Raw genomic sequence first — 115,343 nt, 5'->3', positions numbered from 1 at the left:
CGAAAGGGAATACAAAAACGTATTGCTGGTCGAACAGCCGAATACCGATTTCGCGTATTCCATCGGAAGGCAATTTTTATATGACGCCTTCCATCTTTTGCTTTTGGAGGAATTGCAGCACAGTAAAGACGAAACACTCGCGGCAATTGCCAACAAAAGCATCAAGGAAGTCAGTTACCACTACCGTTTTTCATCGGATTGGGTGAAGAGGCTGGGCGATGGTACGGAAGAAAGCCACCAACGCATGCAAACCGCGATCAACGATTTGTGGACATTCACCGACGAGTTGTTCCACCAGACCGATGCCGACAAAACCATGGTTGCTGAAGGAATCGGCGTCGACGTAACAGCCTTAAAGGAAGAATTTTTTACTAAAATAAAGCAAATCCTGGAAGAAGCGACATTGCAGGTTCCGGACATGAAATATTTCCAAAAAGGAGGCAAACACGGCATCCACAGCGAGCATATGGGTTACCTGCTCGCCGATTTGCAGTACATGCAGCGTACTTATCCAGATATGAACTGGTAGTTTTTTCAGGAGCCGGGAACCTGCTGTCCGCTGTATCTTTTCCCTGCTGGCCGCAGCAGGAAAAAGGATGCCGCTTCCATCAGGGCTAGGGTTCCGAACCAAAATGAAATGACAGACACACAACAACATATCGACCCCAAACTCGCCCAGATACTCGAATCGGTTTCCGATCCCGAGATTCCGGTTTTGTCGATTATGGAAATGGGTGTCGTACGCTCCGCAGAAATGAAGGATGGTGTCGCTGAAATAAAGGTTACGCCAACCTACAGCGGTTGCCCCGCCATGGATGTCATCGGTGACGACATTAAAAAAGCACTGAAAGCGGCCGGCCTCGAAAGTAAAGTCAGCCTCGTATTGTCCCCGGCCTGGAGCACCGACTGGATTACGACCAAAGGGCGAAAAGCATTGGAGGATTACGGCATTGCCGCTCCACTTGAGCCCGAAGCCGATATCGAAGCGCTGCTCGGAAACAAAAAAATAGTGAAATGCCCGCAATGCGGCTCACTTAATACGAAAATGATCAGCCAGTTCGGCTCCACGGCATGCAAGGCGTTTTTCCAATGCCAGGATTGCCAGGAACCGTTTGATTATTTTAAATGCCTGAAATAACTGACAACTGATAATTACAAATTAATAATGAGCAGCATCATCTTAAATATAGAAAACAACATCGGTTTCATCACACTAAACCGCCCTGAGGTGTTCAACAGTTTCAACCGCGAAATGGCTTTGGAGATGCAGTCTGCCCTGGACAAATGCCAATCGGATGACACCGTCCGCGCGATCGTAATTACCGGTTCGGGAAAAGCGTTTTGTGCCGGACAGGACTTAAAAGAAGTCACCACGCCGGAATTGATGCCGGGTTTCCGTAAAATACTGGAAGAGCATTACAATCCCATTATAGAAAGAATACGAACTATTGAAAAACCTGTTATAGGTGCCGTAAACGGCGTTGCTGCGGGAGCCGGCGCTAACATTGCATTGGCGTGTGATATCGTCGTCGCTTCAGAAAACGCAGCATTCATCCAGGCATTCAGTAAAATCGGACTCGTACCGGACAGCGCAGGAACGTTCTTTTTGCCAAGATTGGTCGGTTTCCAGAAAGCGATGGCACTGATGATGCTGGGCGACAAAGTAACGTCTGCCGAAGCGTTGCAAATGGGCATGATTTACAAAACATTTCCATTGGAATCATTCGAAGCCGAAGTCTCAAAACTTGCAGTAACGTTGGCCAATATGCCTACAAAAGCATTAGGTTTGACAAAGAGACTGCTTAACGAATCCATGACGAATAATTTGCAGCAGCAACTCGCGCTCGAATCCGAATTGCAGATTGAATCGGCTGAGTCATACGATTATAATGAAGGTGTAACGGCATTTGTCGAGAAGAGGCAACCGGTATTCAGAGGGAATTAATAACCATTCGATAAATTTTATCGCAGCGTCTTTATAGCCGCAGGCGTTTTTAAAAATCTAAAATGAAAGTAGCAGTTATAGGCTCCGGAACCATGGGAAGCGGCATCGCACAAGTAGCGGCTACCGCCGGCTGTGTCGTAAAGATTTACGATACCAATCTCGAAGCCATTGCCAAAAGCAAATCGGCTTTGGAGAAAACCATGGCGACGCTTTTGGAGAAAGGCAAAATCAACGCCGAAGAAAAAGCCATGATTTTTGGAAACATTGCGTACGCCCATTCCATTGAGGATTTATCAGACTCCGATCTGGTGATCGAAGCCATTATTGAAAACCTTGACATCAAACGCAAATTGTTCAGCGAACTCGAAAGCGTTGTTTCCGGAAATGCGATTTTAGCATCAAATACTTCGTCATTATCCATCGCGTCAATCGCGGCTTCCTGTAAAAAATCTGACCGCGTCATCGGAATCCATTTCTTCAACCCGGCGCCATTGATGCAATTGGTTGAAGTCATACCGGCGGTACAGACAGATTCAAAGGTTTTAGAAAAAACCGTCGAAATCATTTCAGGCTGGAAGAAAGTTGTCGCCGTTGCCAAAGACACGCCCGGATTTATCGTAAACCGCGTCGCACGACCTTTTTACGGTGAAGCATTGCGCATTTACGAAGAAGGAAAAGCAGATTTTGCAACCATCGACTGGGCGATGAAAACCTTCGGGGACTTCCGTATGGGACCTTTTGAATTGATGGATTTCATTGGGCACGATGTGAATTATGTGGTGACGGAAACCGTTTTCACCGCATTTTATTTTGACCCAAGGTACAAGCCGTCATTCACACAAAAACGTTTGACGGAGGCAGGATTCTTAGGCAGGAAAACCGGACGCGGATTTTACAATTACGCTGAAGAATTGCCGAAACCGAACGAAGCCGCGGTTTTAGGAAAGCAGATTTTCGAACGCGTTTTAGTCATGCTGATCAACGATGCAGCTGAAGCCTTATTCCTGAACATCGCTTCCGCGAAAGACATCGACAATGCCATGACTAAAGGCGTGAATTATCCGAAAGGATTACTCGCATGGGCAGACGAAATGGGAATAGACTGGTGCGTAAATGCATTGGACAATCTTTATAACGAATACCACGAAGACCGTTACCGCTGCAGTCCGCTGTTGCGTAAAATGCATAACGAAAACAGAAAGTTTTTTTAAATGGCGCCAAAGGAAATAGTCCATAAAATGTTCGTTAACGATGCCTTCAGCCAATGGCTGGGTATTGTTGTGGAGGATATTTCCGAAGGCAGCTGCACCTTGTCAATGACCATCAAGAAGGAGATGCTGAATGGGTTTGGGATTGCACACGGAGGCATTACGTACTCGATTGCCGACAGTGCATTAGCATTTGCCTCAAATTCACACGGCAGGCCGGCACTAAGCATCGATACCTCAATTAACCACATCGAATCGCTGAAGGAAGGCGATACAATTCAGGCTATAGCCAAAGAAAATGCATTAAAGAATAAATTCGGTTTTTATACCGTCGAGATAAAAAAAGGAGAAACAGTTGTTGCTTTGTTTAAAGGGACGGTGTTTCGGAGTGATAAAGAATGGAAATAAAATGGAAGCATATATTATAGACGGCGTACGCACGCCAATCGGGAATTACCAGGGAACTTTAGCAGCCGTTCGCGCTGACGACCTCGGCGCTTTGGTCATAAAAACTTTGGCTGAAAAACATCCCGAAATTCCGCAAAGCGACTATGATGATGTGATCATCGGCTGTGCCAATCAGGCTGGGGAAGACAACCGAAATGTGGCGCGTATGTCTTTGCTTTTGGCGGGCTTGCCACAGACTGTGCCGGGTGAAACCGTAAACCGTTTGTGCAGCTCGGGCTTGTCAGCAGTGATTCATGCGAACCGGGCAATTAAAGCAGGGGACGGTGATTTATTCATCGCCGGCGGTGTCGAGAATATGACCCGTGGACCACTTGTGGTTTCAAAACCCTCATCGGCTTACGGAACCGATTCGAAAATGTACGACTCGAGCTTCGGCTGGCGTTTCATCAACCCGAAAATGCAGCAAATGTACGGTGTCGATGCCATGGGGGAAACCGCTGAAAACCTCGTGGATCAATACCAGATATCAAGGGAAGACCAGGATAAATTTGCCTTACACAGTCAGCAAAAAGCGGCAAAGGCGCAGCAAAACGGACGTTTGGCAAAGGAAATTACTCCTGTTGAAATTCCGCAAAGAAAAGGAGAACCGATTGTTTTCGACAAAGACGAATTCATCAAACCGAATTCCTCTATGGAAGGATTGTCCAAACTGCGTGGCGCTTTCCGTAAGGCAGGTACCGTCACAGCAGGAAATGCTTCCGGCTTAAACGATGGTGCCGCAGCAGTCTTAGTCGCCTCTGCGGAAGCGGTCAAAAAATACAATTTAAAGCCATTGGCCAGAATTGTAAGCTCAGCAGTGGTGGGTGTGGAACCAAGGATTATGGGGATCGGTCCCGTAGAAGCGACGAAGAAAGCTTTGGCAAAAGCGAACCTGACATTGGATCAAATCGACATTATCGAACTAAACGAAGCATTTGCCGCACAAAGCATCGCCTGCATACGTGCATTGGGATTAGAGGATGATGATCCACGGATTAACCCGAACGGCGGTGCCATTGCGATCGGGCATCCACTGGGTGTAACCGGAGCCAGGATTGCCTATTCAGCTGCACTGGAATTGAGCCTGACAGGCAAAAAATATGCGCTCGTTACGATGTGCATCGGAGTGGGGCAAGGGTATGCAGTGATTATTGAAAAAGCTTAGAAAACTCTGCCGACTTCGCGTAAACCATCGCGGACTTTGCGGCTAAAAAATAAATTATGAGTAAACTACAAAATTACGTAAACGGACATTGGACAGCAGGACACGGCGAAGGCGCGCCTTTGTTCGATTCTGTTACTGGTGAAATTATCACGCATGCTTCCACAGAAGGCTTGAATTTCGAGGAAATCCTGCACTACGGAAGGACAACCGGCGGCGCAAAACTCCGAAAAATGACTTTCCAGGAACGCGGCAACATGCTCAAGAAACTGGCGTTGTACCTTACAAAGAAAAAAGAGCTGTTCTACGAAATCAGTTATCGGACGGGAGCAACACGCGTCGACAGCTGGATTGATATTGAAGGCGGTTTCGGTAATTTATTTGCCAATGCCTCGCTGCGTAAATTGTTCCCGAACCAACCGTATGACGTCGAAGGCGACCCAATCGACCTTTCCCGTGGCGGCCGATTCATGGCACATCATATCCTGGTGCCGAAACCGGGCGTCGCCGTACACATCAATGCATTCAACTTCCCAATCTGGGGCATGCTTGAAAAATGTGCCGTGAACTGGATGGCGGGCATGCCTGCAGTTGTGAAACCGGCAACATCAACGTCGTATCTTACTGAAGCGGTCGTTAAGGAAATCATCACTTCAGGAATTCTGCCTGAAGGCGCATTACAATTGATCTGCGGCAGCGCACACAATATACTCGACTTTGTGGAATCACAGGATGTGGTGACGTTCACAGGCTCTGCAGATACAGGGCGTAAACTGAAAGCAAATCCAAGAATCATCAGCGAAGCCGTTCCGTTTAATATGGAAGCCGATTCCCTGAACTGTTCTGTTTTAGGCGAAGATGCCGTTCCGGGAACGCCTGAATTCGATTTGTTTGTAAATCAGGTACGTTCTGAAATGACGGTAAAATGTGGCCAGAAATGTACCGCCATCCGCCGTATAATCGTTCCGGAAAGCCTTATTGAGGACGTGCAGATTGCGTTAGGGAAGGCCTTGGATAAAGTAACTATCGGTGACCCAAGATTGAAGGAAGTCCGTATGGGATCACTCGTCAGCAATGATCAGGTCAATGAAGTGAAAATGCGTACCAGGGAAATCGCGAAAACAGCTTCGATCGTTTATGGCGATTACGATAAGATTGCCACGGTGGGTGCCGATGCCTCAAAAGGCGCATTCATCAGTCCGATGTTGTTGCGTGAGGACAATCCGTTTAAGAATATAACTGTTCATGAAACGGAAGCTTTCGGTCCGGTAGCGACCTTAATGCCGTACAAAAATATTGAGGAGGCAGTGGAATTGGCAAAACTGGGCAAAGGCTCACTGGTTTCTTCGATCGTGACCAATTCGGATAAAATTGCTAAAGATTATGTCGTGAGCGCCGCATCGCATCACGGAAGGATTTTAGTCCTGAACCGCGAAAATGCGAAACAAAGCACCGGTCATGGTTCGCCATTACCGCAATTGGTGCATGGCGGTCCTGGAAGAGCAGGCGGCGGCGAAGAAATGGGCGGTGTTCGTGGTGTAAAGCATTATATGCAGCGTTGTGCGATACAGGGTTCCCCGACAACCTTGACCGAAATTACGGGAATTTATCAGCCGAATTCCGCCTATAAAGAAGCGCCGGAGCATCCGTTTAAATATTACTGGGATGATATCGAGCCGGGCATGTCGCTGAAAACGCACAAACGCACGGTGACCGATACCGACATCATCAATTTTGCAAACTTAACGTGGGACCATTTTTATGCCCATACCGATATTACTTCGCTGAAAGGAAGTATTTTCGAAAAGCGCACCGCACACGGTTATTTTATTTTAGCCGCTGCCGCAGGTTTGTTTGTCTGGCCGAATAAAGGTCCGGTTGCCGCAAATTACGGATTGGAAGAATGCCGTTTCCTGCGCCCGATTTACCACAATGATACGATGTATGTACGATTGACGTGCAAGCAAAAAGTGGAACGCGACAGCCGCGGCGAGGAATTGCCATCAGGAATCGTGAAATGGTTTGTGGAGGTTTTTGACCAAAATGATGAGCTTACAGCCATTGCCACGATTCTTACCATGGTTCAGAAAAAGTCGCCTTTCACCGAAATCAACCGGAACAATATTAATGAATACCTGACGAAACTTACCGTAAATCACAAAGCCAACTGGGGCACCATGACGCCACAGCATATGGTGGAGCACATGGAACAGCAATACCGTTTTGCCGCAAATCAGAAAGGAGATTTTGAAATCGCCACGCCTGCGGAGCATCTGGATAAATACCGCGAAACCATTTTCAATCACAGGCCGATGCCGCAGGGACATAAACATCCGCTGATGAGAGCAGAATGGAATGAGGATTTAGAGCATGCGGATTTGCCAATGGCTAAAATGAAATTACTCGAAGCCATGGACGCTTACGAACAATATTTCAAGGAAAACCCGGAAGTCCGTACGAAAAATGTGGTATTTGGCATGATGGATAAATTCGAGTGGGATTTACTGGCCAATAAGCATTTTGATCATCATTTTAAGCAGTTTGGGATTTTGGATTAGGAGCCGGGAACCTGCTTTCCATTACAATCTTTTTCTCGTAGCCTCGAAAAAGGATTTTCATTTCAATCAGGGCTAGGGATTTGTACTCAAATTAAAATATAGACAACAATTAAGCAATGTCAACAGAAGCATACGTAACATCAACCATAGAAAACCACATCGCGACAATAGAATTTTTCCATCCGGAGCAGAATTCCCTGCCGGGGAATATTCTCGCGGAATTGGCCGATACGATTACAAAAACCGGAAATGACGACAATGTAAAAGTCATCATCCTCAAAAGCGGCGGGGACCGCACGTTTTGCGCCGGAGCCAGTTTCAAGGAATTGATCAACATCAATGATGCGGCAACAGGGAAAGTATTTTTCTCAGGTTTTGCCAATGTCATCAACGCGATGCGCAAATGCCCGAAATTCATCATCGGAAGAATTCAGGGGAAAACCGTCGGTGGCGGTGTCGGTATTGCGGCATCAACAGATTATTGTTTTGCGACGAAATTCGCGGCGGTAAAATTAAGCGAACTCAATGTCGGTATCGGGCCATTTGTGGTTTCACCGGCCATTGAAAGGAAAATGGGTGTTTCCGCCATGTCACAAATCGCCATCGATGCCAACACTTTTTACGAAGCGGAATGGGCGAGAAGCAAAGGACTGTTTGCCGAGGTTTTCGAATCGATTGAAGACATGGATACCAAAGTAGACGCCTTCGCCAAACATCTGTGTACTTACAATTCCGAAGCCATGACCGAAATGAAAAAAATCTTCTGGAAAGGCACAGACGATTGGGATAATCTATTAGCAGAACGCGCCGCAATAAGTGGACGATTGGTGTTGAGTGATTTTACGAAAGAAACATTGAAGAAATTTAAATAGTTCACAGTTTACGGTTAACAGCTTATCTGTTCCGGAATTGTAAACTGTCAACTGTCAACTAAAATGATATACGAATTCAAAGGCTTTATCCCCGTCATCCACGAAAGCAGCTTCATCCATCCGCAGGCTGCGGTCACCGGCAACGTGATTATCGGTAAGGATGTATATGTCGGGCCTGGTGCGGCAATCCGAGGCGATTGGGGTGGCATTGTCATTGAAGACGGCTGTAATGTGCAGGAAAATTGTACGGTACACATGTTTCCGGGAAAGAGCATTACTTTGAAGAAAGGAGCGCATATCGGGCACGGAGCGATTATCCATGGCGCCAATATCGGCGCGAATTGCCTCGTCGGGATGAATGCGGTAATCATGGATGATGCCGAATTGGGTGATGAGTGTATCGTTGGTGCTTTGACTTTCATCAAGGCCGAAATGAAAATCCCAAACCGTAAAATGGTTGTAGGGAATCCGGCAATGATTGTAAAAGACATCAGCGACGAAATGATTGCCTGGAAAACGAAAGGCACGGAGTTGTATCAAAAGTTGCCAAAAGATTTATACGAAACGCTGAAAGCCGTCGAACCTTTACGGGAAATCCCGAAAGATCGACCCGTTCAGGAAACGAATTACATGACGTTAGAAGAATTTAGGAAAAAATAAAATAGTCGGTACGCATGGTTGCTAAGGCACTCAGGCAATCAGGCACTTAGGAACTAAAATGATAACAGAATTTAAAATGCCCAAAATGGGCGAAAGCATTTCCGAAGCGACCATTATCAACTGGCTGAAAAATGTCGGGGATAGCGTGGATGCAGAAGAAACGATTTTGGAAGTGGCTACGGACAAGGTCGACAGCGATGTGCCGTCACCGGTGTCAGGCGTTATCACTGAGATTCGTTTCGGTAAAGATGAGGTGGTGAAAGTGGGCGAGGTTTTAGCACTAATCGAGGCAGATGGCAGTGTAGCGGGCAAAAAAATAACCATTGGTAAAACCGAGGAAGTAAAACAGGCAGCAAAACCACTGCCGAATGATACCAAAAAGGAGGAAGTGAAATTACAGGCCAGGAGCAATCCCGACGCGTTCCTTTCCCCATTGATCATCAGTATTGCACAGAAGGAAAACCTGTCACTCGAGGAAGTACAGAGCATTCCCGGGTCGGGTGCTGACAGAAGGATTCAGAAAAGTGATGTTTTCAACTATCTGAAAAGCAGGAAATACCCGATCAGGAAGGAAAATGCAAATATGCAAATCCCAAATGCCACCAATACTTATCCAAAACCGGTAATCCAATTCACGGAGGGCAAGGACCGCATCGTCGAAATGGACCGTATGCGTAAGATGATTGCAGATCATATGGTGTATTCGAAACAGACCTCGCCGCATGTGACTTCCTATATTGAAGTGGATGTGACGAATCTGGTCGAATGGCGCAATAAAAACAAAGATATTTTTGCAGAGAGGCACAACCAGAAACTGACATTCACACCCATTTTTGTCGATGCGGTTGCCAAAGCGATTGCAGATTTCCCGATGATCAATGTATCGGTGGATGGCAAGAATATCATTGTTCACAGCGACATCAACATTGGGATGGCGACCGCTTTGCCAAGCGGAAACCTGATTGTCCCGGTAGTAAAAAATGCGAATGAAATGAATCTTGTGCAATTGGCAGCAACTGTAAATCACCTGGCGGACAGTTCACGCAATAATAAATTAAAACCTGATGAGGTTCAGGGAAGTACTTTTACAATCTCCAATGTGGGGACATTCGGAAGCCTGATGGGCACACCGATTATCAACCAACCGGAAGTGGCGATCCTGGCGTTGGGAATCATCAAGAAACGTCCTGAAGTGATGACGACCGAAAAAGGGGATGAGATTGCAATACGCAGCATGATGTACCTGTCACTGTCGTTCGACCACCGCGTCGTGGATGGATTTTTAGGTGGGTCGTTCCTGCGTAAGGTAGGCGATTACCTCGAACAATTTGATCTCAATACGGCAATCTGATTCCCTAAATATAAACACTATGTCTTACACTATCAAAGAAACAAGAGCAACAACTTCAAGGATTAACGAAGTGGATATCAACAATTCCGTGATGGGTCATGCCTTTACGGATCACATGTTCATCTGCGATTATGAAGATGGCCAATGGAAAAATCCGCGTATCGAACCACTGCACGAAATCCCAACGCATCCTGCCGCTATGGCTTTGCATTACGGGCAGGCGATTTTTGAAGGGATGAAAGCGACTTTAGGAAAAGACGGTTCGCCGTTGTTGTTCCGTCCCGATGAAAACGCGAAGCGACTGAATTTCAGTGCGGACCGTATGGGGATGCCTTTGTTTCCTGAAGATTTATTCATGGAAGGATTGAAAAGATTTATGGCGATAGAGCACAACTGGATCCCGACGAGCGAGGGAAGCGCATTGTATTTACGTCCGTTTATGTATGCCGACGAGGCGTTCATAGGCATGCGTGCCGCGACAAAATACAAATTTATCATTTTCGCCTCACCGGCCGGGCCGTTTTTCAGCAAACCGATTAAATTGTGGGCTGAAACCAAATTCATCCGTGCCGCTAACGGTGGAACCGGCGAAGCCAAAGCTGCAGGAAATTACGCCGCGGCGATTCGGCCGACAGAAATCGCCCGGACCAAAGGCTATGATCAGGTATTGTGGCTCGATGCACGCGATTTCGAATATGTGCAGGAAGTCGGGACGATGAATTTCTTTCTTAAGATTGCAGGGAAATGGATTACACCAAATCTCGGTGGTTCGATCCTTGCCGGAATTACGAGGATGAGCGTAATCGATTTACTGCGCGACAAAGGATTTGAAGTGGAAGAAAGACCGATTACGATGCAGGAAATTGTTGGCGCTTTTGAAAACGGAACTTTGGAAGAAGCTTTCGGCGCGGGAACGGCAGTTGGAATCGCGATGGTAGAAGAAATAGGGTATAAGGATATGAAAATCAAATTCCCGGCGGAGAATCCGGTGTCGGAAGACGTGAAGCAGACTTTGGAGAAAATAAAGCACCAGGAAATCGAGGATAAGTTCGGATGGATTGTTCCTGTGGAGCTCGATGCGTCGGTGAACGCGTAAACCGCAGCCCCGATAGGAGTGGAAATCCTTTTTGGATTACCCGTAGCGCAGCGAAGAGAAATCTTCAATGGAGCGCAGCGGAATTGCAAAAAGATTGTAACGGATAGCGGGAAATGCTGCCCAAAAAAATATTAAAATGGAGATTGCAGAAAGCACATTGAATAAAACTGTTTTAGAAAAGGCATTTGCGACGATGGCCACTGCCAAGGCGATGACGGAACTGTATGAGGAGAATTTCAAGACGGTTTCCAAATACGTACATGCGACTTCGCGCGGGCATGAGGCCATACAGATTGCGCTCGCGATGCAGTTGCTGCCGCAGGATTATGCGTTCCCGTATTACCGCGATGATGCGATGATGCTGGGCATTGGCATGCAACCGTATGATTTGATGCTGCAGTTGATGGCGAAGAAAGACGACCCGTTTTCAGGTGGGCGTACGTATTACTGCCACCCAAGTTTACGTGACGCCGATAAGCCAAAAATTCCGCACCAATCTTCGGCGACGGGTATGCAGGCGATTCCTGCTACAGGCGCGGCGATGGGTTTTTGGTATAAGGAAAATATAGGAATCGAAGATAAAAATGAGCAAAAGCCGATTGTAATTTGTTCGCTTGGCGACGCCTCCGTAACGGAAGGTGAGATAGCCGAAGCGTTCCAGATGGCCGCGTTAAAGCAATTGCCGATTTTATATTTAGTTCAGGATAACGGCTGGGACATTTCAGCAAACGCAAACGAAACACGCGCGCAAAATGCGTTCGAGTATGCCAAGGGCTTTCACGGCCTTGAAGCCGTTTCCATCGATGGTGCTGATTTTACCGAAAGTTACCTGACGATGCAGAAAGTATTGAAAACGATGCGTGCTGAGCGCCGTCCGTTTTTGGTGCATGCCAAAGTGCCGTTGTTGAACCACCATACTTCCGGGGTTCGTATGGAATGGTACCGTGATGATTTGGACGAAGCGAAATCGCGCGACCCGTTTCCGGTGTTGAAACAGCAATTGGCCGATGCAGGATTTTCGTCAGAGGAGATTGAAAAGATAAACCGTACAGCCGTTTCAAAAGTACAGGCCGACTACGACAAGGCATTGCAGGCCGAGGATCCGAAGCCGGAAGATCTGTTTACGCATGATTTTGCGCCCACGCCGGTAACCGAGGAAAAAGGCGAACGGAATCCCATCCGTGAAGATAAAGTGGTCATGGTCGACTGCGCGTTGTTCGCCGTGGAAGAGTTGATGAAAAAGCACAAGGAATGCCTGTTATACGGACAGGATGTAGGGGGGAGGCTTGGCGGTGTATTCCGTGAAGCGGCTACACTGGCACAGAAATTCGGCGACGAGCGTGTGTTTAATACACCCATCCAGGAGGCCTTTATTGTTGGCTCTACCGTGGGCATGTCGGCAGTTGGTTTAAAACCGATTGTTGAGGTGCAATTCGCTGACTACATCTGGCCGGGACTGAACCAGTTGTTTACGGAAGTCAGCCGTTCGTCGTACTTAACCAACGGAAAATGGCCGGTTTCAATGATTTTGCGTGTCCCGATTGGCGCGTATGGCAGCGGCGGTCCTTATCATTCGTCTTCGGTAGAGAGTGTGCTGACGAACATCCGTGGGATAAAAATCGCTTATCCGAGCAATGGTGCCGATTTAAAAGGATTGATGAAAGCCGCCTATTATGACCCGAATCCGGTAGTTATTTTAGAACATAAAGGCTTGTATTGGTCAAAAGTAAAAGGTACCGATGAGGCGCGCGTCAACGAGCCGTCAGAGGATTACATCTTACCTTTTGGCAAAGCCAATACTGTACAGGAAATCTGGGGGCAGGACACGGAAGAAACGATCACTGTGATCACTTATGGTATGGGAGTACACTGGGCGTTGAACGCTTCAAAGGATATGAAGGAAAAAGTGGAAATCATTGATTTACGGACGTTATATCCTTTAGACGAGGAAACGATTTTAAAATCGGTTAAGAAAACGAAGAAATGCCTTGTTGTTACCGAAGAGCCTGTAAATAATTCATTTGCGCGAAGTCTGGCAGGGATGATTCAGGAGAGATGCTTCAAATACCTTGATGCGCCGGTGATGGTGATTGGGTCTGAGAACCTGCCCGCAATCCCGCTGAACATGACTTTGGAGCAGACGATGATTCCGTCGATGGAGAAGGTGAAAGTGAAGATGGAGGAGTTGCTTCATTATTAGAAGCTGGTCCGGCTTTTCACTGCAAGTTTTTTCAAATCCGCTCTTTTTTGCAGGTTTTCAAAAGAGCTTCCGTTGGTCGCTTTTTGAAAACCGCAAAATGCGGCGTCTTTTTCAAAAAGCTTTCCGTTTGCAATCCGAGCTATAATCGTGACACGTAACTGTAAAAATTGGCTCAACATCGGAAACTTTACGGTAAGCCAGACTTCGCATACAGCTCGGCCCTCCGCTTCGCAGGCGGGCACCTGATTTCGAAGATTCCGTAAAAATCAAAACTGTTTGAGCGCAGCGAGTTTTTTGATTTTAGGAATTGAGAAATAGCAGGTCGCCGAGAAGAGGTAGGCTTGAATTTTTGCTTCTTTTGTTTCAAGACAAAAGAAGAAGTTCTATATTTTCGTCTTTGGTATAAAGTTCCGAATAATCGTAAAATAAAAAACCCGCCGAATGGTCATCAGCGGGTTTTCATTTTAAGCAAATACTGTCAAACTGCCTTATTTTTTTGCCGGTGGATACTGCCCGAGGATTTTCGTGACAAATTCCTTGATTCGCGCATCCTTGGCGTCTGCATTTTTAGTCAGGTAGCCTGAGCCTTCGCCCTGCCAAACGAGTTCTTTCTTCTTGGCATCGATCAAATCGATAAACAAGGTGCCTTCAGTTTTGGTGGATACATAGGTGTTATTGAAACCCCAGGGATTCCATCCCCATCCCCAGCCATAGCCCCATCCCGAATAGAATTGGTTTACATTCACTTCCTGCCTTGCCTTAGTGAAGATATTGACAACCAAATCAGGATTCTCACTTTTGGTGAGGCCCTTCTTCGTCATTTCATCTTCAATCGCATGCAGGATGCGTTTTTTGTCCAGGTCGGAGATTTCTACTTTGTCAACGCCCTGTTTGTGGAACGCGAAAGTCTTAAATTGGGAATAGTCAACAGTTTTGTCATAATCGCTGGCGACCCGTACCGACGAGCAAGAAACCAGCAGCAGGACAGATAATAATGAAATCATTCTAATCATTTTCATAGCGTCATATTTAAAATTATCGTTTGTCATTTCTTTTGTCAATGAAACTTTTTACCACCGCCACGATGCTGATGATAATCGATGTGCACAGCAGGCTGTACCGTACATAAATATTTTCTGTACGCATGGCGACGGGAATGAGCAATGTCCCGAATAGGAGGAGCCATAAGCTGTTGTACTTTTTCATGGAGTTAGAAATCCAGGATAGCGTCATCAACCTTATTAGGGATGGTGACCTTCAATAAAGGTTGCGTTTCCATCGCCCTTTTTATCGCAAAAGTCGCTTCGTCATTGCGTGCCCAGCTGCGTCTTGAAATGCCGTTATTGACGTCCCAGAACAACATGGATTCCAAGCGTCGGGCTGCGTCTTTCGAACCGTCAAGAACCATGCCAAATCCACCGTTGATTACCTCGCCCCAGCCTACGCCACCGCCGTTATGGATCGACACCCAGGTCGCGCCGCGGAAACTGTCCCCAATCACATTTTGTATCGCCATATCGGCAGTGAAACGAGAACCATCGTAAATATTCGAGGTTTCACGGTAAGGGGAATCCGTCCCCGACACGTCGTGATGGTCCCGGCCTAAAACCACGTAGCCGATTTCGCCTTTTTTTATCGCCTCATTGAAAGCCTGTGCGATTTTTATTCGGCCTTCAGCATCAGCATATAAAATACGTGCCTGCGAGCCTACAACGAGTTTATTCTGTTGTGCGCCTTTAATCCACTGAATGTTGTCCTGCATCTGCTGCTGGATTTCGGCGGGCGCATCCTTGGCCATGTCTTCCAACACTTTACAGGCGATATCATCTGTTTTCTGCAAATCTTCGGGTTTTCCTGAAGCACAGACCCAACGGAACGGCCCGAATCCGTAATCGAAACACATCGGTCCCAAAATATCCTGTACGTAACTCGGATATTTGAAATCAATCCCGTTCGCAGCAAACACATCGGCACCGGCACGCGAACTTTCGAGCAGGAATGCATTGCCATAATCGAAGAAGTAAGTGCCCTTGGCGGTATGTCTGTTCACCGCCGCGGCGTGCCTCCTCAGAGATTGCTGCACCTTTTCCTTAAAGAGTTCCGGATTTTCAGACATCATGGTTTGCGCCGTTTCAAAATCCAGCTCGACAGGATAGTAGCCACCGGCCCACGGGTTGTGGAGTGATGTCTGGTCGCTCCCCAGATCAATATAAAGGTTTTCCGTGTCAAATTTTTCCAATACGTCGACGATATTGCCCAGGTAGGCGACCGACACAATTTCTTTCTGCGCTTTAGCCGAATTGACGCGGGCGACGAGCGCGTCCAGATCAGTGATCACTTCGTCAACCCAGCCTTGTGAATGTCGCGTTTGCACCGCTTTGGGATTCACTTCGGCACACACCGTGATGCAGCCTGCTATATTTCCTGCCTTGGGTTGCGCGCCACTCATCCCGCCCAAACCGGACGTGACAAATAATTTTCCGGCGAGACTTTCCTTATTTTTTGCAATTTTCCTTCCGGCATTTAAGACGGTGATTGTTGTGCCATGAACGATTCCCTGTGGCCCGATATACATATAACTTCCGGCGGTCATCTGCCCGTATTGTGTCACACCAAGCGCATTGAATTTTTCCCAATCATCCGGTTTGGAGTAATTCGGGATCATCATGCCATTGGTCACAACGACTCGCGGCGCATCGCGGTGTGAAGGGAATAATCCCATCGGATGTCCGGAATATATGGTCAGTGTCTGTTCTTCCGTCATTTCCGACAAATACTTCATTGTCAGCAGGTATTGGGCCCAGTTCTGGAACACGGCACCGTTTCCGCCATACGTGATCAGTTCGTGCGGATGTTGCGCCACGGCATAGTCCAGGTTGTTCTGGATCATGAGCATAATGGCTTTTGCCTGTTCACACTTGCCCGGATATTCGTCAATCGGATGGGCATACATCTTATAATCGGGACGCAGCCGGTACATATAAATACGGCCGTAAGTATTGAGTTCGTCCAGAAATTCTTTGGCTAAAATCGCGTGGTCTTTCGGATCAAAATAACGCAGCGCGTTCCGGATGGCAAGTTTTTTTTCATCGGCAGAAAGGATTTCCTTCCTTTTCGGTGCGTGGTTGATGTTGGTTTCGTACGGTTTCGGTTCGGGCAGCACGGTAGGGATTCCCTGCTTTATTTGTTCTTTGAAAGTCATATGCTGATGTAAAGTTTTAAAGTATGAATGCGCTGTTTTAATAATCGGATTTTCTGATTGTGCTTGTTTTTTTGTCAAACCCGTAAGGGCAGTGGCGACATCCGCTTCGACAGCAATAGCCGCGCTTGAGATGGTATTTTTCCGTAAAGCATTTATACCCTTCCGGCGTATAGTAGAAATCCTCGCCTTCGATAGGTTTATTTTCGTTATTTTGCTCGTTCATAAGCTACAAATTTATAAACTTATCATTGATGTTTATTGTTACTTCCCAATATTTAATTCCGAGAGGATATGCGTCTATCGCTATTTTTCCTTTTATCATTATTGGGCGTTCGGGACAAAGGCAGAATAAAGTCCTGATAAACCATGAAAGAATCCACATCAGGCAGCAAATGGAATTACTGGTAGTCGGTTTTTTTATATGGTATGGATTTGAATATCTGATTAGATTGTGTCGCTTTCGCAATCATCAGGAAGCGTACAAAAAAATCAGTTTTGAGGCCGAAGCATACGCGAACGAACACCATCCCGGCTTTCTTCAGCATCGCAATTTTTGGAATTTTATCAAATACCTGTAAGCGATGCAAACCCAAAATCAATTTTTATTTACTGACGCCCAGCGAAATGTAACGGTTTATATCAAACGCGAAGACGCAATCCACCCGATAGTATCCGGAAATAAGTACAGGAAGCTGAAATACAATTTGGTTGAGGCCAGGGCGCAGGGTAACGCGGCATTGCTGACTTTCGGAGGCGCGTTTTCAAATCATATTGCTGCGACGGCCTACGCAGGAAAAGAAGCCGGTTTAAAAACGATTGGCGTGGTTCGCGGCGAAGAACTATCAGAAAAGATCGAACACAACCCCACGCTTACTTTTGCCGTTTCCTGCGGAATGCAACTGCATTTTGTGACAAGAGCACAGTATCGGCAGAAAAATGATGCTGTCTTTTTAGATGGGCTTGCGAAGAAATTCGGGGATTATTACCTGTTGCCTGAGGGCGGGACTAACGCGCTGGCGGTGAAAGGCTGCGAAGAAATTTTAACCGAATCGGATGCCGCTTTCGATTTTATCTGTTGTGCGGTCGGAACCGGCGGAACCCTTTCAGGGATCATCAACAGTGCGCTGCCGCATCAGAAAGTTTTGGGATTTCCGGCGTTAAAAGGGGATTTTTTAAAAGATGAAATTCGTATTTTTGCGCAAAGCATGTCCTGGGAACTGATTCCCGATTACCATTTCGGAGGCTACGGAAAAGTCAGTACGGAACTGATTTCGTTCCTGAATGGTTTTTCCGCCGATTACAGGATCCTGCTTGATCCCGTCTATACGGGAAAGATGGTTTTCGGCGTTATGGATATGATCAGCAAGGGCTATTTTCCAGATTATGCCAAGATATTGCTCATACATACAGGCGGTTTGCAGGGAATTCAGGGAATGAACATCAGGTTAGAAAAAGACAAATTACCAATCATCAATACGCATGTTTAAAAAAACACTTCTTTTACTTATCCTCATCGGTTTTTCAGCCTGCCATACGACCCAGACCGTAGTAAGGACGACCAAAAAAGTGCCGAGTAAAACCACAAGGACGGCCACGCGGATACCCAGGAAACCCACACCCTCAAGGCCTGTTGCCGCGACATCACAACCCAAGGCAGCCAGCAGTTCAGGGCAACAGGGGCAGGAAGTGATCGTGTCTACATCGAAGACTGTAGTATATACAGAAGTGGTTAATGATTACGTAAATCAGTTCAAGGATATCGCAATGGGAAATATGAAATCATACGGCATCCCGGCCAGCATCATACTCGCGCAGGGCATTCTCGAATCCGGCGCCGGAAAAGGCGACCTCGCGGTGAGCGCAAACAACCATTTCGGTATCAAGTGCCACGCGGATTGGACGGGAGAGAGCGTCAGGCACGACGACGACTCTGACCAGGAGTGTTTCAGGAAATACAAAGATCCCGCCGAATCCTATCGTGATCATGCCTTATTCCTCACAACGCGTTCGAGGTATTCCGGGCTTTTCAAGTTACCCAAGGGCGATTATGAAGCGTGGGCACGTGGCTTGCGTGCGGCAGGCTACGCTACTGACCCGAGATATCCTGAAAAACTGATCAGCTATATCGAGCGTTACAACCTTCACCAATACGATTCGCAGGTATTGGGCACTGAGTTTGTGCCCTTTGAAGGGCAGCCCGTGAAGGTTTCAAATGCAGGGACTTCCGCCGCCGTTGCAGGGACGTACGAAGTCCAGAAAGGCGATACACTGTATTCGATATCGAAAAAATTCAGCCTTACGGTCGACCAGTTGAAGCAAAAAAATAACCTAACCGACAACGCGCTGTCCATCGGCCAGCGTTTGGTGGTACAATAGCTAATCCAAAACAAAATGTTATACCAAAGAAGCAGCCGGCTTTTCGCCGAAGCGGAAAAAGTCATTCCAGGTGGCGTAAATTCTCCGGTGCGTGCCTTCCGCGCGGTTGGAGGTACGCCAATATTTGTAAAAAGTGCCAAAGGGGCGTATTTATATGATGAAGACGGCAACCGACTTATCGATTATATTAACTCGTGGGGCCCGATGATTTTAGGCCACGCCTATGATCCGGTGGTAGAAGCCATAACCGAAAAGGCAAAATTGGGGACCTCTTTCGGGATGCCCACCGAGCTCGAGACAGAGATTGCTGCTTTGGCCGTAAGCATGGTGCCGGGTATTGACAAGATCCGCTTCGTAAACTCGGGTACCGAAGCCTGTATGAGCGCTGTGCGCCTGGCGCGCGGTTTCACAAAAAGGGACAAAATCATCAAGTTTGCGGGCTGTTACCACGGCCATTCAGACTCATTCCTGATACAGGCAGGAAGCGGCGCAATCACTTTCGGTACGCCAAACAGTCCGGGTGTCACTGCCGGCACTGCGAAAGACACGCTTTTGGCCACATACAATGACCTTGACAATGTGAGGCGCCTCATTGATGCCAATCCGAAGGAAATAGCCGCCATCATTATAGAGCCGGTGGCAGGCAATATGGGCTGTATCGCGCCCGCGGAAGGCTTTTTGGAAGGGCTTCGCGCGCTGTGCGATGCAGACGGGATCCTGCTGATCTTTGATGAAGTGATGACGGGTTTTCGCCTTGCAAAGGGCGGTGCCCAGGAATTGTTCAGCATCCAGGCGGATATTGTTGCTTTTGGGAAAGTGATTGGGGGCGGGCTACCGGTAGGTGCCTTCGCGGCACGTGCCGAAATCATGAATTATCTTGCGCCTTTAGGCCCGGTGTATCAGGCAGGGACTTTGTCCGGGAATCCGTTGGCGATGGCCGCCGGTCTGGCGATGCTCCGTCAACTCAATGCCGACGGGAACATTTTCAACAGGCTTGAGGAAAAGACCGCGTATCTTGAGAAAGGAATCCGTGAGGTATTGACAGCCCACGCTATTGCGCATACCATAAACCGGGTAGGATCAATGATATCAGTACATTTTGACCACCGCCCGGTAACCGATTTTAAATCAGCCGGAAATGGTGACAATGAACGCTTCAGGAAATTCTTTCACGGACTGGTTGAGGCAGGCGTTTACATTGCGCCATCTGCTTATGAAACCTGGTTCATCAGTGACGCGCTCACGTATGATGACCTTGATTTTACGATTGCGGCGATTGATAAAGTTGCGAAAAGCCTGATATAAAAAAACGTCCCAATCGGGACGTTTTTTTTTATTTAAAAAGCTGGAATTAATTTGTAAGGCTCTTAAATAATGCCTCGTTGCTTTTTACCTTTTCGAAAGTTTCACCATCAAGCGAGGCCTCGAGTTTACGGGCTATGATCTGAGAAACAATCTGCTTTCTGTCAGCCGAGTCACCGGCATCCGCCATCATCTTATATTTTGTAGTAAAAAGTTCAGTGAATACTGCCTGTCTTTCCATCGATAATGGAGTAAAGGCGTTGAGTTCTGCTGTGTTTTTCTTCGCTTTTTCCAAATTGGTCATCGTCGGGGCTGCGGCAACCGTAGCTTTAGAAGGAACCTTTGCAGACGTTAACGGCTTTTTAGCCTGGGCACTCGCGCCAACCGCAAAAAACAGGGATAAAGCTATAATCAGATTTTTCATAGTGTGGTGATTAAAAAATTAAGTATGCCAAATCTAATTATTTTTTAAATACCAATATAATTTATTTTATTCTTAATCACGCCTTTGCTTTTTCCCGCGGTGCTCGCCAACAGCCTTCTTGATATGGCGCTTTTTGCTGTCCGTCATTTTTTCCCATTTTTCCATTTGTTCGTCGGTGAGAATTTTCCTGACCCTTTCTTTCATCGCGATCTGCTCGTCCAACATCTTGCTGCGCATCGCAAAACGCTCATCTGCAGTAGGCCTTTTACCCGAGTCTTTCATCTTTTTAAGCTCCGTTTTCGCGGCTTCTTTTCTCGCTTGTAAATCTGCCACGACTTTTGCCATTTCCTTTTGCTGAGAAGCATTGAGGTCGAGTTTTAAAGTCAGTTCCTTTACACGGAGCTCATTCTGTTGTGCAGGGGTGAACTGTTCCATCTTTTGCCTGTCGTCTTTAAGGGCGTTTGGTTTTTCCTGGGCAAACGATACCATTCCTGATACCAGCATTGCCAATGCAATCATTTTTTTCATTGTTTAAGAATTTAAGTTGGCCCGTAGGACGTCCGGGTTCCCTATTGGTTTAACGGATGAGTCAATTTAAGGTAGATTTAACGAAATCGCGTATGCAACCGGATGTCTTCAAAAACGGGAAATCCGTTCATTGAACGGATTTCTTATTGGGGATAACAATCTTTAACTGACGAGTTCCATTGTTTTGAAGTCGCCTTCGACGGCAACCCGGATCATGCCGTGTTTAGACAGGGCCTTAGTGGCCGCGTCCCATTTCTTTCCGCTGAGTTCGGTTTTAATTTTTAGGCTAGCGAGATCCATTTTGCCCTCGTTCGCCTGCAATAGGGATACTATCAATTTTTCTTCATCGGAAAGCTCGACCTGTATTTGTTTCTTTTCAGGGCGCATCTGCGGGAAGAATAAAACCTCCTGTATCGAGGCGTTATTGGTCAGGAACATGATCAGGCGGTCCATACCGATACCGAGACCTGATGTTGGCGGCATGCCGTACTCCAACGCGCGCAGGAAATCGTAATCGATAAACTGTGTTGCTTCATCATCGCCTTTTTCAGCCAGCTGGAGTTGGTGTTCAAAACGTTCTTTCTGGTCAATAGGGTCATTAAGTTCCGAATAGGCGTTGGCGACTTCCTTGCCGCAGACCATCAGCTCAAAACGCTCTGTTAACTCAGGATTGTCGCGGTGCTGCTTGCAAAGCGGGCTCATCTCTTTTGGATAATCGGTGATAAAAGTAGGCTGGATGAAGTTCCCTTCGCATTTGGCCCCGAAGATTTCATCAATCAGTTTTCCTTTGCCCATCGTCGCATCCACCTCTATGCCCATGCTCCTCGCGGCTTCGAACAATTCCGCTTCACTTTTCCCAGAAATATCGAAACCGGTGTACTGTTTTATCGCATCGGTCATAGTAACGCGCGGGTAGGGCGCCCTGAAGTTCACCTTATGTTCCCCGAAAGTAGCTTCTGTCGTACCGTTAACAGCCATCGCGCAATGTTCAAGCAGTTTTTCGGTAAAGGCCATCATCCAGTTGTAATCCTTATAGGCGACGTAAATTTCCATAGCGGTGAACTCGGGGTTGTGCGTACGGTCCATTCCTTCATTGCGGAAATTTTTTGAAAACTCGTATACGCCTTCAAATCCGCCGACGATAAGTCTTTTCAGGTACAATTCATTGGCAATCCTCATGTACAGCGGCACGTCCAGTGCATTGTGGTGCGTCATGAACGGTCGTGCGGCGGCACCGCCCGGAATCGGTTGGAGGACCGGCGTTTCCACTTCGAGATACCCTTTGGCATTGAAGAACTCACGCATGGCGTTGAACAGTTTTGTTCGCTTGATGAACGTCTCTTTCACATGGTCATTTACGGTGAGGTCCACATAACGCCGGCGGTACCTTTGTTCAGCATCTGCGAAAGCGTCGTGTACCACACCGTCGGCGTCAGTTTTTACCACCGGAAGCGGCTTCAGGGCTTTTGCGAGCACGGTCAGTTTGGTAACATGAACCGAAATTTCGCCTACCTGTGTCCTGAATACCTTTCCTTCAATACCGATGAAGTCGCCGATATCCAGCAAGCGAAGGAACACCGTGGTATACATCGTATTCTCGGCATCCGTGGAAATGTCGTCGCGCGATACATAAAGTTGTATGCGGCCTTCCGAATCCTTTAGCTCTGCAAAGGAAGCCTTACCCATCTTTCGCTTTCCCATCAGCCTTCCGGCCAAAACGACCTCTTTCCCTTCGTAGTGTTCAAAGTTGTTGAGGATTTGCGATGAGTACGCAGTCGTGGTAAATTCATTTGCGGGATAAGGCTCGATGCCCAGGTCGCGCAATTCCTGAAGCGCTTCCCTGCGAAGGACTTCCTGTTCGGATAATGCCATGGTTTTTCATTTTAAGACCGCAAAGATAACTAATAATTGAGATGTTACAAACAGTGGGCGATGGGCGAGGGCTTAGGGCGCGCAGTGTGCCGAATAATAATATTATTGATTATATTTGGCACAGATTAAACCGACATAAACCAAAAACACCTTAAATATGAAAATTACAAGACTGCTAATGGGCTTGCTGGTTGGCTTCGCGCTGACAAGCTGCAATTTCACCGAAGAGATTTACGTAAATAATGACGGCGGGGGCAAGTTCTCGATACAGATGGACGGCTCGCAATTGATGGCGATGGCCGGAAAGGAAATGCAGAATGATCCCCAGGCCGGGAAGGTCATCGACTCCACTTTCAGTTTTAAGGATGTTTTTGCTGCGAAAAAAGACAGCATTGCCAAACTGCCCGTAGCCGAGCAGGAGCGTTTGCGTAAACTGGAAAATTACACCATGGCGATGAAGATGAATGCGGCCGAACAGCAAATGATGTTTACCATAGCGACAGATTTTAAAAGCGTCGCCGCGCTGGAAGACGCCATGTCGGCAATGACGGGGGTAACTTCATTAGGCAAAGGGATGGGAGAAACCAATCCGTTGGCCCAGATGGGTGGTATCGGCAACAACAACTCGACGCTGAAGTATGCTTACGATGGGAAAAAGTTTTCCAGGAAGGCTACCTTGCTGAAGAAAGAGACTACGGAAGTGGCTAATGATTCGCTCAATGAAGCTTTCAGCATGATTTATGAGTCATCTACCTACACGGTAAAGTACCACTTTCCGAAAAAAATAAAAAAAGTCAGCAATTCGGCTGCTTCGATAAGTTCAGACAAGAAGACTGTGACTGTTGAATATCCATTCACGGATTACATGAAGGCTCCGGAAAAGCTTAATTTTGACGTTGAATTTGAATAATGCCACAAAATAAAGCCGTACGTGTCGAAGATCTTGGACTAGTCGATTATAAGGAGGCCTGGGACTATCAGGAACGGCTCTTTGGAGAGATTGTTGATTTAAAAATCAGGAACCGCAGGGAGGATCTCAGCCTTGAAACACCAAATCACTTCTTGTTCGTAGAGCATCCGCATGTGTATACATTAGGAAAAAGCGGCGACCTGGGCAATTTGTTGCTCAACGAGTCACAATTGGAGGCCAAGGGAGCAACTTTTTATCGCATCAACCGTGGCGGTGACATCACTTACCACGGTCCCGGGCAGATTGTGGGCTATCCTATCCTGGACCTGGAAAATTTCTTCATGGACATCCATAAATATTTACGCTTTCTGGAGGAAGCTGTCATACTTACACTCGCTGACTACGGACTTCACTGCAGCAGGAGTGAAGGTGAAACAGGTGTTTGGCTGGGCGTCGGAACACCATTTGCCAGGAAAATATGCGCCATGGGCGTACGGGCGTCCCGCTGGGTGACCATGCACGGATTTGCCCTGAATGTGAACGCCGACCTCGGTTATTTCGACAATATCATACCGTGCGGGATCCGCGGTAAAGCCGTGACCTCACTTCATGTAGAGCTGGGTGTTGACAGTGTGGACGAGCAGGGGGTGAAGGAAAAAATCCTGAGACATTTTGCCGCGCTGTTTGAGGCATCCTATACCCGATAACTTACAATTCAAGATCAAGGTTGAATTCCAATTGTTCTTCGGGCAATAGCCTGAAACTCATCCTGTGGTGCTTTGTCGGCCCAAAAGCAGCAATCGCCTGCCGGTGTTCGGCTGTGGGATAGCCCTTATTTTGTTTCCAATTGTACATGGGAAATTCCTGGTGCAAGGTTTCCATATACTCGTCGCGGTAAGTTTTTGCGAGCACCGATGCCGCTGCGATGCTCAGGTACTTTGAGTCGCCTTTAACAATGCAGCTGTGGGGGATGTTGCTGAGGGGTTTGAACCGATTCCCATCTACTATAATATATAAAGGTAACGGATTGAGTTTTAAAACCGAATCCTGCATGGCCTTAATCGAGGCGTTGAGGATGTTGATTTCGTCAATCGTCAATGGGTCCAGATGGGTCACGGCGAAACTGATCGCATGTTCCTCGATAATCGGCCGAAGATATTGCCGCTGTTTCTCGGTAAGCTGTTTGGAATCATTCAGCAATTCGTGCCTGAAACCTGTTGGCAATAGCACGGCAGCTGCGGTCACAGGGCCCGCAAGGCAGCCACGACCGGCTTCATCGGTCCCTGACTCCAATAAAAACTCTGAAAAATTCCCCAGAAGCATCGTGTTGTTTTTGCGTCAAAAATAATATTTTCTGCGGATACGCGGATGAGCCTTCTGGAACAATTGCCCACTATATGATTTTAACAGAAATTTAATTACTAAAAATCAACGCGTTTTGTCGCTCTTCAAATGGGCGCATTGCATAAAAGTTAAAAAAAATGATTTTTACGCAACCATTTTAAATTAATATCATCTCTGGTTTAAATACGGTAAAATTTCAGTAAAGAATTGGGGAATCCGTAAAAGTTAATTTTGGAATATTAAATGCATTTATTTGTTTAATTAAGAAATTATTAAGAAGTTTGCGGAATAACTAATTCAAATTAAATTTAATTATGAGATCGAAATTCAAATGGATTTTTGCGCTTTTACTGGCACTTTCAGTGCAGGTAACCTTTGCGCAGGAAAAAACTGTGACAGGTACCGTGAAAGATAGCGAAGGATTTCCTTTGCCGGGCGTTACCGTTACCGTAGCTGGAACTAATAAAGGGGCCAACACAGATATTGATGGTAAATACTCCATCACAGCTGCACAAGGTCAGTCGTTAGTGTTTTCATACGTTGGGCTTGCCACGCAGACCCAGCCGGTTGGTGCATCAAGCAACATCGACGTGACACTTAAAGCGGCACAAACTGATCTGGAGGTTGTTACCATTAACACAGGATACAAAACCTTTACGAAAAGGGATAATCCTTCAGCTATCTCCACAATTTCAATTGATGCTATTGAAGAACGGGCCAATGCTTCCGTAATTCAAAACCTTCAAGGACAGGTTTCTGGTCTTAGTGTTTCGACAGGAAGCGGTCAGCCTGGAGCGGATAGTACGATCATCCTTCGTGGTGTCGGATCAATCAATGGTAACATTGAGCCATTGTTTATCGTTGACGGAAGTCCGGTTGACGAAGATGGTTTCAGGAGTATCAACCAGAATGACATTGCTACAATCAGTGTTTTGAAGGATGCTTCGGCGACTTCTATTTACGGAAACAGGGGAGGTAACGGTGTTATCGTTATTACTACAAAAAGAGGTAAACTGAACGAAAAAATGAAGTTCAGGTACTCTTCACAATATGGAATCAACGAGATTCAGGGCTTGAATATCGAGCTGATGAATTCGAGGCAGATGCTTAAACTGGAACAGCAATATGGTGGCGGTTTAGGTGGTGGAAAAACAGATGCTGAAATCGAAGCCCGCGCAAAGCAGGCAAATACAAACTGGGCGGATATTTTCTTCAGGAAAGGCGCTACACAGACTCATGACTTGTCTATCACTTCAGGTTCTGAGAAGACTACAAATTTTACATCTTTGAGTTATTTTGAGCAGGACGGTATCTTTTTGAATACAAACTTCAAAAGGTTCAGTTTAAGGAACAATTTTACCGGTCGTTCAGAGAACAATAAATTTACTTACTCTTTAAATTATTCTGCTAACTTTTCACGTCAGAATGGTATTGACGGTGCGGGAACAAATGCAATTTACTTTGCTCCGTTCTCTGCTGCGCTAAGAGGTCTTCCTTACTTATCTCCGTATGATGCAGATGGATCTATTACAATGGATGGCGGTATTGCTTCCGGCGATGCTTCAGGTATTACTCCGGATAAGATTCCTTATGTGTTGTTGAATTCTGTAAGAATGAATACGGATATTGAGGATGAGTTTAAAATGGTTACTGCATTTAACGCCAATTATAACTTTGCGAAAAATCTGACTGCTGGAATTCAGATGGGTGTTGATTATTCAACTTTCACAACTAAAGAGGTTTTGCATCCAAACAGTATTCTTGGGCCATTTCAGGTAAATCAGGCTGCTGAGTTTGGTGGTATCCAAAGTGAGGGATCTACACGCGATTTCAGGTTCAATACTACTGCGAGTCTGAATTACAATAACACATTCGGAAAGCATAATATCGATGTTACTGCCTACACGGAATACAATAAGGCACATTATGACGGAATCAATTTCCAGGTAAGAGGTCTTGATCCAAGGTTGCTTGGTACTGGTGCGGCATTTGTTGATTTTAATACTCAGGAGCTTGGAGGTGAAATTTATACGCCAACAATCGGATCTTTTAAACTACAGGAAGGTTTGTTTTCTTACTTTGCGAACGCTCAATACGATTACGACAGCAAATATGTATTGTCTGGTACAATCAGGAGGGATGCTTCGTTCCGTTTTATCGATGACAACAAGTGGGGTACTTTTTGGTCTGTTGGAGCGGGCTGGAGTATCGATCAGGAAGCTTTCATGAAAGACAAGACTGCCTTTAACCTGTTGAAGTTAAGAGGTTCTTACGGAACTTCAGGTAACCAACGGATTATCAACGCCCAATATTCAGGCTTGAACCTTACACGTACCTTGTACGGACAGGGTGGAGGTTATGACAGTGGCAACTCTACATTTCTTACCCAGCTGGGGAACTCTTTCCTACAGTGGGAGGAACTTAAACAAGCTAACATCGGTGTTGATTTCGGTGTTTGGAAAAACAAACTTTCGGGTACCGTTGACGTGTACGTGAAAACTACTGAAGAACTGTTCCAGGACCGTCCGGTTTCTCCGGTAAATGGTACAAGCATTATACAAGCCAACATCGGATCTATGGAGAACAGGGGTATTGAGGCTGACTTGAAATATGTTCTTTACGATAAGAGCAACTGGAATATTTCTGTAAATGCGAATGCGTCTTACAACAAGAATAAAATTTTGGAGTTGGCTCCAAGTTTTGAAGGTATTGAATTCAACGGTGGTGCCTCTGCTTTGATTGAGGGAGAACCGGTTGACGTGTTTTACGTTCAAAGATATGTCGGCGTTAACCCTGCAAATGGTAACGCTCTGTTCTTGGATGCTGAAGGAAATTTGACAGAAAATATGCTTGATGCAGACAGGGTTTCTACCGGGAAATCTGTATACCCTGTGTGGCAGGGAGGTTTTGGAACCAATATCGGTTTTAAAGGATTTGAATTTACAACACAATGGAGCTGGATGGCTGACCTTTGGAGGAATAACCTTGACCTTGGAACAGTGGAAGAGACCAACGTTATTGACGATGGTGGTAACCGTGCGACATCAGTGTTGACAGCTTGGCAGAATCCTGGGGATATCACTTCAGTGCCGAGGGTAGGTAATCCATTCAATTCTGTAGATTATATCAATGGTACTGACCGTTATCTTGAGGATGGTTCCTTCTTAAGACTGAGAAACGTTTCGTTAGGATACTCTTTCAACTCGAAGACTTTGGAAAAAACTCCTTTCAGCGGCGTTAAATTCTTTATCCAAGCGGAGAACATCATCACTTTCAGCTCATACAGGGGTTGGGATGCTGAAGCAGGTTTCCGTTCTACCGACAGGGGTAACTACCCTACTCCGAAGATCTATACCTTTGGTGCTACAATTAATTTCTAAAAAAAATGATAATGAAAAAAATATTTAAATTTGGTTTTATTGCTTTATTGTTTAGTGTGGCAGCTTGCAATGACGCAACCGATATAGTTCAGGAATCTGAGCTGGATCCTATATCAGCTTATAAAACCGTTGGGCATTTACAATCAGGATTAAACGGTGTGTATGCTGCTTATGGCCCTGACTTTGGAAGTAACGGTAACGGTGACGCCATCTTCTTTAATGATCTTTTTACGGATAACATGAAGAAAGGGTCTGCGAGTAGCGGACAGGGCTCAAGTGAATACAACTTCGTTTTGCAGCCAAGTAATTCTACACCTGAAAGCATCTGGGCCAACCGTTACGCTACCATCAACCGCGTAAACAGGGTACTCGAGGCTTACAATAGGATTTATGATACTTTTTCTGACAGTGACAAGGCTGATGCTGACGTTATCAAAGGACAGTTATTGGCGATGAGGGCTTTATGTACACTGGATCTTTTCGAGTATTTTACTCCGGATTACACCAATACTGCAGGGCCGTCAGTAATAAAAATGGATTTTGTTCCTGAATTGTTTGTGAATGATACTTTTCCACGCAACACAGTGGGCGAGATTGTTGCATTCATGAAGGATGATATTTCGCAGGCTTACGAACTACTTAATGGTGTGACTGTTCAGGGAAATTCAATGTATTACCTTAACACTAACGTGATTCAGGCTATTGAGGCCAGGCTTTCACTGGACACTGAGGATTACGCTCGTGCTGAAGCGCTGGCAACTGATTTGTTAACTGCGTTCCCGCTGTCTGACGCTGCTACCTATGCTGAAATGTTTGCTGGTGTCGCTGCCCCAACAAGAGGTGAAACTATTTTTGCCCTCAAGCGTACCGCTAATGATAACGGAATTGCAAACAACTGGTATGCAAACACGGTAACAAGAGACGGAAGCCCGATTCTCGAAGCTTCAGAGCAGCTTTTAAATCTTTTTGATGACGGTGACGTTCGTAAGGCAGTGACTTTTGTTCCAGATGATGGCCCTACCGGAAACGGATCTGATTTCGACTACCCAATTAATAACGGTATTATCCTTATTGGTAAATATCCTGGTATTCCTGCTGATGCATTGGTAAATGACGTGAAAATCTTCAGGGCATCTGAAATGCAATTGATTTTGGCTGAAGCGCAGGCAAGACGTGGTGATTTGGCCGCAGCTGCTGCTTCTGTTCAGGCTATCAGGGCTGCAAGGGGTGCTTCTGCCGGTTTGAGTACTTATGGTTCCTTGGGTGTTGCATTGGAAGACATCCTTTTAGAAAGGCGTAAAGAATTCGCTTTCGAAGGACACAGGTATCTTGATCTAAAGCGACTCGGTGGAGAATTGAATATCGGCGTGAGCAGAAGATCTGATGATGCTGCTACTTTCTCTGCGCCGACTGACCTTCCTGCAAATGATTACAGGTTTACACTTCCAATTCCTCAAAGTGAATTGAACGCAAACAACCTGATGGTTCAGAACCCTGGCTATGATGATAATTAATTAAATAAAATTTCTATGAAAACAATTTTTAAATTACTGATTGCTTCTGTTTTCTTTGTTTCTTGCGGAGAAGCCGATACGGCAGTCTATGACGGTACGTCTGATAACCAGACTTTACTTTCCTTCTCAAAAGCGGTATATACATTACCTGTTGTAGTCGACTCTGAAGGAGATTTGGATGTAGTGCTGTATTCCAGTACAAAATCCGATGTCGACCGGGTGTTCAACGTAACGGTTGTGGCTGAGGAAAGCAACGCAGATCCTGCAACTTATACCATTCCTTCGACGGTGACTATCCCTGCAAATACAAATCAGGGTATACTTAAGGTTCATGGTATCGATAATGGTTTAGAGGAAACCACAGTATTGACGGTAACGTTCGCGACCAATGCTGAAAATCAGGTTTTCGATTCTAACAAGGCCATCATCAATGTTACCCAGATTTGTCCGATCATTAGGGACGAGTTCGTTGGTACATATGATGCTATCGAGACGCCTGGCCCGTACAGTTATACTGTTGTCGGTGAGCCTGGTGACCAGCCTAACGAATTGGTTTTAAGGAATATTTGGGATGTAGATCCTAATTCCACGACCTCAATCTTTTTCAACGGAGATGATCCATATGATTCTATCATTACGTATCCTTTCTATCTGGATAATTTCCTTTACGTGAACGGTCAATACGGTAACGCCTATGTAGATGACAGTGATTCCGCTTTGGAAGATAGTACTGTTGATGCCTGTGTCGATGTGATCACACTCAATTTCAGGGTTCGTGTTTCGGCCGGAAGTTTCGGTGCCAGCAAAGTAGTTTTAACAAAACAATAAAAAACAATGAAAAAATCCATTTATATATTTTTCCTGGGCGCTGCTTTTGGCTTAAGTTCGTGTAACGAAAATGACAAAAACGACGGCAGGTTTGACAGTGCAAAGACCTCCAGTGGTTGGGTACAGTTTAGCGACGACTTTTGTGTGGGTGTTGTATATGAAGCGAACTCGCAAATTAATATTCCTGTGGAAATGCATGTTCCTGTGAATAAAGAGGGGACTGAAGTGTATTACAGCATTACCGATACAAACGGAAGCTCAACCGCAATTATTCCGGAACGTACAGGAAGCGTGACCATCACGTCTGATGACCAAATCGGCGGTGGCGCCACGGAGCGTATCATGTTAAAGGACCTTGTTTTGAATCTTACAGATGCAGGTCTTGCACAAACCGCTGAATTCGATGTTACGCTGACGTCAACCAGCAAGCAAGAGGTTACTGTTGGTTTGTCAGATAACACTAAGCCTGTAGTCGTGCACGTCATTGTGCGGGGCTTTGGCGGTGCCTCTTACACTTATGCAGGCAGTGCTGCTGCTTCAATCGGTTTTATGGGACCTGATTTTACACAGGTCTTGACACCTGTTGAAGGTAACCCAAGACAATTTACTACAGCTTCAGCGTGGGGTGTTCAGTTTATCCCGGAGTTAGTAGGTAATCCGGCGGCAATCAGGAATTATCCTGCCATCATTACCATTACTGACCAAAAGAATAGCGAAGGTAAGTATAAGGTTCATGTTGAAGGAATCAATGATCCTGCATCGCCATCAAGATACCCAGGCGGTACAGATTCATTTGACACCTATGACGCTTGCAACGATGTTTTCAGTATCAGATTGAGGCAGGGTGTATTCCCGACCAATCCATTTACTGTTGACGTAACTTACTCACCGGTTCCGGCTGAATAGGTAGATGTCTCAGAATAATTAAGCCCGCTTTTTAAGCGGGCTTTTTTTATGGCTTAACGAACCTGTAACACTATTTTTGTTATTTTTGGAACTCAGCAACGTCATATGAAATACTTGTTTTTGCTTCTTCTCTCATGCCCGGGCTTTTTGTTTTCCCAAACTGATTTTGAGAAGGCTGAAACGCTCTTTCGGCAACAGAAATACGCGCAGTCGCAAGTCCTGTTCGAAAAGGTGTTGAAAGCGTCGCCGGGCCATTTGAAAACTATGGAATATCTCGGGGATATCAATGGGATACAGAAGAACTGGAAGTCAGCCCTTGCGTATTACCGGAAACTCAAACAATTACAGCCTAACACTGCCGATTATGTTTATAAATATGGCGGTGTGCTGGGCATGATAGCCAAAGAATCCAATAAATTTAAAGCTTTGGGCATGATTGGTGAGATTCGAAGCTCTTTTGAGAAAGCGATTAAGCTCGATCCTAAACACATTGACGCGCGGTGGGCGTTAATTGAGCTGTACCTGCAGCTCCCAGGAATCGTCGGCGGCAGTGAAAGGAAAGCCATTGCATATTCTGACCAGCTCATGAAGATTTCCCCCATTGACGGCTATCTGGCTAAAGGGCACATCGACGAATATTTTGAACGCTACACCATCGCCGAACAAGAGTACAGGAAAGCAATCGCACTCGGCAGTTCAAGGGTTTGTTATCAAAAGTTAGCCGACCTTTACAAAAACAAAATGAACCAACCCGAAAAAGCGAGACTTACCTTGGCTGAATACAACGAAAAAAATAAATCCTGATGCGAACACATTTTATTGCCATTGGAGGCAGCGCCATGCACAACCTGGCACTGGCATTACATGACAAAGGTTACGAGATTACCGGAAGTGACGACGCGATCTTCGAACCATCAAAAAGCAGGCTGGCCAAAAAAGGTCTTCTTCCCCAGGAGTTCGGGTGGTTTCCCGACAAGATCACAAATGAAATCGATGCTGTGATATTGGGCATGCATGCCAAGCCGGATAATCCCGAACTGCTGCGCGCACAGGAATTGGGCCTTAAGATTTATTCCTATCCGGAGTTTCTATACGAGCAATCCAAAAATAAGACACGGGTCGTCATCGGCGGATCCCACGGCAAAACCACCATCACCTCCATGATTCTGCATGTCATGCACTACCACAATGTTGCTGTGGATTATATGGTGGGTGCCCAACTTGAAGGCTTCGATAACATGGTTCATCTCACAGAAGACAACGATTTTATCGTGCTCGAAGGCGATGAGTATTTATCTTCACCGATGGACCGCCGTCCGAAGTTCCATTTGTATCAACCCAATATCGCGCTGATCTCAGGGATCGCTTGGGATCACATCAACGTTTTTCCAACCTATGATAATTATGTGGCCCAGTTTGAAACCTTTGTCAGCATGATTACCAATGGAGGAATCCTGGTTTATAATGAAGATGATCCTGAAGTGAAACGCGTTGCGGAGGCTGCCACAAATCCGATCCGGAAATTGCCTTACCGCACGCCCGACTATTTTGTTAAGGATGGAACGACTTACCTTGTAACTGGCGAGGGCAACATGCCGATTTCAGTATTCGGCGGCCACAACCTGAACAATCTGGCCGGCGCGAAGTGGATTTGCCAGAATATGGGTATCGACGAGTCGGATTTTTATGAAGCGATTGCCAGTTTTAAGGGCGCTTCGAAAAGGCTCGAAAAAATTGCAGAAAATAAGCGAAACGTGGCTTACAAGGATTTTGCGCATTCGCCCAGCAAAGTGTCAGCAACCACTAAAGCGGTAAAAGAGCAGTATCCTGAACGCACCTTGATTGCCTGCCTCGAACTGCATACTTACAGCAGCCTGAATCCCGATTTCCTGAAGGAGTATCAAGGCGCACTCGACGCGGCCGATGTCGCGGTGGTATTTTATTCGCCAGATGCCGTCAGGATCAAGCAACTTGACGACATCTCTGCCGAACAGATTGGATCCGCTTTCAAACGAAACGACCTGATTATCTACACCAATCCGGAGGCGTTTAAGGAGTATCTTTTCCATCTGAAGTTCGATACCGAAAGTATCGCATTACTATTGATGAGTTCCGGAAATTATGGAGGGCTTCATTTCGACGAGATCAGACAATTAATGCAATAATGGGATAGGTTATGTTGTTTTTTGATATATTGCGGTAATAAACGCCATGCAACATGTCAGAAAATGCCCCATTCCCCATCCGCAGTTGGTCCGAAGACGACCGTCCCCGTGAGAAGTTAATGCTTAAAGGCAGGAGTTCGCTTAGCGACGCTGAGCTCATAGCCATCCTCATCGGCTCGGGCGGCCGTAATGAGACAGCGGTCGATCTTAGCAAGCGCATCCTGGCGGCTTCCGGAAACAACCTGAATCAGTTATCGAAATTATCGTTGCAGCAATTGATGCAATTTAAAGGAATCGGCGAGGCAAAAGCCGTTTCAATTATTGCGGCGCTAGAATTGGCACGCAGGAAAAAAGCCGCCGAAATCCCCGAAACGCAGAAAGTACTTTCGAGCCGTTCCATTTTTGAATTGATGCAACCTGTTATCGGCGACCTGCCGCACGAGGAGTTTTGGGTTATTTACCTCAATAACTCCAATAAGGTCATCACAAAACTACAGCTCAGTAAAGGTGGGATTACCGGGACTTTGGTCGATGTGAGGCTGGTCTATAAACATGCGTTGGAGTTTGGCGCCACAGCCGTAATCCTCTGCCACAACCATCCATCCGGTACTTTGGTCGCCAGTGATGCCGACAAGACCATTACCCGTAAGCTGGTTTCGGCAGGCGAGAACCTTGACATTAAGGTGCTCGATCATTTGATCGTGACTGAAAGCCATTACCTGAGTTTTGCCGATCAGGGTATTTTATAAAAAGTATTGTGCGATGGAATAACTTTCCGACATTTGCACAGCAACACCCGGTTATGGAAACTAAAATATCCGACATCTTTTTCGACCTCGACCACACGCTATGGGATTTTGAGACAAATTCAGCATTGGCGTTCAGGGAGATTTTCGGTACCAATAATGTTGCTGTGGATCTGGACGAATTCCTTTTGCACTACGTACCCATAAACCTGAAGTATTGGGAGTTGTACCAATACGACAAGATTACACAAAGCGAGTTGCGTTACGGACGGCTCAAAGACGCGTTTGACGCAACCGGATATCAGATTGAGGATGATTTGATTCACGTCCTATCGGCCGAATACATCCGCTGCCTGCCGCAATTCAACCACCTTTTTGAAGGGACAGCCGAAATTCTCGAATATCTCAGTAAAAAGTACCGGCTTCACATCATCACCAACGGATTTCACGACATACAGGGCAGTAAACTCAGGAATTCCAAGATCGACCACTATTTTAACACCATAACCAATTCTGAGACGGCAGGCGTAAAAAAGCCGCATCCGCAGATATTTGAATACGCGCTTAAACAAGCCAACACCCAAAAGGAGCGTTGCCTGATGATAGGCGATAACCTGGAAGCTGACGTGCTCGGCGCCTTAAAATGCGGGTTTGACGCCATTCATTTCACCCCTGGAAAGTCAGGGACAAACCAGGATATTAAATCGATAGCACATTTGCTGCACTTAAAAGAATACCTTTAAACCATGAAAAAACAACTTTGCCTGCTGCTGTTCGTCATTTCTTTTGTGGCTTCTGCCCAGAAAACCCTTAATGACTTTGAGTTTGCCATCGTCCCTGTAAAATTTGACTGGATGTCAAAAGAGAATCAATATCGTGTGAGTACGATTGTAAAGATGAAACTCAACGAACTTGGATTTAAAACATATTACGACACCGAAATCCTGCCTGACGCTGTCGCGGCTAATCGGTGCGACAAGCTTTTCGTGGAGGTGGAGCGCAACAATTCGCTCATGACCACGAAGCTTGCACTCATTTTCAGGGATTGTCAGAATGCGGTGGTTTTCAAGAGCGTTTTCGGATCCAGTAAAAAGAAAGATTTCAATGAAGCGTATGCTGAGGCACTCACGCGTGCATTTGAGTCGGTTGCGGCCCTTAATTATAAGTTTTCGGGGTACAGGCAGGCTAATGATGCGAAAGTGCCTGTAAGCGACCAAATAAAGCCGAAAGAAAATGCCGTCGGGGAAAAACCAGTAGCACTTCAAGCCAAAACTCCGTCAACCGGGGCGGCATTTACTACCGAGAAAACTGCAAACGGCTACCTTATCATCGAGGAAAGCTCTTCGACCGTAAAATTCAGGCTCTCAAAAACCACCGATCCTGGTATTTTTATTGCGGTATCGCAGGGCAGGCAAGGGGTGTTGCTGAAGAAAAACGGTACGTGGTTTTTTGAATGCTACGAGAATGACCAATTGGTCTCAGAACAGACAAACCTCAAACTCTAATATCCGTATTTATTTTTCCAACGGTTCCTCAGGAAATCGCGTGTGGCATTTTCACGCGCATTGTTCCCGGGTTCGTAAAATGCCGTATTGGCAATAGCATCAGGCAGGAATTCCTGTTCGGCGAAATTATTTGCGTAATCATGTGAGTACTTATAATCGTCACCGTACCCTAATTCTTTCATCAGTTTCGTAGGCGCGTTGCGCAAATGCAGGGGTACGGGCAAATCTCCGGTTTGCTTTACCGTTTGCTGTGCTTTGCCTATAGCCATGTAGCTGGCGTTGCTTTTCGGCGACGTGGCCAGATAGACCGCGCACTGGCTCAGGATAATCCGGCTTTCGGGATAACCGATTGTCGTGACGGCCTGAAAAGTGTTGTTGGCCATAATCAACGCGGTGGGGTTTGCGTTACCGATATCCTCACTGGCAAGGATCAGCAGCCTGCGGGCAATAAACTTCACGTCTTCGCCGCCTTCAATCATTCGCGCAAGCCAATACACAGCACCATTGGGGTCGCTGCCGCGTATTGATTTGATAAATGCCGAGATGATGTCGTAATGTTGCTCGCCGGTTTTGTCATAAAGTACGGTGTTCTGCTGCGCCAATCGAAGCACCTCGTTGTTTGTGATGGTGATTTTTCCTTCCGGGGAAGCGTTGACCACGAGTTCAAACACGTTGAGCAATTTGCGTCCGTCGCCTCCGGAGAGCCTCAGCAGGGCTTCGGTTTCTTTCAGGACGATTTTTTTGGTTTTGAGATAAGCGTCCTGCTCCATCGCGCGCCGGAGCAGTTTCTCCAGGTCACTGCGCGAAAAGGCATTAAGGACGTAAACCTGACATCTCGACAGTAACGCGGGGATGACTTCGAAACTCGGATTTTCAGTCGTAGCCCCAATCAGCGTAATCCATCCTTTTTCGACGGCTGCCAGTAACGAGTCCTGCTGCGATTTGCTGAAACGGTGGATCTCATCAATAAAAAGGATTGGGTTTTTTGCGGTGAAAAGCCCTCCACTCTGCTTGGCCTTATCGATTACGTCGCGAATGTCTTTTACGCCCGAGTTGATTGCGCTCAGGATGTAAAACGGACGCCGCGATTCCTCGGCAATGATTTCCGCCAATGTCGTTTTACCCGTGCCCGGCGGCCCCCAGAAAATCAGTGAAGGGATGATGCCTTTTTCAATCTGGAGCGTCAGCGAACCCTTTGGGCCGACAAGGTGTTCCTGACTGATATAATCTTCTAATCGCTTCGGGCGAACGCGTTCGGCTAATGGTGCTTCCATAACTGCAAAATTACGATTTTTAAGGCACCGGAAATTAATTTTTTGGGCGTCCGTTTGTCGTGAAAACTGACAAAATAGCACCGATGCCGCTTTGGGCAAATCTTTGTTACCGCTGGGTCAATCATTTCAATAGACGATGAAAGACAATTACTTCAAATTTTCGCTGTCCGTGATAGCGTTGCCGCTTTTTTCGGTGCTGTTATTGTGGATTGTGTTCTGGGCCAATGCGAAGTTCGGCCTGCACCTTCGGGATTACGGCATTTATCCGCGTACTTTTGAAGGATTGCGCGGCATCCTCTTCAGTCCATTCCTGCATGGTGATATCAGTCATCTTTTCAACAACTCTATCCCATTGTTCATACTGCTCGCGGCTTTGCGCTATTTCTACCGCGAGCTGACTTTCAGGGTCATAGGTTACGGCATCCTCGTTTCAGGGATGCTTACATGGATGATTGCCCGCGATGCATTCCATATCGGCGCCAGTTCCCTGATTTATGTACTGGTGAGTTTCATTTTTTTTAAAGGGATCCGGACGGGATATTATCGGCTGGTTGCCTTATCCATGATGGTGGTGCTGATTTACGGCAGCCTGATCTGGTTTGTATTTCCGGGTGTGGATGAGACGATTTCCTGGGAAGGGCATCTCAGTGGCCTGCTTACGGGCTTTGCGTTCTCGGTAATCTATAAAACACCGGATTATCAAAAGGAAATCCGTTATGAGTGGGAAAAGCCAGAATATGATGCTTCCGCAGATAAATTCATGCAGCGCTTCGATGAAAATGGAAATTTTGTCAATCCGCCACCGCCGGAACCGGAGCCTGAGGTCTTCCCGGGCTACATATTTGTTTATGATTTTATTCCTGAAACCAAAGAAGAAAAGCCGGAGGACAATCAGGCGCGCTGACGCACCGCTTCATAAAGGAATGCGCCACAGGCTACTGAAACATTCAGCGAACCGATGCTGCCTGCCATCGGAAGGCTGGCTTTCTCATCTATAATCTTGAGCACCGATGGATTGATGCCGCGGTCTTCTGAACCCATCACAATCGCAAGTGGTTCATTTAAATTGATGTCGTAAAGGCTGTGTTCTGTTTTTTCGGTGGCTGCGACCGTCTTAATTCCGGATCCCTGCAGATAAAATATGGCATCCTTGATGTGCTCTACCTTGCAGATCGGTACGTTGAAAACGGCGCCTGCAGACGTTTTGACGGTATCTCCGTTGACTGGCGCGGAACCCGCTTTCTGTACGATAATGCCATCCACACCGGTGCATTCTGCAGTACGGATGATGGCACCGAAATTTCGCGCGTCTGAGATTTGATCCAAAATAAGCAATAACGGCATTTTTCCTGTTGCTATGACTTTTTCTGTCAGCGACTCCAGATCATAGAAACTGACAGGGGATATCGAAGCGACGGCACCCTGGTGGTTGTTGTGGGTAAGGCGATTCAGTTTTTCAACAGGGACGTAGGAAAAGTTGACGTTGTTCCTTTTCATGACTTTCATCAGGTCTTTCATCAGTTCGCCTGCAGCATCCTTCTGAATGAATACTTTATCTATTTCTTTTTTAGCTGTAATCGCTTCAATGATGGCCCTGATTCCAAAAATCTGTTGTTCTTTTTCCATGATGCGGCAAAGATATAAATAAAAAAGCCGCCACTTCTGGGTGACGGCTTTATTTACAGAAATTTGGTTTATTCCTTTTCGATCACGAGCTTATATGGACCGTTACCTGAGAAAAGTAAATCAAGCGTCACAGCACCAGTACATGATTTTACATCTCCCGTTCCGCTGACTACGTATGGCGCCGGTGGACCGTAATTGAAGGGTTCGTTTGCAGCTACCGTTACTTCTCCTGTAGCCGGGTCAATAGTTACAAGCATATAACTTGTGTCATAATTGATTAAGTAAGGATTGTTTGTGCTCATGATCCTGAAAGTATATTGGCCGTCCTCTGGATGATATTCTAAAGGAATGACGTCTCCAGCTGCGTAATCCTGCCATGCGTCACTCACTACTTTATAGTTTCCGCTAAAGTTTGATGCGTCATCGATTGGGCAGGAAACATCATAAGTCTGAATTACGGAATAGTAGGCCGAATTGGCAATATTCTGTCCGTAGTTAGCGGTCCCGTCATCGTTGGTCATTTTGATGACTGTCCCGTCTTTCAACGTAATATCGGTAGAAACTAATAATTGGTCCTGAGTCGTGATATCCGCCACCGAATTCACATCCGGAAAGGCCGCGAATATGTCCGCAAGTTTCAGGCTGTAAGTCTTAGGCAGCGATGTGACCCCTGAATCAAGGACAAAGCGGTTCACCGTGCCGTCTCCTTTGAGATAAAAAAGCACTACGTCAAGCGATTGAAACTCTTCTTGTCCAAGCCCAAGTCCTACAGAAAAATTGAGGTTGACATCTCCTCCATCATTTATCCTGATAAAATTTATCGACTGTTCTGAATCGGCCACTTTCTGTATATCAGGGACAGTGCCTTTCTGCGTTTCTATGACTGAGTCCCCTCCGTCATTTTCGCAAGACGGAACCAGCAGGGTTACTGCCAGCAACGTAAGTATTAATTTGATTTTTTTCATAATATTTTTTTATTTAGTTAACATCCCAAAAAATCTTGTACGTACCTGGGTTCTTCTGTGCCGGCGCGTTTTGGTTTGCGTTCAATTCACTTTGTGGCCAGAATAATGAAAATTGGTAATCATTATTCAGTACCGTTTGTGAATCGATGATCGGGAAACCGTCGCCATTGTTCAGTTGATATTCAGGAGACGGGCCGTCTGGATTGGCAAGAACAGGGTAGCCGGTCCTTCTGTAATCATTATACTGGTCAGCCGGATCCCCGAAAGTGGCCACCCATTTCTGCGTCATCACCACTTCTAATTTCTTGGCTGCACTGCCCGCATTAAATTCTGTAATCACGTTTGCAATAAATGAAGTCACTTCCGCAGACCCTGTCAGTACAGGAACATCCTGTGAAGTCAAGTTTCGCGCTACTACCTGATCGACTTTTTCGAAGCTGGCCTCCATAGCCTCCTGGAGCTTGGCTGCAGGATCGCCTGTAATTTTTCCGGCAAGCATCAACTCTGCCTGAATGTACAGGAACTCATCGTAAGTAAGGATCCTGTGCGGAGCGATTCCTGTTGCGGTAGTCCCGCTCTGAACCTGTGCACCTCCATCATCATAACGACCTCCGGCCGGAAATATACCAGGGTATGTATAGGAATTTTCTGCACTGAAATCACGGTTAGGGCCGGTACTTCCAAAACGGATGCTGAAGAATCCTGTCGATGCGTCCCAATAGTCCGCTTTTGGATCTCCTGTTGCAGTATCGCCCTGATCTGGTGGAAACTCTCCGGGAGCCAATTGATTGTAGAAATAGTACGGAATCCTTGGGTCGGGATTTCCATTGTGGATAGTTGGATTCATTCCTTTAAGAATTTCGTAGAACCATGGGCTCATGTACGTAGAAAACTGGGTGCTGTTATACGATTCCAGGAAAAATTTATTTCGCTCGTCGGTTGGGGACAGCTTGTTGGTTTGGTTAAACTGGAAATCGTCATCAATTGAATCGAAGAAATTATTTTCAGTGATTAAGGCGTCAAAACCAGCCTGGTCGAAATCAGGCGTCAACCTGGTTTGGTTATACAGTTTCAATTTGAACGTATTGGCAAATCGGATCCATTTGTCCATATCGCCACCGTAGATCAGGTCATCACTGCCTGGAGTTTGCCCATCCGGGCTTGCCATATTGCCTTTCGCCGTGTCAATCAATGCAAGGATTGCCGCATAAATTTCTTTCTGGTCGTCAAATTTTGGACTCTTGATCCCTGTCGACGCCAATTGCGCGGCCTCTGAATAAGGAATGTCGCCCCACAAGTCGACTGCTGTGGACATAGAATACGCTTTAAGCATCTGTGCGATACCGACGTATTGCATATCACCGGACTCAGTCGCCTGGGCAATCAGCGTTTCGATATTGGTCAGGGTCAGGTAAGTATTATCCCAGTCATTCTTCATGTTGATGTTGTCGACTTTCGTACCATATTGGTCCTGCTCTTCCCTAACGGTCATCTGGTGCGTATACACCTGCAGTATGCTGCCGGTATAATTCAGGAAATTGTTAGTGTTATTGAGGTCGACTTCGATACCACTGAGCAATTGTGTCAGCGGTGCCACCGTCGGGTTGTCAGTATCCGTATCCACATCGAGATATTCACTGCAACTCAGGACCAGCATTGCCGCGGAGGCAATAACCAGTTTCCCTTTGTTTTTATTTATTATATCGAACAGTTTCATATTATTTTTTTTAGAAAGTTAAATTAAGTCTAAATCCATAACGCTTCGCAGTAGGGGCAGCGGTGATTTCCACACCTTGTAACGCCGTTCCTCCAAAACTTGTTGTATCTGGATCGAAATTGGTATATTTTGGTACGTTTGGCGCAAAGTACCATAGGTTGTTTCCGATAACGGAAAAGCTGATACCGCCAAATGGTGTTTTCTCAAGGAATTTCTTTGGCACATCATAAGTAAGGCTCACCTCTCTCAACCTGAAGACCGTACCGTCGTAAATATCGGCTTCGTCCACACTATTGATGGCAAAAGTGTTACCGCCTGCAGGCGAGAAATACAGCTCATTCATATTAATCTGCGTCGTGTTCGGGATTTGATTGCCGGCGCCATCCAGTACCGGGGTTCCATCAGAATTACCATAAAAACCCGGGATGATGAAAGTATGTTCACGATCTTCGGTATCTCTTGTAACACCGCGGCCGAGAAGCGATTCGATAGTCGTTGAACTGATGTCGCCACCTTTACGGTAATCGAATTGTCCGCGAAGTGTAAACCCTTTGTAAGATAAAGTGTTTGTAAAGCTCATTTTGAAATCAGGGTTTGGATCACCGATGATACCCGGAGTAGGATCGGCAATGATACCACCACCATCCTGATCGATCAGGTAATTTCCGTTCGCGTCACGAGCGAATTTTGTACCATAAAATACCCCGAATGGCTCTCCCTTAATGACATAAGAAGGTTCATTAGGATCAAGCGCAAACCTGTCGAGCCCTTCAATCAGCTCAGTAACCTCATTTTTGTTTTTCGTGAACGTGGTGTATAATGTCCATTTGAAGTTTGTGTTCTGGACCGGCACCAGGGTCAATCCAAGTTCGATACCCTTATTGGTCATTTCCCCAAGGTTCGTCCTTAATATTTCATAACCGCTTGAAGTTGGAACCGTTACAGGAGTAAGCAGATCCTTTGTGGTTTTGTTGTACAAGCTCAGGTCAACGATAATCCTCCTTTTGAAGAATTCTAAATCCGTTCCGATTTCAAATTCATCCGTAAATTCAGGAGTGACATTCGGATCTCCGATTTCAGTGTCATTTCTGATGATTGTCGCTCCATTATAAGCCTGCCCCTGTACGAAGCTGCGTTTGATAAATTCGGCATCGGCATCGTTACCCACTTTTGCGTACGCGGCACGCAGTTTTGCAAAACCAAGTACATCACTTTTAATTCCGAGTGCATCGGTCAGGATAATAGAGGCACTTGCGGAAGGGTAGAAGTACGAATTGTTGTCTTTTGGCAGTGAGGAACTGAAATCATTCCTGGCTGTTGCATTAAGGAACAGGTATTCTTTGTAAGAGAATGTGACGTCGGCGAAAATACCCGCATTCCTTTTCCTTGTACTTTCATCGAGCAGGTTCGAAATGTTTTTTACGTTGTGCATGGTGTAAATGTTCGGAAGGTTTAATTCCTTGCCGTAATAAACTATGCGATGTACTGTTTCATCGAATATGTTGTTTCCAAGTATACCTTCGAAATTAAAACTGTCGCTTAACTTATAATTAAAGTTCAGCAACAAAGTGGATTCGATGTTTTGATTGGTGTAATTATCAGTAGTGATGGATCCCAATCCGCCTTCAGCACGCGATCCAAGGTCACGAATTTCCTTACGGGCCAGGTTGTAGCGGTTCACACCGATGCGGTAGCTTGCTGAGATGTGGTCGTTGATGGCATAGTTCAAATTCATACCCGTCACGGTCCTGTAAGTGTCTGTGGAAATCTGATCATGCTCCCAGGACCATAATGGATGGTCAAACTGTCCGGCAACGGGAGTCACGGAGTAGCCTGTAACAGGATCCTTGTATGGTAAGTTGAAGTCCCAGTTCCTTGCCAGGTACAATGTCCTTGCAAACGAAGACGAAGAACCGTCAAATTGGTTTTCACCGAAGAAACCGCCTACCTGAGCAGTTTTAGATAAACTGGCATTTGCCCCTACGGTAAGTTTGTTGGCCAATTTAAAAGTACCTCCAACAGCTATTGACGTCCTGTCATACGTGTTGTAAGGAATATAACCGTCCTGATCGAGATCCGAGATGGTTACATTGAAACTGCCGTCCTGTCCGCTGTAGCTGAAACCGATTGTATTATCGATCACCGTACCGGTCTGGAACAGGTCCTTAACGTTATTCGGATGGGCTACGTAAGGTTGTGTTGGTCCCAATTCAGGAAACGCATCAAGCAGTGGACCCCATGTAGGGATCGTTGTCAGCGATTCGAAACTTGGTCCCCACGAACCATTCGAATTGGAATAATTTCCATTGGCTCCAGCCCCATATTTGTTTTGGTAATCCGGTAAATTGGCAATGGTCTCGAAATAAGTTCCGGTACCCACATTCACGCTCAGTTTGCTGTCTTTCTTGCCACCTGATCCTGATTTTGTAGTGATTACGATAACCCCGTTACGCGCCCTTGAGCCGTAAAGCGCAGAAGCAGCCGCACTCTTCAGTACGTTGAAGGTCGCAATGTCATTCGGGTCAAGACTGGAAAGTCCGTTCTGGTATCCACCACCACCGGTAACTTGGCTTGATGTCGTAATTTCGGTGTTGTCATAGGCCACACCATCCACGATGATCAGAGGTTGTGTGTCGCCGTTAAACGAATTGATACCCCTGATTGTAATCTGGTTTGCCGCACCGGCGACCCCCGTTGAGACGTTCACGTTTACACCCGCAACCTTACCGTTTAACGAACGGATTAGGTCCGGTTCGGAATTTCCCGTAAGATCTTCGGCTTTCACACTGCTTACAGAGTACCCCAGATCTTTCGGGTTTCTCTTGATTCCGAACGCCGTCACGACCACACCTTCGAGCTCCACCGCATCTTCGGCCATTTTTACGTTCAGGTTTGTGGAAGAGGCAGTGACTTCCTGTGTTTTCATTCCGATGAAACTGAACACCAACACGGTTGTAGGTGTTGCCTGGATGGAAAACTTACCATCAAAATCGGTCTGGGTACCGGTTTGCGTCCCCTTGACGACAATGCTTACGCCGGGAAGCGGTAAGCCACTATTGTCAGAAACTGTCCCGCTAACCGTCCTTTCCTGTGCAAATGCGAATTGCACAAACAGCACAAAAAGCACTGCAAAGTAATTTGTTAATCTAGGTTTCATATTTATTAATTTGATTTAGTTATAACCAAATATCTTAAATATTCGTTAACAATCCAAACAAATGTTGAACGAACTCTATGTTTTAACAGGAAAAGCTAAAAATTTGTCTTAAAACTCAGGTGCACTATGGAGTTGGAAAGTTTGATTTCCTGATGGTTAGCGTTTCCGTTGGCATACACCAGGTTGAGCAGCCCGTTTTTCGTTAAAATACCGAAACCCAGTCCGAATCCGAACAAAGTCCCCTCATTTTTCATAGCGCTGTCTTCGAAATACGCATAATCTGTGATGGTATGAACGTATAAATTTGGCGCTATGCGATAACGGTATTCGGTCAGTACCGAAAGCAGCGTATTGCCCTGGAGGCTGTTTTCGTTGAACCCGCGGACTGAGTTGATGCCGCCGAACCGGTATAGCTCATTGATGATGTACATGCCGCTTTTGAGGTAGTAATCCTGTGTCCTGATGTTGAAGATGTTTTTTTCGTCGAGATACACGTTGTGAAAAGCATCGAGGCTCACGAACGCCTGTTGGTCGGAATGCAATTTTGAACGGCGCGAGCCATTTCCGGCTTTCAGGCTCAGCTTCGATTGCTCCGGGAAAAGGAAATCCCCCGACCTGAAATCCCGGTATTCAAAATCGGCCGTTACAAATGAATTTTTGTAATCGCTGAGGCTGGCTGAATTCTGGTTTTGAATGTCGCTCGATTCTGAAGACTGATAGCCCATGTACAGGCGCTTGTTGTAGTCAAAAAGATAGCCAAGGTCGATGGCCGTTCGGGTATTCTGGAACGTGCTGTCCTGCCTGAAAATGTTCAGGTATGTTTTGAGCCCGAGCCGCGACCTGAAGATGTAAGGCAGTTCGAGTCCGAGATTGAAGGTTTTCTGGTCATCGCCGTCGCTCTTCCAGTATATCGAAAGCTCTTCGCCCGAGTTCAGGATATTGACCAGCAAAAGGTCAAGGTAGCCGTTTAGTTTTACATCGCTCTGCTCGTCGTTCGAGAACCCGATGAAGCCCTCAAATTTACTCGGCTTGGCTTTTTCAAGATACACGTACGCTTTGGTGGTGTCTTTCGTAAAAAGGATTTCCGGGTATTTGGTCTGCTTGACAAACCGGAATTTGTCGAATTCGTCGTGAATTTTTTTTAGGTTTTGCTGCGAAAACGTCTTTTTGCCGTATTGTTTTTTAATGCTGGCCAGGTGTCCGGCAGGGAACTTTTCATAACCCTTCACGACAATGTCGTTGAGCTGCCGTTTGATCCCGAAGTCGACAATCAGGTCGGCGTAAAGGCTCCGGCCGGTTTTCCTGAAATGGTCCAGCCTGACTTTTGCCAAAGCGAACCCGCGGTTTTCCAACTGCAGGGAAATGTTTTTGAGATAGGCTTCCGCAGCTGCGATGCTGACCTCCGCTATGCCGGATTTTGAATCGATTGCCATTTTGTCCCGTAATGCGGGTGGAATCCGGATAAAAACCGATTTGGTCTGCTCGCCCAATGAAAATTTGTAATTGAAAACCGAATCATTTTCTTTTTCAGTTTCGTTAAAGGTGTTTTCGAGGTAGCCTTTGTTGGTAAGCGCTTCCGATACTTTGCCAACGGTGGCTTTTATCGATTTAAGGTCAGCGTGTTTTTTTGGATATGAAACCGAGTCGATCGTCCGGTTTTCCAAAGCATTTTCGCCTGAAATTCGCAGCGTCAGTTGTTGCGCACTCCCTTCTGCGGAAGCGAAAAAAACAAAAAGCAGCCAGAGGAAATGTTTCAAGGCGATCTGATTTCGGGTAAAATTAATTCAAATAAACGCTTATTTGCGATAAAAATTACGATGGCGCATCACGCACTTGAAAATTAATGTTTTAAGATTTGTTTGGTTGAAAATAATCACTACATTTGCAACCCCGTAAAAAGCGGGAAATTTATAACGTAATATATTTTTAGTATTAAATTATGCCAACAATTCAACAATTAGTAAGAACTGGAAGAACCCAGATAACTAAGAAGAGTAAATCGGTTGCTTTGGATTCATGCCCTCAAAGAAGGGGAGTATGTACGCGTGTTTACACTACTACACCTAAAAAGCCAAACTCAGCGATGCGTAAAGTAGCGCGTGTACGTTTGACTAACGGTAATGAGGTAAACGCCTACATCCCTGGAGAAGGCCATAACCTGCAAGAGCACTCGATAGTATTAGTTAGGGGTGGAAGGGTAAAGGATTTACCGGGAGTTAGGTATCACATCGTTCGTGGTGCGCTTGATACATCAGGTGTTGCCGGAAGGACGCAAAGGAGATCTAAATACGGTGCTAAACGCCCTAAAGAAGCTAAAAAGTAATTTAACTTTTAAAGTAAAGAAAAGACATGAGAAAAAGACAGGCCAAGAAAAGACCTCTTTTGCCGGATCCAAGGTTTAACGACCAATTGGTAACACGTTTTGTAAATAACTTAATGTGGGACGGTAAGAAATCAACTGCTTTCAAAGTATTCTATGATGCAATCGATATCGTAGAAACCAAGAAACAAGATGCTGAGAAATCAGCCCTTGAAATCTGGAAAGATGCGCTGACCAATGTGATGCCGCACGTAGAAGTACGTTCGCGCCGTGTGGGTGGAGCTACATTCCAGATCCCGATGCAAATCAGACCAGACCGTAAAATCTCTATGGCGATGAAGTGGATGATCCTTTATGCGCGTAGAAGAAATGAGAAATCCATGGCGCAACGTCTGGCTTCTGAAGTTTTAGCTGCCGCTAAGGAAGAAGGTGCCGCCGTTAAGAAACGTATGGATACCCATAAAATGGCTGAAGCAAACAAAGCGTTCTCTCACTTTAGATTTTAATCATAAGAAATGGCAAGAGATTTAAAATACACAAGAAACATTGGGATTGCTGCCCACATCGATGCCGGTAAGACGACAACGACGGAGCGTATCCTTTTTTATACCGGAAAGTCACACAAAATAGGGGAAGTGCACGATGGTGCTGCTACTATGGACTGGATGGCGCAGGAGCAGGAGCGTGGTATCACGATCACTTCGGCTGCTACAACCTGTGAGTGGAATTTCCCTACAATCCAGGGCAAGGTCACTCCGGAAACAAAACCGTATCACTTTAATATTATCGATACCCCTGGGCACGTGGATTTTACCGTCGAGGTAAACCGTTCGCTGCGTGTACTGGATGGACTTGTTTTCCTTTTCTCTGCGGTTGATGGTGTAGAGCCACAATCAGAGACGAACTGGAGGCTTGCTGACCAGTACCGTGTGCCACGTATGGGATTCGTGAACAAAATGGACCGTCAGGGATCAAACTTCCTTGGTGTTTGCCAGCAGGTTCGTGATATGTTGAAATCAAATGCTGTGGCAATCACGTTGCCTATCGGTGATGAGATCGATTTCAAAGGTGTGGTGGATTTGGTGAAGAATCAGGCTATTGTATGGCATGATGAGACACAAGGCGCTACTTTCGATATTGTTGACATTCCTGCTGACATGGTAGACGAGGTAAAAGAATACCGCTCTATCCTGATCGAGGCTGTGGCAGAATATGACGAGAACCTTTTGGATAAATATATGGAAGATGAAAATTCCATTACTGAAGAGGAAATCAATAACGCTTTGCGCGCGGCTACCATCGATATGGCCATCATCCCGATGATTGCAGGTTCTTCATTCAAAAATAAAGGGGTTCAGTTTATGCTGGATGCAGTTTGTAAATATCTGCCAGCTCCCACCGACAAAGAAGGTATCGAAGGTATCCATCCTGACGATGCTGATTTGTTAGAAGAAGATCAGACTAAAATTTTGCGTCGTCCTGACGTAAAAGAGCCGTTTGCTGCCTTGGCATTTAAGATTGCCACTGACCCGTTCGTAGGACGTCTGGCTTTCTTCCGTGCTTACTCGGGCCGCCTTGATGCCGGTTCATACATCCTGAACACGCGTTCAGGTAACAAGGAGCGTATTTCACGTATCTACCAGATGCACGCCAACAAGCAAAACCCAATCGAGTTTATCGAAGCTGGTGATATTGGTGCGGCTGTTGGATTTAAGGATATCAAGACCGGTGATACATTGTGTGATGAGAAGAACCCGATTATCCTGGAATCTATGAAATTCCCTGATCCCGTAATCGGTATCGCGATCGAGCCTAAGACTAAGGCTGACGTGGATAAGATGGGTATGGCTTTGGCCAAACTGGCTGAAGAGGATCCGACGTTTACCGTTCGTACAGATGAGGCTTCAGGTCAGACGATCATCTCTGGTATGGGTGAGCTTCACCTCGATATCCTTGTAGATCGTATGAAGCGTGAATTTAAAGTGGAAGTAAACCAGGGCGAGCCTCAGGTTGAATATAAAGAAGCATTTACCAAATCAGCACAGCACCGTGAAGTGTACAAGAAACAGTCGGGTGGTCGTGGTAAATTCGGTGATATCGTATTCCGTCTTGAGCCAGCTCAGGAAGTGGATGGAAAAGTGCCGATGGGCTTACAGTTCGTTAACGAGGTAAAAGGAGGTAACGTTCCTAAGGAATTTATCCCTGCCGTAGAAAAAGGTTTCCGTGAGGCTATGAAAACCGGTCCGTTGGCTGGTTATCAGGTGGACAGCTTAAGGGTTACTCTGCTTGACGGTTCTTACCACGCGGTGGATTCGGATGCACTTTCATTTGAATTGGCGGCGAAGATGGGTTACAAAGAAGTGGCGAAAGCTGCAGGAGCCATCGTTCTGGAGCCAATCATGAAAATCGAGGTAATTACCCCTGAGGAAAACATGGGTGATATCGTAGGGGATTTGAATCGTCGTCGTGGCCAGGTCAATGACATGGGTGACAGGAACGGTGCCAAAACCATCAAGGCCGATGTGCCGCTTTCTGAGATGTTCGGTTATGTAACTACATTAAGGACATTATCTTCAGGACGTGCCACTTCTACTATGGAGTTTTCTCACTACGCTGAAACGCCTTCGAACATTTCGGAAGCGGTAATCAAAAAAGCAAAAGGTAACGCTTAATCTTTAAGAAAATGAGTCAAAAAATCAGAATAAAATTGAAATCGTACGATCATATGCTTGTCGACAAATCGTCAGAGAAGATCGTAAAAACGGTGAAAAGCACCGGCGCTGTGGTTACAGGTCCTATTCCGTTGCCAACGCACAAAAAACTTTTTACCGTACTGCGTTCTCCGCACGTAAACAAAAAAGCGAGGGAGCAGTTTGAAGTAATGTCATACAAAAGGTTAATTGATATTTACTCTTCGTCTTCAAAAACCATTGACGCCCTGATGAAATTAGAGTTGCCAAGCGGTGTTGAAGTGGAAATCAAAGTATAAGTATCTGTAGCTTATTACTGATAATCCGCCGGGAAGTTTTCCGGCGGATTTTTTTTAAGCCGGAATCAAAATTGGTAATAAAGGGGTAAAAAACACTTCTTTCGGCCTTTTTATTGCTGTTTGAAAAAAAACTTAAAAAAAGGATTATCAATAGTTTGCATAAACAAATAAATGTTTTACTTTTGCACGCTCGAAAGGGAGCGGTATGTGCCGTTCTCAATTTTTTAACAATTTATAAATATTTAATATGTCTGGGTTAATTGGCAGAAAAATCGGCATGACCAGCATCTTTGACGAGAACGGAAAAAACATTCCGTGTACCGTAATCGAAGCTGGACCATGTGTAGTTACCCAAGTCAGAACCAAAGAGGTCGACGGGTATGAAGCGTTGCAACTTGGTTTCGATGACAAAACTGAAAAACATTCCACAAAAGCGGCTATCGGTCACTTTAAGAAAGCTGGAACTGTTGCTAAGAAAAAAGTCGTTGAATTCCAGGATTTCGCAACAGAGCAAAAATTGGGTGACATCATTGATGTGACCGTTTTTGAAGAAGGTGAATTTGTGGACGTGCAAGGCGTTAGCAAAGGTAAAGGTTTCCAGGGTGTTGTAAAGCGTCACGGTTTTGGCGGGGTAGGACAGTCTACTCACGGTCAGCACAACCGTTTGCGTGCGCCTGGTTCTGTGGGAGCTTCATCTTATCCTTCACGTGTATTCAAAGGAATGCGTATGGCGGGAAGAATGGGTGGAGAAAATGTTAAAGTTCAAAACCTGAGGGTGTTGAAGGTATTGGCCGATAAAAACCTGATCCTGGTTAAAGGTGCCATTCCTGGTCACAACAACTCTTATGTAATCATTCAGAAGTAATGGAAGTAAAAGTTTTAAATATCAGCGGAAAAGAAACTGGAAGAAAAGTACAGCTTTCTGATGACGTTTTTGGTATCGAGCCAAACAAGCATGCGGTTTACCTTGATGTAAAGCAGTATCTGGCTAACCAAAGGCAAGGTACGCACAAGGCCAAGGAGCGTGCAGAAGTAACCGGATCAACCCGCAAGATCAAGAAGCAAAAAGGTACCGGTACAGCGCGTGCTGGTTCTGTTAAATCGCCATTGTTCAAAGGTGGGGGAACTGTTTTCGGGCCACGTCCGAGAAGTTACTCTTTCAAACTGAATAAAAACCTGAAGCGTCTGGCAAGGAAATCGGCTTTCGCATTGAAGGCACAGGAATCAAGCCTGATCGTTTTGGAAGACTTCAATTTTGATACTCCGAATACTAAAAGTTTCATTAACGTATTGAAAGCTTTAGGGTTAGAGAACAAAAAATCTTTGTTCGTGTTGGGTGATACTAATAAAAATGTATATTTGTCGTCACGCAATTTAAAGGCTTCAAGCGTTGTAATGAGCTCAGAATTAAGTACTTACGCAATCCTTAACGCAAATAATGTTGTGCTTTTGGAAGGTTCTTTAGAAGGAATTGAAGAAAATTTAAGCAAATAAGATAGGATATGAGCATCATAATTAAGCCTATAGTAACTGAAAAAGTAACCAAGCAGGGAGAGGTTCTGAACCAGTTCGGGTTCGTGGTAGATAAAAAAGCCAACAAAGTACAGATTAAGAAAGCTGTTGAAGCTGCTTATGGCGTAACGATAGTTAGCGTGAATACCATGAACGTTCGTCCGGACAGGAGTACGAAATACACCAAAAGCGGTATGATCAGTGGAAAGACGAATGCATTCAAGAAAGCAATCGTACAAGTACAAGAAGGAGAAACAATAGATTTTTACAACAACATCTAATAATAAGGCAGCACTATGTCAGTTAGAAAATTAAAACCTATTACCCCGGGCCAGCGATTTAGAGTTGTGAATAGTTTTGACGCTATTACAACTGATAAGCCGGAGCGTTCATTGATCGCACCGATAAAAAACTCAGGAGGTAGAAATAGTCAAGGAAAGATGACCATGCGTTATACGGGTGGTGGTCACAAGCAGCGTTATCGTATTATTGATTTCAAACGTACCAAGGATGGAATTCCTGCTACGGTGAAGTCGATCGAGTATGATCCAAACAGGACTGCGTTCATCGCCTTATTGGCTTACGCCGATGGTGAGAAAACTTATATTATTGCCCAAAACGGATTGCAGGTAGGCCAGAAATTAGTTTCCGGAGCTGAAGCGCAACCTGAAATCGGTAATACATTGCCATTGAGCAAAATTCCATTGGGAACCGTAATTTCATGTATTGAATTACGCCCGGGGCAGGGAGCGGTTATCGCCCGTTCTGCCGGAACTTTTGCACAATTGATGGCAAGGGACGGAAAGTATGCTACAATCAAGATGCCTTCAGGAGAGACAAGGTTGATCCTTTTGACCTGTTCGGCAACTATTGGAGCAGTTTCAAACTCTGACCACCAGTTGATCGTTTCCGGTAAAGCCGGTAGGACAAGATGGTTGGGCAGAAGGCCAAGAACAAGGCCGGTAGCGATGAACCCTGTCGATCACCCAATGGGTGGTGGAGAAGGACGCTCTTCAGGTGGACATCCGCGTTCAAGAAAAGGATTGCCAGCTAAAGGTTACAGGACGCGTGCGAAGCAAAACCCGAGTAATAAGTATATCGTAGAACGTAGAAAGAAATAATAAGATATGGCACGTTCATTAAAAAAAGGACCTTTTGTTCACTACAAGTTAGACAAAAAAGTTCAGGAGAATATTGAAAAGGGTAACAAAGGCGTAGTAAAGACCTGGTCTCGCGCTTCCATGATTACACCTGACTTCGTAGGACAAACGATCGCTGTACACAACGGTCGTCAGTTTGTACCGGTTTACGTAACAGAAAACATGGTAGGTCATAAATTAGGAGAATTTTCGCCAACAAGATCATTCCGTGGTCACGCTGGAGCAAAAAATAAAGGTAAAAAATAAGAAGCAATGGGAGTTCGTAAAAGAGAAAGAGCCGAAGGCATCAAAGAAGCTAACAAGCAGATTGCTTTCGCAAAGTTGAATAACTGCCCTACTTCACCTAGAAAAATGCGCTTGGTAGCGGACTTGGTAAGAGGTCAGAAGGTTGAAAGGGCGTTGAACATCTTAAGGTTCAGCACCAAAGAGGCTTCACGCAAGCTTGAAAAACTGTTGTTATCTGCAATCAACAACTGGGAGCAGAAAAATGCTGACGGAAACGTTGCAGAAGCAGGCTTGATCGTGAAAGAAATCCGTGTTGACGGAGGTATGATGCTCAAAAGGCTTCGTCCTGCGCCGCAAGGAAGGGCACACAGAATTAGAAAGCGTTCCAACCACGTAACAATCGTGTTGGGACAATTAGATAACACACAAAGCAACTAAGAGAAATGGGACAAAAGACAAATCCAATCGGAAACAGACTTGGGATCATCAGGGGATGGGACTCTAACTGGTTTGGAGGTAATGACTACGGTGATAAGATCGCCGAGGATTACAAAATCAGGAAGTACATCCACGCCCGTCTATCTAAAGCTAGTGTATCAAAAGTAATCATCGAGAGAACTTTGAAGCTTGTAACCGTTACTATCACCACTGCCCGTCCCGGTATTATTATTGGGAAAGGCGGCCAGGAGGTAGACAAGCTGAAAGAGGAATTGAAGAAGGTTACTGACAAGGAGGTTCAAATCAACATCTTTGAAATCAAAAGACCTGAACTGGATGCTTTTTTAGTTGCATCAAGCATCGCCCGTCAGATCGAAAGCCGTATTTCTTACAGAAGGGCAATCAAAATGGCTATTGCTGCCTCTATGCGTATGAACGCTGAAGGCATCAAGGTTTTGATTTCCGGACGTTTGAACGGGGCTGAGATGGCACGTTCAGAGGGTTTCAAAGAAGGACGTATTCCTCTTTCAACTTTCAGGGCCGATATTGACTATGCTTTGGCTGAAGCGCACACGACTTACGGTCGTATGGGTATCAAGGTATGGATCATGAAAGGTGAAGTTTACGGTAAGAGAGATCTTTCTCCACTTGTCGGAATGGACAAGCAGAAGTCTGGTACCGGTGGTGACAAGCGCAACGATGGCCCAAGGGGTGATCGCAAGCCTTTCAACAAGGACAGGAAACCAGGTGGCGGCGGAGACCGTAAAAGAAAGTAATTTTAAAAAGTAAAGAAAATGTTACAGCCTAAAAGAACAAAATACCGTAAGGTACAAAAAGGTAGAATGAAGGGGAATGCCAACAGAGGGCATGAACTTTCAAACGGAATGTTCGGAATTAAATCTGTACACGAAGATGGTATGTTTTTGACTTCCCGTCAAATCGAGGCTGCGCGTATTGCTGCAACCCGTTACATGAAAAGGGAGGGTCAATTATGGATCAAAATTTTCCCGGATAAGCCTATCACCAAAAAGCCTCTTGAGGTACGTATGGGTAAAGGTAAAGGAGCCGTTGAATATTGGGCTGCCGTTGTAAAACCGGGAAGAATCATGTTTGAGGTCGGTGGTGTGCCATTGTCAGTTGCCAAGGAAGCTTTGCGTCTGGCTGCACAAAAATTGCCGGTTAAGACCAAATTCGTAGTTGCAAGAGATTTCGAAGCATAATTTATAGCATTATGAAACAAACAGAAATTAAAGATCTTTCCGTTGCTGAATTGCAGGAAAAACTGAGCCAGACTAAAAAGACCTATAACGATCTTAAAATGGCCCACGCTATTTCTCCTATAGAGAATCCGCTTCAAATCAGAAGTGTAAGAAGGACAGTTGCAAGACTGGCTACTGAATTGGGCAAAAGAGAGCAACAATAATCCTGCAAAAATGGAAGATAAAAGAAACTTAAGAAAAGAGAGAATAGGTGTGGTTACCTCAAACAAGATGGACAAGTCCATTGTTGTGTCACAGGTCACTAAAGTAAAGCACCCGTTATACGGTAAGTTCGTATTGAAAACAAAGAAATTTGTTGCACACGACGAAAAAAATGACTGCAATATTGGCGATACGGTAAGGATACACGAGACGCGTCCTTTAAGTAAAACCAAAAATTGGAGATTGGTTGAAATCATTGAAAGAGCTAAGTAATTATGGTACAACAGGAATCAAGATTAAAAGTAGCAGACAACACGGGAGCAAAAGAAGTTTTGACTATTCGTGTCCTGGGTGGAACGAAACGTCGTTACGCCTCTGTCGGAGATAAGATTGTAGTTTCAATTAAGGATGCCACTCCAAACGGAAACGTTAAAAAAGGAGCGGTTTCAACTGCAGTTGTTGTACGTACCAAAAAAGAGGTAAGAAGAGCCGATGGTTCTTACATCCGTTTCGACGATAATGCATGTGTTCTTCTGAACGCGCAGGGCGAAATGAGGGGAACCCGTGTTTTTGGTCCGGTTGCGAGAGAACTTCGTGAAAAGCAATTCATGAAAATTGTATCACTGGCACCAGAAGTGCTTTAATTTATTTTGAGATGATAAAGCTAAAAATAAAAAGCGGAGACACTGTAAAAGTAATTGCAGGTGACCACAAAGGTACTACGGGAACAGTTTCACGTGTGTATCCTGAGAAAAACAAGGCGATCGTTGAAGGGGTGAACATGGTGTCCAAGCACACTAAGCCAAGCGCTAAAAACCCACAAGGCGGCATCGTTAAGAAAGAAGCTCCGATCCACATTTCCAACCTGTCAAAGGTAGAAGGTACAGCACCGGCTAAAGGAGCGAAAAAAGAATCAAAGAAAGCTAATAAAGCATAGTGATGGCATATATTCCAAGACTAAAACAAGAGTATAAAGACCGCGTTGTGTCTGCTCTTAAAGAAGAATTCGGTTACAAAAACGTGATGCAGGTTCCTAAACTTGAGAAGATCGTTTTGAGTAAAGGAGTTGGTGCAGCTGTTTCTGACAAGAAACTGATCGATTATGCTGTAGATGAATTGACTAAGATCACCGGACAAAAGGCAGTTTCCACCATCTCTAAGAAAGACGTTGCGTCGTTCAAATTGAGGAAAGGCATGCCTATCGGTGCTAAAGTGACCCTTCGTGGCGAAAGAATGTATGAGTTCCTTGACAGGCTGATTACTTCGGCGCTGCCACGTGTTCGTGATTTCAGCGGAATCAAGGCTACCGGCTTTGACGGACGTGGAAACTACAACCTTGGTGTGTTGGAGCAGATCATCTTCCCGGAGATCGATATAGATAAAGTGAACAAGATCACTGGTATGGACATCACTTTCGTGACGACTGCTGCTACAGACAAAGAAGCAAAATCGTTGTTGGCTGAATTAGGTTTACCTTTTAAAAAGAATTAAGACATGGCTAAAGAATCAATGAAAGCCCGCGAGGTGAAAAGAGAGAAAACGGTAGCGAAGTATGCTGAAAAAAGGAAGGCTTTGTTAGAGGCCGGAGATTACGAAGGCTTGCAGAAATTGCCGAAAAACGCTTCACCGGTACGTTTGCACAACCGTTGCAAGCTGACAGGAAGACCAAGGGGTTATATGCGTCAGTTTGGTATTTCACGTGTAACTTTCCGTGAAATGGCAAACATGGGATTAATTCCGGGTGTAAAGAAGGCCAGCTGGTAAATTTTTTTTACCATTTTGATAATTCAACAGATAGTTGTAAGTTTGCACGCTTTTAACGGGCAACTTACAACTGTCTGTTGATTAATTACTAAGTTTAATGGTTTCAGGTTCTGTCGGATGGTCCGGCATGAATACCAAAACCGCAATTTCAATTATATGTACACAGATCCAATCGCGGATTATTTGACAAGGGTACGTAACGCTGTGGCTGCAAACCACAAAGTCGTTGAAATCCCTGCTTCTAATCTTAAAAAAGAGATTACCAAGATCTTATTTGATCAGGGTTACATCCTGAGTTACAAGTTTGAGGACAACACCGTTCAGGGTTCCATCAAAATCGCTTTGAAGTATGATAAAGATACCAAAGAGCCTGTAATCAAGGATATCCAAAGAATTAGTAAACCAGGTTTACGTAAGTACGCAGGTGCTGCCAAATTGCCTAGAATCCTTAACGGATTAGGTATTTCCATTGTTTCCACTTCTAAAGGTCTTATGACCGGTAAGCAAGCGAAACAACTGAATGTAGGTGGTGAGGTTATCTGTTACGTATACTAACTAAAAAAGATTAGAAGATGTCAAGAATAGGTAAAAACCCGGTTACAATCCCTGCAGGCGTTACTGTTGAAGTAAAGGACGGCATGGTTACCGTAAAAGGAAAAAAAGGTCAGCTGACACAGGATTTCGCTGACGTGGAAATAAAAATGGAAGGAGACCAGGTCTTAGTGGAAAGGTCTTCAGATTCCAAGGACCAAAGATCGAAACACGGTCTTTACAGGGCGCTGATCAACAATATGGTTGTAGGTGTTTCTGAAGGTTTCACCAAAGAATTGGAATTGGTGGGTGTGGGTTACAGGGCTTCAAACCAAGGTCAGAAACTGGATCTTGCTTTAGGTTTTTCTCACAACATCGTTATCGATATCGCACCTGAAGTAGCGGTAGAGACCGTTTCTGAGAAAGGTAAGAACCCGATTATCAAGTTAACTTCCCATGACAAGCAACTTTTGGGTGCCGTAGCCGCGAAAATCCGTGGTTTCCGTCGTCCTGAGCCTTACAAAGGAAAAGGAGTTAAGTTCGTAGGTGAAGTATTAAGAAGAAAAGCAGGTAAATCAGCTTAAAAATTTTAAAGATTATGTCATTAACAAAATCCGATAGAAGACAGAGGATCAAATTCAGAATCAGAAAGATTGTAAGCGGAACTGCTGCAAAACCAAGACTATCTGTATTCAGGAGCAATAAAGAAATCTACGCACAGCTCATTGATGATGTGAACGGAGTGACTTTATTGGCAGCCTCTTCAAGAGAAAAAGGAGTAAATAAGGGTACTAATGTAGCTACTGCAGCCGAAGTTGGAAAACTGGTTGCTGAGAAAGCATTGAAGGCCGGAATCGAAACAGTTACATTCGACAGGGGTGGTTACTTATACCACGGTCGTATTCAATCATTAGCAGAAGGCGCAAGGGCCGCTGGACTTAAATTCTAATTTATTATGAAAAATAGAAATATAGAATCTGTAAAACCAAGCGGACTGGAACTCAAAGATCGTCTGGTTAGTGTAAATCGTGTTACCAAAGTTACAAAAGGAGGTCGTGCATTCGGTTTCTCTGCTATTGTAGTTGTAGGTGATGAAAATGGGGTAGTAGGTCACGGATTGGGAAAATCAAAAGACGTTTCTGAAGCAATCGCTAAAGCGGTGGAAGATGCAAAGAAAAACCTGGTGAAGATTCCTTTGAGCGGACAGTCTGTTCCACACGAACAAAAAGGAAAATTTGGTGGTGCGCGTGTGTTCCTGATGCCTGCTTCGCATGGTACGGGAGTTATCGCCGGTGGTGCCGTTCGTTCGGTACTCGAGTCGGTAGGTATTCACGACGTATTGTCAAAATCACAAGGATCATCAAACCCACATAACGTGGTAAAAGCGACTTTCGATGCTTTGTTGCAGATGAGGAGTGCGCATACTGTTGCAAAACAGAGGGGTGTTTCTTTAGAGAAAGTATTTAAAGGATAATTACAGGAAATATGGCAAAGTTAAGAGTAAAACAAGTTAGAAGCAAAATCAACTGTCCGCTTACACAAAAAAGGGGACTTGAAGCTTTAGGCCTTCGTAAAATGGGCCAGGTTGTGGAGCATGAGTCAAATCCTGCAATCCTTGGAATGATAAATAAAGTAAAACACTTAGTTTCCGTAGAGGAAGTTAAATAATAAATTATCCTTATGAATTTAAGTAACTTACAACCTGCTGAGGGTTCAACCCACAATCAGAATAAAAGGGTAGGTCGCGGAGAAGGTTCCGGAAAAGGTGGTACCGCTGCACGTGGTCACAAGGGAGCAAAATCCCGTTCAGGATACTCTAAAAAGATTGGTTTCGAAGGAGGTCAGATGCCACTTCAGAGACGTGTGCCTAAGTTTGGTTTCAAAAACATCAACCGTGTGGAGTACCAGGGTGTAAATCTTGATACGTTACAATCATTGGTAGATAACGGTATTGTGACCGATGCAGTCGATATGACTGTGTTCGTTGGCAATCGTCTGGCCACCAAAAATGAAATGGTAAAAGTGTTGGGGAGAGGTGAACTGAAAGCAAAATTAAAAGTAACTGCTCACAAATTTACTGCTACAGCCAAAGCGGCCATTGAAGCTGCAGGTGGTGAAGCCGTAACCTTATAATTTCTGTCATTATGAAGAAATTTTTCGAATCTTTAGCCAATGTCTGGAAAATCGACGAATTGAGGAACAGGATCGTGTTTACGCTCGGCCTGTTACTCGTTTATCGTTTTGGTGCACACGTCACACTGCCGGGTATTGATGCGACACAGTTGGACGGACTGACCGGACAAACCAAAAACGGTATCGGTTCCATCCTGGATATGTTTACCGGTGGTGCTTTCTCCAAAGCGTCTATCCTTGCGCTTGGTATCATGCCTTATATCTCTGCATCGATCGTGGTACAGTTGATGGGAATTGCGATTCCTTATCTTCAGAAACTACAGAAAGACGGAGAAAGCGGAAGGAAAAAGCTGAACCAGATCACGCGTTGGCTGACTATCGCGATTACTTTGGTACAGGGCCCTGGTTACATCTATAACCTAAGGCAGACCTTACCGGCAACGGCTTTTAATCCTGAGTTTTTCTCTTTCTACTTCCTGTTTATTTCGGTAGCGATTCTCGTAACCGGTACGATATTTGCGATGTGGCTTGGGGAAAAAATCACTGATAAGGGAATTGGCAACGGAATCTCATTATTGATTATGGTGGGAATCTTAGCCAGGATGCCCCAGGCTTTTGCACAGGAGTTCACCTCGACGATTACAAACAATAATGGCGGACCGATGCTATTGGTCATCGAAATTATTGTGTGGTTGCTGGTAATCATTTCCTGCGTATTGCTCGTAATGGCGGTGAGGAAGATTCCGGTACAATACGCGAGAAGAACCGTGTCAGGGGAGTTCGAGCAGGATGCTAATGGTGCAAACAGGCAGTTTATCCCTTTAAAGCTGAATGCTTCAGGGGTTATGCCAATCATCTTTGCCCAGGCAATCATGTTCATCCCGGCTGCGCTGGCTAAATTGTCACAGTCTGACCTTTCGCAATCCATTGCGGCAGAGTTCAGCAACGTATTCGGCTTTTGGTACTGCCTCGTGTTTGCCTTGCTGATTATTATTTTCACGTATTTCTATACTGCGATCACCGTGCCTACAAACAAGATGGCCGATGACCTGAAAAGGAGCAGCGGATTTATCCCAGGCATCAGGCCGGGTGTGGAAACTTCGGATTACCTGGATAAGATCATGTCTTTGATTACATTCCCTGGTTCTTTATTCCTCGCACTTATCGCCGTGTTCCCGGCAGTAGTGCACAATGCAGGAGTACAGCAGCAATGGGCAATGTTCTTCGGAGGTACGTCGCTGATCATTATGGTTGGGGTTGCGATTGATACAATCCAGCAAATCAATTCATATATATTGAACAGGCACTACGACAGCTTGATGAAAAGCGGTAAAAACAGGAAAGCGGTAGCTTAATTATTTATGGCTAAACAGGCAGCAATAGAGCAGGACGGATCAATCATTGAAGCATTGTCAAATGCGATGTTCCGTGTGGAATTAGAAAACGGGCATATCGTAATCGCCCACATCTCCGGAAAAATGCGTATGCATTACATCAAGTTATTACCTGGTGATAAAGTGAAACTGGAAATGAGTCCTTACGATTTGTCAAAAGCAAGAATTACTTATAGATATTAATAGCTGTCAGCAGTCGGCCGCCAGTAGTTAGCCCCAGGTTAATGATGGATCCCGGAAGCTGAAAGCGAAAGCTAAACTAAAATGAAAGTAAGAGCATCAGTTAAGAAAAGAAGCGCCGAATGCGTCATCGTTCGCAGAAAAGGCAGATTATACGTAATCAACAAAAAGAATCCTAGATTTAAACAAAGACAAGGATAATTATGGCAAGAATAGCAGGGGTAGACATCCCAAAAAACAAAAGAGGCGTAATCGCTTTGACCTATATCTTCGGAATTGGAAAGAGCCGTGCCAGCGAGATTTTGGCAAAAGCCAACGTAAGCGAGGATATTAAAGTTCAGGATTGGAACGACGATCAGATCGGTGCCATCCGTGACGCGGTATCTTACTACAAAATAGAAGGTGAACTTCGTTCTGAAGTGTCGTTGAACATCAAACGTTTGATGGACATCGGATGCTACAGGGGTATTCGTCACAGGTCAGGGCTTCCTTTAAGGGGACAAAGGACCAAGAATAACTCAAGGACAAGAAAAGGTAAGAGAAAAACTGTTGCCAACAAGAAAAAAGCAACTAAATAATAAGTAGTATGGCTAAGGCAAGTACAAAAAAACGTAAAGTCATTGTTGAGTCAACAGGGGAAGCGCACATCAACGCTACTTTCAACAACATCATTATTTCGTTGACCAACAAGAAAGGTGAAGTGATTTCATGGTCTTCAGCAGGTAAAATGGGCTTCAGGGGTTCTAAGAAGAACACGCCGTATGCTGCCCAGATGGCCGCCGAGGATTGCAGCAAAGTCGCTTTGGAAGCCGGACTTAAAAAAGTAAAAGTATATGTAAAAGGACCAGGTAACGGACGTGAGTCTGCTATCCGTTCTATTCATAACGGTGGAATTGAAGTAACTGAAATCATCGACGTTACCCCAATGCCGCACAATGGATGTAGACCTCCAAAAAGAAGAAGAGTCTAATTAGTAATTTATAGTATAACCGGGACAGCAAACAGATTATCGAAGGATTTGACCTGAATTCATAATCGCTGCCCAAAAATTTTAAAAATGGCAAGATATACTGGTCCAAAAACCAAAATCGCCCGTAAGTTTGGCGAAGCTATTTTCGGAGACGACAAAGCCTTCGAAAAAAGGAATTACCCGCCGGGACAACACGGAATGGCGAAAAAAAGAGGCAAGAAATCTGAATATGCAATTCAGTTGATGGAAAAGCAAAAAGCGAAGTACACCTACGGAATTCTTGAGAAGCAATTCAGGGGACTTTTCGAAAAAGCATCTGCGGCACGTGGTGTGACCGGTGAAGTGCTGATCCAGCTTTGCGAAGCGAGATTGGATAATGTCGTGTTCAGGATGGGTATCGCCCCTTCAAGAAGAGGTGCACGTCAAATCGTTTCACACAGGCATATCACCGTGAATGGCGAAGTGGTAAATATCCCTTCATACCATTTGAAGCCTGGCGATAAAGTAGCTGTTCGTGAAAAATCAAAATCATTGGAATCCATCGACCGTTCATTGTCTAATTCATCTCACGTATACGAGTGGATTACCTGGAACAACGATACTAAAGAAGGTGTTTTCGTATCAGTGCCTGCAAGATTGCAGATTCCTGAAAACATCAAAGAACAGCTGATCGTCGAATTGTACAACAAATAATAATTGACTTAATCGAAATTATGGCAATATTTAATTTTCAGAAGCCCGATAAAGTGATCATGATCGATTCAACCGATTTTGAAGGGAAGTTTGAATTCCGCCCTTTGGAACCTGGTTATGGATTGACCGTGGGGAACGCTCTTAGAAGGGTCCTGCTGTCCGCTTTGGAAGGATATGCAATCACCTCTGTACGAATAGAAGGTGTAGACCACGAGTTTTCTACTATTTCCGGAGTTGTTGAAGACGTTACTGAAATCATCCTGAACCTAAAGCAGGTACGTTTCAAACGCCAGATCGAGGATGTCGATAACGAATCGGTGACCATTTCCGTTTCAGGGAAAAACCAGCTTACTGCCGGTGATTTCCAAAAATTCATTTCCGGTTTCCAGGTGCTCAACCCGGAATTGGTAATCTGCAACCTTGACAGTAAAGTGAACTTGAACATCGAGTTGACTATTGAAAAAGGACGCGGTTACGTACCGGCCGAAGAAAACAAGAAACAAAATGTAGCCATCGGGACCATTTTTACTGACTCCATCTTTACTCCGGTAAAGAATGTGAAATACGCCATTGAGAACTTCCGTGTAGAGCAAAAAACAGATTACGAAAAGCTGGTTTTTGAAATCAAGACGGACGGTTCCATCAGCCCAAAAGATGCGCTTACTGAAGCTGCTAAGGTGCTGATCCACCACTTCATGCTTTTCTCTGATGAGAGGATTACCCTCGAAGCAGACGAAATTGCGCAGACAGAATCTTACGACGAGGAATCATTGCACATGCGACAGTTGCTTAAGACAAAGCTTGTTGATATGGATCTTTCCGTAAGGGCGCTGAACTGCCTTAAGGCTGCAGAAGTGGAAACCTTGGGAGACTTAGTGTCTTTCAATAAAAATGACCTGATGAAATTCCGTAACTTCGGTAAAAAGTCTCTTACAGAATTAGACGAACTCGTCGCTGTAAAGAACCTGACTTTCGGAATGGACCTGGCCAAATACAAATTAGATAAAGAATAAACAACTTCATATTTTGCTCTCCAGGGCGGATCGCAGCAAGATGAAGTTTTAAAAACAATGTCATGAGACACGGAAAAAAGAATAACCACTTAAGCAGACAAACAGGACACAGGAAAGCCATGCTTGCCAATATGGCCTGCTCATTGATCGAACACAAACGCATCAATACGACTGTCGCTAAAGCAAAAGCGTTGAAACAATTCGTTGAACCGCTGATTACAAAATCAAAAGAAGATACCACACACAACCGTCGTATCGTTTTCGCTTACCTGAGAAGCAAATATGCCGTTACGGACCTGTTCCGCGACGTAGCTGCTAAAGTAGGCGACCGTCCGGGTGGATACACCCGTATCATCAAGGTAGGTAACCGTCTTGGGGATAACGCGGATATGGCGATGATCGAATTGGTAGACTTCAACGAACTCTACAACGGAGGTAAAAAAGAAGAGAAAAAAGGCAGAAGCCGTCGCTCTAAGGCGAAAGGTGCTACTGCGACTGCTGCGCCTAAGGCTGCACCGGTTGCTGAAGCGCCGGTAGCGGAAGCTGCTCCTGAAGCCGTTGTTGACTCAGGTGCGAGTGAGCAGGCAGAACAAGCTCCGGTTGCTGAAGTTGAAACACCGCAAGTGGAAGAAACTCCGGTTGTTAAAGCAGAAACTCCGGCAGAACCACAGGCGGAAGCGCAGGCTGATGAGCCGTCGACAGACGAAGAAAAAAAGGAAGACGCTGAATAATGAAAATCAGCATCCCATAAAATCAAAGGATAAACTTTTACTAGTTTGTCCTTTTTTTTTGGTTTTTAGTCCCGGGCAATTTCCGTTTTTGTTTGTTCCCGCTGGGTGCCATCGGGAAAATGAATGCCGATGTTAGCCGGGCCAGATGTATCGGCAATTATGAACAATCGGTTTTCATAACTAAATTTTAAGTTCCATTACGTTTGAATTAAATTTGCACTAGTCATCGCAGGCAGTTCAGACCATAAACACAGCCGCCTGCGCTGCAAACAACAACAACTACTATGAAATACAACACCCGCCAGAAAGCCATCCTGCTTCTTTCCGATGGCACCATTTTTCACGGAAAATCCATCGGTGTTTCCGGCAAAACCTTTGGAGAACTTTGTTTCAATACCGGGATGACCGGTTACCAGGAAATTTTTACCGATCCCTCCTACTTCGGGCAAATCATGGTGACCACCAACGCGCATATCGGAAACTACGGCGTTAATCCGCAGGAAACCGAGTCGGGATCGATTAAGATTGCCGGATTGGTCTGTAAGAATTTCAGCTACAATTACTCACGCGAAAACGCATCGGGCAGCCTCGAGGATTATTTCACCGCGCAGAACCTGATTGGCATTTCGGATGTCGATACGCGCGCATTGACCGCATACATCCGCGACAACGGTGCCCAAAATGCCGTTATCTGCACTGACGGCACGCCTGTCGGGGAACTCAGGACGTTGCTCGCCGCAGTACCGGATATGAAAGGCCTGGAATTGGCCTCGAGGGTTTCGGTTAAGGAGCCCTATTATTACGGCAATCCGGAAGCTGCCTTCAGGATCTCGGCGCTCGACCTGGGCATCAAGGAGAATATCCTTCGTAATTTCGCCAAAAGGGACTGCTACATCAAGGTTTTTCCGTACAATGCGACCTACACCGAAATGGAATCCTTTAATCCGGACGGTTATTTCCTTTCAAATGGTCCCGGGGATCCGGAACCGCTCGAGGGCGCAATTGCCGTCGCGCAGGAAATCCTCGCTAACGACCGGCCGCTGTTTGGCATTTGCCTGGGTCACCAGATCATCGGGCTGGCCAACGGGATTTCCACATTCAAAATGTTCGGTGGGCACCGTGGCATCAACCACCCTGTGAAAAACCTGGTGACGGGCAAGGGCGAAATCTCTTCACAAAATCACGGATTTGCTGTGAATCGTGAAGAAGTGGAAGCGCACCCCGATATCGAAATCGTGCAGCTTCACATCAACGACCATACGGTAGCGGGAATGAAAATGAAATCGAAAAACTGCTTTTCAGTGCAGTACCATCCCGAGGCGAGTCCGGGGCCACATGATTCTTCCTATCTTTTTGATGAGTTTATTCAAAGGATGCAAAAATAACTATGGAACCTGCGGCGTATTCGCTGCGGGTTTTGTTTTTTGTAACATCCAAGGCTGGTCCGAAAATTGAAATCCGGGTGGGAACCGCAACAGGGATGGCAGCGGAAATCCTTTTGGGATTGGCCTGTAGCGCAGCGGAAGGTAAATCCTGAAAGATTGAAGCGAACAGCCCGGCCCGCAGGGGTTGCCATAAAAAATAGAAATAGCGCCAAAACTAAAACGTTTGCGTTTATAACTTTATAAAAATGTACTTTTTCGGGTTGTGATAATTCCGTAATTTCGAAAAAATTTGATACGAATAATAACAAATAATCAAAAACATGAGCATTATTATCAAAATCCATGCAAGGCAGATTTTTGATTCCAGGGGGAATCCAACCATTGAAGTTGATGTTGTTACAGAGAACGGTGTATTAGGTCGTGCGGCAGTGCCATCAGGCGCGTCTACGGGCGAGCATGAGGCCGTGGAACTTCGCGATGGGGGCAAGGCTTACATGGGCAAGGGTGTACTGAAGGCGGTGGAGAATGTCAATACCATCATTGCACGCGAGCTGGTCGGGATCTCAGTTTTTGAGCAGAATAAGATCGACAGCATGATGATTGATCTCGATGGCACCCACAATAAATCGAATCTCGGCGCCAACGCCATTCTCGGTGTATCACTGGCTGCAGCCAAGGCGGCGGCAAACGAGCTGGGATTGCCATTGTACCGTTATGTGGGCGGGGTTTCGGCCAATACGCTTCCGGTACCGATGATGAACATCATTAACGGCGGTTCGCACTCGGATGCGCCGATTGCGTTCCAGGAATTTATGATTATGCCGGTTAAAGCCGAGTCTTTTTCCCAGGCGATGCAGATAGGCACTGAAATATTCCACCAACTGAAAAAAGTCCTGCACGACCGCGGCCTGTCAACGGCGGTAGGCGACGAAGGTGGATTTGCACCGAATCTGGCCGGCGGTACTGAAGACGCTTTGGACACCATCCGAAAGGCGGTCGAAAATGCCGGTTATAAATTCGGAGATGAAGTGATGATTGCTTTGGACTGCGCCGCTTCGGAATTCTATGTGAACGGCAAATACGATTATACTAAGTTTGAAGGGGAGACCGGGAAAATCCGTTCTTCGGAAGAACAGGCGGATTACCTTGCTGAACTGGCGTCGAAATATCCGATTGTCTCGATTGAAGACGGGATGTATGAAGACGATTGGGACGGATGGAAGTCGCTTACGGAGAAAATTGGCGATAAGGTACAATTGGTCGGCGACGATTTGTTTGTGACCAATGTCGAAAGACTCTCCACAGGAATAGAAAAAGGCATCGCGAATTCGATTTTGGTGAAGGTAAATCAAATTGGTACCTTAACTGAGACGATTGCTGCCGTGAACATGGCGAAAAATGCCGGATATACTTCGGTAATGTCCCACCGCTCCGGAGAAACGGAAGACAACACGATTGCGGACCTGGCTGTCGCGTTAAACTGCGGACAGATCAAGACCGGATCGGCATCCCGTTCTGACCGTATGGCAAAATACAACCAACTGCTTCGTATAGAGGAAGAATTGGGGGACACCGCCTACTTTCCGGGAAAGAAAGCTTTTAAAGTGAAATGATCCTGCTTATGCTTGATATGAAACCCGCCATTGCGCGGGTTTTTTATTGCAAATTCTTCCTCAAATCCTTCAAATTCTAATTGCGCGGCAGCCGCAATACAGGAAATCATTATTTTTGATCCAAATCAAAAGATTGAAAGCCTGTGATCTAAGCCAAAAGCAATTTATATGAAAAAACTATTACTCTACTTCCTTTTCTTTTCAGCCGCTTCCCAGGCGCAGATTGTTAACATTCCGGATCCGAACTTTAAAGCAGATTTGATTAACAAAGGGATTGATTTAAATTCTGATGGCGACATACAGGTTTCTGAAGCAGAAGCGGTAACCAGCCTTGGCATGGTAGATTTAAATATTTCCAGTTTGGAAGGAATACAATCATTTGTAAACCTGACCAGCCTTACCTGTTATAATTTGAATCTCACAGCATTGGATGTTTCCGGTCTCACGCATCTTGGGGAATTGAACTGTGGTCATAATGCAGCCATGACATCGTTAAACTTATCGGGGTGTACATCACTTGCAAATTGCCGCGCTTCAAACTGTGCACTTACGAGCCTGGATACCTCAGGACTTATTCATTTGTATAACCTTGACGTTAGCAATAACCAGTTAACTTCGTTAAATCTTGCAGGTTGGGTGAGTAGTGATGGGGGGTACCTGCTTGCGCGATATAATCAATTAACATCCGTTGATGCCTCAGATATGGGGAATCTGATAATGCTTGACTTCAGTCATAATGCATTGACAACCTTAGATGTAACCGGGACAAATGTTTCCACCGATATTGCCTTAAGTTACAACCACTTGACATCGCTGGACTTATCGAACAGCCCCATCCAAGGTGTTGACGCAAGTCATAATAATCTTGCCTCCATTTCGCTAAATCCGAATACGCAGTATAATCACCTCTGGCTAGACAACAACCAGCTTGTAAATCTGGACGTGTCTGGTCTATATGTGCGGGACTTAAATGCTAACCATAATAACCTGACTTCTATTAATTTTCAGGGAACCAGAATATATACCGTATATCTTAATGGAAATAATTTCCAGACGGTAGATTTAAGCGGCGCAATTCGCATTAACTCATTTTGTTCGATAGACATCGATTCAAACCCATATCTTGAAACCTTTTTTGCGAAAAATGGAAATTCAGATTACCTGTCATTTATTGGAGATTTTAGTCTCGAGTATGTCTGCATTGATGAGTCTGATTTAATTGGTGGTTCGTCGCCTCCCAATGCTGTATTTAGCCCATATTGCATTTTCACTCCCGGCGGTAATTACAACACCATTACCGGTAATGTCACTTTTGATGCAGACAATAATGGTTGTGATAACACAGATCCTGACCAGCCATATGTCAAACTCAATCTGACGAGTGGAAATAACATTTATTCGGTTTTCACTACACCTGATGGTAATTTCAATTATTTCGGGCAAACCGGTATGTTTAACGTCGGCCTGGCGATGGAAAATGCCTCGCTGTTTACTATTACACCTCCATTGGCTACCATTGTATTCGGCACCAATAATAATAACTTGACGACTCAGGATTTCTGCATCACGGCAACCGGCATCCAAAATGACCTCGAAACAATAATTGTTCCATTATCACCCGTCCGTCCCGGTTTCGATGCAACCTATAAAATCATTTGCAAAAACAAAGGAAACCAAATCTTATCAGGAAATGTTGATTTCACGTATCAGGAAAACGAACTCGATTATGTAAATGCTTCCACAGCACCCGATGTACAAACTGCCGGAAGTTTGTCATGGAATTTCAGCAGCCTGTATCCGTTTGAATCGAGAAGCGTGGAAGTCAGGCTGCATGTGAATTCGCCACAGGAAACGCCATCGGTAAACATAGGTGACCAACTGAGTTTTTCTGTTCAGGCCAATCCTGTTTCGGGAGATATAACGCCAGATGACAATACGTTTTCGTTCAGGCAAACCGTCATCGGTTCGTATGACCCAAATGATATCACCTGCCTTGAAGGCGAACACGTCAATCCGACGGAAATCGGGAACTACCTGCACTACAATATCAATTTTGAGAACATCGGTACCGCTGCCGCAGAAAATATCGTGGTAAAGGATATGATTGATTTGACGAGATTTGATATTTCATCTTTACAAATCCTAAACGCTTCACATCCGATGACGCCAAGGATTACAAACGGCAAAGTCGAGTTCATTTTTGAAGGCATCAACCTCGGCGCTTCGGAGCATGGGAATGTCGCTTTTAAGATTAAGACGAAAAATACTTTGGTCACCGGAAATTCGGTTTCACAGAAAGCCGATATTTATTTTGATTATAATTTTCCTGTGGCAACCAACGTAGCGGTGACGACTTTCGATACTTTGGGAACAGACAATGTGGTTTTGGATGATGATATTAGTATTTATCCAAATCCGACCAAAGGCCTGGTTAATATAAAATCAGATTCGGAAATCAAATCAGTTGAGCTGTTTGATGTCCAGGGAAGGCAGCTTTTGAGGAAAAACAATGTGGAGACACTCAATATTTCAACATATACTTGCGGAGTATATTTTATAAAAGTTGCGACTTACAAAGGATTCAAAACCCAAAAACTGATAAAACAATAATATGAAAAAACTATTACTCTACTTCCTTTTCTTTTCAGCCGCTTCCCAGGCGCAGATCGTGAATATCCCTGATGCGAATTTTAAGGCGAAGTTGTTGTCATCATCACCTTCAAACACTATTGCAAGAAATGCCCAGGGAATGCATATTGCGGTAGATGCTAACGCTGATGGAGAAATTCAACTTGCCGAAGCACAGCTTGTGGGAGCATTATTTGTTAACAATTCATCAATTGAAAATCTGGAAGGGGTACAGTCTTTTACCAATATGACAAGACTTAGTTGCGATGTAAACGCCCTACTTTCATTAGATGTATCCGGTATGAATAATCTGCAACAGTTATCTGCTTCACTGAATCCTTCGTTGGCTACTCTGAATATTACCGGATGCAGTTCGTTAACTAATTTAACTGTTTCCAGCTGTGCCTTGACATCACTTGATGCTTCCGGTCTTACCTCTTTAATTAATCTGACCTGTTATTCAAACCCCTTGACAACGCTGGATGTTTCAGGCTGTTCTGCGCTTTTTGATTTAGACGCTTACAATTGCCAACTGACCGCTTTGGATTTTTCCGGGTTAAATGCACTTAAAAGGTTAAACGCAGAAAATAATCAACTGACTGTACTTAATCTTTCAGGATGTACCAATCTACAAGAACTCATCGTGCGGAATAACCAGCTGACCCAATTGGAATTGTCAAATCTTGGTTTGATACAGACAATGTTGTATTTAGATGTCCGGTATAATTCGCTGACAAGTTTTACTGTAAACAATTGCAACATTATGTATTTCAACGCACAATACAATCAATTGACGGCTTTGGATTTGTCAACATGCAGGGTTGATGATCTTGATGTTTCCTATAATAACCTTCAATCATTTACTCCTCCCCAGATAGGTTCGAATTCAAGGATTATGGTTGCCCATAATCAATTGACGGATGTTGATGTATCCGGTGTGACTTTCTACCAAAGCGCTATTTTGGATGTGAGCAATAACAATCTAAACACAATCAACCTGGGCAATGCTTCGGGTTTAGGACAGCTTAGGCTTAGCTATAATTCCCTCCAAACAATAGATATGACGGGCTGCTCCGCAACATTAGATCTGGTGGAACTGTCTAACAATCCTTCCCTTGAAACTGTATTTGCTAAAAATGGCAGTAATAACGAAGATTTCTTTTTTGGAGGTGATGACAACCTTATTTTCGTATGTGTTGATGAAATGCAATTACAGGACACACAACAGCGTTTAAATATCTACGGATTGACCAATGCTGTTGCGAGTCCTTACTGCTTCTTCCAACCGGGAGGTAATTTCAATACGATCACCGGCAACATTACTTATGATATTGATAACAATGGCTGCGACAGTACGGATCCGGACCAGCCCTATGTAAAACTTAACCTGACCACAGGGGGAAATAATTATGCTGTATTTACTTCTCCTGACGGAACGTATAACAATTTCGGACTTACCGGAACTTTCAACATTAGTGTTGCAATGGAAAATGCGTCACTGTTCACGATCACACCACCGTTGGCAACAATTGTTTTTGGCGACAACAATAACAATATCACCACCCAGGATTTCTGTATCACCGCCAATGGCCTCCAGAATGATCTTGAAACGGTAATTGTTCCTATTGCACCAGCCCGTCCGGGATTTGATGCGATATATCAAATCATTTACAAAAACAAAGGCAACCAGGTTTTATCGGGAAGTGTCGATTTTACCTATCAGGAAAATGAGCTTGATTTTGTAAACGCATCCACAACTCCTGATGCGCAAACTGCCGGAAGCCTGTCATGGAATTTCAGCAACCTGTATCCTTTCGAATCGAGGAGTATTGAAGTCAGGCTGAATGTGAACTCGCCGCAGGAAACCCCGGCAGTGAATATTGGCGACCAGCTTGGTTTCCATGCTCAGGCTAACCCGGTTGGGGGAGATGTGACGCCAGGTGACAACACTTTTTCGTTCAAGCAAACGGTTATCGGTTCTTACGATCCGAATGACATTACCTGCCTTGAAGGCGAGCACGTCAATCCGACGGAAATCGGAAAATACCTCCATTACAACATCAACTTTGAAAATACCGGTACCGCTGCCGCAGAAAATATTGTGGTGGTCGATATGATTGATTTGACAAAGTTTGATGTTTCAACTCTTCAGGTTTTGAATGCTTCACACCCGATGACGCCAAGGATTACGAACGGCAAAGTCGAATTCATTTTTGAAGGCATCAACCTCGGCGCTTCGGAGCATGGCAATGTAACTTTTAAGATCAAGACGAAAAATACTTTGGTCACCGGAAATTCGGTTTCACAGAAAGCCGATATTTATTTTGATTATAATTTTCCTGTGGCAACCAACGTAGCGATGACGACTTTCGATACTTTGGGAACAGACAATGTGGTTTTGGATGATGATATTAGTATTTATCCAAATCCGACCAAAGGTTTGGTTAATATAAAATCAGATTCGGAAATCAAATCAGTTGAGCTGTTTGATGTTCAGGGAAGGCAGCTTTTGAGGAAAAACAATGTGGAGACACTCAATATTTCAACATATACTTCCGGAGTATATTTTATAAAAGTTGCGACTTACAAAGGATTCAAAACCCAAAAACTGATAAAACAATAATATGAAAAAACTATTACTCTACTTCCTTTTCTTTTCAGCCGCTTCCCAGGCGCAGATCGTGAATATCCCTGATGCGAATTTTAAGGCGAAGTTGTTGTCTGAGGGCATTGACGTTAATTCGGATGGGGAAATTCAACTGACTGAGGCGGCAGTAGTGACGAGCCTGAATTTATATGATTCCAATATATCAAGCCTGGAGGGAATTTTGGCATTTACAAATCTTCAAAATCTGAGCGCATACAATAATTCAATCCAGACACTAAATGTTTCCGGACTGACACATTTGTTTAATATAGATGTTGGCAACAATTTATTGATGGATTTAAACATAGATAATTGTTTCGCGTTGCATTATCTGTGGTGTCAATATAACCAATTAACTTCGCTCGACGTTTCTGATATGGAAAACCTCCAATTACGGGCATCTAACAATAGTCTGACCAATATTGTGTTAAGTGAACAGGGGTATTATGAAGCGCTAATCTTAGATCATAACCAATTGCAATCAATAGATCTTTCAGGCAGAAATCTTCCAGGTTTAGTTCATTTGGAATATAATCAACTGTCCTCTATTAATTTGGAGAATACCCATGTTAACAATTTGTATCTTCAAAATAACATGTTGGAGACAGTAGATCTTGAAACATGTGTTGGACTTAACTACGTCAATTTAAGTGAAAACCTGCCTTTGGAAACTATTTTTGCTAAAAACGGAAGGAATGAGTCATTTTCATTAGGGTATGATCTTAACCTGAGTTTTATATGTGTGGACGATTTTCAGCTTTCTGGTGTGCAGCAAACTTTGAACTCTTATTCGTTAAGTAGCGCGGTCGTTAGCCCGTATTGCACTATTTTCCCTGGCGGCAATTACAATACGATTACTGGTAATGTCACTTTCGATACTGATAATAACGGTTGTGATGGTAATGACCCTGATCAACCCTATGTAAAACTGACGCTGACCAGCGGAAACGACAATTATACGGTATTCACTTCACCTGACGGAAATTATACTAATTTCGGGCAGGCAGGTACTTTTAATGTTTCCGTTGCAGCGGAGAATATGTCAATGTTTACCATCACACCGCCACTGGCGACTATTCTTTTTGGTAACAACAATAACAACATCACTACGCAGGATTTCTGTATCACCGCAAATGGAATCCAAAACGACCTTGAAACAGTCATCGTACCTAATACACCTGCCCGTCCCGGCTTTGACGCCACTTATAAAATCATTTATAAAAACAAAGGGAATCAGGTTTTATCAGGTAGTGTAGACTTTACCTATCAGGAAAACGAGCTTGATTTTGTAAACGCATCCACAACTCCTGATGCGCAAACTGCCGGAAGCCTGTCATGGAATTTCAGCAACCTGTATCCTTTCGAATCCAGAAGCATTGAAGTCAGGCTGAATGTGAACTCGCCGCAGGAAACCCCGGCAGTGAATATTGGCGACCAGCTTGGTTTCCATGCTCAGGCGAACCCGGTTGGGGGAGATGTGACGCCAGGTGACAACACTTTTTCGTTCAAGCAAACGGTTGTCGGTTCTTACGATCCGAATGACATTACCTGCCTTGAAGGCGAGCATGTCAATCCAACGGAAATCGGAAAATACCTCCATTACAACATCAACTTTGAAAATACAGGAACCGCTGCCGCAGAAAATATCGTTGTTAAGGATATGATCGATTTGACGAAATTTGATATTTCGACATTGCAGGTGTTGCATGCCTCGCATCCGGTCACACCGCGAATCACAAATGACAAAGTCGAATTCATTTTTGAAGGCATCAACCTTGGCGCTTCGGAGCGTGGGAATGTGACTTTTAAGATCAAGACCAAAAATACTTTGGTGACCGGGAATTCGGTTTCACAAAAAGCCGATATTTATTTCGATTACAATTTCCCGGTGGCAACCAACTTAGCGGTGACGACTTTTGATGCTTTGGGAACAGACGAACAAACTTTGGATAACCGCATCACAATTTACCCGAATCCCGCCAGCGACCGCGTTACGATCCGCACGGAAGCCGATATTCAATCCGTGGTGTTGTTTGACGTCCGCGGCCGGGAATTTCCGATAAAAGCTGTTTCAGGGGTTATCGATTTGTCCGGTTTTGCCGATGGCGCTTACTTGGTTAAGGTGCAGACAGACAATGGCTACGGTGTCCAACGGATTATAAAACAATAATTTCCAAACGATTTTTAAAAATATTTTGCCTTACGCTTCGCGTTTCGCACGCGGTTTTACGTCTGTACTATTTGTAAGCAAAGTACGGTTTTTAAAATCTTAAAAAAAATTTCAGCAGCTGCGCAACCTTGTTGTTTTTTGTTTATCTTTATTAGCAAAACATTAAACAATCACTTATGAAGCAGTTTACCCTTTTGCTGTTGCTGTGGATATCAGCGACGCATGCACAGACGATAGATTTTGCTGACGAGAACCTGAAGCTGACCTTGTTGGCCGCAAGTCCATCTTACGCGATTGCTCAGGATGAGTCCGACAATTTTGTCGCGATAGACCAAAATGCCGATGGTGACATCCAACTTTCGGAAGCGCTGGTAATCCGGAAATTGTATCTGGATAATCAGGGTATCAGCAATCTCGACGGCCTTTCCTCATTTTCGAATCTGCGGTTCCTGACCGTGGCCAATAATCCGCTGAATGGGCAGAGCCTTGATTTTTCCGCCCTGACGCAACTGCAGTTTTTGTCCTGCGAAGCCTGCAATGCGTCCGCTGTCAACGTTACAGGCTTGTCTCAGCTCAATATTTTACAATTGATGCAGAATTCCTTCTCGTCACTCAACCTGGCAGGACTCATCAATTTGTCAGATCTCGATTGCTCTAACAACATACTGACGTCACTGGACCTTTCGGGATCGCCTGGTCTGTCAAGGTTAAACTGTTCGGCTAACTTTATCCAGGATCTTAATGTGCAGAATCTTTCGGCACTGTCAGAATTGAACGTGCAGTACAATCAATTGAGCACGTTAGACCTCTCCGGGTTGGTGAGTCTGGTCTATCTGACGGCGTATGAAAATGATCTGACCAATATAGTACTTGCCGATGCGGTCAATTTGCAATTCCTGTTTGCCTACAGCAACCAGTTAACGGGATTGGATCTTTCCGCTTCGTCGCAGCTTAAATATCTGGACGTGCGGTTTAATATGCTTTCGGGGATAGATGTATCGGCGAGTCCGAACCTTTATGAATTAAGCGTCGACAGCAATCAGATTGCCACACTCAACCTGCAAAGCAATGCTGCATTGCACGTGCTGTCCTGTAATAACAACGTGCTGACCGCATTGGATTTATCGAATAATCCATCGGTGTATTCCTTAAATTGCAGCAATAACAACCTGGCCTCGCTTGATATCAGTACCCTGGCCAATCTCGGTCTCGTAGATTGCGCCAACAACCAGATTAGCACATTCATTGTAGGAAATCATCCGGTACTCGGCACCATGTCCTGCTCAAACAATCAAATTTCAGTTTTGGATTTGTCTGAAACACCTTACCTGGTGTTGCTTAAATGCGCCCAAAATAACCTGACAACAGTCGATTTTTCGATGCTGCACACCCTACAGGATGTTGATTGTTCGGGAAATCAGTTTACGGGCCTCGACTTTTCGCAAAACCCCAATTTGTATTTCGTACAATATTCGGACAATCCGCTGTTGCAAAATATCAACCTTAAGAATGGTGCGTATCAGGAAATCCTGTTTTCCGGCACCGATTTTGCGACCTTACCCGCGCTTGGGTTCCTGTGTTTGGATGATTTTGAGATCAGTATTTACGAGTCCGTTTTGGCGCCGATACTGCCTAACCTGATTATCAATTCCTACTGCTCGCTGAATCCGGCTGGGAACGTCAACAAAATCACTGGAAATGTCCGGTATGATTTTGACCAAAACGGTTGCGACGCCAACGATACCGTACAATCCATGGCAAAAGTGGTTCTCTCAGACGGCGTGAATTCGGGCGCCACATTCACCGACGAAAACGGCAATTACGAATTTTATGTGAACGAAGGTGCGTTTACGGTAAGTGTTGTCCTGGAAAATGCCTCTTATTTTGACGTACAACAGCAATCGCCAACCATTGTCTTTGATGCTGCAGGCAGTATGGAGGTTAACAACGACATTTGCGTGGCGCCTGTAAACCAGATCACAGATCTTGAAGTGTTCCTTTATCCGTACTCGTTGGGTGTACCCGGGTATGAGTCTTTTTTCCAGCTGGTCTACCGCAACAAAGGGACTCAGCCGCTTTCGGGAAATATCAACTTTAGTTTTGACGACAGCAAGATGGATGTGCTGGTTTCCAGTCCGGAGCCTTCAGCCACCACCTTCGGGAGCTATGTTTATAATTTTTCCAATCTGCTTCCTTTTGAATCCGGATCGGCGCTGGTCATTTTGCAGTTCAACGGCCCGGAAATCGACAACCCGGTCGAAGTAGGGGATGTGCTTCCATTTTCACTGGTCGGGACCATCGACCAGCAGGATGGGAATCTTGACGACAACACTTTCAATTACAGCCACACTGTTGACGGCGCGGCGCTTGAAAACACCGTCCTTTGCCTCCAGGGCGACGCCGTCGAACCTACAGAAATCGGCGACTATCTTAACTATGTCATCAACTTTGAAAATACCGGTACCGGCGATGCGCCATTTGTCGCGTTGCGTTCAGCGGTTGACCCTGGGAGTTTTGACATCAGTTCTGTACAGGTCATCAACAGCTCGGCACCCGTCACCGTTAAGGTTACTGATGACGTTCTCGAATTCCTTTTCGACAGTGCGCCACTGCAACCGGGCGGACAGGGCAACGTGATGTTCCGCATGAAATCGAACGCAGCGCTCGAGCCCGGTGATACGGTGAATTTCAGTTCTGAGGTATATTTCGACTACGACAGCCAGGTAACCACAAATACCGCCAGCACGACCTTTACCAGTATGCCACTATCAGTCGATGAACTGTCAAAAACGGTCTCGATTTACCCGAACCCGACTACTGGTCTGGTTTATGTGAAGGCAGCATCCAAAGTCAACGGTATAGCGCTTTTTGACGCACGCGGCCGTAAACTGCTTGATAGTAACAATACCGATACAGTCGATCTTTCGGCATTCAATGCCGGCGTGTACTTCCTGAATGTGTACACTGACCAGGGAATCGGGCGGCAAAAACTCATAAAGCAATAATACTTCATTCAAACTAAGACCCGCCTCGTGCGGGTTTTTTCATTTCAAATTCTCTTTCAAAACGGCAAAATTCTAATTCAGTGCTTGCTGAATTAACGGAAATGTTACTTTTGTTTGTCAAGTTGCCCATTTATGAAAATCAAATTATTTCTAGCACTGCTGCTTTGTTCCGCGTCGATGGCTTTTGCACAGCAAAATGTCGTAGACAGCCTGAAACGGGAATTGGCGCATGCTAAAAACGACATCGATAGGGCGAAACTGCTGAACCGGATAGCTGAAGGCTATAAGACCGTTGACCCTAAGTCACTCAGGGCCTACGCAAAGAAAGCGCTGGACTTATCGATGGGCATACGGTATAAGACCGAAGAGGCCAACGCAAGGGTCAACCTGGGTATCGCCAATATCATATCGGGCGATTACCGTCAGGCATTGCAGTACTTTTCAGACGCGCAGTTCCTTTTCGAAAGTGAGATCAATGCAGGCAATAAAAAAACCGAAGTACGCGAGGGACTCGCCCGTACTTACGGCAGCATCGGCATCGTCTTGTCTGAGCAGAGCAATTATGCCAAGGCTTTGCAATTTGACCTTAAGGCGGTCGGAATTTACGAACAGCTCAGGGATACCGTAAGGTGCGCCCGGATTTACAACAACATCGGCATTATTTACCAGGCGCAGAAACAGGATTTCAAGGCGCTCGACTATTTCATCCGCTCATGGAAAAAACAGCAGCAAACCAATGATCCGAATCAGGGCATTACCCTGACCAATATCGGGAACTGTTACGCCCGGCAAAAGCAGATGTCCAATGCGTTGAAATTTTATACTGATGCAATGGTTTTCCTCCAACAAAGTCGCGATTCACGGGGCTTGGGGGAACTGTACAACAACCTCGGCCTGTATTATCAGGCGATGTCGGATCCGGCAAATGCCGTCAGGAACTGGGAACGCGCCACCACGGCGTTTAATAGTATAGATGACCGTTTCGGACTTGCAGATACGCAGCTGTACTTCGGGCAATTTTATTACGACCAGAAACAATTCGGCAAGGCCGTTACCTATGCGCAAAAGGCCTTGCAGCTGGCCAGGGAAACCGCGGTCCTGGAACAGGTTACCGCATCTGAAAAACTGCTTAGTGACAGTTATGCCGCGTTAAATGATACGAAAAAGGCGCTGCTGCACATGACACTGTATGACCGCGCGAAAGACAGTCTCAACAACCACGAAAGCATCCGAAAAGGCGTCGAGGCGGAGATGAACTTCGAATTCGACAAAAGGGAAGCACTGCAGAAAAAGGAAATCGAAAAAAAAGAATTGCTTTTCGCGGAAGCCTCCAAAAGACATGCGATGCAAATCTTTTTCGCAGTACTCCTCGTGGTCCTGCTCGGCGGCATCGGGGTGTTGGTGTACAGCCGGTTTAACCTGAAGAAAACGCTGACCCTGCAAAAAGAGCTGGCCGAATACGAACAAAAAGCGCTGCATTTGCAGATGAACCCGCATTTTGTGTTCAACTGCCTGGGATCGATTTCGAGCTTTATCGTCCAAAACGGCACCGACTCTGCGATCAAATACCTGGCAAAATTTTCGAAGCTGATGCGCCTGACGCTCGAATATTCGAAAGAGCCCTTGATCCCGATAGACAAGGAAATTGAAAGCCTGCAAAATTATCTGGAACTCGAGCAGCTGCGTTTCAATCAGAAGTTCAGTTTCAACATCCATAAAAATCCCGCTATAGAGGATGATATGGCCATTCCGCCGTTGCTTTTGCAGCCTTTCGCAGAGAATGCAATCATTCATGGACTCATTCCGATTAAGGAAAAAGGTCACCTGGCGATTGTCTTTACTGTGGAGGAAAAACACCTCGTATGCAGCATTACCGACAACGGTGTGGGCATTTACCAATCGCAGCGTATGAAAGAAGGATCGGTATCGGTACATAAATCGATGGCAATTGATATCACTAAAAAAAGGCTGCAGATGATAGAGGATTCGACCGCCGTAAAAACGCGCCTGCAGATCGAAGAAATCACAGAGAAAGATCTCATCAAAGGCACCCGGGTCACACTAAGGCTGCCGTTACAATACATTTCAAAATAATGATTACAGCATTACTCATAGACGACGACATCAACCTGAGAAATGGCATGAAAGCGCTGTTGGCGATGTATGCCCCGGACATTACGATTATAGGCGAGGCCGATAGTGTGCAGCAGGGCGTGGCGGCCATGGAGCGGTTCAGGCCACAGGTGGTTTTCCTGGATATCCAGCTCAATGACGGGACAGGATTTGACATCCTCGAGCAGCTGGCCTCAAAACACGGTAAATCCTCGTCGCATATTGTTTTTATTACCGCGCATGAGCAGTACGCCGTGAAGGCTTTCCGGTTCAGCGCACTGGATTTCCTGCTTAAGCCCGTAGATCCTGAAGAGCTGCAGAAAGTCATCGGTAAGATAAAGAATGTACTGGACCGGAATGATAATTATGCCCACATTGACCTTTTGCTGGAGAACATCCGCAAGAAAGTCGACAATTTTAAAAGGATTGCCTTGTCGACCGCAGAAGGCATTCACCTGTTTGAAATCAGCGACATCATCCGTTGTGAAAGCGAAGACAATTACACGCGGTTTTACCTCCGGAACAACAAGCCGGTACTGATATCGAAAACGCTTAAGGAATATGAGGAGCTGCTTGGCGAGCACGGTTTCGAAAGGATCCACCAGTCACACCTGATCAACCTTGCTTACCTCAAGTCGTATATCAAGAAAGACGGCGGATATGTCGTCATGTCAGACAACAGCAACCTGCCCATCTCCCAACGGAAAAAAGACAGGCTGCAGGAATTGCTCAAGTCGATGTAGCATGGCATGACGCGGATATTAGAAAATAAAACAAACAAACAAACCTGAAAACTGACCAAAAAAATCGCAACCAAAACGACAATACGATGAAGAAAATCTACTTACTCCTACTGCTGATGTCCGGGATACTGCAGGCGCAGATTGTCGACGTTCCGGATGCGGGTTTTAAGAATTACCTGCTTACGGCAAACTGTATCGACAGCGACAACAATGGTACTTTTGATACCGACGCTGATTTGGATAATGATGGTGAAATCCAGCAAACCGAAGCGGCTTCGGCATTCCGGCTTTCAATTGATGGTGCTGCCATCCAGTCGCTGCAGGGGGTAGAGTCGTTTGCAAACATCTCTTCGTTATCAATTACGAATACATCAATCACGCAGTTGCAGCTGAGTGGCTTGATGAGTCTGCAAAGCATCACGGGCATTGGCTCCAATTTATCCATTAACGAAGTGGCAGTTTCCGGGCTGCCCGCACTAACCGGACTCACGATAACCGGCAGTCCCACACTGCAATCATTGAGCATCACCAATTGTGCCGCGTTTACATCGATCAACTGCGTGAACAACCCGCAACTGGGCCTGCTCGATGTCGCCGGCAGTCACGCTCTTGCGGCAATCGACCTTGAGCAGAATCATTTCAAGACGATCGACCTTTCCCCGTGCAATGCCATTACGAATTTTGTGGTCAAGGATACCAATCTGGAGGTGCTGATTGTGAAAAACGGTCACACGGAATCGCCGATTGTTTTTTCAACCATATCGGCCACTGACATCCCAAACCTGACTTACGTGTGCGCAGACAATTCGGAGATGGCCAACTTTCAGGCGGCCATCGACCTGATCATGACCAATGAAACCCTTCCGGATTTCAATTCGTATCCGGTCGTTGGATCGTATTGTACCTTTACACCGGGCGGTAATTACAATACCCTTACCGGCCACGTCACTTACGACATTGACGGCAATGGCTGTGGCGACAGTGACCCGGACCAGGGTTACATCAGGCTCAATATCACAAACGGGAGCAACCAATACGCTGCGTTCACCTTTCCTGACGGCAGTTATGCAGACTATTTCGGCCAGGGCACTTTTGCCATTGCGCCGGCACTCGATAATCCATCAATGTTCACGGTGACCCCTGCTGCAGCAAATGTGGTGTTTCCGAATGCCAACAACAATGTGACAACACAGGATTTTTGTATCACAGCCAATGGTTCCCATCAGGATGTGGAAATCGTAATTGCGCCCATTGTCCCTGCCAAGCCCGGTTTTGATGCAAAATATGTGATCGGGTACAGGAACATAGGCAACCAGCCCTTGTCGATGGCTAACGGAATAGGGTTGGAGTTCAACGACGACGTATTGGACTTCGTGTCGTCTTCTGAGACGGTATCAACGCAAAGCGACAATTTGCTGCAATGGGATTACCAGGATTTGCTCCCGTTTGAATCGCGCGCTATCACGGTGACGTTCAGTGTCAATGCCCCGACGGATACCCCTGCGGTGAATATTGACGACCTGCTGCCTTTCACAGCTACTATTGCTGCAAACGGAACCGATGAGAATCCGGCAGATAACAGTTTTACCTACACGCAGACGGTGGTGGGTTCATTTGACCCGAATGACATCAGTTGTCTCGAAGGGGATTCGGTAGACCCGTCGGAAATTGGCGAATACCTTCATTATGTGGTTAACTTCGAAAATACCGGTACGGCACCGGCGGAAAACATCGTGGTGAAACTCCAGATCGACCCTGCGAAATTCAATATCAGCTCCCTGCGTATCATGCAGGCATCGCATGTCCTCGATGCCCGGCTGACCAATAACATTCTGGAGCTGATTTTCAGGAACATACAGCTTGATACCGGAGGCCACGGTAATATATTGCTTAAGATCCGAAGCAACGGCGATCTCGGGACCGGTGATGCGGTCAGCAAAAGCGCAGGCATTTACTTTGATTATAACTTCCCGATCCAGACCAATACGGCGACTACCGTTTTCGAAGTATTAAGTGCCGGCGATACCACCATGGACAACGTCGTTACCATATATCCGAACCCTGCCGCCGACAAGATGTACATTGACGCACCGGGCGAAATAAAATCCGCTGAACTGTTTGACGCCCAGGGCAGGTTGCTGCTGGTCAAAACACCGGGCGAACCGAACGCCGCCCTGGATATTTCAACATACACCTCAGGCGTGTATTATATCCGGGTGACAACCCAAAAAGGAACGAAGACCGCAAAAGTGATTAAGCGTTAATGTAACAGGAATTTTATGATCAACAAGATGAAAAACACAATGTACCTGCTGCTGTTGACTGCCCTGTCGGCCAACGCGCAACTTGTAAATGTCCCCAACGTCGTTTTTAAGAACAAGTTGCTGTCGTCATCCGTAAACAACTCGGTAGCCAGGGACAGTAACGGCAACAATATGAAGATTGACGCCAATAGCGATGGCAACATCCAGGTTTCGGAAGCGGAAGCCGTGTATCAGCTTGACTTGAGTAACGCTTCACTGTCTAATGTGCAGGGCCTCGAAAGTTTTGTAAACCTCCGTAGGCTGGTGATTTACTACAACAACCTCACAGGAACCCTTGATGTGTCTATGCTTACCCACCTGAAAGTTTTCTATTGCGACCAAAATGACATTACTTCATTGAATGTGTCAGGGCTTACTGAGATGACCAACCTGTGGTGCAGCGGAAACCTGCTTACCACACTGGATGTGACGTCACTGTCTGCCCTCATCGAGCTGCGCGCGCACGAAAACAACTTAACGGCAGTGGATTTGTCCGGATGTCCTTTGTTGTACGAGGTTAATCTAGGCATGAACAATATGCTTACGGTTGACTTTTCAAATAACCCGGCTTTGTACTATATCTACCTGGATCGCAATCCCAATCTGTTGTCAGTAGATATTTCGGGGCATACCGCCTTGTGGGAAATTGATATAGAAGGGAAGTCGAATCAGATCAATGCGCTAACGACGCTTAACGCTTCAGGCTGCACAGCATTGGTTAACTTAAGGGCAGAATATAACAGCCTGACTTCACTGGATGTTTCCGGATGTACGTCACTGCAGGCCTTGTACATTACCAACAGCCAGTTAACGACACTTGATGTATCTGATTGCGCTTCCCTGACCGGTATCATTGCCACGAACAACCATTTTGAGACCCTGTTCCTCAAAAACGGTAGCAACGAATCGGCATTGTCATTTTTTATGGATGTCGATGATCCTGATTTCATCTTCAATCCTGCCATTGATTTTATTTGTGCCGATGAGGGACAGATTGCCTCCATTCAGGCTATGCTTAATAATTATGGGATGACCAATACGGTAGTTAATTCCTACTGCAGTTTTACTCCTGGTGGGAATTACAACAAGATTACTGGCAGTTTGCATCTTGATGGTGATGCCGACGGTTGTGATGCCGAAGACCAGCAGTTTCCTTTCATAAAAGTCAAAATAGATGATGGCGTTTCTCAGAGTGCAACGTACACGCTCACCGACGGCAGTTACAAATTGTATACACAGGCAGGGAACTTTACCGTGACCCCTGAAGTCGAAAACCCGACATTCTTTACGGTCAGTCCAGCCAATGCTGCAGTAGGATTTCCAGACAATAACAACCAGTCTGCCACCCGTGATTTTTGCATAACGGCGAATGGCATACACCCTGACCTTGAAATCGTTATGGCGCCGATAACGCCCGCGAGACCGGGATTCGAAGCGGTTTATGAAATTGTATATAAGAATAAAGGCAATCAGGTCATGTCGCAGGCCAATGGCATCTCACTGCAGTTTCAAGACAGTGTACTTGATTTCGTATCGGCTTCGCAGGGACCATCTGCACAGGCAGCCAACATGCTGTACTGGGATCTATTGAATCTGGCGCCGTTTGAGTCGCGGACCCTCCTCGTACAGTTTACCGTCAATGCGCCTACTGACACGCCGGCAGTAAATATCAGTGACCTGCTGCAATTCACAGCAGCTATTGAACCGTTGGGTCTCGATGAAACAGCCTCCGACAATACGTTTTCGTATACACAAACCGTGGTGGGTTCGTTTGACCCAAATAACATAACCTGCCTCGAGGGCAGTGAGGTGTTCCCGGATAGTATCGGAAATTACCTGCATTATGTTGTCAATTTTGAAAACACAGGCACTTATCCGGCGGAGCATATCGTTGTGAAAATGCAGATTGCCCCTGAGGAATTTGATATCGGCAGCCTGTCTGTCACAGGCACTTCCCATCCGGCGTATTTGCGCAGGAAGGGCAATATCGTTGAGGTAATTTTTGAAGACATCCAGCTCGCAGCAGGGGCACACGGCAACATCACTTTCAAGTTGAAAATCAGCGGCAATTTGGTTGCAGGCAATACCGTCTCGGCAGTGGCTGACATTTTCTTTGATTATAACGCCCCCATCACGACAAATACTGCCGTTACGGCGATTTCCAGCCTATCCGTGGACGATTCGGATTACGATGCCGGTATCACGATTTATCCCAACCCTACGACTGGTCGGGTTTACATTCAGGCGACAAGTGATATTGTAGACGTAGAATGGTTTGATGCCAAAGGCAGGCTGCTTTCGTCCAGCCGCGACAGGGGAGCGTCATCGGTTAGGGATGTATCACATTATGCCGCCGGGTTGTACTACGTGAGAGTGACTTCGGCAAAAGGCAGCAAAATACAGAAAATGGTTAAGAATTAGTTTTAGTTTAGTTTTAATGGTTGTTTATTGAGGAACCCGCAGTTTTTTGGCTGCGGGTTTTGTTTTAAAAAAGCGCAATCCATTTGCGGTATTTATAATATAATTAACGATTTGATTGCAGTATTCACTTTTTAATTTATCCGAAATTACTTAAGTTTGTTAACTTTTTATTTTGAAAGGGATTTTATTACCAAACCACCATGTCAAAAACAGCTATATTAGAATTGGACGGCCAGAAATTTGAGTTTCCGGTCATCGTCGGAAGCGAAAATGAAGTCGCCATCGACATCAACAAATTACGTGATCTCACCGGCGCCATCACGATGGATCCGGGTTATAAAAACTCAGGCTCCTGCAAAAGCGACATCACCTTCCTTGACGGGGAAGAAGGCATACTGCGTTACCGCGGCTACGCCATCGAGGACCTTGCTGACAAAGCCAGCTTCCTCGAAGTGTCTTACCTCGTAATCTTCGGTGAATTGCCAACGAGGGCACAGCTTGAACAGTTTGAAGCCGACATCCGCAAGTATTCGCTTGTCAACGAAGAGATGAAAAACATCATCGACGGCTTTCCGAAAACGGCTCATCCTATGGGCGTTTTGTCGTCACTGACCAGCGCACTGACTGCTTTCAACCCGAAAGTCGTCAACGTCGAGAATGAGTCCGAAATGTATGAAGCCATTGTAAAGACTATGGGGAAATTTCTGGTCCTGGCGACCTGGACCTTCCGCAAGTCATCGGGTTACCCGCTAAACTATTATGACAATACGAAAGGGTACGTGGAGAACTTCCTGCGCCTGATGTTCGAATTGCCTACCGGGCCTTACACCATCAACCCGATTGTGGTTGATGCACTCGATAAGCTGTTCATCCTGCATGCTGACCACGAACAGAATTGTTCTACATCAACGGTAAGGATGGTAGGTTCGTCACACGCCGGTCTGTTCGCATCCATTTCAGCCGGGGTTTCTGCGCTTTGGGGACCACTCCATGGCGGTGCAAACCAGGCCGTTCTCGAAATGCTTGAGGAAATCCAGAAAAACGGCGGCGATGCTGACAAATACCTGGAAAAAGCCAAAGATAAGAATGACCCATTCCGCCTCATGGGCTTTGGCCACAGGGTGTACAAGAATTTCGACCCAAGGGCCAAAATAATTAAGAAAGCAGCCGATGAGGTATTGGCGACGTTAGGGGTCAATGATCCGGTTTTGCAGATTGCCAAGAAGTTAGAGGAATCTGCCCTTGTAGACGAGTATTTCGTATCGAGAAAGCTTTATCCGAATGTGGACTTCTACTCCGGCATCATTTACCGTGCTTTGGGCATCCCAACCGATATGTTTACGGTACTGTTTGCCATCGGAAGGCTTCCGGGCTGGATCGCACAATGGAAGGAAATGCGTGAAAACAAGGAGCCGATCGGAAGGCCAAGGCAGATTTATACCGGGCACCCTTTGAGGGATTTCAAGCCGTTTGAACAAAGATAAAAAATTAGATTAATAAGGAAGGGCCTCGCGGAAGCGGGGCTTTTTTAGCTTCATCAGCGACTAATCGCTGAATGATTAGTGATTCACTCTGAGAAATTCAGAGCCGGATTGACCTCAAGTAATGGGCAATAATGATCGTAGCACACCGCCGGCAAACCGGACGACAAAAAAAAGGCCGCCCAAACGGACGGCCTTATAATCTTAAGGAGAATTTATTTACTGTTTCACAACCTTAACCACTTTCACAGCATCAGCCGTATTCACCTTCACGATATAAGTACCTGATGAAAGCGCGGATAAATCAAGGTCCGCTGTAGCGGCATTGATTGTTTTAGCCAAAACCTGCTGCCCAAACATATTGGTAACCGTAGCACCGATGATGTTTTGGCCATATGAAAGTGTCAGCCTGTCTTTTACAGGGTTCGGGAAATAGCTGAAGGTGTCTCCATTATTTTCGGCAACACCTAATGGCGCGCTGTAAGCTGACATCCTGAAGGCGCCCGGTGTACTTCCAAAGAAACCGCTATATTGCCAAACCGCAACATAAATCGTTTCACCCGGCGTCAGGCCGGTTAATTCCAGTTTAGAAAAAAGACTGTTGTCGTCCGCATTGTCGTCATTACAATCGATTTCGGTTAGGTTTCCACACGATCCTGAATAGGCAACCATCACGGTGTCATCGTTGTCAGAATCTGTCGCAAGGCCAGTTTCGAACGTCAGATTTCCATCTGCGGGAACCACTGCCATGAACCAGACATCCCTGGTGGCAGATTCCTGGCAGCTTGGCAAATCCGGAGAATCCGTGGCACCAAGGTTGCTCGCTTCCACCGCACCACCGTCAAAGTCAACACCAGGGAATAATTCGATCGCTCCGGAACACTCATCATTAACTGCCGGTGTTTCAATGGTTGTGAACGAGATGGCAGCGTAATCGCTAAAACCGTTAGCACCGCAATTTTGCCTGATGTAGACGTCATAAGGCGTATTCTGGTCAAGGCCTGAAAGCGATACAGATGGCGTAGTGGTCGTTGTAGTAATTCCGGTTCCCTGGATAAAACCCTGAGGGCCGTATTCTACTTCAAAATTGTTTCCGGCTGCTGTCCATGCCACATCTGCAGACATGTCTGTGATGTTCGACACCATCAACCCATTTGGCTCAAGGCAGCTTGGCAAAGCACTGCTTACCACATCATCTACCTCAAAAATGAATTTATCCGTAGTTGCCGAGTAAAAAGCGATGTACACTGTCTGGCCTACATACGCGGTGAGGTCGTAGGAGAACTTGTAATAACTTTCCCCGCTTGCAGGTGCCACGTCAGCTTGTAAGGTAACGGTAAAGTCGGTCGCATTGGCCCCTGTGGTCGATAATTTCAAATCGATGACTTCTGGATAGTCCGGATCAAGGCTTCTGCCCCAAAAAGAGAAATAATCGTTAACCCCGGCCGCAACGGTAATTGCGGGTGTAACCAGATAATCGTCATGGGCATCTGAATCATAAACGATTGCCGCAGCATTCGTGCCGGAATGGGCATCCAATCCGACCAGGTCCATCATGTCGGTAACCTCCCAAGTGTTGGGATCGCCACCCTGGATAACGGACCATCCGGCCGGGAGCGTCGTGCCCGCATCGAAGTTTTCAGTAAACTGTGCAAACACAGCACCTGAAAACAAGCAGCCTAAAAAGGCTAGTGTAATTTTTTTCATAATCAATTTTTTTTTTAGTTAACGGCGTAAAGTTAGTTTTAAATACTGTTAGGGAAATCATAATTAACAGGCTCTGGCTGCGTGAGAGCGTTAATTTTTCCGGTTTCAGGAAAATGTAAAAAGTACTGATTTTTACCGTTCAAATGAATGGATTCGGGTTTTGCAGATTGCCCGAAATCTATATCTTTGCTGAAACGGGGATTTTTGAGGAAATCCCGAAAACGGATTTATGCACGAGAAAATTACTTTCCTTTTAAACCCATCTGAAATCACTGCCGGCACCCGCGGCGCATCTTTAGGTCCGGACGCTATTATGACCGCGGCACGCAGCGCCCATAGTTTTCTTTTTTCGGAAAATGACGTAAGGCGGCTGGCCGATGTGAACCAATTGCTTGATAAGCCTGCGCTTTGTCCTTTCGCAAAAAATATTGAAGGTGTCATCACGATTTACAAAGAACTTCATAAGGCGGTGCCGGAAATCATCCGTGAGGGCGCGTTTCCTTTTATCATCGCCGCCGATCACGGCTCAGCAGGCGGTACAATTGCTGCTCTCAAAGCGGTATTTCCGGACAAACGGCTTGGTGTTTTATGGATCGATGCACACGCCGATATCCATACGCCGTACACTACGCCGACGGGTAATATGCACGGTATGCCGCTGTCGGTGGCGCTGCATACGGACAATATGGAATGTAAGGCCAATGACGTCGACGCAGCGACTATCGAAAAATGGGAAATCCTGAAATCCATCGGTGGCGATACGCCTAAAGTACGGCCGGAAGATTTGCTGTACATCGCCGTGCGCGATACCGAGGAGCAGGAAGACTGTATCATTCGGGAACTTAACGTCGAGAATATTGCGGTTTCCGAGGTACGCAAAGAGGGTGTCGATCGTATATTGGATAGGGTCAAGGCTAAATTTATGTCCTGCGATATGCTTTATGTATCGTTCGATGTCGATTCGATGGATCCGGATATGTCGTCTCATGGCACCGGGACGCCGGTGAAAAACGGGTTAACTCCCGCGGAAGCCAAAGCCATCATGTGCGCCATGGCAGCCCACCCGAAAACCGTCTGCATGGAAGTCGTTGAGGTCAATCCGTGCCTGGACGACAAGAAAAACCGTATGGCAGAAATCGCATACGATATCATTGCATCGACCTGCGAAGTGCTTAAACGGTAGCAAACCAAATTTTAAGATTTGGTGTGGTTTTCACGCAGGTGCTTTCGGATAAAAGTGGTAATTTTCCTTCAGGGAAGGGGAAAATGCAGCCCTACAAATAAAAAAGATATCCCAAATACGTAAAACGCATACCATATGTTAATTTTGCAATTGCGAATCGCTTGTTGAACATTTCAGTCCTGACATTCCTTATAAAACACCATGCGCCAGAATACAAACACGATACTGATGATCCGGCCTGCGGCGTTCCGGCTCAATTCTCAAACTGCTGATGACAATGCTTTCCAGGCAGGTCTAAACATGCTGCCCTCGGCAATCAATACAAAAGCCCGGCAGGAGTTCGATATGCTGGTTAACACCCTGAAGGCCGCGGGTGTTGATGTCATCGTTGTCGAGGATACCACAGAACCGGACACGCCCGATTCGGTTTTTCCGAATAACTGGATTTCGTTCCATGAGAACGGCGATGTAGCTTTATACCCGATGCTTGCCGAAAATCGTCGTGCCGAACGCCGGGAAGACATTCTGGACTTGCTTGAGCAGATGGGGTTTCGTATTGAAAATGTAATGGATTATACCGATGCTGAACAGGACGGTTACTTCCTTGAAGGCACTGGAAGCGTCGTGCTTGATCGGCAACACGGCAAGGCCTACTGTTGCCTGTCCGAACGCAGCAATGAGGAGTTATTTATTGAATTTTGTGAGGATTTCGATTTGCAACCGTTGATCTTTGAAGCATTCCACACTGTCAACGGCAGAAGAAAGCCGATTTACCATACGAATGTGATGTTGTGCGTGGGCTCCGGCTTTGCGGTCATCTGTGCAGATGCGATTGAAGACAAAAAGGAACGGAAGATGGTTCTAGAAAGCCTTAAGGATGACGGGAAGGAGGTCATACTCATTTCAGGCAAACAGCTTGACGCTTTTGCAGGAAACATGCTCGAGGTGCTCGGTACCGATGGTAAGCATTTTGTGGTTATGGGTGCGGCCGCCAAAGCAAGCCTGACCCACGATCAATTGGGCAGGTTACAAAAACATGCCGAAATACTGAGCACCGACCTTGCAACTATAGAAGCTTGTGGTGGCGGAAGTGCCCGCTGTATGATAGCAGAGGTCTTTCTGCCGAAAGTGCCATAGCAGTTTACCAAATCGATTTCATATAAAAAAATCCCGGAGCGCTTAACGGTCCGGGATTTTTTGTGAAACAGCAGGCATTTTCAAATGACTCCGCATTTATTTTATAAACGAGTCTATAATCCTGTCGCTTTCCTGCTTTCCAGCATCCGCCTTAAGATCGAACAGCTGCTCGTACAGAAACGAATCGTTCACCTTTACGGCCAGGTTGAGGTCTTTTTTTCGCCCGTACACCGCCTGCCACTTGGCACGCACGTTTTTCCACAGCGCAGCGTTCTTTTTCCAGTAATCCCGCGCGGCCTGACACTTAGAATCTGACACTTTACGATAGACGTCGAATCCTTTTTCACTCGCAACCAGTACGTCTTTTCCGGCATCATCACGGACGATTTTCTCGTTGTCCTGGTCGTGTGTCCAGCCTTCACTGGTAATTTCGTGCGTGTTGGTCCGGCGGAGTACGTTGTAGTCACTGCGCACCGTGTACTCCCGGCGTGGCAGCGGCGCATCAGTGGTGCTGGTCCAGAAATGGCGCCCGTCAGCGTGAATCCACGTGGCACTGCCGCTGTATCTCGGACTGTCATCCACCTGGTAAACGTTTTGTGTCCATTGGCCTTTGACGGTCGCTTTCGGTAAAGCGGAAAATTTCCAGGTCTTGTCTTTGAAAAAGCGATAGAAATCGGTGTTCTCGTAAACCCAGTCCTGACGCCAGTGCTTTACGATAACCGAATCGGATACCAACAATAAATGCTGCAGGACAAGTTTGTCCGACCGATCTTCAACAAGCTCCACCCATTCGAGTCCGGAGTCCAGTTTGGTTTTCGAAGGCTTGTAATTTGCGTCTTTGGAATGCTGGAAGGTTTCGGCAAAATTGAATTCCACCTCATAACACCCACACATCGATTTGATGGCCCTGATGTCTTGCGCTTTCTTATTTTCCTGCGCGCTGGTCAGCGCGAAACCCAGCGCGGCCAAAACGGTGAGACATTGTTTTGAAACAGAAATTTTACCCCATACAAGGTGTTCAGGTTGTCTTGATTTCATAAATGAAAGGTTAAATGTTGCTGCGCAAAAATAGTATTTTTATTTAGAACAATTAAAAATAACAATATATATTTGCAAAAATTATTAAGAAGCAATCTAAATAATGAAAGTATCCCTTCCCATCTTATTCACGTTCGTTGCCTACATTTCCGCATCCGGGCAGCAGCAACACACCGATTCCCTGAAAACGGATAAGCTCGAAGAAGTCATCGTAACCGGACAGTTTGAGCCCCAGGCGCTGAACAAGGCGGTACACCAGGTGAGGGTCATTACGAAACGCGACATCCAGCAGCTTGCAGCGAATAACCTGGGCGACGTACTCAACCAATACCTCAATATTTCCGTCCGCACGAGCGGCAGCGATGGACGTTCGCAGGTGTCGATGTTTGGGTTGGATGCACAGTATTTTAAGATCCTTGTTGACAACATTCCGCTTGTAACGGACAACGGTTTGGGCAACAATACCGACCTGACCCAGGTGAATCTCGACGAGGTCGAGCGCATTGAGATTATAGAAGGGGCCATGGGGGTCACACATGGCGCCAATGCGGTGAGCGGGATATTGAATATCATCACCAAAAAGCAGTCGGTCCACGATTGTGAAATCTCCGCTACGGTACAGGAAGAAACCGTTTCGGATGAATTTGCATTTTTCAACAAGGGACGGCACATCCAGTCGGTCAAGGCATCACACAACCTGAATGAAAACTGGTCCGTCTCGGCAGGCATCAACCGCAACGATTTCGCGGGGTATTTTGCAGAGCGGAAAGGTAAAGATTACAGTTTGAATGACGGCCTGCGCGGCTACACCTGGCTCCCAAAGGAACAATTCACCGCTAATGCGCTCGCCGGTTACCGGAATGGCAGTTTCCGCCTGTTTTACCGGTTCGATTATTTCGGGGAGCAGGTCGATTTCCGGAATCCTATTGTAGTGCCGCAGGATAACTACCCGTTTCCCGAAACGTTTTACGCAAATGACCGGCGCTACATTTCGAACCGTTTTAACCAACACCTGAACGCCTACGGAAAGATTTTCGGCACGCTTTCCTATAACGTCTCGCTGTCTCACCAAAGGCAGCAGCGCGATTTTGAAGATTTCCGATACCAACTCGAAACACGGCATGAATCAGCAAACAGCCGGAAAAAGTACCAGTCAAAAGACGTGTTGTACTCCACTGGCACTTTAAGCGGTTTTTTCAAAAGCGACTCTTTTGACCTGCAGCTGGGGTATGAGGCAGTTGCTGAAAACGGCTTTTACGATGCCAGCGCCGGGATTTTCAAGGATGACAACCAGCAGCTGACAAACATTCGCAAACGCTTTGGCAATTATGACGTCTTCGCTTCCGCAGAAATCAAGGCCACGCGAAAGTTGTCGATCCGTCCCGGACTGCGGTATTCGTTCCAGTCTGTTTTTGACGACCAGTATGCCGCGTCACTCGGGCTGCGTTACCTTTTTCCGAAGGCGATTGAAATGCGAATGTCTTTGGGAAGGTCCTACCGTACACCGAACTTCGATGAACTCTATACTTATTTTGTCGATTCGAATCACAACCTACAGGGCAACGAATCCCTGTCTCCCGAAGCCGCGATGTCGTATGAGTTGAGTGTGAAGAAAAGCACCTCATTTGATGCGGATGTGAAAGTTTCCAATACGCTGGCCGTTACGCTGCTGACTGTCGATGACCGCATCAGCCTTGTTCTGGAAGACATTGTTCCCACGCAACGCTACAAATACCTGAACATCGATCGTTATAAGATGTGGAACCTCGCGTCCACAAACCAGTTATCATATGAAAATTGGAACTTGAATCTCGGACTGGCACTGGTCGGAATTTCGCAGCAAATCGACCTGGCCGCACTCGGAGCCACCTCAGATAACCGCTTCCTGTATGCCTTGCAAATCAACTCGAGCATTTCTTACAGCATCCCGGCCTGGCGCACGCTTCTTGCCATTTATTACAAATACAATGGCAGGCAGCAGCAATACATCGCTTCCACCGACGCAAACAACAACGCGGCGTTCCTGCTCTCCGAAATTGAGGCATACAGCTGGATGGACGCTTCGGTTCGCCGGGAGTTCTTCGGTAAGAAACTTGAGGTGAGCCTTGGGATGCGGAACCTTTTCAATATAAGGACAATCCGCACAGGCACAGCAACGACCGGCATCCATTCGGGAGCGTCTGATATGCTGCTGGGTTACGGCCGCTCGGCGTTTGTCAAACTTACGTACAACCTGAACTTTAACAAATAAATTAATACATCACCATGAAGAACACGCTTATCTTATTCCTTTCCTGCCTGGCAATAGCCATTGCCGCATGCAATGACGACGATCCTAAAACGAACGGACTGTCGGTGGCATTTGCGACCCCATCCGTAAATCTTTCGGCCGACGCCACGCCCGTGACAATTGCTTTTTCAGCGCCGACGCCTGCCGCAGGTACGGTCACGCTGCTAATCGATGCGCAAGGGGCAACCTATGGTACCGACTTTACCACCTTGCCCGACGCTGACGGCGACACGGTAACTGTTCCGTTTGAAGCCGGGGTTACCTCAGTAAATTTCACGTTCAACAAAATGGTTGACGCCGTAGAAGGACAGGTGAAGCATGTATTGTTCACCATTACGGCCGTGTCTGTAGGGACTGTAGCGGCGAACGATGCGGTCCAGGTTAATTTCAGCGAAACTGCTTCACTCGGGGCGGCACTTGCAGCTGAAGTGGGCGGCGCGACACAACCGAACCAGGTGTACATTGACCTGAGCAGTGGTGCAATGACCGTAGTGCCAAGGGTTTCCTGGGATTTGGGCTTTTATTCCGGAACAGATTTCCGGGTGGTATTGAACAGTTCGCTTAAGATGGCTGCCAAAAAACTGGAAACCACCAATATTGATGAGGTGCAACTCCCTGATGAGACCATGATCATTGCCCAGGGGCAGGGCATTGCCACGCAGATTGACAGTCCCACCGGCGTGTTTGACAATGACCCGGGTACGCATGACACTGCGATAGATCCGGTTTCGGCAAACGATGCCGACAATAAAGTGTACCTGATCAATATGGGAAGCAACCCAGCGACAACCATGCCTGCCATAGGAGCAGATGCTTCAGGATCCGGCGCGTCAAGGGGCTGGATGAAGATCCGGGTGCTGCGCAGCGGCAGCGATTACCGGGTTCAATACGCCGCTATCGGTGCCACGACCCACGAAGAAGTGACCCTTTCAAAAAATGCGGCTTACAATTTTACGTTCTTCAGCCTGGTTGCAAAAAATACAGTGATGGTCGAACCTCAAAAAGTATTATGGGATCTGAATTTCACGACTTTTACAAACCTCTTAGGCGGAACCACCCCTTATTATTTTCCCGATTTTGTGCTTACTAATCTCAAGGGCGGTGCCAGGGCCTACATGGTTTCCGTGTCAGACGACGTCACTTATGACCGCTTTACGAAAGCCGATGTATCGCCAGATCTTTTTACTGAAAACCAGACAAATATAGGTTCGAACTGGAGAAGCACAAGCGTAAACGGACCGAACGGCCCGGTTTCTCAATTCGTTTTAAAGACCGACCGGTTCTTTATTATCAAAGATCCGGCGGGCAACCTTTATAAACTCAAATTTACCGGCGGTTCGAATAGCGCGGGCGAGCGCGGCTACCCAACATTTCAATACACCTTATTACAATAATTATGAAAGTAAAAAATATCATCCGTATTGTTCTCAACCTGATTCTCGGCGGTATGCTGCTTTACGGCGGCATCATGAAATTTGCCAGGCCGATGCCCTCACCGACAGAGATTGTCGAGAAAGTACAGCAAGGCGGTCAGGTGGCGCCAACAATCGAGGCACTCCAAATTAAGAATTATATTTTCGGCATGAAACAGACCGGCTTTTTCTGGGAATTCCTGGGCATTGTCGAACTCGCGGGCGGCATCATGCTCATCAGCCAGGTTTTTTCGGGTATTGGGGCGTTGATCGCGCTGCCGGTCATTTTGAATATTTTTTTGTTCCACCTGTTCCTCGAGCGCGATGAGACAGGGGAGTTGATCGAAACCGGCGGCTTGCTGCTGATCAACCTGATCTTAATCAGCTTCACGTACAGGGTATGGCGGCCGTTATTGTATGATCGGAAAATCCTGAATGCAGGATAGTTTTGTTTTACTTTTTTTTAAAAAAGGCTTCCCTCGGGAGGCCTTTTTGTGTTATAGCAGGTTGCTTTTGATGATGCTGATGATCGAACTGACGATATACTGGATTCCGATAGCAATGACAATAAATCCCACAATCCTTGAAATCGCTACGATTCCTGAAGCACCCAGGATTTTAGCGAGGTAATGCCCGCTCCTCAGAATGAGGAAAATCACGAACGCTACCGCCAAAATTGACAATACGGCGATCATCATTTCCGCTGTCTGATGGTGCTCCTGGTAAAATGCGATCAGCAGGGAAATGGATCCGGGGCCGGCAAGCATCGGGATGGCGAGTGGCGTTAAAGCGATGTCGTTGCGTTTCTGCAGGTCATTGGCCACTTCCTTATTGATACCGCGTGTTTTGCTGAATTTTCCCGTGAGCAGTGAAAATCCCGAACTCACGATAATCAGTCCGCCGGCGATACGCAGCGCCTCAATGCTGATACCGAAGAAAGTCAATACATACTGCCCGATGAAATACGAAATGATCAAAATAATAAATACATCGATGGCGGTCCAGAGTGAAACGCGGGAACGTTCCTTCTTGTCATCGTCCTGAGTCAGCCCCACGAAAATAGGCACCGTGCCGATCGGATTCAGAACCGAGAACAGCGCGGCAAATAAGTAAATGAATAACTCCATGTTTTTCGGCAAAATTAATTCCGGAATCCGGCTTACCTGTAAAGTTATAAATAAAAAATCATTATTATTGAAACCTAATCTTTGGTTATTATATTTGAAAAAAACTACATCGTTATGAAAATCAGGGCTTATCTTTTCCTGCTGGTGTTTTTTTGCATACAACCTGTACAGCCGCAAGCCTTAAAAGGCATGATTGCCGACAAGGAAACCGAACAGCCGCTGGCAGGTGCCACGATTTATTTTGATGGGACAACCACTGCGACCGTAGCCGATGAGCAGGGCAATTTCGGCATTTCAGTCGGGGCAGGCGAGAGCGACCTGGTCATCAGTTTCGTGGGTTATGCAACCTACAGGCTCAGAAAGCCCCTCGATTATGCGGGCAAATTCATGAAAATTTATCTTGAGAAAACCCAGACCGCTCTTGAGGAAGTCGTTGTCAGCAGAGGGCCGTTTTCGCGCAGCCAGCTTCTGGACGTGTTCCGCCGGCAATTCCTCGGGACATCGCAGGCGGGAAAATCGTGTAAAATCCTCAACGAGGATGATATCGATGTATCGTATGATCTGGAAACCAATACGCTGAAAGCTTCCGCGGCCAATACGCTTCGCATTAGGAATGATTACCTGAAATATGAAATCCGTTTCGACCTGATTGAATTTTCACTAAGTTATACCGAGACCAGTATTTCGGATCATGCGATCAACCGGAGCTATTATGCCGGATCAACGTTCTATATCGATCTTTCGAAAAAAGGGGAAGCCGACAAAAAACGGCTGCAAACCTATCTTGGCTCAGCACCACACCTGATGCACACGTTCACGCACAACGATTGGGAGAAGCAAAAAATGAGTCTGTATACAGCAAACGCCCGGATCAATCCCGCTTTTTATTTCCAAATATCCGATACGCTGAATATGAAGAAACTCAGGGTCCTGAAAAAACCCGGTACAGCCATTACGGTCCGTGATGGTAAGGCTACGACGGTGAAGGAATATTTTAGAATCGTGTACGATAAGGACCATATTTCCGTAATCGATTTTACAAGGCCCGAAATCCTGATTGATGAGAACGGCAACTATTTACCTATTTCCGGTGTGCTGTTCGGCGGTTACCTTGGTTCTCGCAAGGCCGGTGACCTGTTGCCCAGGGACTACTACCAGGTTGTAAAAGATATCATCAATAAATAACATTTACTGGCGGGAAAATCGTTATTTTGTAAATAAAACACGCTATGAAAAGTAAGAAAACGCTGGTGCTGGGCGCCTCTGAAAATCCTGCAAGGTATTCGAACATGGCCATCAACCGACTCACCGCTCACGATCATTCGGTCGTAGCCATCGGGCAGAAGGAAGGTGAGGTCAACGGTACCAAAATCCAGACAAAACAGGTTCCGTTCACCAATGTGGATACCGTCACTTTATATCTTAATCCGCAACGGCAGCGGGATTATTACAACTACATCATCAGCCTGCAGCCCAAAAGGGTAATCTTCAACCCGGGCACTGAGAACCCCGAATTGTACCAATTGCTGCGTGCTAATGGTATTGCGGTAGAAGTGGCCTGCACTTTAGTGATGCTCGCGACAAACCAATATTAAAATCGTGTCTGCGCATCGGCTTTCCTGCTGATGATCAGCAATCCGAGGAAGGTGATCAGTCCGTTTACGATAATCAGTTCCGTATCGAAAATGTATCCGTTCAGCCATGTGGCTGAATTTTCGCTGATGAACCAGGTAAGCATCGGTGACATCACGCAGACTATCGGGACAAACCGATCATGAACGCCGAGCTTCCTGACAAACAATCCAAAGCAATATAGCCCCAACAATGGGCCGTAAGTATATCCGGCAACCCTGAAAATCATCGTGACGACCGACTCATCATTTAAGGCATTAAAGACAATGATTACGAGGAACATCAGCAGTGAAAACCCGATATGCACGGCATGACGCGTGCGTACTGTTTTTGGTCCGGTATTATTTTCAGCCTTGTCCATTCCGAGAAAATCGACGCAGAATGAGGTGGTCAGCGCGGTCAGGGCGGAATCTGTGGTGGCAAACGTGGCGGCCGTAAGCCCCAGCAGGAAGACGATTGCCGGAATTGCACCGAGATGGTTCAGCGCGATTTCGGGAAAAAGGAAATCAGTCTTCGGTTTGCCGAGGTATTCCGGTATGGCAATGCCGTTTTTGCCGGCATAAAGGTATAACAGCGCGCCGACACTCAGGAAAAAAATATTGATCAGCACAAATGTACCCGTAAAAGTAAACATGTTTTTTTGCGCTTCGCCGATGTTTCTGCAGCTCAGATTTTTCTGCATCAGGTCCTGGTCCAGCCCGACCATGGCGATCGTGACAAACATACCGCCAAGCACCTGTTTTATGAAAAAAGTGGGCGCCATGGCATCCTCATAAAAAAAGATTTTGGAATACTGGCTGTTCTTTACGGCTTCAAAAGCCTGAATGGCATCGAGGTCAAGGCTTTGGCAGATAAAATAAATCGTAAGGAATACTGAAGAGACCAGGAAAAACGTCTGCAGCGTGTCAGTGATGATGATTGTTTTGAGTCCGCCGCGATAGGTATACGCGAAAATCAATGCCAATGAAACCAGCACGGTGAGTGCAAACGGCATGTGGAACGCGTCAAATACATACCGCTGCAATACGATCACTACGAGATACAGCCGGAATGCCGATCCGATTGTGCGGCTGATCAGGAAAATCGTGGCGGACGTCTTATAACTGATGGTCCCGAGGCGCTGCTCGATATAGCCGTAGATTGACGTGAGATTCATGCGGTAATACAGTGGCAACAGCACTTTGGCAATGAGTAAAAAACCGATGGCATTCCCTATAACGAACTGGAAATAGGAAAACTGAACGGCTTCAGCCCCTACTTTACCCGGGACGGAGATGAAAGTCACACCCGAAAGCGCCGTGCCGATCATTCCAAAGGCGACGAGATACCACTTCGAATTTTTGTTGGCCTTGAAAAAAGTATCATTGTCGCTGTTTTTCCGGCTTACGAAATAAGAAATGAGAAAAAGTAGTCCGAAGTAAAGTATAATTAAGGTCAGGATTGTTGCCGGTGCCATGTATTTGCTTGTTTGTTGGGCAAAATACAAAAAGATAATCAGAAAATCACGGTTTCAAGACAATTGGGATTGCGGCGTTGGTATTTCAGGATGGATCAGCGCGGTCAACATTCGGCTATTAATTATGGCTGTTTTGCGGCCTTCTCATTGTCTAATTGGCTACATTTGCACCATGGAATTCTCTTCGAAACTACTCGAAAAAGCAGTCACTGAGATGTCGCAGTTGCCGGGTATCGGCAAACGTACCGCGCTTCGGCTGGTGTTGCACCTGCTCAGGCAGCCAGTCGAGCAGACGACATTCCTGTCGCAGGCGCTTACCGCGATGCGCGAGGATGTAAAAAACTGTGAAAGCTGCAACAACATCGCCGATTCCGCCATTTGTTACATCTGCGCCAACCCGAAGCGCGATCATGCGCTGGTGTGTGTCGTGGAGGACATCCGGGATGTCATGGCGATCGAGAATACGCGGCAATTTCATGGCATCTACCATGTACTGGGCGGGAAAATTTCGCCTATAGACGGCGTGGGCCCGGGACAGTTGAAGATCGCCGCATTGGTTGATAAAGTCAAAGCGGGGAAGGTACGCGAGCTGATTTTTGCACTGAGCCCGACGATGGAAGGCGATACGACGAATTTTTACATTTACAAGCAAATCGGGGATTCGGGAATTATCACTTCAGCGATTGCCCGGGGGATTGCCGTCGGCGATGAGCTCGAGTATGCCGATGAGGTCACCCTGGGGCGCAGCATCCTGCAGCGGGTACCTTTTGAAAACTCATTCGGGAATGGCTGAGCATTTGTGGTGCATGAATTTTATAATTATAAAGGAAAAGCTATATTTGTTTGCTAATATATTTCAAATGAGGATCAGACTGTGGTATTTATTGTTATTGGGTACGTTGCTCACTTCGTGTATCCCTACGAAAGACATGATTTACCTCCAAAACAAATCGGACGGCGCAGCGGTAAGTCCGGTGAATCCCATTTCGTTAAAGCCTTACAGGCTGCAGACCAATGACATCATCAGCATCAATATCAAGGCGATAGACCAGAAACTGGTGGCGATTTTCAGTCCGTCATCGAAAGCGGACGGTAACTCCGGAGGAGAATCGGAATCCAGCCTCTATTTCAACGGGTTTACGGTAGACGACCATGGCAATATCAGGATTCCTATATTGGGAGAGGTCAATGTGCTTGGGTTTACACTGGACGAAGTGCGCGTTAAAATCGAAAAAGAATTGCTCGAAACGTATTTCAACAAAGAGGCCGATATATTTGTAAATGTTAAGCTCGCAGGCATACGTTACACGACCAGTGGCGAAGTGACAAGCCCGGGTACCAAGACACTCTTCACGGAAAAACTGAACATACTCGAAGCACTGGCAAATTCAGGTGACGTCACGATTACGGGCGACCGTAAATCGGTAACGGTCATCAGGCAATTTCCATATGGTACTGAGATGCATGACATTGACCTCACCGACATCAAAGCCATACAAAGTCCGTACTATTACATCCAGCCCAACGACTACATCTTTGTGAAGCCCCTGAAGCAAAAATCATGGGGAACGGGAAAAACAGGGATAGAATCCTTAACCACAATAGTTACGATATTGTCGCTGGCTACAACCACTTTTTTATTGCTTAAAAATTAACACATACGATGCTCGACACTAAGGATTTTTCTTTTTTTGAAAGTGAGAACAGTTTTGATTTCAAAGGCTTTCTGATTAAGACGGCGAGTTATTGGAGATGGTTCATAGCCAGCTGGATTGTTGCCTTTACCATTGCGTATCAGGTGAATATCAGGAAGGAAAAAATTTACGGGCTGGAAACCACGATCTCGGTGAAAGAGGAAAACAACCCTTTTTTTACATCAAACACCAGCCTGGTTTTTAACTGGGGCGGTACGTCAGATCAGGTACAGACGATTGCCTCCACGTTGAAGTCGCGCTCACACAACGAGTTGGTTGTGAGCCGGCTTGATTTTTTCGTCGATTATCTTAAGGAAGGCAAATACAGCCTTGTTGATGCCTACGGTGAAGCACCTTTTTATGTAAAATTCGACAGGAAATTCGGGCAGCTTGCCGGAATCCCGATCAGGATTAAATTCCTGAGCGAAAGCGTGTACCAGATCCAGATCAACTTTGAAAGCGATAGTGCCGGATTGATTTATTATTCCGACAATTCTAATGGCAACACGGCAGTATCGAAAGGTGAATTTAAAGCCAATTTCAAGACCGGAGAGAATGTGAATCTGCCATTCCTGAACTGGACACTAATCATCAAAGACAAACCTGGTTTTTATAAAGGCAATACCTATTTTGTGCAGTTCAACAACTTTGACGGTACAGTATCGGGGTATCAGGGGATCAATGTCGAAACGGATGCCAAAGGCGGTTCGATATTGAAATTATCCTTGCAGGGCACGAACAAGGCGAGGATTGTAAAATACCTGAACACCACAGTCCAGGTGCTTAAAGACAATCAATTGGCTGCCAAGAACCAGTTTGCGACAAACACCATCAATTTCATCGACAGCACCATGATTGCGATGGAGGAGCAGATCAAGCGGACCGGTGATGAGCTCAAAGCCTTTACTAAAGGAAAGAATGTGATTGAGATAGAGGACGGGGGAAGCCAGATCAGCAATAAACTGCTGGAATACGAGATCAAAAAAGATGAGGTGACCAGGAAGATTGCCTATTATAACAATTTGCGTAATTACCTGATCAATAACGCGGATTTTTCCAAATTGCCTGCGCCATCGGTGGCCGGTATCGAGGATCCAAATATTGTCGTGAATGTCTCCAAGCTCATCTCGCTTTCGACCCAGCGGTCTGAATTGAAATACGCGGTGAAGAGTGAGAAGATTTTCCGTGATTTCGACAACCAGATGGATGCTGTGAAACAGGTGCTTCTTGAAAATATCAGCTCGGCTAAATCCGCACTCCGAAGCGAGTTGAATACGGTTGATGGCCACCTGAACGAGGCACAGAGTTCTATTAAGCAACTTCCTGAAGACCAGCAGGAACTCCTGAAAATACAGCGGAAATACGACCTTAATAGCAATATTTACAATGACTTCCTTAAAAAAAGGACGGAAGCGAATATCGTCAAGGCGGCAAATGTGTCGGACATCAAATTTATCGATCCGGCAAAAGACGTTGGCGGCGGATTGGTAGGACCCAAGACGGGTGTAAATTACGTGCTGGCCTTGTTTTTAGGATTTATCATACCGCTGCTTTTCGTGTTCGGCATTTTTTTCGTGAACAACTCGATACAGAACACCGACGACGTCGCGAAACTGACAACGATTCCGCTGATCGGTGTCATAGGTAAGAAACATACCGACTCGAACTTGTCCGTTTTTGAAAGACCCAAATCCGCGCTGTCCGAATCGTTCAGGGCTATTCGTTCTTCACTGCAATTCCTTTATAAAAAGCAAAATGTGTCCGGTGCCAAAACGCTGATGATCACCTCCTCGGTGAGCGGGGAAGGCAAAACATTCTGCTCCATCAACATTGCCACAGTGTTTGCAATGAGTGAAAAGAAAACAATCATTATCGGCCTCGATTTAAGGAAACCGAAGATTTTCGGAGATTTTAAAATCAGCAACGATACCGGAGCGGTAAATTACCTTATCGGGCAAAAAACGCTGGCGGAAATCATCCAGCCGACACACATTCCTTTCCTCGATGTGATTACCTCAGGACCGATCCCCCCGAATCCTGCCGAGCTCATCCTCAGTGATGCCATGCGCGACATGCTGCTCGAGCTCAAGAATCAGTACGACTATATTATCCTCGATACGCCACCGATCGGATTGGTGTCAGATGCCTTGGAGCTGGCGCCCTATTCGGACGTCATCCTATACGTCGTCCGTCAGAACTTTACTAAAAAGGACATGATTACCCTGCTCAACACACGGTACAAGCGCGACGAGATTGACAACGTCAGCATCATCCTGAACAGTTTTGAAAGCAAGGCGAAATACGGTTATGGTTACGGCTACAGTTACGGCTACGGCTATGGCTACGGCAGCTATTCGAACGGATACCATGAGGACGACAAGCGAGGTAATATCTTGGTGAGGATATTCAAATTCATCTTCGGTGATATTTCATTCAGGAGAAGTAAGGGTGACTAAACTCAGCTGCTCAACAGCTGTTAATGAAATTATAAATCATATATTTGCACAAATTTTCAAATATGCAGTCGACGATTTTGATTACAGGCGGAGCGGGTTTTATAGGCTCTAATCTTTGTGAGCATTTTATTGCCAAAAATTATAAGGTTGTCTGCCTCGATAATTTTGCGACCGGACACCGTCACAACATCAGCCACCTGTTTGAAAATCCAAACTTCACGCTCATTGAGGGAGACATACGCAACATGGAAGATTGCCGTACTGCAGTAAGCGGCGCGGATTATGTGCTCCATCAGGCGGCCCTTGGCTCAGTGCCGAGGTCCATTAACGATCCGATCACAAGCAACGATGTCAATGTGGGCGGTTTTCTCAACATGCTTGTGGCTTCGCGCGACGCCAAAGTCAAAAGGTTTGTATACGCGGCCAGTTCGTCGACTTACGGCGATTCCGAAAGCCTGCCTAAAGTGGAAGATGTCATCGGTAAGCCGTTGTCACCGTACGCCATAACAAAATATGTAAATGAATTGTATGCTGATATTTTCAGCAAGACATATGGCCTGGAAACGGTCGGCCTGCGTTATTTTAATGTATTCGGGCGGAAACAGGATCCAAAAGGGGCCTATGCAGCGGTCATCCCAAAATTTGTGATGCAGTTCATGAATTATGAAAGTCCCGTTATCAATGGCGACGGCAATTATTCGCGGGATTTCACCTACATCGATAATGTGATCCAGATGAATGAACTTGCGATGACGACCCAGAACCCGGAAGCAGTCAATACCGTGTACAACACTGCTTTCGGTGACCGTACCACATTGAATGACCTGGTCAGCTACCTGAAGGAATTCCTTTCAGAGCACGACCCTGCGATAGCAAATGTGGATGTGATATATGGCCCAAACAGGGCAGGTGACATACCGCATTCGCTCGCAAGCATTGATAAAGCGCGAAAACAAATGGGATACAATCCACAGTTTTCGATGCGTGAAGGATTGAAGCAGGCAGTAAACTGGTACTGGGCCAACCTCAAATAAAAAAGAGAATAAAAAGCAAAACATGAAAATAGCAGTTATAGGTTTAGGATATGTAGGTTTGCCATTGGCGCGATTGTTTGCAACCAAATATCGGGTAGTGGGATTTGACATCAACCAAAACCGCGTTCAGGAGCTGAATTCAGGTGTGGATAATACGCTCGAAGTTGAGAAAGAGCTGCTCGAGTCTGTTTTACTGAAAGATGCTTCAGATGATGCAGTCGGACTTTGGTGTTCCGCTGATTCCGAAGACATAAAAGATTGCAATTACTACGTGGTCACGGTTCCTACACCCGTAGACAAAAACAACCGTCCCGATCTGACACCGCTATACAAGTCAAGCGAAACTGTGGGGAAGGTTTTGAAAAAGGGCGACATCGTCATATATGAATCCACGGTTTATCCCGGAGTCACTGAAGAAGAATGTGTTCCGGTGCTTGAAAAAATCAGTGGGTTAAAATTCAACGTCGATTTTTTCGCGGGCTATTCGCCTGAGCGAATCAACCCGGGCGACAAGGAGCATACGGTCGAGAAAATCCTCAAGGTCACTGCGGGTTCGACTCCCGAAATCGGACAGAAAGTCGACCAACTCTACAAATCGGTGATCACTGCCGGGACACACCTGGCGCCAACCATTAGGGTGGCTGAAGCCGCCAAAGTGATTGAAAACTCGCAACGCGACATCAACATTGCTTTCGTAAACGAACTGTCCAAAATCTTCAACAAGCTCGGAATTGACACCAATGCCGTGCTGGAGGCAGCAGGCACAAAATGGAATTTCCTTCCGTTTCGACCAGGGCTCGTCGGGGGGCACTGTATCGGGGTAGACCCTTACTACCTGGCACAGAAGGCACAGGAATCCGGCTACCATCCGGAAATTATCCTCGCCGGAAGAAGGCTCAATGATAGTATGGGTTCTTACGTAGCATCTGAAGTCGTGAAGCTCATGATCCGAAAAGGCGTTGTCGTCAATGGGGCAGAATTGCTGATGCTGGGCATTACTTTCAAGGAAAACTGCCCGGATGTGCGCAATACCAAAATAGTCGACGTGATTGCCGCGCTCGAGGAATATGGCATAAAAGTCTCTGTTTTCGATCCATGGGCGAATCCTGCAGAAGTACAACACGAATACGGATTAAAGACGGTAAATGTCATCCCGGAAGCGAAATTTGATGCGATTGTGCTTGGCGTATCGCATATCGAATTCCGCGACATCGATTATGACGCCCTGAAAAAAGCCAATGCTGTTTTGTACGATGTCAAAGGCATGCTCGGCGATAAGGCCGATGGCAGATTATAAAATGAACTCCTTATTTTTGAAAAATAAACTAAAATGAAAATTACAAATATTTGTTGCATCGGGGCTGGTTATGTGGGTGGCCCGACTATGGCCATCATCGCCCAGAAATGTCCTCATATTAAAGTGACTGTGGTCGACCTGAATGCCGAAAGGATTGTCGCATGGAATGATGAAAACGTGGAGAATATCCCGATTTACGAACCGGGCCTGAGCGGGCTCGTTGCCGAAGCGCGCGGTCGGAACCTGTTTTTTTCAACCGAAGTCGACAAGGCCATTGACGAAGCACAGATGATTTTCATTTCGGTAAATACCCCTACAAAGACGTACGGACTAGGCAAAGGGATGGCGGCTGACCTGAAATACATTGAGCTTTGTGCACGCCAGATTGCAGGCATTGCCAAAAATGACAAGATCGTCGTCGAAAAATCAACCCTGCCCGTCAGGACCGCCGAAGCGATTAAAAGCATTCTGGAAAACACCGGAAACGGTGTGCATTTCCAAATCTTGTCGAATCCTGAATTTTTAGCCGAAGGTACTGCTGTACAGGATCTGCTGCAGCCGGACAGGGTACTTATCGGAGGCGAATCCAGTCCGGAAGGGCAGGAGGCTATCCAGGCACTCGTGGATGTGTACGCAAACTGGGTGCCGCAGGAGCGCATCCTCACGACAAATGTATGGTCATCTGAGCTGTCAAAACTGACAGCAAATGCATTCCTGGCGCAGCGTGTTTCGTCCATCAATGCGATGTCAGAACTGTGTGAAAAAACCGGTGCAGATGTCAATGAAGTGGCACGCGCGATTGGGATGGACAGCCGTATCGGCCCGAAATTCCTTAAGTCATCGGTCGGTTTCGGTGGATCTTGTTTCCAGAAAGACATCCTGAACCTGGTGTATATCGCCAAGTCATACGGACTCCATGAGGTTGCTGACTACTGGGAGCAGGTCATCATCATGAATGACCACCAGAAAAGGCGGTTTGCCTCAAATATCGTACAGACATTGTACAACACGGTATCAGGGAAGAAAATTGCGTTCCTGGGCTGGGCTTTCAAAAAAGACACAAATGATACGCGCGAATCCGCGGCGATTTATGTTTCAGATTACTTGCTTAACGAACAGGCCAATATCGCCGTCTTCGATCCGCAGGTGAAGGAAAAGCAGGTGCTTTCCGATCTGGATTACCTGCAAACGCGCTCTCCGGAACTTAACAGGAAAGGCATACAGGTCATGGAGGATCCGTACGAAGTCTGCCGCGGCGCACACGCGGTAGCCATCCTGACCGAATGGGATGAATTCCGGGAATACGATTGGCAGAAAATCTACGACAACATGCAGAAGCCCGCTTTTGTATTCGATGGCAGGAACATCCTTGACACGGCAAAGCTGGGCGCGATCGGGTTTATCGTACAGTCTGTAGGAAGCACGAATTAACGAAGACACATTTTCATAATACAAGGCCCTTAAAATTTAAGGGCTTTTTTTGTTTTTTTTATGTTAAAAAGAGTACTTTTGTTACTCACTTGGTTTTAACTCATGCTTGAATCACTTATTACTTCAAAGACGAGGCAACGGATATTGGTGAAATTTTTCATGAATGTCGCTACAAATGGCTATCTGCGTGGCCTCGCCGAAGAGTTGAACGAATCGACCAACGCCATCCGCAAAGAGCTCAACAACCTGCTTGAAGCCGGGTTTCTCGAGAAGGAAGCCAGCCAGAACAAGATCATTTACCGAGCGAATAAAAAACATCCTTTATTTTCCATTATCCAGAAAATCATCAGGCACCATATCGGTATCGAGGCAATGGTGGATATGATCCTGCAGCGAATGGGTGAAGTGGAGAAAGTCGTGATTATCGGGGATTATGCCAATGGCATCGACAGCGGCCGGATAGAGGTGATATTAGTAGGGCAGCAGTTGCACGCGAGTTACATCGATAAACTGGGTGTCAAGATTGAAAATGAAATAAAGCGCAAGGTCGAATTTTTCCTGATGGAAGAATATGAAGACGATAAGGGTTTGGTGATTTATGAAAACCACAAACCGAAGGAGTAATGCCGTGGTTTGTGATTTACACCCAGGCACGCAACGAAAAGAAAGTCGCCCGGCGGCTGGAGCAAATCGGGATTGAGGCGTATTGCCCGCTGTTGATTCAGGTCAGGCAATGGTCTGACAGGAAGAAGAAAGTGGAAACACCGCTGATCTCGTCCTACGTTTTTGTGAATGTGGCCGAAAATGAAAGGGAAAAGGTCTTTGAGGTGCCGGGTGTGGTGCGCTACTTATACTGGCTCGGGAAACCGGCCGTGATTCGCGAAACCGAAATGCAGGCGCTGAAAGACAGTCTCGATGAAAGCGTATCCAACGCAGAAATCACAGGACTTAAAGCCGGAAGCAGCATCAGTATCCCGCACGGCCCATTTCGGGGAAAGCAGGGTACGGTGAGCCAGGTGAACAAAAACAGTGTGAAAATCATCCTGGAAGAAATGGGGATAATGGTCACGCTCACTAAGCACGAAACGGCTTAGATTTTTAAAGATAAAACAATTGCCTTGTCAACCACAATGTGGGACTGACGGGGCGAAGCCATTAAAAAAAGTTACTGTAAAATATGGAATCTGTAAAAAAAATATTGATTACGGGCGGCGCCGGATTCATCGGCTCCCATGTCGTACGTCGTTTTGTGCAGCAATACCCGGCGTACCACATCGTAAACCTGGATGCGCTCACGTATGCGGGAAATCTTGAGAATATCAGCGATATTGAAAATAAACCCAACTATACCTTCGTAAAAGGCGACATCACCGATCCGGATTTTATCAACGCGTTGTTCGCAGACCATCATTTTGACGGCGTCATCCATCTTGCGGCCGAGTCGCACGTCGACCGCTCGATCACTGATCCGATGTCTTTCGTGAAAACCAACGTTATCGGTACGGTGAATCTGCTGCATGCCGCCAAAACCGCATGGGCAAATAACGCAGAAGGCAAACGCTTCTACCATATCAGTACCGATGAGGTGTACGGAAGCCTCGGGCAGACCGGATTGTTTACGGAGACTACGCCTTACGATCCGAATTCACCGTATTCGGCTTCGAAAGCCGGTTCAGACCATTTTGTGCGGGCTTACGGAGAAACATATGGCCTGCCTTATGTCATTACCAATTGCTCCAATAATTACGGGCCGAACCATTTCCCTGAAAAGTTCATCCCATTGCTGATCAACAATATCATTGAAAACAAAGCTTTGCCTGTGTACGGTGATGGTAAATATACGCGTGACTGGCTCTTCGTAAAAGATCATGCCGCAGCAATAGACCTCGTTTTTCATGAAGGCAAAAACCACGAAACGTACAATATCGGCGGATTCAACGAATGGCAGAACATAGACCTCGTGAAGCTACTTTGCGCCAAAATGGACGCCAAGCTGGGAAGGGAAGCAGGTGCTTCGGAAAAACTGATCACCTACGTAAAAGACCGCCCCGGTCATGACCTGCGCTATGCGATCGATGCTTCAAAAATCAACAGTGAACTCGGATGGAAGCCTTCGGTGACCTTCGAGGAAGGCCTTGAGCTGACCATTGACTGGTATCTGCAAAATGAAGCCTGGCTGAAAAATGTCACTTCGGGCGACTACAAAAATTACTACGACAAACAATACCACTGATAAACCAAATTATTAATCTTAAAATCTGCAGTATGACACTTGAAAATAAATCGATTTTAATTACCGGCGGGACAGGATCTCTTGGGAAAGCCCTCACAGCACACATTTTCAAAACCTATCCAAAAATCAAAAAACTGATCATCCTTTCAAGGGATGAACAGAAGCAATTCCAGATGGCACAGGAATTTCCGCTGAGCGAATACCCGCAAATCCGTTTCTTTTTAGGCGATGTCAGGGACCAGGAGCGATTGATAAGGGCATTCCAGGGTGTTGATATTGTCATCCATGCGGCAGCCATGAAACACGTTCACCTCGCGGAATACAATCCGGATGAATGCATTAAAACCAATATCGGTGGCGCGCAGAATGTCATTCACGCTGCGCTGCAGACCAACGTTCAGAATGTGGTGGCGCTTTCGACCGATAAAGCCTGCGCCCCCATCAACCTATACGGAGCCACTAAACTGACTTCCGACAAATTGTTCGTTGCCGCCAACAACATCAAGGGAATGAATCCAATCAAATTTTCCGTAGTGAGGTACGGGAATGTAATGGGTTCAAACGGCTCGGTAATCCCATTTTTCATGAAAAAGAGACCAGAAGGAAAACTCCCAATCACCGATCCGAACATGACGCGTTTTAACATCTCGCTTCAGGGCGGCGTCGACATGGTCATGCATGCGATGCAGCATGCGTGGGGCGGTGAGATTTTTATCCCGAAAATCCCATCGTACAAGATTACCGATGTGGCCGAGGCGGTAGCGCCTGAGTGCACTTTGGATATCGTCGGCATCCGTCCGGGAGAGAAGATCCATGAAGAGATGATTACGCCATCAGATTCATTTTACACCTACGATCTGGGGAAATATTACACCATCCTGCCGTCTATGCACGGTTGGAAACTTGAAGATTTTATCAAGGAATTCAACGCGGTGCGTGTGCCGGAAGGTTTTGCTTACAATTCGGAAACCAATACGGAGTGGGATTCGGTCGATGACCTCAGGAAACTTATCGTTGAACACGTTGACCCAAACTTTACCGCATAATGACAAAGATGAATATCCCTTACGGCCGTCAGAACATTACCGATGAAGATATCAAATCCGTCATCGAAACCCTGCAATCCGATTACCTCACACAAGGCCCGAAAATACTGGAGTTTGAGCAGGCATTTGCAAAATACGTCGGCGCAAAATATGCAGTCGCCAATGCCAATGGTACAGCAGCGTTGCACCTCTGCGCCATGGCATTGGATGTGAAAGAAGGACAGAAAGTCATCACCACGCCGATAACATTTGCAGCCTCGGCAAACTGTGTACGGTATTGCGGCGGTGAAGTCGTATTTGGGGATATTGATCCGGAGACGTACTTATTGGACATCAATTCAGTAAGAAAATTATTGGAAGCATCGCCTAAAGGCACTTACCAGGGCATCATCCCGGTAGATTTTGCCGGAAGGGCGGTCGACCTCGAAGCCTATAAAAAACTCGCCGATGAATATGGATTGTGGATTATTGAAGATGCATGCCATGCACCGGGAGGTTATTTTACCGATTCAAAAGGGCAACAGCAAAACTGCGGTAACGGGAATTTTGCTGAATTGGCCATTTTTTCGTTCCATCCCGTAAAGCACATTGCGTGTGGGGAAGGCGGAATGATCACCACGAATGACGAGGCCCTTTATAAAAAACTATTAAAGCTAAGGACCCACGGTATCGTGAAGTCTGACGATTTATATACCAATTCGATTGCCTTTGCCGGCGGCGATGACAAATATCCGCTTTGGTACATGGAAATGCAGGATTTGGGGTACAACTATCGTTTGACGGATTTCCAGGCCGCACTCGGATTGAGCCAGCTTTCGCGTGCCAATGCCGGAATCGACAGGAGAAGACAGATTGCCGCAACGTATTTCGAGGCCTTCAACGGTAAAAATTACATCCAGGGACAATCCGGCGTAGTCGAAGGACATGCTTACCATTTGTATATTATTGAAATCGAGGACCGACTCGGATTGTATAATTATTTAAGGGAACAGGGAATTTATGCCCAAATACATTACATTCCATGTCACCTGATGCCATATTACAGGCAGTTTGGATGGAAGGAAGGCGACCGTCCTTTCTCTGAAGCATACTATAAACAATGTATCAGCCTGCCGATGTATCCCACATTGAGCGAAGCACAACAGGAATTCGTTATCGCGTCGATTGATCAGTTTCATGCAGCTAAAAAGTAAAATCGGCCTCGGCACCGTCCAGTTCGGCATTCCGTATGGTGTGACAAACCATCACGGGCAGACGCCGCCGGATGAAGTAGGCAGGATTCTTGACTATGCTTCGGCGCAGTCCATCGATACACTCGACAGCGCTTCCGCGTACGGAAATGCAGAAGAAGTGCTCGGGCAGAATGACCTTTCAGGCTTTAAAATGGTGTCAAAGTTCCTCAGTGCTGAAAATTCGCAGCCAATCCGGACCCAGTTTTCCAAAACACTTGAAAACCTGAAAACGGATGCGTTGTACGGCTATCTGGCACACAGGCCGCTGGCTTTGCTCGACAATCCGTCGGAATGGGAAACTTTGCAGCGGCTTAGGTCAGAAAACAAAGTACAGAAGATAGGGTTTTCACTCAATGCAGTCAATGAGCTGGAATTGTTGCTGGACAAGAATCATATACCCGATTTGATTCAGGTGCCGTTTAACTATTTCGATAAAAGATTTGCCGCGCTGATGCAGGACTTGAAAAGTAAGGGCTGTGAAATTCATACCCGTTCCGCATTTTTGCAGGGTCTTTTTTTTGCAGATACTACAAAACTTCCCGAATTTTTTACGGAAGCCAAGCCGCACATCAGTGCACTGCAGCAGCAATTTGGCGGAAACCTTTCGGGTGCATTATTAAAATATACGCTGTCATTGCCTTATATTGACAAGGTAATTATGGGGGTTGAAAATCTCAGTCAGCTGAAAAATAATCTCTCAGGAATTGATTCGACACCCGATTTGCCTGAATTCATAAATTCAATTTCTGAAACGGTGCTTATGCCTTCAAACTGGCCAAAATAACATGGTACAAACATTTTCACTTGACGGAAAAACGGTAGTAATCACAGGAGGTTACGGATATCTTGGAAAAGCCATCACCGAAAGTTTACGCTTTCACGGTGCGACGGTGTATGTGCTGGGAAGGAACCAGGAAAGTTTTGAAAGCACCTTCGACGATAAGCAAAAGCTCTTTTTTTATCAATGTGACGTTTCTGATACTGAAAGCATTAAAAACGCTTTTGCAGAAATCAATGCGATGGCTCCGATAAACGTGCTCATCAACAATGCCTTTTTCAGTAAAGGCCAGTCACCTGAAACCATGACCGACGAGGACTGGGCCACCGGAATTGACGGCACTTTGAACAGTGTTTTCAAGTGCATCCGAGAAATCATTCCTTACTTCAAGGCATCAGGTTCAGGAAAGATCATCAATGTGTCTTCGATGTATGGCATGGTAGCGCCGCAGTTTGAGGTGTATGACGACTTTCCCCAGTTTTTAAATCCGCCGCATTATGGCGCTGCAAAAGCGGGAATCCTGCAGCTCACACGGTATTATGCAACGTACTTGGGTAAATCCAATATCAATGTAAATGCTGTAACGCCGGGTCCGTTCCCATCGGAGACCGTACAAAAAACCGAAGGGTTTATCAAAGAACTCGAAGCCAGGACCAGCCTGGGCAGGATAGGAAAACCGGAGGATCTGGCAGGCGCTTTCGTATTCCTTGCGTCTGGGGCATCAAACTTCATCACGGGACAGAACATCGTCGTTGACGGCGGCTGGACCAGCAAATAATCTGCATAAAATATATTTCATATATGGAACACACAGCATTAGGAAATCAGGTGATCATTGAAATTGCAAATACCCACGGCGGCGATATCAATTATATCACGGCCCTGATAAAGCAATTTGAAAAATTTCAGGGTTACAGCATCAAATTCCAGCCTTTACACCCCGACAAACTGGCTACGCCTAATTTCTCGGCCTATTCAATTTACCAGGAATTGCTATTTAGCCCACAGGAATGGAGCAGCCTGATAGCGCTTGCTAATGAATCCAAGAATGTGTGGCTTGATATTTTTGATGAATACGGGGTGCAGGTGCTGAAAGATAATTTTGATTCGGTTTATGGCGTCAAATTACAGGTTTCGGTGTTGTTTAACGCGGTCGTGATTAAAGAACTTTCGAAATTGAATTTATCAGGAAAGAAACTGATCCTGAACATTGCCGCGCTCGAAATGCATGAAATCGAATATTTCCTCAACAAATTTGAAGCTGGTTTAAATCCTTCAGAAATTTTACTGGAAGTAGGTTTCCAGGGCTATCCCACCCAATTGCTTGATTCGGGCATATCAAAAATCAAGGCGGTAAAAGAACGCTTCGGAAAAAAAATCGTTTTTGCAGACCACATCGACCGGGAGTCGAAATACGCCATATGGATGCCTGCGATGGCGATGGCCTCAGGTGCCGATATTATCGAAAAGCACGTGCTGCTTGACAGTATGGAAACCAAATATGATAAATACTCAAGCCTTGATATTGCGCAGTTTACAGAAATGATGGAAATCATCGCCAATTTCTCCGAACTGCACGAAGCCGGATTCATTAATGAAAGGGAGCGCACTTACCTCAGGAATTCCATCATGAAACCGATCCTGAAAGCGGATAAGGTGAAAGGACAGATGCTGTCCGTAGCGGATGATTTTGATTACAAGCGGTCCGGACTTAACGGCCTGAATTCAAAAGAAATCAGCGACAGGATTGCCGGTTTCCATATCTTAAGCACCAATAAAAATGAAGGGGAAGCGTTGCAGGCCACGGATTTTAAGAAAGCCAATATTGCAGTAATTTCTGCATGCCGATTAAAATCTTCAAGGTTAAAGCAAAAAGCGCTGCTGAATATCGGCGACCTGCCATCGGTGTCATTTTCGCTTAAGAATCTTTGCCGCTTT

At 45.9% G+C, this 115,343-nt stretch carries 109 protein-coding genes and 1 pseudogene (2 of these 110 running past the window's edge); 91 read left to right on the top strand and 19 right to left on the bottom strand.

The annotated features are described in order from the left end of the window. From paaC to HYN48_RS00800, 12 genes are all read left to right on the top strand, one after another. On the top strand, window positions 1–529 hold the 3' portion of the coding sequence (paaC, locus tag HYN48_RS00855; RefSeq protein WP_181248496.1) for a 1,2-phenylacetyl-CoA epoxidase subunit PaaC. It extends 221 nt beyond the left edge of the window; only the last 529 of its 750 coding nucleotides appear in the window; its start codon lies beyond the left edge, outside the window; the stop codon is at window positions 527–529. Between the two features lie 108 nt (window positions 530–637). Continuing rightward, window positions 638–1,138, top strand: a complete 501-nt coding sequence (gene paaD, locus HYN48_RS00850) for a 1,2-phenylacetyl-CoA epoxidase subunit PaaD (RefSeq protein ID WP_108369339.1) — start codon at window positions 638–640, stop codon at window positions 1,136–1,138. Window positions 1,139–1,165: 27 nt separating this feature from the next. Next, complete coding sequence (locus tag HYN48_RS00845) at window positions 1,166–1,945, top strand: enoyl-CoA hydratase-related protein (protein WP_181248495.1); 780 nt, start codon at window positions 1,166–1,168, stop codon at window positions 1,943–1,945. A gap of 62 nt (window positions 1,946–2,007) precedes the next feature. Beyond that, window positions 2,008–3,156: a 3-hydroxyacyl-CoA dehydrogenase NAD-binding domain-containing protein gene (locus HYN48_RS00840; protein ID WP_108369337.1), complete on the top strand. Its 1,149-nt coding sequence runs from the start codon at window positions 2,008–2,010 to the stop codon at window positions 3,154–3,156. Beyond that, entirely contained in the window at window positions 3,157–3,561 is a 405-nt protein-coding gene (locus HYN48_RS00835; protein ID WP_108369336.1) for a PaaI family thioesterase, read from the top strand. It begins immediately after the preceding gene. A gap of 1 nt (window position 3,562) precedes the next feature. Next, window positions 3,563–4,765, top strand: coding sequence for a 3-oxoadipyl-CoA thiolase (gene pcaF / locus HYN48_RS00830; RefSeq protein WP_108369335.1), 1,203 nt, complete (start codon window positions 3,563–3,565; stop codon window positions 4,763–4,765). Window positions 4,766–4,821: 56 nt separating this feature from the next. Then, window positions 4,822–7,320 (top strand): phenylacetic acid degradation bifunctional protein PaaZ, encoded by a 2,499-nt coding sequence (paaZ, locus tag HYN48_RS00825; protein ID WP_108369334.1) that lies wholly within the window; start codon window positions 4,822–4,824, stop codon window positions 7,318–7,320. Window positions 7,321–7,436: 116 nt separating this feature from the next. Beyond that, window positions 7,437–8,192: an enoyl-CoA hydratase/isomerase family protein gene (locus HYN48_RS00820; RefSeq protein WP_108369333.1), complete on the top strand. Its 756-nt coding sequence runs from the start codon at window positions 7,437–7,439 to the stop codon at window positions 8,190–8,192. A 63-nt stretch (window positions 8,193–8,255) separates the two neighbouring features. Continuing rightward, complete coding sequence (locus HYN48_RS00815; RefSeq protein WP_108369332.1) at window positions 8,256–8,852, top strand: acyltransferase; 597 nt, start codon at window positions 8,256–8,258, stop codon at window positions 8,850–8,852. Between the two features lie 85 nt (window positions 8,853–8,937). Beyond that, window positions 8,938–10,203 (top strand): dihydrolipoamide acetyltransferase family protein, encoded by a 1,266-nt coding sequence (locus HYN48_RS00810; RefSeq protein WP_245945969.1) that lies wholly within the window; start codon window positions 8,938–8,940, stop codon window positions 10,201–10,203. Window positions 10,204–10,222: 19 nt separating this feature from the next. Next, the gene (locus HYN48_RS00805; protein WP_108369330.1) at window positions 10,223–11,299 is read left to right on the top strand and encodes a branched-chain amino acid aminotransferase; all 1,077 of its coding nucleotides are present in this window, start codon (window positions 10,223–10,225) and stop codon (window positions 11,297–11,299) included. 136 nt (window positions 11,300–11,435) lie between these two features. Next, window positions 11,436–13,499 (top strand): alpha-ketoacid dehydrogenase subunit alpha/beta, encoded by a 2,064-nt coding sequence (locus HYN48_RS00800; protein WP_108369329.1) that lies wholly within the window; start codon window positions 11,436–11,438, stop codon window positions 13,497–13,499. A 488-nt stretch (window positions 13,500–13,987) separates the two neighbouring features. Here HYN48_RS00800 and HYN48_RS00790 read toward each other — a convergent pair whose 3' ends face one another. The 5 genes from HYN48_RS00790 to HYN48_RS15235 form a co-directional block, all read right to left on the bottom strand. Then, window positions 13,988–14,518 carry a DUF4136 domain-containing protein gene (locus HYN48_RS00790; protein WP_108373237.1) on the bottom strand — a complete coding sequence of 177 codons (531 nt, stop codon included), beginning with the start codon at window positions 14,516–14,518 and terminating at the stop codon, window positions 13,988–13,990. Window positions 14,519–14,534: 16 nt separating this feature from the next. After that, window positions 14,535–14,705: a hypothetical protein gene (locus tag HYN48_RS15240; RefSeq protein ID WP_181248494.1), complete on the bottom strand. Its 171-nt coding sequence runs from the start codon at window positions 14,703–14,705 to the stop codon at window positions 14,535–14,537. Window positions 14,706–14,709: 4 nt separating this feature from the next. Further along, window positions 14,710–16,701 (bottom strand): urocanate hydratase, encoded by a 1,992-nt coding sequence (locus tag HYN48_RS00785; RefSeq protein ID WP_108369327.1) that lies wholly within the window; start codon window positions 16,699–16,701, stop codon window positions 14,710–14,712. Window positions 16,702–16,738: 37 nt separating this feature from the next. Beyond that, window positions 16,739–16,924, bottom strand: coding sequence for a C1orf53 family protein (locus HYN48_RS00780; protein WP_108369326.1), 186 nt, complete (start codon window positions 16,922–16,924; stop codon window positions 16,739–16,741). A 175-nt stretch (window positions 16,925–17,099) separates the two neighbouring features. Next, window positions 17,100–17,246 (bottom strand): hypothetical protein, encoded by a 147-nt coding sequence (locus HYN48_RS15235; protein ID WP_181248493.1) that lies wholly within the window; start codon window positions 17,244–17,246, stop codon window positions 17,100–17,102. A 36-nt stretch (window positions 17,247–17,282) separates the two neighbouring features. On the opposite strand from HYN48_RS15235, the gene HYN48_RS00770 reads away from it, so the two are divergent. The 3 genes from HYN48_RS00770 to hemL are packed head-to-tail and all read left to right on the top strand — an operon-like array spanning window position 17,283 to window position 20,382. Further along, the gene (locus HYN48_RS00770) at window positions 17,283–18,188 is read left to right on the top strand and encodes a 1-aminocyclopropane-1-carboxylate deaminase/D-cysteine desulfhydrase (RefSeq protein ID WP_108369324.1); all 906 of its coding nucleotides are present in this window, start codon (window positions 17,283–17,285) and stop codon (window positions 18,186–18,188) included. Beyond that, a complete protein-coding gene (locus tag HYN48_RS00765; protein ID WP_108369323.1) occupies window positions 18,181–19,077 on the top strand; it encodes a glucosaminidase domain-containing protein in 897 nt (298 codons plus the stop codon). The genes HYN48_RS00770 and HYN48_RS00765 overlap by 8 nt, the downstream gene beginning before the upstream one ends. A gap of 15 nt (window positions 19,078–19,092) precedes the next feature. Beyond that, the gene (gene hemL, locus HYN48_RS00760) at window positions 19,093–20,382 is read left to right on the top strand and encodes a glutamate-1-semialdehyde 2,1-aminomutase (protein ID WP_108369322.1); all 1,290 of its coding nucleotides are present in this window, start codon (window positions 19,093–19,095) and stop codon (window positions 20,380–20,382) included. Between the two features lie 46 nt (window positions 20,383–20,428). On the opposite strand, the gene HYN48_RS00755 is transcribed toward hemL, so the two are convergent. The 3 genes from HYN48_RS00755 to lysS all read right to left on the bottom strand — a co-directional run bounded on the left by HYN48_RS00755 (window position 20,429) and on the right by lysS (window position 23,203). Next, entirely contained in the window at window positions 20,429–20,803 is a 375-nt protein-coding gene (locus tag HYN48_RS00755; protein WP_108369321.1) for a hypothetical protein, read from the bottom strand. Between the two features lie 72 nt (window positions 20,804–20,875). After that, on the bottom strand, window positions 20,876–21,331 hold the full coding sequence (locus tag HYN48_RS00750) for a hypothetical protein (protein WP_108369320.1): 456 nt from the start codon (window positions 21,329–21,331) through the stop codon (window positions 20,876–20,878). A 162-nt stretch (window positions 21,332–21,493) separates the two neighbouring features. After that, window positions 21,494–23,203: a lysine--tRNA ligase gene (lysS, locus tag HYN48_RS00745; protein ID WP_108369319.1), complete on the bottom strand. Its 1,710-nt coding sequence runs from the start codon at window positions 23,201–23,203 to the stop codon at window positions 21,494–21,496. Window positions 23,204–23,360: 157 nt separating this feature from the next. On the opposite strand from lysS, the gene HYN48_RS00740 reads away from it, so the two are divergent. Beyond that, complete coding sequence (locus HYN48_RS00740) at window positions 23,361–24,113, top strand: hypothetical protein (RefSeq protein WP_108369318.1); 753 nt, start codon at window positions 23,361–23,363, stop codon at window positions 24,111–24,113. Further along, window positions 24,113–24,820: a lipoyl(octanoyl) transferase LipB gene (gene lipB, locus HYN48_RS00735; protein WP_108369317.1), complete on the top strand. Its 708-nt coding sequence runs from the start codon at window positions 24,113–24,115 to the stop codon at window positions 24,818–24,820. The genes HYN48_RS00740 and lipB overlap by 1 nt, the downstream gene beginning before the upstream one ends. A 1-nt stretch (window position 24,821) precedes the next feature. Here the strand turns inward: lipB and HYN48_RS00730 are convergent, their stop codons facing one another. Beyond that, window positions 24,822–25,436, bottom strand: a complete 615-nt coding sequence (locus HYN48_RS00730; protein WP_108369316.1) for a ribonuclease HII — start codon at window positions 25,434–25,436, stop codon at window positions 24,822–24,824. A gap of 335 nt (window positions 25,437–25,771) precedes the next feature. On the opposite strand from HYN48_RS00730, the gene HYN48_RS00725 reads away from it, so the two are divergent. The 9 genes from HYN48_RS00725 to HYN48_RS00685 all read left to right on the top strand — a co-directional run bounded on the left by HYN48_RS00725 (window position 25,772) and on the right by HYN48_RS00685 (window position 36,501). Next, window positions 25,772–28,837 (top strand): SusC/RagA family TonB-linked outer membrane protein, encoded by a 3,066-nt coding sequence (locus HYN48_RS00725; protein WP_108369315.1) that lies wholly within the window; start codon window positions 25,772–25,774, stop codon window positions 28,835–28,837. Between the two features lie 11 nt (window positions 28,838–28,848). Next, a complete protein-coding gene (locus HYN48_RS00720) occupies window positions 28,849–30,351 on the top strand; it encodes a RagB/SusD family nutrient uptake outer membrane protein (protein WP_181248492.1) in 1,503 nt (500 codons plus the stop codon). Window positions 30,352–30,366: 15 nt separating this feature from the next. After that, window positions 30,367–31,179 (top strand): hypothetical protein, encoded by an 813-nt coding sequence (locus HYN48_RS00715; protein ID WP_108369313.1) that lies wholly within the window; start codon window positions 30,367–30,369, stop codon window positions 31,177–31,179. 6 nt (window positions 31,180–31,185) lie between these two features. Further along, window positions 31,186–32,085, top strand: a complete 900-nt coding sequence (locus HYN48_RS00710; protein ID WP_108369312.1) for a lipoprotein — start codon at window positions 31,186–31,188, stop codon at window positions 32,083–32,085. Window positions 32,086–32,190: 105 nt separating this feature from the next. Continuing rightward, window positions 32,191–32,889, top strand: a complete 699-nt coding sequence (locus HYN48_RS00705) for a tetratricopeptide repeat protein (RefSeq protein ID WP_108369311.1) — start codon at window positions 32,191–32,193, stop codon at window positions 32,887–32,889. Continuing rightward, window positions 32,889–34,250: a UDP-N-acetylmuramate--L-alanine ligase gene (locus HYN48_RS00700; protein ID WP_108369310.1), complete on the top strand. Its 1,362-nt coding sequence runs from the start codon at window positions 32,889–32,891 to the stop codon at window positions 34,248–34,250. Before HYN48_RS00705 ends, HYN48_RS00700 begins: the two co-directional genes overlap by 1 nt. 53 nt (window positions 34,251–34,303) lie before the next feature. Further along, window positions 34,304–34,999 (top strand): RadC family protein, encoded by a 696-nt coding sequence (gene radC / locus HYN48_RS00695; protein ID WP_108369309.1) that lies wholly within the window; start codon window positions 34,304–34,306, stop codon window positions 34,997–34,999. 53 nt (window positions 35,000–35,052) lie between these two features. After that, window positions 35,053–35,739, top strand: coding sequence for a YjjG family noncanonical pyrimidine nucleotidase (locus tag HYN48_RS00690; protein ID WP_108369308.1), 687 nt, complete (start codon window positions 35,053–35,055; stop codon window positions 35,737–35,739). Window positions 35,740–35,742: 3 nt separating this feature from the next. Next, complete coding sequence (locus HYN48_RS00685) at window positions 35,743–36,501, top strand: hypothetical protein (RefSeq protein ID WP_108369307.1); 759 nt, start codon at window positions 35,743–35,745, stop codon at window positions 36,499–36,501. Here HYN48_RS00685 and HYN48_RS00680 read toward each other — a convergent pair. Beyond that, a complete protein-coding gene (locus HYN48_RS00680) occupies window positions 36,498–37,775 on the bottom strand; it encodes a replication-associated recombination protein A (RefSeq protein ID WP_108369306.1) in 1,278 nt (425 codons plus the stop codon). The genes HYN48_RS00685 and HYN48_RS00680 overlap by 4 nt on opposite strands. A 136-nt stretch (window positions 37,776–37,911) precedes the next feature. Here HYN48_RS00680 and HYN48_RS00675 point away from each other — a divergent pair, with 136 nt between their 5' ends. Continuing rightward, window positions 37,912–38,679, top strand: coding sequence for a rhomboid family intramembrane serine protease (locus HYN48_RS00675; RefSeq protein WP_108369305.1), 768 nt, complete (start codon window positions 37,912–37,914; stop codon window positions 38,677–38,679). Here HYN48_RS00675 and rlmB read toward each other — a convergent pair. From rlmB to HYN48_RS00650, 5 genes are all read right to left on the bottom strand, one after another. After that, window positions 38,667–39,401 (bottom strand): 23S rRNA (guanosine(2251)-2'-O)-methyltransferase RlmB, encoded by a 735-nt coding sequence (gene rlmB / locus HYN48_RS00670; protein ID WP_108369304.1) that lies wholly within the window; start codon window positions 39,399–39,401, stop codon window positions 38,667–38,669. The genes HYN48_RS00675 and rlmB overlap by 13 nt on opposite strands. 68 nt (window positions 39,402–39,469) lie before the next feature. Next, entirely contained in the window at window positions 39,470–40,366 is an 897-nt protein-coding gene (locus HYN48_RS00665; protein ID WP_108369303.1) for a hypothetical protein, read from the bottom strand. Window positions 40,367–40,379: 13 nt separating this feature from the next. Then, window positions 40,380–42,083: a SusD/RagB family nutrient-binding outer membrane lipoprotein gene (locus HYN48_RS00660; RefSeq protein ID WP_108369302.1), complete on the bottom strand. Its 1,704-nt coding sequence runs from the start codon at window positions 42,081–42,083 to the stop codon at window positions 40,380–40,382. A gap of 10 nt (window positions 42,084–42,093) precedes the next feature. Then, on the bottom strand, window positions 42,094–45,240 hold the full coding sequence (locus tag HYN48_RS00655) for a SusC/RagA family TonB-linked outer membrane protein (RefSeq protein ID WP_108369301.1): 3,147 nt from the start codon (window positions 45,238–45,240) through the stop codon (window positions 42,094–42,096). 95 nt (window positions 45,241–45,335) lie between these two features. Continuing rightward, window positions 45,336–46,997 (bottom strand): BamA/TamA family outer membrane protein, encoded by a 1,662-nt coding sequence (locus tag HYN48_RS00650; RefSeq protein WP_108369300.1) that lies wholly within the window; start codon window positions 46,995–46,997, stop codon window positions 45,336–45,338. A gap of 182 nt (window positions 46,998–47,179) precedes the next feature. Here HYN48_RS00650 and rpsL point away from each other — a divergent pair, with 182 nt between their 5' ends. The 43 genes and pseudogenes from rpsL (at window position 47,180) to HYN48_RS00435 (ending at window position 87,225) form a co-directional block, all read left to right on the top strand. Then, entirely contained in the window at window positions 47,180–47,563 is a 384-nt protein-coding gene (gene rpsL / locus HYN48_RS00645; RefSeq protein WP_007136570.1) for a 30S ribosomal protein S12, read from the top strand. Between the two features lie 26 nt (window positions 47,564–47,589). Then, window positions 47,590–48,066: a 30S ribosomal protein S7 gene (rpsG, locus tag HYN48_RS00640; RefSeq protein WP_108369299.1), complete on the top strand. Its 477-nt coding sequence runs from the start codon at window positions 47,590–47,592 to the stop codon at window positions 48,064–48,066. A gap of 9 nt (window positions 48,067–48,075) precedes the next feature. After that, complete coding sequence (gene fusA, locus HYN48_RS00635; protein ID WP_108369298.1) at window positions 48,076–50,232, top strand: elongation factor G; 2,157 nt, start codon at window positions 48,076–48,078, stop codon at window positions 50,230–50,232. Window positions 50,233–50,243: 11 nt separating this feature from the next. Continuing rightward, window positions 50,244–50,549, top strand: coding sequence for a 30S ribosomal protein S10 (gene rpsJ, locus HYN48_RS00630; protein ID WP_091141407.1), 306 nt, complete (start codon window positions 50,244–50,246; stop codon window positions 50,547–50,549). 247 nt (window positions 50,550–50,796) lie between these two features. Then, window positions 50,797–51,414, top strand: coding sequence for a 50S ribosomal protein L3 (rplC, locus tag HYN48_RS00625; RefSeq protein WP_108369297.1), 618 nt, complete (start codon window positions 50,797–50,799; stop codon window positions 51,412–51,414). Continuing rightward, complete coding sequence (gene rplD / locus HYN48_RS00620; RefSeq protein ID WP_108369296.1) at window positions 51,414–52,043, top strand: 50S ribosomal protein L4; 630 nt, start codon at window positions 51,414–51,416, stop codon at window positions 52,041–52,043. Before rplC ends, rplD begins: the two co-directional genes overlap by 1 nt. Window positions 52,044–52,051: 8 nt before the next feature. Then, window positions 52,052–52,342, top strand: coding sequence for a 50S ribosomal protein L23 (rplW, locus tag HYN48_RS00615; RefSeq protein WP_108369295.1), 291 nt, complete (start codon window positions 52,052–52,054; stop codon window positions 52,340–52,342). A 15-nt stretch (window positions 52,343–52,357) separates the two neighbouring features. Next, window positions 52,358–53,182, top strand: a complete 825-nt coding sequence (gene rplB, locus HYN48_RS00610; protein WP_108369294.1) for a 50S ribosomal protein L2 — start codon at window positions 52,358–52,360, stop codon at window positions 53,180–53,182. A gap of 6 nt (window positions 53,183–53,188) precedes the next feature. Further along, window positions 53,189–53,467, top strand: a complete 279-nt coding sequence (gene rpsS / locus HYN48_RS00605; protein WP_014085019.1) for a 30S ribosomal protein S19 — start codon at window positions 53,189–53,191, stop codon at window positions 53,465–53,467. A gap of 6 nt (window positions 53,468–53,473) precedes the next feature. Next, complete coding sequence (gene rplV / locus HYN48_RS00600) at window positions 53,474–53,884, top strand: 50S ribosomal protein L22 (protein WP_108369293.1); 411 nt, start codon at window positions 53,474–53,476, stop codon at window positions 53,882–53,884. A 5-nt stretch (window positions 53,885–53,889) separates the two neighbouring features. Continuing rightward, entirely contained in the window at window positions 53,890–54,660 is a 771-nt protein-coding gene (gene rpsC / locus HYN48_RS00595) for a 30S ribosomal protein S3 (protein ID WP_108369292.1), read from the top strand. 18 nt (window positions 54,661–54,678) lie between these two features. Continuing rightward, window positions 54,679–55,104, top strand: coding sequence for a 50S ribosomal protein L16 (gene rplP / locus HYN48_RS00590; protein WP_108369291.1), 426 nt, complete (start codon window positions 54,679–54,681; stop codon window positions 55,102–55,104). A gap of 11 nt (window positions 55,105–55,115) precedes the next feature. After that, complete coding sequence (gene rpmC, locus HYN48_RS00585; RefSeq protein ID WP_108369290.1) at window positions 55,116–55,307, top strand: 50S ribosomal protein L29; 192 nt, start codon at window positions 55,116–55,118, stop codon at window positions 55,305–55,307. A 10-nt stretch (window positions 55,308–55,317) separates the two neighbouring features. Next, window positions 55,318–55,578 (top strand): 30S ribosomal protein S17, encoded by a 261-nt coding sequence (gene rpsQ / locus HYN48_RS00580; RefSeq protein ID WP_108369289.1) that lies wholly within the window; start codon window positions 55,318–55,320, stop codon window positions 55,576–55,578. A gap of 2 nt (window positions 55,579–55,580) precedes the next feature. Beyond that, a complete protein-coding gene (rplN, locus tag HYN48_RS00575) occupies window positions 55,581–55,949 on the top strand; it encodes a 50S ribosomal protein L14 (protein ID WP_108369288.1) in 369 nt (122 codons plus the stop codon). Between the two features lie 11 nt (window positions 55,950–55,960). Next, window positions 55,961–56,242: a 50S ribosomal protein L24 gene (rplX, locus tag HYN48_RS00570; protein WP_108369287.1), complete on the top strand. Its 282-nt coding sequence runs from the start codon at window positions 55,961–55,963 to the stop codon at window positions 56,240–56,242. A gap of 2 nt (window positions 56,243–56,244) precedes the next feature. Then, window positions 56,245–56,796 carry a 50S ribosomal protein L5 gene (gene rplE, locus HYN48_RS00565; protein WP_108369286.1) on the top strand — a complete coding sequence of 184 codons (552 nt, stop codon included), beginning with the start codon at window positions 56,245–56,247 and terminating at the stop codon, window positions 56,794–56,796. Window positions 56,797–56,799: 3 nt separating this feature from the next. Further along, window positions 56,800–57,069: a 30S ribosomal protein S14 gene (gene rpsN / locus HYN48_RS00560; protein WP_108369285.1), complete on the top strand. Its 270-nt coding sequence runs from the start codon at window positions 56,800–56,802 to the stop codon at window positions 57,067–57,069. Window positions 57,070–57,225: 156 nt separating this feature from the next. Beyond that, window positions 57,226–57,624, top strand: a complete 399-nt coding sequence (gene rpsH, locus HYN48_RS00555; RefSeq protein ID WP_108373235.1) for a 30S ribosomal protein S8 — start codon at window positions 57,226–57,228, stop codon at window positions 57,622–57,624. A 17-nt stretch (window positions 57,625–57,641) separates the two neighbouring features. Continuing rightward, window positions 57,642–58,184, top strand: a complete 543-nt coding sequence (rplF, locus tag HYN48_RS00550; protein ID WP_108369284.1) for a 50S ribosomal protein L6 — start codon at window positions 57,642–57,644, stop codon at window positions 58,182–58,184. A 14-nt stretch (window positions 58,185–58,198) separates the two neighbouring features. Beyond that, window positions 58,199–58,549 carry a 50S ribosomal protein L18 gene (rplR, locus tag HYN48_RS00545; protein WP_108369283.1) on the top strand — a complete coding sequence of 117 codons (351 nt, stop codon included), beginning with the start codon at window positions 58,199–58,201 and terminating at the stop codon, window positions 58,547–58,549. A gap of 6 nt (window positions 58,550–58,555) precedes the next feature. Continuing rightward, the gene (rpsE, locus tag HYN48_RS00540; protein ID WP_108369282.1) at window positions 58,556–59,074 is read left to right on the top strand and encodes a 30S ribosomal protein S5; all 519 of its coding nucleotides are present in this window, start codon (window positions 58,556–58,558) and stop codon (window positions 59,072–59,074) included. A gap of 11 nt (window positions 59,075–59,085) precedes the next feature. Further along, on the top strand, window positions 59,086–59,268 hold the full coding sequence (gene rpmD / locus HYN48_RS00535; protein WP_108369281.1) for a 50S ribosomal protein L30: 183 nt from the start codon (window positions 59,086–59,088) through the stop codon (window positions 59,266–59,268). A 12-nt stretch (window positions 59,269–59,280) separates the two neighbouring features. Further along, complete coding sequence (gene rplO, locus HYN48_RS00530; RefSeq protein WP_108369280.1) at window positions 59,281–59,733, top strand: 50S ribosomal protein L15; 453 nt, start codon at window positions 59,281–59,283, stop codon at window positions 59,731–59,733. 11 nt (window positions 59,734–59,744) lie between these two features. Further along, entirely contained in the window at window positions 59,745–61,088 is a 1,344-nt protein-coding gene (gene secY / locus HYN48_RS00525) for a preprotein translocase subunit SecY (protein WP_108369279.1), read from the top strand. 6 nt (window positions 61,089–61,094) lie between these two features. Next, on the top strand, window positions 61,095–61,310 hold the full coding sequence (gene infA, locus HYN48_RS00520) for a translation initiation factor IF-1 (RefSeq protein WP_108369278.1): 216 nt from the start codon (window positions 61,095–61,097) through the stop codon (window positions 61,308–61,310). Between the two features lie 81 nt (window positions 61,311–61,391). Beyond that, window positions 61,392–61,508, top strand: a complete 117-nt coding sequence (gene ykgO / locus HYN48_RS00515; protein WP_084139925.1) for a type B 50S ribosomal protein L36 — start codon at window positions 61,392–61,394, stop codon at window positions 61,506–61,508. Between the two features lie 2 nt (window positions 61,509–61,510). Beyond that, a complete protein-coding gene (gene rpsM / locus HYN48_RS00510; protein ID WP_108369277.1) occupies window positions 61,511–61,885 on the top strand; it encodes a 30S ribosomal protein S13 in 375 nt (124 codons plus the stop codon). An 8-nt stretch (window positions 61,886–61,893) separates the two neighbouring features. Beyond that, entirely contained in the window at window positions 61,894–62,277 is a 384-nt protein-coding gene (gene rpsK, locus HYN48_RS00505) for a 30S ribosomal protein S11 (protein ID WP_023574076.1), read from the top strand. 87 nt (window positions 62,278–62,364) lie between these two features. After that, window positions 62,365–62,970 carry a 30S ribosomal protein S4 gene (rpsD, locus tag HYN48_RS00500; RefSeq protein ID WP_108369276.1) on the top strand — a complete coding sequence of 202 codons (606 nt, stop codon included), beginning with the start codon at window positions 62,365–62,367 and terminating at the stop codon, window positions 62,968–62,970. Window positions 62,971–62,990: 20 nt separating this feature from the next. Then, on the top strand, window positions 62,991–63,983 hold the full coding sequence (locus HYN48_RS00495) for a DNA-directed RNA polymerase subunit alpha (protein WP_108369275.1): 993 nt from the start codon (window positions 62,991–62,993) through the stop codon (window positions 63,981–63,983). A gap of 62 nt (window positions 63,984–64,045) precedes the next feature. Then, window positions 64,046–64,537: pseudogene (rplQ, locus tag HYN48_RS15345) on the top strand (50S ribosomal protein L17); the annotation flags it as partial. Window positions 64,538–64,998: 461 nt separating this feature from the next. Then, window positions 64,999–66,099 (top strand): glutamine-hydrolyzing carbamoyl-phosphate synthase small subunit, encoded by a 1,101-nt coding sequence (gene carA / locus HYN48_RS00485; protein WP_108369273.1) that lies wholly within the window; start codon window positions 64,999–65,001, stop codon window positions 66,097–66,099. A gap of 320 nt (window positions 66,100–66,419) precedes the next feature. After that, window positions 66,420–67,712, top strand: coding sequence for a phosphopyruvate hydratase (gene eno, locus HYN48_RS00480; RefSeq protein WP_108369272.1), 1,293 nt, complete (start codon window positions 66,420–66,422; stop codon window positions 67,710–67,712). Between the two features lie 168 nt (window positions 67,713–67,880). Further along, complete coding sequence (locus HYN48_RS00475) at window positions 67,881–70,322, top strand: DUF7619 domain-containing protein (protein WP_108369271.1); 2,442 nt, start codon at window positions 67,881–67,883, stop codon at window positions 70,320–70,322. 1 nt (window position 70,323) lies between these two features. Then, entirely contained in the window at window positions 70,324–72,963 is a 2,640-nt protein-coding gene (locus tag HYN48_RS00470; protein ID WP_108369270.1) for a DUF7619 domain-containing protein, read from the top strand. A 1-nt stretch (window position 72,964) separates the two neighbouring features. Next, window positions 72,965–75,157, top strand: a complete 2,193-nt coding sequence (locus tag HYN48_RS00465; RefSeq protein ID WP_108369269.1) for a DUF7619 domain-containing protein — start codon at window positions 72,965–72,967, stop codon at window positions 75,155–75,157. Between the two features lie 176 nt (window positions 75,158–75,333). Further along, the gene (locus HYN48_RS00460) at window positions 75,334–78,162 is read left to right on the top strand and encodes a DUF7619 domain-containing protein (protein WP_108369268.1); all 2,829 of its coding nucleotides are present in this window, start codon (window positions 75,334–75,336) and stop codon (window positions 78,160–78,162) included. A 132-nt stretch (window positions 78,163–78,294) separates the two neighbouring features. Beyond that, the gene (locus tag HYN48_RS00455; RefSeq protein WP_108369267.1) at window positions 78,295–80,256 is read left to right on the top strand and encodes a tetratricopeptide repeat-containing sensor histidine kinase; all 1,962 of its coding nucleotides are present in this window, start codon (window positions 78,295–78,297) and stop codon (window positions 80,254–80,256) included. Next, window positions 80,256–81,017: a LytR/AlgR family response regulator transcription factor gene (locus tag HYN48_RS00450; RefSeq protein ID WP_108369266.1), complete on the top strand. Its 762-nt coding sequence runs from the start codon at window positions 80,256–80,258 to the stop codon at window positions 81,015–81,017. The genes HYN48_RS00455 and HYN48_RS00450 overlap by 1 nt, the downstream gene beginning before the upstream one ends. 86 nt (window positions 81,018–81,103) lie before the next feature. Then, window positions 81,104–83,281 (top strand): T9SS type A sorting domain-containing protein, encoded by a 2,178-nt coding sequence (locus HYN48_RS00445; protein WP_108369265.1) that lies wholly within the window; start codon window positions 81,104–81,106, stop codon window positions 83,279–83,281. Window positions 83,282–83,308: 27 nt separating this feature from the next. Beyond that, window positions 83,309–85,741, top strand: a complete 2,433-nt coding sequence (locus HYN48_RS00440) for a DUF7619 domain-containing protein (RefSeq protein WP_181248491.1) — start codon at window positions 83,309–83,311, stop codon at window positions 85,739–85,741. A gap of 200 nt (window positions 85,742–85,941) precedes the next feature. Beyond that, window positions 85,942–87,225: a citrate synthase gene (locus HYN48_RS00435; protein ID WP_108369263.1), complete on the top strand. Its 1,284-nt coding sequence runs from the start codon at window positions 85,942–85,944 to the stop codon at window positions 87,223–87,225. Between the two features lie 216 nt (window positions 87,226–87,441). Here the strand turns inward: HYN48_RS00435 and HYN48_RS00430 are convergent, their stop codons facing one another. After that, window positions 87,442–88,929, bottom strand: coding sequence for a T9SS-dependent choice-of-anchor J family protein (locus HYN48_RS00430; protein ID WP_108369262.1), 1,488 nt, complete (start codon window positions 88,927–88,929; stop codon window positions 87,442–87,444). A 229-nt stretch (window positions 88,930–89,158) separates the two neighbouring features. Between HYN48_RS00430 and HYN48_RS00425 the strand changes: the two genes are divergently transcribed. After that, the gene (locus HYN48_RS00425) at window positions 89,159–90,112 is read left to right on the top strand and encodes an arginase (protein ID WP_108369261.1); all 954 of its coding nucleotides are present in this window, start codon (window positions 89,159–89,161) and stop codon (window positions 90,110–90,112) included. Between the two features lie 201 nt (window positions 90,113–90,313). After that, window positions 90,314–91,249: a citrulline utilization hydrolase CtlX gene (gene ctlX, locus HYN48_RS00420; protein ID WP_108369260.1), complete on the top strand. Its 936-nt coding sequence runs from the start codon at window positions 90,314–90,316 to the stop codon at window positions 91,247–91,249. Between the two features lie 96 nt (window positions 91,250–91,345). Here the strand turns inward: ctlX and HYN48_RS00415 are convergent, their stop codons facing one another. Next, window positions 91,346–92,287 carry a DUF6607 family protein gene (locus HYN48_RS00415; RefSeq protein WP_245945968.1) on the bottom strand — a complete coding sequence of 314 codons (942 nt, stop codon included), beginning with the start codon at window positions 92,285–92,287 and terminating at the stop codon, window positions 91,346–91,348. A 103-nt stretch (window positions 92,288–92,390) separates the two neighbouring features. Here HYN48_RS00415 and HYN48_RS00410 point away from each other — a divergent pair, with 103 nt between their 5' ends. The 3 genes from HYN48_RS00410 to HYN48_RS00400 are packed head-to-tail and all read left to right on the top strand — an operon-like array spanning window position 92,391 to window position 96,435. Then, window positions 92,391–94,538, top strand: coding sequence for a TonB-dependent receptor plug domain-containing protein (locus tag HYN48_RS00410; protein ID WP_108369259.1), 2,148 nt, complete (start codon window positions 92,391–92,393; stop codon window positions 94,536–94,538). 14 nt (window positions 94,539–94,552) lie between these two features. Next, the gene (locus HYN48_RS00405; RefSeq protein ID WP_108369258.1) at window positions 94,553–95,971 is read left to right on the top strand and encodes an HmuY family protein; all 1,419 of its coding nucleotides are present in this window, start codon (window positions 94,553–94,555) and stop codon (window positions 95,969–95,971) included. 2 nt (window positions 95,972–95,973) lie between these two features. Further along, window positions 95,974–96,435 carry a DoxX family membrane protein gene (locus HYN48_RS00400; RefSeq protein ID WP_108369257.1) on the top strand — a complete coding sequence of 154 codons (462 nt, stop codon included), beginning with the start codon at window positions 95,974–95,976 and terminating at the stop codon, window positions 96,433–96,435. A 51-nt stretch (window positions 96,436–96,486) separates the two neighbouring features. On the opposite strand, the gene HYN48_RS00395 is transcribed toward HYN48_RS00400, so the two are convergent. Continuing rightward, entirely contained in the window at window positions 96,487–97,116 is a 630-nt protein-coding gene (locus HYN48_RS00395) for a MarC family NAAT transporter (RefSeq protein WP_108369256.1), read from the bottom strand. Window positions 97,117–97,230: 114 nt separating this feature from the next. Here HYN48_RS00395 and HYN48_RS00390 point away from each other — a divergent pair, with 114 nt between their 5' ends. Both HYN48_RS00390 and HYN48_RS00385 read left to right on the top strand, forming a co-directional pair. Continuing rightward, window positions 97,231–98,301 carry a carboxypeptidase-like regulatory domain-containing protein gene (locus tag HYN48_RS00390; RefSeq protein ID WP_108369255.1) on the top strand — a complete coding sequence of 357 codons (1,071 nt, stop codon included), beginning with the start codon at window positions 97,231–97,233 and terminating at the stop codon, window positions 98,299–98,301. Between the two features lie 44 nt (window positions 98,302–98,345). Beyond that, the gene (locus HYN48_RS00385; RefSeq protein WP_108369254.1) at window positions 98,346–98,711 is read left to right on the top strand and encodes a CoA-binding protein; all 366 of its coding nucleotides are present in this window, start codon (window positions 98,346–98,348) and stop codon (window positions 98,709–98,711) included. On the opposite strand, the gene HYN48_RS00380 is transcribed toward HYN48_RS00385, so the two are convergent. Further along, window positions 98,708–100,204, bottom strand: coding sequence for a sodium:solute symporter (locus HYN48_RS00380; protein WP_108369253.1), 1,497 nt, complete (start codon window positions 100,202–100,204; stop codon window positions 98,708–98,710). The genes HYN48_RS00385 and HYN48_RS00380 overlap by 4 nt on opposite strands. Before the next feature lie 172 nt (window positions 100,205–100,376). Here HYN48_RS00380 and recR point away from each other — a divergent pair, with 172 nt between their 5' ends. The 14 genes from recR to HYN48_RS00310 all read left to right on the top strand — a co-directional run. Continuing rightward, window positions 100,377–100,997: a recombination mediator RecR gene (gene recR / locus HYN48_RS00375; RefSeq protein WP_108369252.1), complete on the top strand. Its 621-nt coding sequence runs from the start codon at window positions 100,377–100,379 to the stop codon at window positions 100,995–100,997. Between the two features lie 67 nt (window positions 100,998–101,064). Beyond that, entirely contained in the window at window positions 101,065–101,859 is a 795-nt protein-coding gene (locus HYN48_RS00370) for a polysaccharide biosynthesis/export family protein (RefSeq protein ID WP_108369251.1), read from the top strand. A gap of 8 nt (window positions 101,860–101,867) precedes the next feature. Next, entirely contained in the window at window positions 101,868–104,354 is a 2,487-nt protein-coding gene (locus HYN48_RS00365) for a polysaccharide biosynthesis tyrosine autokinase (RefSeq protein WP_108369250.1), read from the top strand. A gap of 62 nt (window positions 104,355–104,416) precedes the next feature. Next, window positions 104,417–105,388, top strand: a complete 972-nt coding sequence (locus HYN48_RS00360) for an SDR family oxidoreductase (RefSeq protein ID WP_108369249.1) — start codon at window positions 104,417–104,419, stop codon at window positions 105,386–105,388. 22 nt (window positions 105,389–105,410) lie between these two features. Continuing rightward, entirely contained in the window at window positions 105,411–106,685 is a 1,275-nt protein-coding gene (locus tag HYN48_RS00355) for a nucleotide sugar dehydrogenase (RefSeq protein ID WP_108369248.1), read from the top strand. Between the two features lie 33 nt (window positions 106,686–106,718). Next, entirely contained in the window at window positions 106,719–108,116 is a 1,398-nt protein-coding gene (locus HYN48_RS00350; RefSeq protein WP_108369247.1) for a UDP-glucose 6-dehydrogenase, read from the top strand. 102 nt (window positions 108,117–108,218) lie between these two features. Further along, entirely contained in the window at window positions 108,219–108,740 is a 522-nt protein-coding gene (locus HYN48_RS00345) for a winged helix-turn-helix domain-containing protein (protein ID WP_108369246.1), read from the top strand. Further along, window positions 108,740–109,210, top strand: a complete 471-nt coding sequence (locus HYN48_RS00340) for a UpxY family transcription antiterminator (protein WP_108369245.1) — start codon at window positions 108,740–108,742, stop codon at window positions 109,208–109,210. The genes HYN48_RS00345 and HYN48_RS00340 overlap by 1 nt, the downstream gene beginning before the upstream one ends. 83 nt (window positions 109,211–109,293) lie before the next feature. Next, complete coding sequence (gene rfbB / locus HYN48_RS00335) at window positions 109,294–110,349, top strand: dTDP-glucose 4,6-dehydratase (RefSeq protein WP_108369244.1); 1,056 nt, start codon at window positions 109,294–109,296, stop codon at window positions 110,347–110,349. 32 nt (window positions 110,350–110,381) lie between these two features. Further along, the gene (pseB, locus tag HYN48_RS00330; RefSeq protein ID WP_108369243.1) at window positions 110,382–111,395 is read left to right on the top strand and encodes a UDP-N-acetylglucosamine 4,6-dehydratase (inverting); all 1,014 of its coding nucleotides are present in this window, start codon (window positions 110,382–110,384) and stop codon (window positions 111,393–111,395) included. Then, entirely contained in the window at window positions 111,395–112,588 is a 1,194-nt protein-coding gene (gene pseC / locus HYN48_RS00325; RefSeq protein ID WP_245945967.1) for a UDP-4-amino-4,6-dideoxy-N-acetyl-beta-L-altrosamine transaminase, read from the top strand. The genes pseB and pseC overlap by 1 nt, the downstream gene beginning before the upstream one ends. Next, complete coding sequence (locus HYN48_RS00320; RefSeq protein ID WP_108369242.1) at window positions 112,572–113,411, top strand: aldo/keto reductase; 840 nt, start codon at window positions 112,572–112,574, stop codon at window positions 113,409–113,411. Before pseC ends, HYN48_RS00320 begins: the two co-directional genes overlap by 17 nt. A 1-nt stretch (window position 113,412) precedes the next feature. Continuing rightward, the gene (locus HYN48_RS00315; protein WP_108369241.1) at window positions 113,413–114,183 is read left to right on the top strand and encodes an SDR family NAD(P)-dependent oxidoreductase; all 771 of its coding nucleotides are present in this window, start codon (window positions 113,413–113,415) and stop codon (window positions 114,181–114,183) included. 23 nt (window positions 114,184–114,206) lie between these two features. Beyond that, window positions 114,207–115,343, top strand: the 5' portion of a protein-coding gene (locus HYN48_RS00310; RefSeq protein WP_108369240.1) for a cytidylyltransferase domain-containing protein. Its footprint extends 648 nt past the window's final position; the window shows 1,137 of its 1,785 coding nt (coding positions 1–1,137); the start codon lies at window positions 114,207–114,209; its stop codon lies beyond the right edge, outside the window.

The sequence above is a fragment of the Flavobacterium magnum genome, from assembly GCF_003055625.1.
Taxonomy (GTDB): Bacteria; Bacteroidota; Bacteroidia; order Flavobacteriales; family Flavobacteriaceae; genus Flavobacterium; species Flavobacterium magnum.
The sequence above is the reverse complement of the archived record's forward strand: the minus strand, read 5'-3'. Positions and strand labels throughout refer to the sequence as shown.

Coding starts and splice junctions, on each gene's coding strand:
- paaD (WP_108369339.1), top strand. CDS start 638: ATGACAGACACACAACAACATATCGACCCCAAACTCGCCCAGATACTC.
- HYN48_RS00845 (WP_181248495.1), top strand. CDS start 1,166: ATGAGCAGCATCATCTTAAATATAGAAAACAACATCGGTTTCATCACA.
- HYN48_RS00840 (WP_108369337.1), top strand. CDS start 2,008: ATGAAAGTAGCAGTTATAGGCTCCGGAACCATGGGAAGCGGCATCGCA.
- HYN48_RS00835 (WP_108369336.1), top strand. CDS start 3,157: ATGGCGCCAAAGGAAATAGTCCATAAAATGTTCGTTAACGATGCCTTC.
- pcaF (WP_108369335.1), top strand. CDS start 3,563: ATGGAAGCATATATTATAGACGGCGTACGCACGCCAATCGGGAATTAC.
- paaZ (WP_108369334.1), top strand. CDS start 4,822: ATGAGTAAACTACAAAATTACGTAAACGGACATTGGACAGCAGGACAC.
- HYN48_RS00820 (WP_108369333.1), top strand. CDS start 7,437: ATGTCAACAGAAGCATACGTAACATCAACCATAGAAAACCACATCGCG.
- HYN48_RS00815 (WP_108369332.1), top strand. CDS start 8,256: ATGATATACGAATTCAAAGGCTTTATCCCCGTCATCCACGAAAGCAGC.
- HYN48_RS00810 (WP_245945969.1), top strand. CDS start 8,938: ATGGGCGAAAGCATTTCCGAAGCGACCATTATCAACTGGCTGAAAAAT.
- HYN48_RS00805 (WP_108369330.1), top strand. CDS start 10,223: ATGTCTTACACTATCAAAGAAACAAGAGCAACAACTTCAAGGATTAAC.
- HYN48_RS00800 (WP_108369329.1), top strand. CDS start 11,436: ATGGAGATTGCAGAAAGCACATTGAATAAAACTGTTTTAGAAAAGGCA.
- HYN48_RS00790 (WP_108373237.1), bottom strand. CDS start 14,518: ATGAAAATGATTAGAATGATTTCATTATTATCTGTCCTGCTGCTGGTT.
- HYN48_RS15240 (WP_181248494.1), bottom strand. CDS start 14,705: ATGAAAAAGTACAACAGCTTATGGCTCCTCCTATTCGGGACATTGCTC.
- HYN48_RS00785 (WP_108369327.1), bottom strand. CDS start 16,701: ATGACTTTCAAAGAACAAATAAAGCAGGGAATCCCTACCGTGCTGCCC.
- HYN48_RS00780 (WP_108369326.1), bottom strand. CDS start 16,924: ATGAACGAGCAAAATAACGAAAATAAACCTATCGAAGGCGAGGATTTC.
- HYN48_RS15235 (WP_181248493.1), bottom strand. CDS start 17,246: ATGCTGAAGAAAGCCGGGATGGTGTTCGTTCGCGTATGCTTCGGCCTC.
- HYN48_RS00770 (WP_108369324.1), top strand. CDS start 17,283: ATGCAAACCCAAAATCAATTTTTATTTACTGACGCCCAGCGAAATGTA.
- HYN48_RS00765 (WP_108369323.1), top strand. CDS start 18,181: ATGTTTAAAAAAACACTTCTTTTACTTATCCTCATCGGTTTTTCAGCC.
- hemL (WP_108369322.1), top strand. CDS start 19,093: ATGTTATACCAAAGAAGCAGCCGGCTTTTCGCCGAAGCGGAAAAAGTC.
- HYN48_RS00755 (WP_108369321.1), bottom strand. CDS start 20,803: ATGAAAAATCTGATTATAGCTTTATCCCTGTTTTTTGCGGTTGGCGCG.
- HYN48_RS00750 (WP_108369320.1), bottom strand. CDS start 21,331: ATGAAAAAAATGATTGCATTGGCAATGCTGGTATCAGGAATGGTATCG.
- lysS (WP_108369319.1), bottom strand. CDS start 23,203: ATGGCATTATCCGAACAGGAAGTCCTTCGCAGGGAAGCGCTTCAGGAA.
- HYN48_RS00740 (WP_108369318.1), top strand. CDS start 23,361: ATGAAAATTACAAGACTGCTAATGGGCTTGCTGGTTGGCTTCGCGCTG.
- lipB (WP_108369317.1), top strand. CDS start 24,113: ATGCCACAAAATAAAGCCGTACGTGTCGAAGATCTTGGACTAGTCGAT.
- HYN48_RS00730 (WP_108369316.1), bottom strand. CDS start 25,436: ATGCTTCTGGGGAATTTTTCAGAGTTTTTATTGGAGTCAGGGACCGAT.
- HYN48_RS00725 (WP_108369315.1), top strand. CDS start 25,772: ATGAGATCGAAATTCAAATGGATTTTTGCGCTTTTACTGGCACTTTCA.
- HYN48_RS00720 (WP_181248492.1), top strand. CDS start 28,849: ATGAAAAAAATATTTAAATTTGGTTTTATTGCTTTATTGTTTAGTGTG.
- HYN48_RS00715 (WP_108369313.1), top strand. CDS start 30,367: ATGAAAACAATTTTTAAATTACTGATTGCTTCTGTTTTCTTTGTTTCT.
- HYN48_RS00710 (WP_108369312.1), top strand. CDS start 31,186: ATGAAAAAATCCATTTATATATTTTTCCTGGGCGCTGCTTTTGGCTTA.
- HYN48_RS00705 (WP_108369311.1), top strand. CDS start 32,191: ATGAAATACTTGTTTTTGCTTCTTCTCTCATGCCCGGGCTTTTTGTTT.
- HYN48_RS00700 (WP_108369310.1), top strand. CDS start 32,889: ATGCGAACACATTTTATTGCCATTGGAGGCAGCGCCATGCACAACCTG.
- radC (WP_108369309.1), top strand. CDS start 34,304: ATGTCAGAAAATGCCCCATTCCCCATCCGCAGTTGGTCCGAAGACGAC.
- HYN48_RS00690 (WP_108369308.1), top strand. CDS start 35,053: ATGGAAACTAAAATATCCGACATCTTTTTCGACCTCGACCACACGCTA.
- HYN48_RS00685 (WP_108369307.1), top strand. CDS start 35,743: ATGAAAAAACAACTTTGCCTGCTGCTGTTCGTCATTTCTTTTGTGGCT.
- HYN48_RS00680 (WP_108369306.1), bottom strand. CDS start 37,775: ATGGAAGCACCATTAGCCGAACGCGTTCGCCCGAAGCGATTAGAAGAT.
- HYN48_RS00675 (WP_108369305.1), top strand. CDS start 37,912: ATGAAAGACAATTACTTCAAATTTTCGCTGTCCGTGATAGCGTTGCCG.
- rlmB (WP_108369304.1), bottom strand. CDS start 39,401: ATGGAAAAAGAACAACAGATTTTTGGAATCAGGGCCATCATTGAAGCG.
- HYN48_RS00665 (WP_108369303.1), bottom strand. CDS start 40,366: ATGAAAAAAATCAAATTAATACTTACGTTGCTGGCAGTAACCCTGCTG.
- HYN48_RS00660 (WP_108369302.1), bottom strand. CDS start 42,083: ATGAAACTGTTCGATATAATAAATAAAAACAAAGGGAAACTGGTTATT.
- HYN48_RS00655 (WP_108369301.1), bottom strand. CDS start 45,240: ATGAAACCTAGATTAACAAATTACTTTGCAGTGCTTTTTGTGCTGTTT.
- rpsL (WP_007136570.1), top strand. CDS start 47,180: ATGCCAACAATTCAACAATTAGTAAGAACTGGAAGAACCCAGATAACT.
- rpsG (WP_108369299.1), top strand. CDS start 47,590: ATGAGAAAAAGACAGGCCAAGAAAAGACCTCTTTTGCCGGATCCAAGG.
- fusA (WP_108369298.1), top strand. CDS start 48,076: ATGGCAAGAGATTTAAAATACACAAGAAACATTGGGATTGCTGCCCAC.
- rpsJ (WP_091141407.1), top strand. CDS start 50,244: ATGAGTCAAAAAATCAGAATAAAATTGAAATCGTACGATCATATGCTT.
- rplC (WP_108369297.1), top strand. CDS start 50,797: ATGTCTGGGTTAATTGGCAGAAAAATCGGCATGACCAGCATCTTTGAC.
- rplD (WP_108369296.1), top strand. CDS start 51,414: ATGGAAGTAAAAGTTTTAAATATCAGCGGAAAAGAAACTGGAAGAAAA.
- rplW (WP_108369295.1), top strand. CDS start 52,052: ATGAGCATCATAATTAAGCCTATAGTAACTGAAAAAGTAACCAAGCAG.
- rplB (WP_108369294.1), top strand. CDS start 52,358: ATGTCAGTTAGAAAATTAAAACCTATTACCCCGGGCCAGCGATTTAGA.
- rpsS (WP_014085019.1), top strand. CDS start 53,189: ATGGCACGTTCATTAAAAAAAGGACCTTTTGTTCACTACAAGTTAGAC.
- rplV (WP_108369293.1), top strand. CDS start 53,474: ATGGGAGTTCGTAAAAGAGAAAGAGCCGAAGGCATCAAAGAAGCTAAC.
- rpsC (WP_108369292.1), top strand. CDS start 53,890: ATGGGACAAAAGACAAATCCAATCGGAAACAGACTTGGGATCATCAGG.
- rplP (WP_108369291.1), top strand. CDS start 54,679: ATGTTACAGCCTAAAAGAACAAAATACCGTAAGGTACAAAAAGGTAGA.
- rpmC (WP_108369290.1), top strand. CDS start 55,116: ATGAAACAAACAGAAATTAAAGATCTTTCCGTTGCTGAATTGCAGGAA.
- rpsQ (WP_108369289.1), top strand. CDS start 55,318: ATGGAAGATAAAAGAAACTTAAGAAAAGAGAGAATAGGTGTGGTTACC.
- rplN (WP_108369288.1), top strand. CDS start 55,581: ATGGTACAACAGGAATCAAGATTAAAAGTAGCAGACAACACGGGAGCA.
- rplX (WP_108369287.1), top strand. CDS start 55,961: ATGATAAAGCTAAAAATAAAAAGCGGAGACACTGTAAAAGTAATTGCA.
- rplE (WP_108369286.1), top strand. CDS start 56,245: ATGGCATATATTCCAAGACTAAAACAAGAGTATAAAGACCGCGTTGTG.
- rpsN (WP_108369285.1), top strand. CDS start 56,800: ATGGCTAAAGAATCAATGAAAGCCCGCGAGGTGAAAAGAGAGAAAACG.
- rpsH (WP_108373235.1), top strand. CDS start 57,226: ATGTACACAGATCCAATCGCGGATTATTTGACAAGGGTACGTAACGCT.
- rplF (WP_108369284.1), top strand. CDS start 57,642: ATGTCAAGAATAGGTAAAAACCCGGTTACAATCCCTGCAGGCGTTACT.
- rplR (WP_108369283.1), top strand. CDS start 58,199: ATGTCATTAACAAAATCCGATAGAAGACAGAGGATCAAATTCAGAATC.
- rpsE (WP_108369282.1), top strand. CDS start 58,556: ATGAAAAATAGAAATATAGAATCTGTAAAACCAAGCGGACTGGAACTC.
- rpmD (WP_108369281.1), top strand. CDS start 59,086: ATGGCAAAGTTAAGAGTAAAACAAGTTAGAAGCAAAATCAACTGTCCG.
- rplO (WP_108369280.1), top strand. CDS start 59,281: ATGAATTTAAGTAACTTACAACCTGCTGAGGGTTCAACCCACAATCAG.
- secY (WP_108369279.1), top strand. CDS start 59,745: ATGAAGAAATTTTTCGAATCTTTAGCCAATGTCTGGAAAATCGACGAA.
- infA (WP_108369278.1), top strand. CDS start 61,095: ATGGCTAAACAGGCAGCAATAGAGCAGGACGGATCAATCATTGAAGCA.
- ykgO (WP_084139925.1), top strand. CDS start 61,392: ATGAAAGTAAGAGCATCAGTTAAGAAAAGAAGCGCCGAATGCGTCATC.
- rpsM (WP_108369277.1), top strand. CDS start 61,511: ATGGCAAGAATAGCAGGGGTAGACATCCCAAAAAACAAAAGAGGCGTA.
- rpsK (WP_023574076.1), top strand. CDS start 61,894: ATGGCTAAGGCAAGTACAAAAAAACGTAAAGTCATTGTTGAGTCAACA.
- rpsD (WP_108369276.1), top strand. CDS start 62,365: ATGGCAAGATATACTGGTCCAAAAACCAAAATCGCCCGTAAGTTTGGC.
- HYN48_RS00495 (WP_108369275.1), top strand. CDS start 62,991: ATGGCAATATTTAATTTTCAGAAGCCCGATAAAGTGATCATGATCGAT.
- carA (WP_108369273.1), top strand. CDS start 64,999: ATGAAATACAACACCCGCCAGAAAGCCATCCTGCTTCTTTCCGATGGC.
- eno (WP_108369272.1), top strand. CDS start 66,420: ATGAGCATTATTATCAAAATCCATGCAAGGCAGATTTTTGATTCCAGG.
- HYN48_RS00475 (WP_108369271.1), top strand. CDS start 67,881: ATGAAAAAACTATTACTCTACTTCCTTTTCTTTTCAGCCGCTTCCCAG.
- HYN48_RS00470 (WP_108369270.1), top strand. CDS start 70,324: ATGAAAAAACTATTACTCTACTTCCTTTTCTTTTCAGCCGCTTCCCAG.
- HYN48_RS00465 (WP_108369269.1), top strand. CDS start 72,965: ATGAAAAAACTATTACTCTACTTCCTTTTCTTTTCAGCCGCTTCCCAG.
- HYN48_RS00460 (WP_108369268.1), top strand. CDS start 75,334: ATGAAGCAGTTTACCCTTTTGCTGTTGCTGTGGATATCAGCGACGCAT.
- HYN48_RS00455 (WP_108369267.1), top strand. CDS start 78,295: ATGAAAATCAAATTATTTCTAGCACTGCTGCTTTGTTCCGCGTCGATG.
- HYN48_RS00450 (WP_108369266.1), top strand. CDS start 80,256: ATGATTACAGCATTACTCATAGACGACGACATCAACCTGAGAAATGGC.
- HYN48_RS00445 (WP_108369265.1), top strand. CDS start 81,104: ATGAAGAAAATCTACTTACTCCTACTGCTGATGTCCGGGATACTGCAG.
- HYN48_RS00440 (WP_181248491.1), top strand. CDS start 83,309: ATGAAAAACACAATGTACCTGCTGCTGTTGACTGCCCTGTCGGCCAAC.
- HYN48_RS00435 (WP_108369263.1), top strand. CDS start 85,942: ATGTCAAAAACAGCTATATTAGAATTGGACGGCCAGAAATTTGAGTTT.
- HYN48_RS00430 (WP_108369262.1), bottom strand. CDS start 88,929: ATGAAAAAAATTACACTAGCCTTTTTAGGCTGCTTGTTTTCAGGTGCT.
- HYN48_RS00425 (WP_108369261.1), top strand. CDS start 89,159: ATGCACGAGAAAATTACTTTCCTTTTAAACCCATCTGAAATCACTGCC.
- ctlX (WP_108369260.1), top strand. CDS start 90,314: ATGCGCCAGAATACAAACACGATACTGATGATCCGGCCTGCGGCGTTC.
- HYN48_RS00415 (WP_245945968.1), bottom strand. CDS start 92,287: ATGAAATCAAGACAACCTGAACACCTTGTATGGGGTAAAATTTCTGTT.
- HYN48_RS00410 (WP_108369259.1), top strand. CDS start 92,391: ATGAAAGTATCCCTTCCCATCTTATTCACGTTCGTTGCCTACATTTCC.
- HYN48_RS00405 (WP_108369258.1), top strand. CDS start 94,553: ATGAAGAACACGCTTATCTTATTCCTTTCCTGCCTGGCAATAGCCATT.
- HYN48_RS00400 (WP_108369257.1), top strand. CDS start 95,974: ATGAAAGTAAAAAATATCATCCGTATTGTTCTCAACCTGATTCTCGGC.
- HYN48_RS00395 (WP_108369256.1), bottom strand. CDS start 97,116: ATGGAGTTATTCATTTACTTATTTGCCGCGCTGTTCTCGGTTCTGAAT.
- HYN48_RS00390 (WP_108369255.1), top strand. CDS start 97,231: ATGAAAATCAGGGCTTATCTTTTCCTGCTGGTGTTTTTTTGCATACAA.
- HYN48_RS00385 (WP_108369254.1), top strand. CDS start 98,346: ATGAAAAGTAAGAAAACGCTGGTGCTGGGCGCCTCTGAAAATCCTGCA.
- HYN48_RS00380 (WP_108369253.1), bottom strand. CDS start 100,204: ATGGCACCGGCAACAATCCTGACCTTAATTATACTTTACTTCGGACTA.
- recR (WP_108369252.1), top strand. CDS start 100,377: ATGGAATTCTCTTCGAAACTACTCGAAAAAGCAGTCACTGAGATGTCG.
- HYN48_RS00370 (WP_108369251.1), top strand. CDS start 101,065: ATGAGGATCAGACTGTGGTATTTATTGTTATTGGGTACGTTGCTCACT.
- HYN48_RS00365 (WP_108369250.1), top strand. CDS start 101,868: ATGCTCGACACTAAGGATTTTTCTTTTTTTGAAAGTGAGAACAGTTTT.
- HYN48_RS00360 (WP_108369249.1), top strand. CDS start 104,417: ATGCAGTCGACGATTTTGATTACAGGCGGAGCGGGTTTTATAGGCTCT.
- HYN48_RS00355 (WP_108369248.1), top strand. CDS start 105,411: ATGAAAATAGCAGTTATAGGTTTAGGATATGTAGGTTTGCCATTGGCG.
- HYN48_RS00350 (WP_108369247.1), top strand. CDS start 106,719: ATGAAAATTACAAATATTTGTTGCATCGGGGCTGGTTATGTGGGTGGC.
- HYN48_RS00345 (WP_108369246.1), top strand. CDS start 108,219: ATGCTTGAATCACTTATTACTTCAAAGACGAGGCAACGGATATTGGTG.
- HYN48_RS00340 (WP_108369245.1), top strand. CDS start 108,740: ATGCCGTGGTTTGTGATTTACACCCAGGCACGCAACGAAAAGAAAGTC.
- rfbB (WP_108369244.1), top strand. CDS start 109,294: ATGGAATCTGTAAAAAAAATATTGATTACGGGCGGCGCCGGATTCATC.
- pseB (WP_108369243.1), top strand. CDS start 110,382: ATGACACTTGAAAATAAATCGATTTTAATTACCGGCGGGACAGGATCT.
- pseC (WP_245945967.1), top strand. CDS start 111,395: ATGACAAAGATGAATATCCCTTACGGCCGTCAGAACATTACCGATGAA.
- HYN48_RS00320 (WP_108369242.1), top strand. CDS start 112,572: ATGCAGCTAAAAAGTAAAATCGGCCTCGGCACCGTCCAGTTCGGCATT.
- HYN48_RS00315 (WP_108369241.1), top strand. CDS start 113,413: ATGGTACAAACATTTTCACTTGACGGAAAAACGGTAGTAATCACAGGA.